The sequence below is a fragment of the Bradyrhizobium acaciae genome (genome assembly GCF_020889785.1).
Lineage (GTDB): Bacteria > Pseudomonadota > Alphaproteobacteria > Rhizobiales > Xanthobacteraceae > Bradyrhizobium > Bradyrhizobium acaciae.
On sequence record NZ_JACMYK010000001.1, the window covers coordinates 113,964 to 229,306 of the forward strand.

At 63.0% G+C, this 115,343-nt stretch carries 101 protein-coding genes (2 of these 101 cut by a window edge); 30 read left to right on the forward strand and 71 right to left on the reverse strand.

The annotated features are described in order from the left end of the window. The 3 genes in view from H8A92_RS00540 to H8A92_RS00550 are tightly spaced (at most 3 nt apart) and all read left to right on the forward strand, a layout consistent with a single transcriptional unit that may run on beyond the window. On the forward strand, window positions 1–183 hold the final stretch of the coding sequence (locus H8A92_RS00540; protein ID WP_229193887.1) for a glucosamine kinase nucleotide-binding domain-containing protein. The gene continues 738 nt to the left of window position 1, outside the view; the window shows 183 of its 921 coding nt (coding positions 739–921); its start codon lies beyond the left edge, outside the window; it ends in the stop codon at window positions 181–183. Continuing rightward, window positions 155–1,138, forward strand: a complete 984-nt coding sequence (locus H8A92_RS00545; RefSeq protein ID WP_229194049.1) for an N-acetylmuramic acid 6-phosphate etherase — start codon at window positions 155–157, stop codon at window positions 1,136–1,138. The genes H8A92_RS00540 and H8A92_RS00545 overlap by 29 nt, the downstream gene beginning before the upstream one ends. 3 nt (window positions 1,139–1,141) lie before the next feature. Continuing rightward, window positions 1,142–2,155 carry an SIS domain-containing protein gene (locus H8A92_RS00550; protein ID WP_229193888.1) on the forward strand — a complete coding sequence of 338 codons (1,014 nt, stop codon included), beginning with the start codon at window positions 1,142–1,144 and terminating at the stop codon, window positions 2,153–2,155. Window positions 2,156–2,477: 322 nt separating this feature from the next. On the opposite strand, the gene H8A92_RS00555 is transcribed toward H8A92_RS00550, so the two are convergent. The 3 genes from H8A92_RS00555 to H8A92_RS00565 form a co-directional block, all read right to left on the reverse strand. After that, window positions 2,478–2,957 (reverse strand): Crp/Fnr family transcriptional regulator, encoded by a 480-nt coding sequence (locus H8A92_RS00555; protein WP_229193889.1) that lies wholly within the window; start codon window positions 2,955–2,957, stop codon window positions 2,478–2,480. 954 nt (window positions 2,958–3,911) lie between these two features. Beyond that, on the reverse strand, window positions 3,912–4,142 hold the full coding sequence (locus H8A92_RS00560) for a hypothetical protein (RefSeq protein ID WP_229193890.1): 231 nt from the start codon (window positions 4,140–4,142) through the stop codon (window positions 3,912–3,914). A gap of 389 nt (window positions 4,143–4,531) precedes the next feature. Continuing rightward, window positions 4,532–5,056, reverse strand: coding sequence for a hypothetical protein (locus H8A92_RS00565; RefSeq protein WP_229193891.1), 525 nt, complete (start codon window positions 5,054–5,056; stop codon window positions 4,532–4,534). On the opposite strand from H8A92_RS00565, the gene H8A92_RS00570 reads away from it, so the two are divergent. From H8A92_RS00570 to H8A92_RS00585, 4 genes are all read left to right on the forward strand, one after another. Continuing rightward, window positions 5,037–6,473: an NHLP bacteriocin system secretion protein gene (locus H8A92_RS00570; RefSeq protein WP_229193892.1), complete on the forward strand. Its 1,437-nt coding sequence runs from the start codon at window positions 5,037–5,039 to the stop codon at window positions 6,471–6,473. The genes H8A92_RS00565 and H8A92_RS00570 overlap by 20 nt on opposite strands. A 61-nt stretch (window positions 6,474–6,534) precedes the next feature. Then, complete coding sequence (locus tag H8A92_RS00575; protein WP_229193893.1) at window positions 6,535–8,667, forward strand: NHLP family bacteriocin export ABC transporter peptidase/permease/ATPase subunit; 2,133 nt, start codon at window positions 6,535–6,537, stop codon at window positions 8,665–8,667. Continuing rightward, the gene (locus tag H8A92_RS00580; RefSeq protein WP_229193894.1) at window positions 8,664–10,727 is read left to right on the forward strand and encodes an ABC transporter transmembrane domain-containing protein; all 2,064 of its coding nucleotides are present in this window, start codon (window positions 8,664–8,666) and stop codon (window positions 10,725–10,727) included. Before H8A92_RS00575 ends, H8A92_RS00580 begins: the two co-directional genes overlap by 4 nt. Further along, window positions 10,724–11,548: an ATP-binding cassette domain-containing protein gene (locus tag H8A92_RS00585; RefSeq protein ID WP_229193895.1), complete on the forward strand. Its 825-nt coding sequence runs from the start codon at window positions 10,724–10,726 to the stop codon at window positions 11,546–11,548. Before H8A92_RS00580 ends, H8A92_RS00585 begins: the two co-directional genes overlap by 4 nt. Before the next feature lie 972 nt (window positions 11,549–12,520). Here the strand turns inward: H8A92_RS00585 and H8A92_RS00590 are convergent. From H8A92_RS00590 to H8A92_RS00640, 11 genes are all read right to left on the reverse strand, one after another. Beyond that, on the reverse strand, window positions 12,521–12,820 hold the full coding sequence (locus tag H8A92_RS00590; protein ID WP_338026485.1) for a PRC-barrel domain-containing protein: 300 nt from the start codon (window positions 12,818–12,820) through the stop codon (window positions 12,521–12,523). Further along, window positions 12,789–12,932, reverse strand: coding sequence for a hypothetical protein (locus tag H8A92_RS00595; RefSeq protein WP_229193897.1), 144 nt, complete (start codon window positions 12,930–12,932; stop codon window positions 12,789–12,791). The genes H8A92_RS00590 and H8A92_RS00595 overlap by 32 nt, the downstream gene beginning before the upstream one ends. Before the next feature lie 218 nt (window positions 12,933–13,150). Beyond that, window positions 13,151–14,353 carry an MFS transporter gene (locus H8A92_RS00600; RefSeq protein WP_229193899.1) on the reverse strand — a complete coding sequence of 401 codons (1,203 nt, stop codon included), beginning with the start codon at window positions 14,351–14,353 and terminating at the stop codon, window positions 13,151–13,153. A gap of 70 nt (window positions 14,354–14,423) precedes the next feature. Continuing rightward, window positions 14,424–15,095, reverse strand: a complete 672-nt coding sequence (locus tag H8A92_RS00605) for an antibiotic biosynthesis monooxygenase family protein (protein ID WP_229193900.1) — start codon at window positions 15,093–15,095, stop codon at window positions 14,424–14,426. A gap of 31 nt (window positions 15,096–15,126) precedes the next feature. Further along, entirely contained in the window at window positions 15,127–18,309 is a 3,183-nt protein-coding gene (locus H8A92_RS00610; protein ID WP_229193901.1) for an efflux RND transporter permease subunit, read from the reverse strand. Window positions 18,310–18,400: 91 nt separating this feature from the next. After that, window positions 18,401–18,652, reverse strand: a complete 252-nt coding sequence (locus H8A92_RS00615; RefSeq protein WP_229193902.1) for a hypothetical protein — start codon at window positions 18,650–18,652, stop codon at window positions 18,401–18,403. Window positions 18,653–18,663: 11 nt separating this feature from the next. Beyond that, complete coding sequence (locus H8A92_RS00620) at window positions 18,664–19,860, reverse strand: efflux RND transporter periplasmic adaptor subunit (protein ID WP_229193903.1); 1,197 nt, start codon at window positions 19,858–19,860, stop codon at window positions 18,664–18,666. Between the two features lie 150 nt (window positions 19,861–20,010). Next, complete coding sequence (locus tag H8A92_RS00625; protein WP_229193904.1) at window positions 20,011–20,613, reverse strand: helix-turn-helix transcriptional regulator; 603 nt, start codon at window positions 20,611–20,613, stop codon at window positions 20,011–20,013. A 123-nt stretch (window positions 20,614–20,736) separates the two neighbouring features. Next, window positions 20,737–21,537, reverse strand: coding sequence for an SDR family oxidoreductase (locus tag H8A92_RS00630; protein ID WP_229193905.1), 801 nt, complete (start codon window positions 21,535–21,537; stop codon window positions 20,737–20,739). A 201-nt stretch (window positions 21,538–21,738) separates the two neighbouring features. Then, a complete protein-coding gene (locus H8A92_RS00635) occupies window positions 21,739–24,489 on the reverse strand; it encodes an ATP-binding protein (protein ID WP_229193906.1) in 2,751 nt (916 codons plus the stop codon). Window positions 24,490–25,014: 525 nt separating this feature from the next. Then, a complete protein-coding gene (locus tag H8A92_RS00640; RefSeq protein ID WP_229193907.1) occupies window positions 25,015–25,536 on the reverse strand; it encodes a TetR/AcrR family transcriptional regulator in 522 nt (173 codons plus the stop codon). 403 nt (window positions 25,537–25,939) lie between these two features. On the opposite strand from H8A92_RS00640, the gene H8A92_RS00645 reads away from it, so the two are divergent. From H8A92_RS00645 to H8A92_RS00660, 4 genes are all read left to right on the forward strand, one after another. After that, a complete protein-coding gene (locus H8A92_RS00645) occupies window positions 25,940–26,635 on the forward strand; it encodes a cysteine hydrolase family protein (protein WP_229193908.1) in 696 nt (231 codons plus the stop codon). Window positions 26,636–26,681: 46 nt separating this feature from the next. After that, window positions 26,682–27,551 carry an SDR family oxidoreductase gene (locus tag H8A92_RS00650; protein ID WP_229193909.1) on the forward strand — a complete coding sequence of 290 codons (870 nt, stop codon included), beginning with the start codon at window positions 26,682–26,684 and terminating at the stop codon, window positions 27,549–27,551. Window positions 27,552–27,619: 68 nt separating this feature from the next. Continuing rightward, window positions 27,620–28,330, forward strand: coding sequence for an SDR family NAD(P)-dependent oxidoreductase (locus H8A92_RS00655; RefSeq protein WP_229193910.1), 711 nt, complete (start codon window positions 27,620–27,622; stop codon window positions 28,328–28,330). A 125-nt stretch (window positions 28,331–28,455) separates the two neighbouring features. Further along, a complete protein-coding gene (locus tag H8A92_RS00660; RefSeq protein ID WP_229193911.1) occupies window positions 28,456–28,956 on the forward strand; it encodes a DUF4437 domain-containing protein in 501 nt (166 codons plus the stop codon). 313 nt (window positions 28,957–29,269) lie between these two features. Here H8A92_RS00660 and H8A92_RS00665 read toward each other — a convergent pair whose 3' ends face one another. Further along, the gene (locus H8A92_RS00665) at window positions 29,270–29,851 is read right to left on the reverse strand and encodes a TetR/AcrR family transcriptional regulator (protein ID WP_229193912.1); all 582 of its coding nucleotides are present in this window, start codon (window positions 29,849–29,851) and stop codon (window positions 29,270–29,272) included. Between the two features lie 207 nt (window positions 29,852–30,058). On the opposite strand from H8A92_RS00665, the gene H8A92_RS00670 reads away from it, so the two are divergent. Beyond that, the gene (locus H8A92_RS00670) at window positions 30,059–31,258 is read left to right on the forward strand and encodes an MFS transporter (protein WP_229193913.1); all 1,200 of its coding nucleotides are present in this window, start codon (window positions 30,059–30,061) and stop codon (window positions 31,256–31,258) included. Window positions 31,259–31,288: 30 nt separating this feature from the next. Beyond that, the gene (locus tag H8A92_RS00675) at window positions 31,289–32,095 is read left to right on the forward strand and encodes an isocitrate lyase/PEP mutase family protein (RefSeq protein ID WP_229193914.1); all 807 of its coding nucleotides are present in this window, start codon (window positions 31,289–31,291) and stop codon (window positions 32,093–32,095) included. 914 nt (window positions 32,096–33,009) lie between these two features. Here H8A92_RS00675 and H8A92_RS00680 read toward each other — a convergent pair. Further along, entirely contained in the window at window positions 33,010–33,150 is a 141-nt protein-coding gene (locus tag H8A92_RS00680) for a hypothetical protein (RefSeq protein ID WP_229193915.1), read from the reverse strand. Between the two features lie 149 nt (window positions 33,151–33,299). On the opposite strand from H8A92_RS00680, the gene H8A92_RS40725 reads away from it, so the two are divergent. Next, window positions 33,300–33,422 (forward strand): hypothetical protein, encoded by a 123-nt coding sequence (locus tag H8A92_RS40725; RefSeq protein WP_274613181.1) that lies wholly within the window; start codon window positions 33,300–33,302, stop codon window positions 33,420–33,422. 35 nt (window positions 33,423–33,457) lie between these two features. Here H8A92_RS40725 and H8A92_RS00685 read toward each other — a convergent pair whose 3' ends face one another. The 10 genes from H8A92_RS00685 to H8A92_RS00730 form a co-directional block, all read right to left on the reverse strand. Beyond that, the gene (locus tag H8A92_RS00685) at window positions 33,458–34,459 is read right to left on the reverse strand and encodes a formate dehydrogenase subunit gamma (RefSeq protein WP_229193916.1); all 1,002 of its coding nucleotides are present in this window, start codon (window positions 34,457–34,459) and stop codon (window positions 33,458–33,460) included. A 40-nt stretch (window positions 34,460–34,499) separates the two neighbouring features. Next, complete coding sequence (gene fdh3B, locus H8A92_RS00690) at window positions 34,500–35,096, reverse strand: formate dehydrogenase FDH3 subunit beta (RefSeq protein ID WP_229193918.1); 597 nt, start codon at window positions 35,094–35,096, stop codon at window positions 34,500–34,502. A 12-nt stretch (window positions 35,097–35,108) separates the two neighbouring features. Next, window positions 35,109–38,057 (reverse strand): formate dehydrogenase subunit alpha, encoded by a 2,949-nt coding sequence (locus tag H8A92_RS00695; RefSeq protein WP_229193920.1) that lies wholly within the window; start codon window positions 38,055–38,057, stop codon window positions 35,109–35,111. Between the two features lie 11 nt (window positions 38,058–38,068). Further along, window positions 38,069–38,278 carry a twin-arginine translocation signal domain-containing protein gene (locus H8A92_RS00700; RefSeq protein WP_229193921.1) on the reverse strand — a complete coding sequence of 70 codons (210 nt, stop codon included), beginning with the start codon at window positions 38,276–38,278 and terminating at the stop codon, window positions 38,069–38,071. Window positions 38,279–38,306: 28 nt separating this feature from the next. Then, entirely contained in the window at window positions 38,307–39,086 is a 780-nt protein-coding gene (locus H8A92_RS00705) for a molecular chaperone TorD family protein (RefSeq protein ID WP_229193923.1), read from the reverse strand. 112 nt (window positions 39,087–39,198) lie between these two features. Then, window positions 39,199–39,855, reverse strand: a complete 657-nt coding sequence (locus H8A92_RS00710) for a DUF3306 domain-containing protein (RefSeq protein ID WP_229193925.1) — start codon at window positions 39,853–39,855, stop codon at window positions 39,199–39,201. Next, entirely contained in the window at window positions 39,852–40,367 is a 516-nt protein-coding gene (locus tag H8A92_RS00715; protein ID WP_229193927.1) for a DUF3305 domain-containing protein, read from the reverse strand. Before H8A92_RS00715 ends, H8A92_RS00710 begins: the two co-directional genes overlap by 4 nt. Continuing rightward, on the reverse strand, window positions 40,364–41,371 hold the full coding sequence (locus H8A92_RS00720; protein ID WP_229193928.1) for a DUF6352 family protein: 1,008 nt from the start codon (window positions 41,369–41,371) through the stop codon (window positions 40,364–40,366). The genes H8A92_RS00715 and H8A92_RS00720 overlap by 4 nt, the downstream gene beginning before the upstream one ends. Next, window positions 41,368–41,907, reverse strand: coding sequence for a DUF6505 family protein (locus H8A92_RS00725; RefSeq protein ID WP_229193930.1), 540 nt, complete (start codon window positions 41,905–41,907; stop codon window positions 41,368–41,370). The genes H8A92_RS00720 and H8A92_RS00725 overlap by 4 nt, the downstream gene beginning before the upstream one ends. Next, window positions 41,904–42,935 carry a biotin/lipoate--protein ligase family protein gene (locus H8A92_RS00730; protein ID WP_338026486.1) on the reverse strand — a complete coding sequence of 344 codons (1,032 nt, stop codon included), beginning with the start codon at window positions 42,933–42,935 and terminating at the stop codon, window positions 41,904–41,906. The genes H8A92_RS00725 and H8A92_RS00730 overlap by 4 nt, the downstream gene beginning before the upstream one ends. On the opposite strand from H8A92_RS00730, the gene H8A92_RS00735 reads away from it, so the two are divergent. Further along, window positions 42,822–44,792, forward strand: coding sequence for a 4Fe-4S binding protein (locus tag H8A92_RS00735; protein ID WP_229194051.1), 1,971 nt, complete (start codon window positions 42,822–42,824; stop codon window positions 44,790–44,792). The two genes, H8A92_RS00730 and H8A92_RS00735, sit on opposite strands and share 114 nt — an antisense overlap. Before the next feature lie 52 nt (window positions 44,793–44,844). Continuing rightward, the gene (locus H8A92_RS00740; RefSeq protein ID WP_229193934.1) at window positions 44,845–45,147 is read left to right on the forward strand and encodes a hypothetical protein; all 303 of its coding nucleotides are present in this window, start codon (window positions 44,845–44,847) and stop codon (window positions 45,145–45,147) included. Window positions 45,148–45,157: 10 nt separating this feature from the next. Here H8A92_RS00740 and H8A92_RS00745 read toward each other — a convergent pair whose 3' ends face one another. Continuing rightward, entirely contained in the window at window positions 45,158–46,447 is a 1,290-nt protein-coding gene (locus H8A92_RS00745; protein WP_229193936.1) for a c-type cytochrome, read from the reverse strand. Between the two features lie 163 nt (window positions 46,448–46,610). Here H8A92_RS00745 and H8A92_RS00750 point away from each other — a divergent pair, with 163 nt between their 5' ends. Beyond that, window positions 46,611–46,850 (forward strand): hypothetical protein, encoded by a 240-nt coding sequence (locus H8A92_RS00750; protein WP_229193937.1) that lies wholly within the window; start codon window positions 46,611–46,613, stop codon window positions 46,848–46,850. Between the two features lie 23 nt (window positions 46,851–46,873). On the opposite strand, the gene H8A92_RS00755 is transcribed toward H8A92_RS00750, so the two are convergent. Beyond that, complete coding sequence (locus tag H8A92_RS00755; protein WP_229193938.1) at window positions 46,874–47,092, reverse strand: hypothetical protein; 219 nt, start codon at window positions 47,090–47,092, stop codon at window positions 46,874–46,876. A gap of 259 nt (window positions 47,093–47,351) precedes the next feature. On the opposite strand from H8A92_RS00755, the gene H8A92_RS00760 reads away from it, so the two are divergent. Next, window positions 47,352–47,768 carry a hypothetical protein gene (locus tag H8A92_RS00760; RefSeq protein ID WP_229193940.1) on the forward strand — a complete coding sequence of 139 codons (417 nt, stop codon included), beginning with the start codon at window positions 47,352–47,354 and terminating at the stop codon, window positions 47,766–47,768. 54 nt (window positions 47,769–47,822) lie between these two features. Here the strand turns inward: H8A92_RS00760 and H8A92_RS00765 are convergent, their stop codons facing one another. The 9 genes from H8A92_RS00765 to H8A92_RS00805 form a co-directional block, all read right to left on the reverse strand. Continuing rightward, a complete protein-coding gene (locus tag H8A92_RS00765) occupies window positions 47,823–48,938 on the reverse strand; it encodes a xanthine dehydrogenase family Fe-S subunit (protein ID WP_229193941.1) in 1,116 nt (371 codons plus the stop codon). Between the two features lie 2 nt (window positions 48,939–48,940). Continuing rightward, window positions 48,941–49,777: an FAD binding domain-containing protein gene (locus H8A92_RS00770; RefSeq protein ID WP_229193942.1), complete on the reverse strand. Its 837-nt coding sequence runs from the start codon at window positions 49,775–49,777 to the stop codon at window positions 48,941–48,943. Continuing rightward, entirely contained in the window at window positions 49,774–52,146 is a 2,373-nt protein-coding gene (locus H8A92_RS00775; protein WP_229193943.1) for a xanthine dehydrogenase family protein molybdopterin-binding subunit, read from the reverse strand. Before H8A92_RS00775 ends, H8A92_RS00770 begins: the two co-directional genes overlap by 4 nt. Before the next feature lie 55 nt (window positions 52,147–52,201). Next, complete coding sequence (locus tag H8A92_RS00780) at window positions 52,202–52,771, reverse strand: aromatic-ring-hydroxylating dioxygenase subunit beta (RefSeq protein WP_229193944.1); 570 nt, start codon at window positions 52,769–52,771, stop codon at window positions 52,202–52,204. A gap of 13 nt (window positions 52,772–52,784) precedes the next feature. Then, window positions 52,785–55,655 (reverse strand): FAD-dependent oxidoreductase, encoded by a 2,871-nt coding sequence (locus H8A92_RS00785; protein WP_229193945.1) that lies wholly within the window; start codon window positions 55,653–55,655, stop codon window positions 52,785–52,787. 40 nt (window positions 55,656–55,695) lie between these two features. Then, entirely contained in the window at window positions 55,696–56,472 is a 777-nt protein-coding gene (locus H8A92_RS00790; protein WP_229193946.1) for an ABC transporter permease, read from the reverse strand. 40 nt (window positions 56,473–56,512) lie between these two features. Continuing rightward, window positions 56,513–57,337: an ABC transporter ATP-binding protein gene (locus H8A92_RS00795; RefSeq protein ID WP_229193947.1), complete on the reverse strand. Its 825-nt coding sequence runs from the start codon at window positions 57,335–57,337 to the stop codon at window positions 56,513–56,515. After that, window positions 57,324–58,343 carry an ABC transporter substrate-binding protein gene (locus tag H8A92_RS00800; RefSeq protein WP_229193949.1) on the reverse strand — a complete coding sequence of 340 codons (1,020 nt, stop codon included), beginning with the start codon at window positions 58,341–58,343 and terminating at the stop codon, window positions 57,324–57,326. Before H8A92_RS00800 ends, H8A92_RS00795 begins: the two co-directional genes overlap by 14 nt. 228 nt (window positions 58,344–58,571) lie before the next feature. After that, complete coding sequence (locus H8A92_RS00805) at window positions 58,572–59,216, reverse strand: MarR family winged helix-turn-helix transcriptional regulator (RefSeq protein ID WP_229193950.1); 645 nt, start codon at window positions 59,214–59,216, stop codon at window positions 58,572–58,574. Window positions 59,217–59,443: 227 nt separating this feature from the next. Between H8A92_RS00805 and H8A92_RS00810 the strand changes: the two genes are divergently transcribed. The 7 genes from H8A92_RS00810 (at window position 59,444) to H8A92_RS00840 (ending at window position 64,830) form a co-directional block, all read left to right on the forward strand. Next, window positions 59,444–60,439 (forward strand): amidohydrolase family protein, encoded by a 996-nt coding sequence (locus tag H8A92_RS00810; protein ID WP_229193951.1) that lies wholly within the window; start codon window positions 59,444–59,446, stop codon window positions 60,437–60,439. Continuing rightward, a complete protein-coding gene (locus H8A92_RS00815; protein WP_476695691.1) occupies window positions 60,436–61,188 on the forward strand; it encodes a maleate cis-trans isomerase family protein in 753 nt (250 codons plus the stop codon). The genes H8A92_RS00810 and H8A92_RS00815 overlap by 4 nt, the downstream gene beginning before the upstream one ends. 10 nt (window positions 61,189–61,198) lie before the next feature. After that, complete coding sequence (locus tag H8A92_RS00820; RefSeq protein ID WP_229193952.1) at window positions 61,199–61,993, forward strand: alpha/beta fold hydrolase; 795 nt, start codon at window positions 61,199–61,201, stop codon at window positions 61,991–61,993. A gap of 23 nt (window positions 61,994–62,016) precedes the next feature. Then, window positions 62,017–63,048 (forward strand): 2,5-dihydroxypyridine 5,6-dioxygenase NicX family protein, encoded by a 1,032-nt coding sequence (locus H8A92_RS00825; RefSeq protein ID WP_229193954.1) that lies wholly within the window; start codon window positions 62,017–62,019, stop codon window positions 63,046–63,048. Window positions 63,049–63,085: 37 nt separating this feature from the next. Beyond that, on the forward strand, window positions 63,086–63,718 hold the full coding sequence (locus tag H8A92_RS00830; RefSeq protein WP_229193956.1) for an isochorismatase family protein: 633 nt from the start codon (window positions 63,086–63,088) through the stop codon (window positions 63,716–63,718). A gap of 254 nt (window positions 63,719–63,972) precedes the next feature. Further along, a complete protein-coding gene (locus H8A92_RS00835; RefSeq protein WP_229193958.1) occupies window positions 63,973–64,110 on the forward strand; it encodes a hypothetical protein in 138 nt (45 codons plus the stop codon). A 498-nt stretch (window positions 64,111–64,608) separates the two neighbouring features. Further along, window positions 64,609–64,830 carry a hypothetical protein gene (locus H8A92_RS00840; RefSeq protein ID WP_229193959.1) on the forward strand — a complete coding sequence of 74 codons (222 nt, stop codon included), beginning with the start codon at window positions 64,609–64,611 and terminating at the stop codon, window positions 64,828–64,830. Between the two features lie 285 nt (window positions 64,831–65,115). On the opposite strand, the gene H8A92_RS00845 is transcribed toward H8A92_RS00840, so the two are convergent. The 13 genes from H8A92_RS00845 to H8A92_RS00905 form a co-directional block, all read right to left on the reverse strand. Further along, complete coding sequence (locus H8A92_RS00845; RefSeq protein WP_229193960.1) at window positions 65,116–65,937, reverse strand: adenylyl-sulfate kinase; 822 nt, start codon at window positions 65,935–65,937, stop codon at window positions 65,116–65,118. 79 nt (window positions 65,938–66,016) lie between these two features. After that, window positions 66,017–67,975 (reverse strand): tetratricopeptide repeat-containing sulfotransferase family protein, encoded by a 1,959-nt coding sequence (locus tag H8A92_RS00850; protein ID WP_229193961.1) that lies wholly within the window; start codon window positions 67,973–67,975, stop codon window positions 66,017–66,019. Next, on the reverse strand, window positions 67,968–69,947 hold the full coding sequence (locus H8A92_RS00855) for a tetratricopeptide repeat-containing sulfotransferase family protein (protein ID WP_229193962.1): 1,980 nt from the start codon (window positions 69,945–69,947) through the stop codon (window positions 67,968–67,970). Before H8A92_RS00855 ends, H8A92_RS00850 begins: the two co-directional genes overlap by 8 nt. Then, window positions 69,944–71,398 (reverse strand): HlyD family type I secretion periplasmic adaptor subunit, encoded by a 1,455-nt coding sequence (locus H8A92_RS00860; RefSeq protein WP_229193963.1) that lies wholly within the window; start codon window positions 71,396–71,398, stop codon window positions 69,944–69,946. The genes H8A92_RS00855 and H8A92_RS00860 overlap by 4 nt, the downstream gene beginning before the upstream one ends. Next, window positions 71,388–73,553, reverse strand: a complete 2,166-nt coding sequence (locus H8A92_RS00865) for a type I secretion system permease/ATPase (RefSeq protein WP_229193964.1) — start codon at window positions 73,551–73,553, stop codon at window positions 71,388–71,390. The genes H8A92_RS00860 and H8A92_RS00865 overlap by 11 nt, the downstream gene beginning before the upstream one ends. Before the next feature lie 28 nt (window positions 73,554–73,581). Further along, complete coding sequence (locus tag H8A92_RS00870; RefSeq protein WP_229193965.1) at window positions 73,582–76,665, reverse strand: Ig-like domain-containing protein; 3,084 nt, start codon at window positions 76,663–76,665, stop codon at window positions 73,582–73,584. A gap of 555 nt (window positions 76,666–77,220) precedes the next feature. Next, complete coding sequence (locus H8A92_RS00875; protein WP_229193967.1) at window positions 77,221–77,691, reverse strand: Zn-ribbon domain-containing OB-fold protein; 471 nt, start codon at window positions 77,689–77,691, stop codon at window positions 77,221–77,223. Then, window positions 77,688–78,524 (reverse strand): thiolase C-terminal domain-containing protein, encoded by an 837-nt coding sequence (locus H8A92_RS00880; protein WP_229193969.1) that lies wholly within the window; start codon window positions 78,522–78,524, stop codon window positions 77,688–77,690. Before H8A92_RS00880 ends, H8A92_RS00875 begins: the two co-directional genes overlap by 4 nt. A 357-nt stretch (window positions 78,525–78,881) precedes the next feature. Continuing rightward, a complete protein-coding gene (locus H8A92_RS00885) occupies window positions 78,882–80,165 on the reverse strand; it encodes a CaiB/BaiF CoA transferase family protein (protein WP_229193971.1) in 1,284 nt (427 codons plus the stop codon). 52 nt (window positions 80,166–80,217) lie between these two features. Next, window positions 80,218–81,438: an ABC transporter substrate-binding protein gene (locus H8A92_RS00890; RefSeq protein WP_229193973.1), complete on the reverse strand. Its 1,221-nt coding sequence runs from the start codon at window positions 81,436–81,438 to the stop codon at window positions 80,218–80,220. A gap of 27 nt (window positions 81,439–81,465) precedes the next feature. Then, window positions 81,466–82,425, reverse strand: coding sequence for a PDR/VanB family oxidoreductase (locus tag H8A92_RS00895; RefSeq protein WP_229193975.1), 960 nt, complete (start codon window positions 82,423–82,425; stop codon window positions 81,466–81,468). Window positions 82,426–82,437: 12 nt separating this feature from the next. After that, complete coding sequence (locus H8A92_RS00900) at window positions 82,438–83,757, reverse strand: Rieske 2Fe-2S domain-containing protein (RefSeq protein ID WP_229193976.1); 1,320 nt, start codon at window positions 83,755–83,757, stop codon at window positions 82,438–82,440. A 13-nt stretch (window positions 83,758–83,770) separates the two neighbouring features. Further along, a complete protein-coding gene (locus tag H8A92_RS00905; RefSeq protein ID WP_229193977.1) occupies window positions 83,771–84,097 on the reverse strand; it encodes a hypothetical protein in 327 nt (108 codons plus the stop codon). A gap of 200 nt (window positions 84,098–84,297) precedes the next feature. Between H8A92_RS00905 and H8A92_RS00910 the strand changes: the two genes are divergently transcribed. Further along, the gene (locus tag H8A92_RS00910) at window positions 84,298–84,792 is read left to right on the forward strand and encodes a MarR family winged helix-turn-helix transcriptional regulator (protein WP_229193978.1); all 495 of its coding nucleotides are present in this window, start codon (window positions 84,298–84,300) and stop codon (window positions 84,790–84,792) included. Between the two features lie 20 nt (window positions 84,793–84,812). Here H8A92_RS00910 and H8A92_RS00915 read toward each other — a convergent pair whose 3' ends face one another. The 5 genes from H8A92_RS00915 to H8A92_RS00935 are packed head-to-tail and all read right to left on the reverse strand — an operon-like array spanning window position 84,813 to window position 90,003. Further along, window positions 84,813–86,006 (reverse strand): CaiB/BaiF CoA transferase family protein, encoded by a 1,194-nt coding sequence (locus H8A92_RS00915; RefSeq protein ID WP_229193979.1) that lies wholly within the window; start codon window positions 86,004–86,006, stop codon window positions 84,813–84,815. 10 nt (window positions 86,007–86,016) lie between these two features. Continuing rightward, on the reverse strand, window positions 86,017–88,254 hold the full coding sequence (locus tag H8A92_RS00920) for an acyl-CoA dehydrogenase family protein (RefSeq protein WP_229193980.1): 2,238 nt from the start codon (window positions 88,252–88,254) through the stop codon (window positions 86,017–86,019). A 25-nt stretch (window positions 88,255–88,279) separates the two neighbouring features. After that, window positions 88,280–88,870, reverse strand: a complete 591-nt coding sequence (locus H8A92_RS00925) for an enoyl-CoA hydratase-related protein (RefSeq protein WP_229193981.1) — start codon at window positions 88,868–88,870, stop codon at window positions 88,280–88,282. Continuing rightward, the gene (locus tag H8A92_RS00930; protein ID WP_229193982.1) at window positions 88,813–89,088 is read right to left on the reverse strand and encodes an enoyl-CoA hydratase/isomerase family protein; all 276 of its coding nucleotides are present in this window, start codon (window positions 89,086–89,088) and stop codon (window positions 88,813–88,815) included. Before H8A92_RS00930 ends, H8A92_RS00925 begins: the two co-directional genes overlap by 58 nt. A gap of 57 nt (window positions 89,089–89,145) precedes the next feature. Then, complete coding sequence (locus H8A92_RS00935) at window positions 89,146–90,003, reverse strand: FadR/GntR family transcriptional regulator (protein ID WP_229193983.1); 858 nt, start codon at window positions 90,001–90,003, stop codon at window positions 89,146–89,148. A gap of 82 nt (window positions 90,004–90,085) precedes the next feature. Between H8A92_RS00935 and H8A92_RS00940 the strand changes: the two genes are divergently transcribed. Beyond that, complete coding sequence (locus tag H8A92_RS00940) at window positions 90,086–91,225, forward strand: acyl-CoA dehydrogenase family protein (protein ID WP_229193984.1); 1,140 nt, start codon at window positions 90,086–90,088, stop codon at window positions 91,223–91,225. A 41-nt stretch (window positions 91,226–91,266) separates the two neighbouring features. Next, on the forward strand, window positions 91,267–92,478 hold the full coding sequence (locus H8A92_RS00945; RefSeq protein ID WP_229193986.1) for an ABC transporter substrate-binding protein: 1,212 nt from the start codon (window positions 91,267–91,269) through the stop codon (window positions 92,476–92,478). A gap of 237 nt (window positions 92,479–92,715) precedes the next feature. Here the strand turns inward: H8A92_RS00945 and H8A92_RS00950 are convergent, their stop codons facing one another. From H8A92_RS00950 to H8A92_RS01020, 15 genes are all read right to left on the reverse strand, one after another. Beyond that, window positions 92,716–93,615, reverse strand: a complete 900-nt coding sequence (locus H8A92_RS00950) for a cysteine hydrolase family protein (protein WP_229193988.1) — start codon at window positions 93,613–93,615, stop codon at window positions 92,716–92,718. A gap of 44 nt (window positions 93,616–93,659) precedes the next feature. Beyond that, window positions 93,660–94,583, reverse strand: coding sequence for an ABC transporter permease (locus tag H8A92_RS00955; RefSeq protein ID WP_229193990.1), 924 nt, complete (start codon window positions 94,581–94,583; stop codon window positions 93,660–93,662). Next, a complete protein-coding gene (locus tag H8A92_RS00960; RefSeq protein WP_229193992.1) occupies window positions 94,580–95,659 on the reverse strand; it encodes an ABC transporter permease in 1,080 nt (359 codons plus the stop codon). The genes H8A92_RS00955 and H8A92_RS00960 overlap by 4 nt, the downstream gene beginning before the upstream one ends. Before the next feature lie 13 nt (window positions 95,660–95,672). Then, entirely contained in the window at window positions 95,673–97,226 is a 1,554-nt protein-coding gene (locus H8A92_RS00965; protein WP_229193993.1) for an ABC transporter ATP-binding protein, read from the reverse strand. Window positions 97,227–97,228: 2 nt separating this feature from the next. After that, entirely contained in the window at window positions 97,229–98,215 is a 987-nt protein-coding gene (locus H8A92_RS00970) for a BMP family protein (protein WP_229193994.1), read from the reverse strand. Window positions 98,216–98,324: 109 nt separating this feature from the next. Continuing rightward, window positions 98,325–99,770 carry a YlbE family protein gene (locus H8A92_RS00975; RefSeq protein WP_229193995.1) on the reverse strand — a complete coding sequence of 482 codons (1,446 nt, stop codon included), beginning with the start codon at window positions 99,768–99,770 and terminating at the stop codon, window positions 98,325–98,327. Further along, window positions 99,770–101,368, reverse strand: coding sequence for an acyl-CoA synthetase FdrA (gene fdrA, locus H8A92_RS00980; RefSeq protein WP_274613182.1), 1,599 nt, complete (start codon window positions 101,366–101,368; stop codon window positions 99,770–99,772). Before fdrA (H8A92_RS00980) ends, H8A92_RS00975 begins: the two co-directional genes overlap by 1 nt. A 230-nt stretch (window positions 101,369–101,598) precedes the next feature. Continuing rightward, a complete protein-coding gene (arcC, locus tag H8A92_RS00985; protein ID WP_229193996.1) occupies window positions 101,599–102,558 on the reverse strand; it encodes a carbamate kinase in 960 nt (319 codons plus the stop codon). Window positions 102,559–102,562: 4 nt separating this feature from the next. Then, window positions 102,563–104,071 (reverse strand): acyl-CoA synthetase FdrA, encoded by a 1,509-nt coding sequence (fdrA, locus tag H8A92_RS00990; protein ID WP_229193997.1) that lies wholly within the window; start codon window positions 104,069–104,071, stop codon window positions 102,563–102,565. Next, window positions 104,068–105,318 (reverse strand): YlbE family protein, encoded by a 1,251-nt coding sequence (locus H8A92_RS00995; RefSeq protein ID WP_229193998.1) that lies wholly within the window; start codon window positions 105,316–105,318, stop codon window positions 104,068–104,070. Before H8A92_RS00995 ends, fdrA (H8A92_RS00990) begins: the two co-directional genes overlap by 4 nt. A gap of 10 nt (window positions 105,319–105,328) precedes the next feature. Then, window positions 105,329–105,517, reverse strand: a complete 189-nt coding sequence (locus H8A92_RS01000; protein WP_163152805.1) for a hypothetical protein — start codon at window positions 105,515–105,517, stop codon at window positions 105,329–105,331. A 194-nt stretch (window positions 105,518–105,711) separates the two neighbouring features. Next, on the reverse strand, window positions 105,712–106,554 hold the full coding sequence (locus H8A92_RS40920; RefSeq protein WP_229193999.1) for an oxamate carbamoyltransferase subunit AllH family protein: 843 nt from the start codon (window positions 106,552–106,554) through the stop codon (window positions 105,712–105,714). Window positions 106,555–106,668: 114 nt separating this feature from the next. Next, the gene (locus H8A92_RS01010; protein WP_229194000.1) at window positions 106,669–109,203 is read right to left on the reverse strand and encodes a branched-chain amino acid ABC transporter ATP-binding protein/permease; all 2,535 of its coding nucleotides are present in this window, start codon (window positions 109,201–109,203) and stop codon (window positions 106,669–106,671) included. Next, a complete protein-coding gene (locus H8A92_RS01015) occupies window positions 109,200–110,075 on the reverse strand; it encodes a branched-chain amino acid ABC transporter permease (RefSeq protein ID WP_229194001.1) in 876 nt (291 codons plus the stop codon). Before H8A92_RS01015 ends, H8A92_RS01010 begins: the two co-directional genes overlap by 4 nt. Window positions 110,076–110,115: 40 nt before the next feature. After that, window positions 110,116–111,312: an ABC transporter substrate-binding protein gene (locus tag H8A92_RS01020; RefSeq protein WP_420831273.1), complete on the reverse strand. Its 1,197-nt coding sequence runs from the start codon at window positions 111,310–111,312 to the stop codon at window positions 110,116–110,118. 311 nt (window positions 111,313–111,623) lie between these two features. Here H8A92_RS01020 and H8A92_RS01025 point away from each other — a divergent pair, with 311 nt between their 5' ends. Both H8A92_RS01025 and H8A92_RS01030 read left to right on the forward strand, forming a co-directional pair. Continuing rightward, window positions 111,624–112,844, forward strand: coding sequence for an amidohydrolase family protein (locus H8A92_RS01025; protein WP_229194003.1), 1,221 nt, complete (start codon window positions 111,624–111,626; stop codon window positions 112,842–112,844). A gap of 142 nt (window positions 112,845–112,986) precedes the next feature. Beyond that, entirely contained in the window at window positions 112,987–113,724 is a 738-nt protein-coding gene (locus H8A92_RS01030) for a TetR/AcrR family transcriptional regulator (protein WP_229194005.1), read from the forward strand. A 52-nt stretch (window positions 113,725–113,776) separates the two neighbouring features. Here the strand turns inward: H8A92_RS01030 and H8A92_RS01035 are convergent, their stop codons facing one another. Then, window positions 113,777–115,343: the 3' portion of a gamma-glutamyltransferase family protein gene (locus H8A92_RS01035; RefSeq protein ID WP_229194007.1), read on the reverse strand. The gene runs 26 nt beyond the window's last position; only the last 1,567 of its 1,593 coding nucleotides appear in the window; its start codon lies off the right edge, out of view — the gene reads right to left on this strand; it ends in the stop codon at window positions 113,777–113,779.

Below are 115,343 nucleotides of genomic sequence, written 5' to 3' on the forward strand. Positions count from 1 at the left end.
GCACTGGTGGGCGGGCTCGCGAATGCCATTATGCCATGGCTAACGCCTGATCTACGCGCCCGCCTGAGACGTCCTGACGGCGACGCAGTGGCCGGTGCGTTACTTATGGCGCGAGGGCGGCTGGACCTCCCCAAGAGAGAAACTGAAACTGACTATGAACAGGCTTCAAAGTTCCGCGTTTGATGGCGCTTGGATCAACAATACGGCCACGGAAGAAGTCGATCTCCGATTTGCCGACCTTGATGCATGGCCGCTGGCGTCAGCGATGGAAGCGATGTGGGAGGGCCAGCTTGCGGCAGTCTCCGCGATCGGCCATGCCCTTCCCGTGATCACGGCGGCGGCTGAAGCGGCCAAGATGGCGTTGGGCGATCGCGGTCGCATTGTATACGTCGGTGCCGGCACCTCAGGCCGGGTGGCGGTCCAAGACGGCGCCGAGCTGACGCCGACCTTCGCCTGGCCCAGCGAGCGCGTCCGCTTCGTCGTCGCCGGCGGTGACAGCGCATTCGTCACCAGCATCGAAGGCGCAGAGGACGACGTCGGTGATGCGGTCGCGCAAATCAATGCCGCGCGGCTGACGCCGCACGACGTGGTGATCGCCGTTGCTGCCAGCGGCACCACACCATTCACGGTGGCCGCGCTGCAGCAGGCAGGCTCTTTCGGCGCAGAGACGATCGGTATCGCCAATAACCCGGGCACCACCCTGCTGGCATCGGCAAAGTTTCCGATCTTGATCGAGACCGGCCGCGAGCTGATCGCCGGCTCCACGCGGATGAAGGCTGGTACCGCTCAGAAGGTTGTGCTCAACCTGATCTCCTCAGGGATCATGCTGCGTCTTGGCCGGGTGTATCGCGGCATGATGGTGAACATGCCGCCGACAAATGCCAAGCTGAAGCGGCGCGCCGAGGCTATGGTGGCGCAAATCGCGCACTGTGATCCGGCGCACGCGGCACACTCGCTTGAGCAGGCCGAGGGAGACATCAAGACGGCAGTCCTTCTGGCGTTGGGTGTCGATAGGGCCGATGCGGAGACCGTTCTGAAGAAGTGCGACGGCAACCTTCGGCGTGTGTTTGTCGAGCTCGCCAAGACTCGTGACCGGTACCAAGCGAGCGGCGGAGCGCAGGCGAGGCGGAGCGATTGAGCCGTGACGACATCCGCGATGGCGAGCGAAATCGGGGAAAGCGCGGATGTTGTCGCCAACCTTGTTCGCAGCCGCCCCACGACGCGCAACATCGCACAGCGGCTTGGGACTGGCTCCATCCCCCTGTGCGTCGTGTGTGGCCGGGGAAGCTCTGGGCATGCCGGGGTTTTCCTAAGATACCTCGTCGAGACGCGACTTCGCCTTCCCGTTTCAGCCAGCGCTCCCTCGGTAATCACGGCATTTCGCACGCCCCTGATGCTGCGTGATGCGCTGTTCATTGTGATCTCACAATCGGGGCGCAGCCCGGATCTTGTCGCAGCGACCAGGTCAGCGCGCGCCTCGGGCGCCCGGACCATCGCCATCGTCAATGCGACGTCGTCACCAGTGGCTGACGAAGCCGAGTTCGTCATTCCGATCGAAGCCGGCCAGGAGCATTCCGTAGCGGCGACGAAGACCGTGATCGGCTCGATGGCCGCCAGCGTGGGACTTGTTGCCGAACTGGCGGAAGATCGTGTGCTGCGGTCGGCCCTCGACAGGCTGCCTGAGCGGCTGCACCGCGCGATGGCGCTCGACTGGTCCGAGATTGCCGATGATCTCGCGAAGGCTTCAGCTGTTTTTGTGGCGGCCCGGGGCTTGGCCCTGGGCTCGGCGAGGGAGACCGCGCTCAAACTTTCGGAAATCCTGCGCCTGCCCTCCATCGGTCTGAGCGCCGCCGAGCTGCAGCATGGGCCACGTGCCGCGTTGTCGTCGGGCACGCCGGTTGTCATGATGCGCCTCATGGATGAAACGGCGGCCATGGTTGACGCATTGGCAGAAGAATTGCGTGAACAAAAGATCGCGCTGCATCTCTGCGGCGGACCGCGTGGCTCGCTGGCCTGGCTTACTGAGGATGACCCCGCCACCGACCCGATCGCCATGCTCGTTCCGGCCTATCGGATGATCGAGCAGACGGCACGTGCCTTTGGATTTGACCCGGATCGCCCCCCTCGCCTGCGCAAGGTTACCGAGACGTTTTGACAGCTCATTGATCGTTGGCCGACAGCCGAAGGCTGAAGCACTGCCGCACCAGACTTGCACCAGAGACGACCTCGCCCATGTGTAGCAACCGCGATCAGAAGCAAACGAAAAACCATTCGAGTCCTGCCGGGCCCACTACCAAATCAATCATTGATTTAGCTGGTTTTCATTTCACAGCCCGTTGGCCGCCGATGATTACGCAGCCGGCGAGCGGCTGCACATCAAAACGTGCGCTTCGCGGACCTTGCAAGCGGCTGCGATTGGAAGCAACGATGTCAGGACTCTTGGGTCCGTTCTTCCGAACGGCTCTCATGACTGTAAGCTATTGCTCTGCCTGATGCACCAGCAGCTCGGCAATCCGATCATCGGCGCGGCGGAGCCTGCGACAAAGCTCGCGGCTGATATTCTGCATCACTAGGACGTACCCGTGGATGTCTGTTTTGCAATACATGTAGAGGTTTCGAGCCGTGAGCTCATACAGGACAGTTGTGCTTTGCGCGGCGACGGAGGCGGATCGATTTTGCATTTCGATGAGCGTCATTTCGCCAAAAAAATCACCGGGCGCAAGACTTGCCATCCGAATCGAGCGTCCCGAATGCCCAAGCCTGCTCACGACGAGCTCGCCGGAGTGAACGACGAACATTGAACGCCCCGGCTCTCCTTCCGCCACGATCGTCGCGCCTACCTCGAAGTGGCGCTCGACGAGCATTGGGATCAACAGATCGAGGCTTGTATCTGACAGCCCTCCGAAGAAAGGCGTGCCGAGCAGGAAAGCTTTCAATTCGGGAGAGCTGACAGCCATCGCGCCACTATACTGCCACTCCCGGGGGCAGCAAGCGCAACGGTCCGAATGAGCATAGCGTTCGCGCGTTCAGATGAACCAAAGCCCTCGTTCAGCCAGCGCCATTGTGCCGAGCCGCCTCGCTGTCCCGGTTCTTACGGACTTCAGAGCCAGCATCGTTGCGAATGCCGGCTCTGACATGCACCTGCTCGTTGATTACGCGGGAAACGGTCCGAACGGACCACCCGTAGGAAAGGTCGGTCCGGTGCCGGTCGGCAGCCTTGGACCACGCCCGATGGTCGGGGAAACGTAAATGACCCCGCCATGACCGTCGGAAACCGGAATTCCGACGCAACCGCCGGACACGGATTCGAATTCCTCATCGGACAGCGGACGGACCGTCTGATGCTCATTCTGGTATGCACTCATCATCATCTCCATCTGTCTAAGGTGAACGGATGATCCTTGTCATCCGCGTGCAGCTTGCCGCATCAACCAGCAGTTCGCTGTGACCTTGGTCACGCAGCTCGTACAAGCGAGGCGGACTGCTCTTTCTGCCGTCGATGTTGTTGCCGATCGAGGTGCGCCGGTGAACGGCGCAATCGAAATGTTGCATCGCAAAAAATAATGCGAGGTTCTCGTTTCCGAGACCTCGCATCCATCGATCCCTTTCCGGTAGCCCAAGGCCCGAACCAGGCCGGAGCTAGCTCCGAATGGGGCCTCCCGGTGAAGTGGGAATGTGAAGTTGGCCCAAAAGCCAATTTATGAAATCGGAAACAGCCGATCCGCCGGTTCCGCCACTGCCGCGGCTTCCGCCGCACGCGGATTCGAGTTCGTCACCTGTCAACTCCCGAATTTTCTGCATGCTACGCTCCTCTCATCTGTTGGGCTTGTGCCAGTTGAGATCATGCTCGCCGGCCAAAGCGGAGCCCGTGATGCGGGTACCTCAGGCCTCGCTCTGGTCGGACGGAATGCTCAAAAGAGCTGGCTGATGCAGTACCCGATTCCGGCGAGAAGGCCGCCGCCAACGGCACCGGGTCCGGCACCGACGCCGCCAGCCGCCGCACCACCCATGCCGCCGGTCACCGCTCCGCCGGCCACGGCCTTGGCGAAATCACCCCAACTCCATTTGCCACCGGCCACCGCGTCGAGTTCGTCGATGGAAAGTTCACGGGTCGTTGCATTGTCGTTCATTTTGCGCATCATCTCAGTCCTCCTTGCTGTGTTGATGGTGCGGGACCACCCCGCAACCGGAGTGCAGCATTTCCCAGCTGCTCGGAGGTTTCCGTGAGAATTGTCACTCTGAGCTGGACCGTACCGTCATCAAGCCTGCTGATCTGATGTGCTGTGCGGGTTCCAGGGCTGAGGCGAACGTCGCGCATTCTCGCGTCAAAACCCGGCCCGTCATTGCGCATAATCGCGTCTCGTGATGCAGGTCACGCTCGATCTGAACAGCTGATCTATTGTGCTGATGGAGTTCAGGACGGGATGGTCCGTTCCGAACACATGGCAGAAAGCACGAAGGAGCGTGCGCAATGTGGGACCAGCGGCCCGCCGGCAAGTCCGGCCTTCGGCGAAAGCAAACGCCCGACCCGTTACAGGCGTTCGCGAATGGAGTTCAGGATGCCGGTCGTCGTGTCGATGACCCTCAACGACTCCTGTGCCTTTCCGAACCCCACCGGATTTTTGATGCATTGCTCGGACAACTGAACCAGCCGCTTCCTCTCGCTGGTAAGAATGACATTGGTTTTATCAACGGCAAACTTGACGACGCCACGCAACGGGTTGTCATCACCGACGTCGGTGAGATCCTTTTCCATCGTGATCAGATATTCGTAGCTGGCGAGTTCGTCGGAAATTTGCAGAAGCTCACGGATCGTGGAGTTGATGCAGACGATATCCCCGTTCGGTACGTCCGAGCGCTTGACGGTCTCAACGAGATCAGTCATCAGATTGGCAAACAACGGCTTCAGGCTTTCCGCCTGCTTGAGATCGCGCTCGGAAAGGACCCCGGCCCGGGCGGAGGACCAAAGCAGGCCCAGCGCTACGCTCATTACGAACATCGCCTGCCGCGCGTGCCGTGCAAACAACCGTTTCGTCTTGCCGCTCAGCCTGCGCATTCAAGCTCCGCCACCGATTTTGCGCCCGGCCTTTGTTGTGACCACGCCTGATCTATGCAAAAATATCGGCATATTCATTCAATCAATTGAGTTTCTGCGTGCTGATATGTCCACCTCGGAAACGCTTGGACAACCGGAGAATAGGAGGGCGGCCGCCGGGCCGCAACGGGCATTCCGGGCGACGGCACTCGACCGAGCGGCCTCGCCTGAGCAGCTTGACGAGCTTGTAGTCGTCACCAAGCCTGCCGACTGGATTATCACGGCCGTTTTCCTCGTTGCGGTGGTGGCTGCGGTCGCGTGGGGCGTTTTTGGGCGCGTGCCTACCCGTGTCTCCGGCGAGGGAATCCTGATCAGCAGTGGCGGCAAGGTGGTCGACGCGGTGTCGGCCGCTGCTGGCCGGCTGCAGTCTGTAGCCGTCACGGTCGGCGACCACGTCGGCCTTGGTCAGCCGATCGCCCAGATCGTTCAGACTGATATCGAGCAAAAGCACAAGGACGCGCTCGAGATACTCCAAGAGCGCCAGCGCGAATATAGCGACCTCAAGTCGAAGGTCGCGGCCGAGCTCGCCGCCAAGAGCCAGAACTTCGAGAAGCTCGAAGCCGCACTCGATCAAGTCATCAAGGCGACGGGCCAGCGCGTCGAATATCTCTCAGTTGACGTCAAGAACCTTGAGGGTTTGCTCGCGAAGGGCTACACGACGCGACGCGCTCTGGAGGACCGGCGGCAGGAATTGGCCGATGCACAGCAACGCCGGCTCGATGCGCAGAACGAGATTCTCAAGCTCAAGGCGCAGAAGACGGACCTGGAGACACAGCGCGAACGCGACGTTCAGCAATCCGAATTCACGCTGAACGAAGCGCGCCGGCAGGTGAATGCAGCCGCGGAGCAGCTGAGCCAAAACACGCAGGTCCTCAGTCCGATGGAGGGCCGTGTCCTCGAAGTGAAGATTTCTCCCGGTTCCGTACTCGCGGTCGGAATGCCCGTGATCCAGATCGAAAGCGAGGGCAGCAAGCTGCAGGCCATCGTCTATATCCCAGCTGAACATGGCAAGCAGATCAAGCCGGGCATGCAGGTTCATCTCGAGCCGAGCACGATCAAGCGCGAAGAGTTCGGCATGATGCTGGGCACGGTCGTGAGCGTCTCCGACTTCCCGATGACGCCTCAAGGCATCAGCGCTGCACTGCACAATGAAAGCCTGGTGTCCCGCTTCTCTCATAATGGCGCGCCATATGCCGCCGAGGTGGCACTCCGAGAGGACGATTCCACCGCGACTGGCTATCGCTGGGCCGTAGGCAAAGGACCCGCCACTCATTTGACGAGCGGGACGCTGGCGCGCGCGGAAATCACAACTCGGCGGCAACGACCGCTCGATCTGGTGATCCCCTTGATCAGGCATCTGACGGGAATTGATGGGTAAGCCCCCTCCTCTATCAACAAGCGCGCGACACGGTCGCCTGTCGGGACTGCTGCGCAAAACGGTGAAGCGGACCCCCGTCGTCCTGCAGATGGAGGCGGTCGAATGCGGCGCCGCGGCGCTCGCGATCATTCTCGCCTATCACGGCGCCTGGATTCCCCTGGAGCAGCTCCGCATCGCTTGCGGCGTATCGCGCGACGGAAGCAAAGCCAGCAATATTGTCAGGGCGGCGCGGCGCTATGGTCTTATTGCAAGAGGATATAGTGTCGAGCCGTCCGCGCTGACGGAGCTTCTGACGCCCTGCATCATCCACTGGAACTTCAATCATTTTGTGGTCCTGGAGGGAATCAAGGGCGGACACGCCTATATCAACGATCCTGCAACCGGCCGCAGACGCATCCGCCTGGCCGAGCTTGATCTTGCCTTCACCGGGGTGGTGCTGGTCTTCGAGCGCGGCGAAGAGTTCAAGATGGTCGGTAGCAAGCCCAACGGGATCAGGCTGTTGCTCCGAGAGTTGCGTCACTCGAGGGCCGCGGTTCTCCTGCTGGTGATCGTGAGTGTCGTGCTTGTCTTTCCCAATATCCTTGCCGCAGGCTTTTCCAAGATTTTTGTCGACGACATCCTGATCCAGCACAGCAACAGCTGGCTCATGCCGCTCCTGATCGGAATGGCATTGACGGCGGCTTGCCGCGCTGTCCTGGTCGCGGTTCGCCAGTCTGTGGTGCTGCGGCTTCAAGCCAAGCTCTCTGTTGTCATGACCAGCCGCTTCCTCTGGCGGGTGATGGAACTGCCGCTGGAATTCTTCACCCAGCGCCATGCCGGCGACGTTGCCAGCCGCGTCGCCTCGAACGAGCAGGTCGCGCGCCTCCTGTCCGGCGGGATCACGATGAACGCGCTCAGCCTGACGTCGGTGCTTCTGTTCGCAGCTGCGATGGCGGTCTATGACGTTGGCCTGACGGTGCTGTGCGTCGCAATCGCATTCCTGAACGTTGTCCTGCTTCGCCTGGTTGGTATGCGACGCCAGGAGCTCAGCTACCGGCTCGCGGTTGAACAGGGCAAACTCCTTGGCGCTACGGTGGGTCTGGTGCGCACCATCGAAACCATCAAGGCGAGCGGCCTGGAAGACGACACGTTCGGCAAATGGGCAGGCTTCCAAGCCAACAATCTGAACGCGGAACAGAGGCTCGGTGCATCGGCCATCATCTTGGACATGGTGCCGACGCTGCTCTCCGGCTTGATGGTCGCCGCGATCCTCGGCCTCGGTGGCTTGAGGGTCATCGAAGGCACGCTGACGCTCGGGAGCCTGGTTGCATTCCAATCCCTCGCGGCGAACTTCTCGGAACCATTCGAGAATCTCGTCAACTATTTCGGCGGGCTGCAGACCATCAAGGGAGCGCTTGAACGGCTCGAGGATATTCGCAAGTACCCGCTCCGGCCCACCTCAGTCGGCAAGGCAACCGATGGCGTTCCACCAAAGCTTGCCGGCAGGGTCGAGCTTCGCAATATCAGCTTCGGCTATTCGGTTCTCGAACCGCCACTGCTGGCGGACTTGTCGCTGACGATCCCTGCAGGATTCCGTGTGGCGCTCGTCGGCGTCTCAGGCAGCGGAAAATCGACGCTCGGCAAATTGATCTGCGGGTTGTATGAGCCCTGGGCGGGAGAAATTCTCTTCGATCGATGGAAGCTGGCGGAACTTCCGCCCCAGGAGTTCGCAAATTCCGTTTCCTATGTGGACCAGGATATATTTCTGTTCGAGGGGACCGCGCGCGATAATCTGACCCTGTGGGATTCGACCGTGGATGAGCGCGACTTGATTGCCGCGGCGCGGGATGCCTCGATCCATCACGATCTGGCCACGCGTCCCGGAAACTACGACTGCCACATCAATGAAGGCGGAGGAAATTTCAGCGGAGGGCAACGCCAACGTATCGAGATCGCGCGGGCGCTGGTCTGCAATCCGTCAATTCTTGTGCTGGATGAAGCAATGGCCGCGCTCGATCCGATCACGGAGAAGGTCATTGATGACAACCTGCGACGCCGAGGCTGCACCTGCATTATTATCGCACACCGCCTAAGCACGGTGCGCGATTGCGACGAAATCATCGTGCTGGAGCATGGCCGGATTGTAGAACGCGGCACTCACGAACAGCTTATCGCGCTCCAGGGCGCCTACACAAGGCTCGTGGCAAGCGAATGAGCAACCCTCTGGCCAAGGATGAGTTTGCGACTGTAGGGCCGATTGCACCTCCGGCCGCTCATCGCATGGCGATCGATCCGCGACATCCCATTCTCCTCAACGAACGCAATGAGGTCCTGGAGGTGAGTGCCGGTCACGTCGATATCTTCGCCGTGGAGAAGGACGGCGTCCGACATCACCTGCTTCGATGTGAAATCGGTGAAATCATACTGGACTTGCACACGGCCTGTGAACGGTCAGCGATTGAGCTGCGGATCGTTGCAATCGGGGGGCCTGACGCCGAGATCATCACAATCTCGCGAAGCGAGATCGCCGTGGATCGTATGTCCGGCTGGATCGCCCGGTTGTCGCTCGCAGTCGGCTCGGCCCGATCGGACAACGCTTTCGAATTGATCGGCGGCGAAACGAAAGAACTGTATTCGGGCGAACGTTGTCGCGGCCCGAAGCGGAGCATCCTGTGGGCCCGCATCGAAGCGGGAAGCGTAAAGCTATTGGATCTCGACCTCGAGTTCGAGGCCGGAGATCTCCCCATTCCGCTCACAGCGGATGTGTGGCTGGAAGCCGGCGAGCATGGCTCCACGATCAAGGCGGATCCGGCCGCGCCCGAATTACCTCTGATCTTTCCGGCGCTGGACCGCTTCCATGTCGCGATTGCTGCCAGTCTAGACCAGTCGCTTGGACGTGAACGGTCGTCCCAACGGCAGCAACTCGCCCAGCGAGCCGAACTGACCCGTGCGCGGACGCTGGACGCCCTTGAGCGTCTGTCCGAAGTCGTCACCGCCCCAACCGTTCGCGCGCAGGTCGAGCTGGATGCGAGCGATCCCCTGCTCGCCAGTTGTCGGCTCGTTGCGGACGCATTGGGAAGCTCCATCACTCACGTGAGCCGAACTCATCCCGCAGGCCAGAGCTTCGCCGACGTTCTGCAGATCGCGCGCGCATCGCGATTGCGAATTCGCCGCGTACGGTTGCGCGATGGCTGGTGGAACTGCGATGCCGGCCCCCTGCTCGGGTGGCATGGCCCCGAAAGCGACCCGGTCGCTCTGATCCGCGACCGGCGCGGCCGCTACACGACGATCGATCCGAAGCAGGGACTGCTGAAACCGGTCAACCGCTCGGTTGCAAACGGTCTCGCACCGGAAGCCGTCAGCTTCTACAAAACCTTCCCCGCACAACCACTTCGCTATCGCGATCTGTTGTCTTTCGCAACCCGAGGCCTTTCCAGCAGCATGGTCCGAATGGTCCTCGCGATTATTGCCATCGGGGTGCTGTCGCTGATTCCGCCACTACTGACCAATCTGCTGGTCAATTCGGTGATCCCCCGCACGGAGATCGACCAGCTCGTCGTTTGCGCGGCAGCGCTCTCCGTCGCGGCGGTCGCGATGGCGGGACTGCAGGGAATGCAGGGACTGGTGACGCTCAGGCTCGAAGGCCTCCTCGACTACAAGCTCCAGGCCTCTCTGATCGACCGTCTGCTCAGGTTGCCGGCGTCGCTGTTTCGCGACTACACGACCGGAGATTTGGTCGACCGTTCGATGGGCATTGAAGCAACGCGCCAGATCGTTACCGGACGGACCTTGCGAGGCTTTACATCGGCCCTGTTCGGCATTTTCAGTATTGGGCTCATGCTCTACTACGACCTCAAGCTCGGCAGCATCGCGCTCCTGCTCATCGCGTTCCGAGCGGCCGCGATCGTCACTGCCAGCGCCGTGCGAATCTACTACGAAAGCAAGCACTTCAATCTGCAAGGCAAGGTCAGCGGATTTGTGCTGCAGCTGATCACCGGCGTCGGCAAACTCCGCGTGGCGAACGCCGCAAATCGCGCACTTGCGCGATGGTCGGGACAATTTGCTGTTCAGAAGAGCTACTTCATCGCCTCGCAACGAGCGGCTAACGTTCTGGTAGTGTTCGAGACGGCCTTTCCCCTTCTCGCCACCTTGATCATTTTTGCGATCGCTCGCGCACCAACAGTCAGCTCCTGGCCAATCTCGGCGCCTTTCTCGGCTTCCTCTCCGCTTTCGGCCAGACCACGGCAGCGATCGGCAACTTTGCCTCGAGCATGAGCGAATCGCTGGTGGTCATCCCCCATCTCACCCGGCTGAAGCCGATTCTTTCCACTGCCGCCGAGATCGCAGAAGATCGGCGGCCGGCAGGCGAGCTCGCAGGCGAGATCGAGTTCTCCGGCGTCACCTTCCGCTATATCGAGGGTGGACCGATCGTCCTTGACGATATCACCCTGCGCGTTTCGAGGGGGGAGTATGTAGCGATTGTCGGTCCTTCGGGGAGCGGAAAATCATCGCTGATGCGGTTGCTGCTGGACTTTGAACGACCGGAAGCCGGGACGATCTTCTATGATGGCAAGGCGCTGAACACGATCGAGACCAATGACGTGCGCCGCCAGCTTGGGGTTGTGCTGCAAGACACGAAACTGGCAACAGGCAGTCTGTACGAAAATATTTGCGGTGGCGTCGATCTGACGCTGGAAAAGGCCTGGGAGGCCGCGCGGCTGGCGGCGCTTGACGCGGATATTCGGCAGATGCCGATGGGTATGCACACGCTCGTTGCCGAGGGCATCAATACGCTCTCGGGTGGACAGCGTCAGAGGCTCCTCATTGCCCGCGCGCTCGCGCGTTCGCCACGCATCCTGCTTTTTGACGAAGCGACGAGCGCTCTCGACAACCAGACGCAGGCGATCGTTGGCGCGTCGCTGGAACGGCTGAACGTCACGCGGATTGTCATTGCGCATCGGCTGAGCACGATCCGCCACGCGGATAGAATTGTGATGCTGGTCGGTGGCAAGATCGTACAATCGGGGAGCTATGACGAGTTGACGAGCGGAACCGGTCCATTCGCAGAGTTCGCGCGGAGACAGCTTGTGGCCTAGCCGGGCGTCGATCGATCTCGCCTCGTTACTATGCTGACCTGCGGGCCTATCTTTCGGCCGAGCCCCTCGCTGTTCTTTCGTTCGCTCCCTGTGAGCCGATCTGCCGGTCGGCTATCTTCCACCGCTTCAACTACGTCATGACCCAGACCGCGGCAGAGTATTGCAGGAACGGCCGGTAGTCGACGCGCCTTGCGAACGGCACGGTTAGCGAAACTCGCACCGCCCTTGCCAAATCGAGCACGGCCATCTCGGCATGCGATGCTATGGAACGGCGTCCTGCGCCTCAGAGACCGCCAAGTTCGCGCGGTCGATTTGTTGACATGCGCAAGGCTTGAGGGAGGCGCGGCGTTCGTTTGGTCCGCCTATCGCATCAACTCCGACGACCAATTTCCAGGTCCGGATGGTGTGTCCAAGAGGTCACGCTACCGCTCTTGCACCCCAGCACTCGGCCACCGAGACTGTGCCCGGACTCGACTCGACCGACCGCGCACGTTTCTCTAAACGAGATTTTTCTTGATCTCCGAGTGCACACGTCGTGCACACACCGCCCTCTAACCAACTGAAAAGCTTGAACTCTCTGTCCAATCCATCATGGGCAAGTTTGAGCTATCTCCAGCAACCGATGTCCCATTAGATCCAATCAAGACAGGTCATCCCACCAATAACAAAACAGAGGACGGCCAACTCCCTCCTGCTCCATGAGTGCGGCGGAGAGAGTGTCAGTCAATCCCCTTTGAAAAACGGGCATTTTCGACTTTCTGGATTCAAACCCTACTGTTTGAGCTACAAGAAAGCCAATTCCACCCTCGCAGGTTTGTTCACGCTTTGACAAACCTGAGGCGGTTTCTCCAGCCGTTCTGCATAAAAGATAGCGAGCCCGGTGACGATAGCGACAGCTTCATTTCCGAATCGATGGTGAGGAAGGCCGCTCCCAGCAAACCAGTCAGCAGCAGGAACAGCAGTGTGAACTGCCTAAACCCCTTTCGCGCGGCCGTACACTGCGGAGACGCTTACCCGCGTTGTCGACCATATCGATCTCCCGAGCATTTTCACGACGGGAGAGGCGCTGACGCCCGCCGTCCAGAGCACGGTCGCGCTCTTGGCGATTTTAATGGCGGAGAATGGCACGATGACGTCCTTCTCGCCCGCGCCAAGAAATCCTCCCACCCCGACGACCAGTCCCGTGATCTTGCCCGATTTGTCGACGAGGACGTCGTCGATGTCGCCGAACTTGCTCTCCTTATGGATCGTACACGGCCTGCTTGTAATAATTCGTCACCGTCCAGCTTTCCGTCGGTGCCGCGGTCAGCACGGTGGTGGCAGCGAGGGCCCCGGTCGCCGTCGTCGCAGCCAGCAAGCATCCGATTGCGAGTTTTCTCTTCATATCCGACTCCTCATTTTCCCGGTGGTCCCACCCAACGGGACATAGTGGCAAACGTTCCGCGATTGGAACGTGCCAGCAGCGAGGATGCCTAAGAAAGTCGAGTCCGTCCGAAGGTTAGTTGACACGTTGTCAGCCGGTTTGTCAGTGCAGGTCGATCTCGACGGCCCTGAGATCCGAGTGGCTTTGGCGCCGAGCTTCGTCTTGAGCGCCCGTTGCGATCACCTGTCCCTGACTGCACCAAAATAGAGTGATGCGCAGCCTAAAGCCGTAACTGCCGACGAAATTAGGAGAACTGGCGGATAACCACCGAGCCGCTCATGGAGATATCCGATGAACGCGGGCCCGCAAGCCGAGGAGAACTGGATGAAGGTGGCGGCCGTTCCGTAGACTTCAGCGAAGGCCTTGGCCCCGAACTCGCGGCGGATGACTATCGGGCTGAGCGTCGTGACGTGTCCGATCGCAAAGCCGTAGATCAAACTCCCGACGATCACCGTCGGGATTGAAGGAAAAAGCCCGATCGCGAGGAGAGCGGCCAATTGGGCGACCATCGCTTGGCAAGCGAGGCGCCGGACTGGCGCGCTGTCGACGATCTTCGCCAGATACAGTCGGCCGAACAGCGTGACCGCACCCGTAGCGCTGACCAGCACGCCCGCACCAAAATTGCCGAGAAACTGCGCGGCCAACGCGACGTGATGAGCGATGAAGCCGATCTGCGCGAGCAGCGTCAGCGCGAAAGCGACAGTTGCGCTCCAGAGCAGGCGGCGACGGTTCTCAGGCGTCGCGATGTGCTTGGTGAATTCGGGCGCGCCGCCTGCTCCGAGGAGCCCACCGTCCCTCGCTATGCCCAAATCCTCGGGACCGCGGTATCGAAGGACGACACCGATGAGTGGAAGGAGAACGAGAACAGCGACGGCGCTTGCCGCGAGCAGACCCTCGCGCAGGCCAAGTCGATCGACGGTATAGAGCAATGCCGGCACGCCAAGAATTGCGCCGAAGCTTGCGCCCATGATCGCAAGAGTTATGGAGCGGCCCTGGTGACGTTCGAACCAAGGCGCTACGGTCGCCGAAATGCCAGTCGTCGAGAGGGTCGCCCACCCGATGCCAAGCAGCGCGAAACACGGATAGAGTTGCCAGGGTCGGCCGACCACGCCGATGCATGCGACGCCGATACACATGCAGACGGTGCCGAGGAGAAGCGCATCGTGTCGAGCGATGCTGCGGCCCAATGCGCTCTGGCCCGCGGCACTGATCAAAAGGAACGTCGTGATGGCAGAGGAGACTTCGGAGATCGACCAACCGCGCGCCGCTGTCACCGCCTGGAGATAGACGCTCGAGCCGAAGAGACCGAGCCCCCAGGAGAAGCAGGCGATGACGAAGCACGCGGCGACGACACGCCAACCGTAGAAGATTTCGAATTTCATGACGGGTTCGGAAGTTCTTTGACCGCGGACTTTGGGGAGTAGCTTGGACTTCCGGCCGGGCGTGCGGCTCTCACTGCCGGTGCGCTTCCGGATAGTATTGGGGCGCCTCGCGACGATCGAACATGCCGTAGTCCCGTATGACGCGGACGTGCCGCAGCCGGGCGCCTGGGGGAAGCTTGGCAGATACCTCGAAAGCGGCTGCGTCGTTCTTGGTCTTCCACACCATCATCAAAATGGCATCGCCCGGCGTGAGTACGGCATCGAAGACCTCCCAAGCCACCAGGCCGGGCGCGCCGGGATCTAGACCGAGGTGGCGAGCGACCGCGGGCCCGTCGGACGGTTCGATGGATCCCTCCAACCACTTGGCATCGACGACCGTGACCGTCGTTCCCTCGCCTATCTCCGTCTCGTCCAGACGCTGCTCGGCGACTGAATGCCCGGCCGGCACCTGCGTGTCGTGCGTGATCTGCCCGACGCGAAGATGGTAGTCGAGCATGATTTCGGAGCGACCGCGCTCCTGGGCCACGTGGTGGCGTTGCGCGGTACGCCACCTAACGACCGACTTCTCGTCTCGCCATCCGGAAAGCGATAGGAGCCAGCCCGGCCGCGAGAGACTCCTGTAGCGGACGTTCTCGACGAAACCGTCGACCCGCTCCAATTCCGGTCGCAGCATCTTGGCGATGCCGAGATAGCCGTCCCACTTTTCCGACTTGGGATGAACTTCGAAGATCACCGAGAACATCGTCGACTCCTTTGACTGCGGGACACTATCGTCAGACCGGCTCGCCGGAATCGTGCGCGGGAGCCTCTGCTTTTCCTTCCGACTTACCACCGGAACCGAAGTTGCGGATGAAGGAATAGAACGCCGGGGTGAACATCAGACCGAAGATGGTGACGCCGATCATTCCGGCGAACACGGCGGTCCCGATGGATTGGCGCATCTCGGATCCGGCCCCTGTGGCGACCGCGAGCGGGAAGACACCGAGGATGAATGCGGCCGAGGTCATCAGGATCGGGCGGAGGCGGATGCGCGCTGCTTCCGTGGCGGCCTGTTCCGCCGTATCTCCGTCGTGATCCTGCCGCTGCCTAGCGAACTCCACGATCAAGATCGCGTTTTTCGCCGCAAGCCCCACCAGGACGACGAAGCCGATCTGAGCGAGGATGTCGATCGGCATGCCTCGGAAGGCGAGACCCGTCGCCGACGCCAGCAGACACATCGGCACGATCAGCACGATGGCCAACGGCATCTTCCAGCTTTCGTACTGAGCGGCCAAGACCAGGAAGACGAAGAGAGCCGACGCGGCGAAGATGACGATCGTCGGGATGCCCTGCTTTTCCTGCTGGTGCGACAGCTCGGTCCACTCCATCGCGAAGCCCGCCGGCAGCACCTCCTTGGCGAGAGCCTCCATCCGGGCCGCGGCGGTGCCAGACGCGACGCCCGGTGCTGCGGTACCGAGAACGTCGGCGGCCGGGTAGAGGTTGTAGCGCGGCTGACGATATGGCGCGGTCTGGTGCTGGAAGTTGGCGACCGAGCCTATCGGCACCATCTCGTTGCTCGCGTTGCGGACCTTCAGGCGACCGATGTCCTCCGGCGTCTTGCGGAACACCTCGTCCGCCTGGGCCAGCACCTGATAAGTGCGGTTGAGATAGTTGAAGTCGTTCACGTATTGAGAGCCGAGATAAAGCTGGAGCGTCGAAAAAACGTCGGTCGGCGTAAGCCCGACCTTTTCGGCCTTCTCGCGGTCGATATCGGCGAACAGCGAGGGCGCGCCGGCGTTGTAGAGCGTGAACACGCCGGCGAAGGCCGGGTCCTTGTTGGCGGCCGCGACCAGGGTGTTGGTCGCTGCGGCGAGTTCCTGCGGGGTATGATCGCCGCGATCCTCGACCATCAGCTTGAAACCGCCGGCGGAGCCGAGACCCTGGACGGGCGGCGGATTCACGACGATGACGACCGCGTCCTTGATCCCGGCCAGCGCCGCGCGGACCTTCGGCAGCATCGTTGCGGCGTTGACGCCCGGAATGTGGTGCCCGTAAAGCGACGGCAGGCCGTAGAAGATGGTGCCGACGTTCGGCGCGATCGTGCCGGTGGTGACATCGAGACCGGCCACGGGCGAGGTATGGGTCGGGCCCGGCACTTCCTTCAGGACGATGTCGTTTACTTCGCGAACGACGGCATCGGTCCGCTGCAGGCTCGATCCCGGCGGCAGGAACACGATGACGGCCTGGTATCCGATGTCCTGGCTCGGGATGAAGCCGGTGGGCATCCTGGACATCTGGAAGCCGGTCAAGCCGATCAGGCCGAGATAGACGACGCCGACGACCGCGCTGGCCCTGATGATGCGTCCCGTGACCCGGCCGTAACTCGACGACGCCCACTCGAAGCCGGCGTTGAAGCGTCCGAATGCGGCCTGCGAGACGCGGAAGATGCCGCGCGGCTTTGCATGGGTGGCGTGCGGCTTCAGCAGCACCGCGCACAGTGCCGGGCTCAACGTCAGCGAGACGATGACCGAAATGATGGTCGAGGCCGCGATGGTCGCTGCGAACTGCGTGAAGAACAGGCCGGAGATGCCGCTGATGAAGGCCGACGGGATGAACACCGCGCACAGCGTCAACGCGATGGCGATCAGCGCGGTCGAGACCTCGTCCATCGTTTTGTGGGCCGCCTCTCGCGGCGACATGCCCGCCGCCATGTTCCGTTCGACGTTCTCGACGACGACGATGGCGTCGTCGACGACGATGCCGACCGCCAGGATCAGGCCGAACATCGAGAGGTTGTTGATCGAGATGCCGAAGATGGCGAGGACCGTGAAACAGCCGACCAGGGAGACGGGAATGGCGATCACGGGAATGATCGTCGCGCGCCATGTCTGCAGGAACAGGAAGACGACCCCGACGACGAGAGCGATCGCGATGAAGATGGTCTTGACGACTTCCTCGATCGATTGGCTCACGAACGTCGTCGGGTCGTAGATGCGGATATAGTCGAGACCAGGCGGGAAGCTCTTCTTGAGCTCGGCCATCTTCGACCAAATGGCGTTCTCGACCTGCACGACGTTCGCACCCGGCGTGGCTTTGGGAAACCACGGCGTCGACGGATACTTGTCGGCGTAGGCGATCGAGCCGTAGTCGGCCGAGCCGAGCTCGACGCGGCCGATGTCGTGGATGCGGGTGACGCGTCCCCGACTGTCGGACTTGACGATGATGTTGCCGAATTGCTCCGGCGTCGTGAGGCGGCCGAGCGCCTGCACGTTGATCTGGTACGCCGCATCGGTTGTCGTGATCGGCGGCGCGTTGAGCACGCCGGCGGAAACCTGAGCGTTCTGCGCACGAAGCGCGGCGAGGATCTCGTTTGCGCTGATGTTGTCGGCGGCGGCCTTGTCCGGATCGATCCAGATCCGCATCGCGTAGTCGCGCTGGCCGAAGATCTGGAAATCGGACACGCCAGGGAGGCGAGCGATCTCGTCCCGGATCTTGAGCATATAATTCGACATGTATTCGGGGCTGCGCGATCCGTCCGGCGAATAGACGTGAACGCCGAGCAGCAGCGCGTCGATCGTCTTCTTCACCTGCACGCCCTGCGCCTGGACCTCCTGCGGCAGGCGCGACAGCGTGTCTTGCACGCGATTCTGCGTGAGAACAAGGTCGGTGTTCGGGTCTGAGCCGATCTTGAAGACCACGGAAATCGCGAGCGCGCCATTGCCTGTCGATTGGCTCGTTATGTAGTCCATGTTCTCGACGCCGTTGATCGCCTGTTCGAGCGGCGTGGCCACCGTGCGGGCCACCACGTCGGCCGATGCGCCGGGGTAGACCGTGGTGATCTGGATCGTCGGGGGAACGATATCGGGATACTGCGCGACGGGCAGCAGGAAAGCTGCGGCGGCACCGAATATCGTGAGGAAGATGCTGATGACCGCGGCGAACCTCGGATGCTCGATGAAGAAATGAGAGAGTTTCATGGCGATTGAGCCTTGTCAGCAGAATGAGGTTACGTCGACTGCCGGAAGCGACGAATGAATGAAGTCGGGAGCTACGGCGCGGCGACCCGACCTATGTCGGGTTCGCCGCGACGGCCCAGGAGCGATGAGAGCGCTCCGCGGCCCACGCTTTCGGGATCCAGGAAGGGTCGCCCCTCCCCTTGATCCGGTCACTCTCAGCGAATGCCGCCTTTCGAGAAGAGGTTACTTCGCGCAGCATGACCCTGAGGGCAGCGACGTCCACCCGGTCCGCCTGCATCAGGCTTTGCGTCAGGCCGTCGCCGAGCAGCTCGTCGATCGTCGGTTCTTCGAAGCAGACGCTCATGTCGGTCCCCTTCAGTCGGAAGCAAGCTGCTTCGAGGCGTTTTCGGCGATCACCTTCGCGCCGGGCTTGGCTATCGGAATGCCGGCGACGACGACGCGGTCGGATGACTTTAGGCCGGAGGTGATCACGCGAAGACCGTCCCGCAGATCGCCGAGCTGGACCTTCTTCGGCGTGACGGTGCCGTCCGCACCGACGGTCAGGACGACGTGTTCTGACTGATCCGGCAGAACCGACGCGTCCGGAACGAGGAGCGTGGGGACCGGCTTCGAGATCGCGATGCGAACTCTTGCGAAGGCGCCGGGGGTCAGCAGGCCATCGGTGTTCTTGATCGTTGCGCGTCCGTGGATCGTGCCGCTCGAGCGGTCGAGCGCATTGTCGATGAAGTCCAGCGTGCCGTTGCGATCGAAACGGCCGCCGTTGATGGAAACCTGGACCTTGTCGGCCAAGGGTCCCTGCTGCTGCAGGTGCGCCTGCTGGAAGGTCGCGTAGTCCGACTCGCTCAGGTCGAAGTTCAGATAGATGTTGTCGACCGAAACCAGCGTCGCGAGCAGGGTGGTCGGGCTGGTGGCGGCCCGGCTGCCGGCAACCAGGTTGCCGATCGAGACGAGGTGTGTGCCGATGCGGCCGGTGAACGGCGCCGTCACGCGGGTATGATCCAGATCGAACTGCGCGTCGCGGACCGCGGCCTGGGCATCGTCGAGAGAGGCCTGCGCCGCGCGCTTTTGGGCCAGGCGCTGGTCGGCATTCTCGACCGTTCCGAAGCCGCTCTGCTTCAATGTATCGGCACGGCCCAGTTGCTGGATCGCCAATTCCAATTGAGCGCGAGCCGTCTCGACCCGTGCCTTGGCCTCGTCCAGCTTGATCTGATAGGGGGTCGGGTCGATCTCGAACAGGACGTCGCCTTCGCGGACGATGTCGCCGTCCTTGAAGCTGATCTGCGTCAGCGTGCCGCCCACCTGAGGGCGGAGCTCGACCTGCTGCACCGCCGAGAACTGGCCCAGTAGCTGCAGCCGCTTCTCGACGTCGCGCTCAGCGGGCGTGCTGACGGTCACGGTCGGTGCGGCCGGCGCGGTCGCCTTGGCCGAGGGAGCCAAAAATTCGGGTCCGAAGACGACGCCGGCGCCGAAGATGCCTAGTGCTGCGGCTGTGGTGAGCCAGACTTTGATGCTGGTCCTGCGGGATGAATGGCTGGCGGCGACTTGCGTCATGACGATCTCCGTTATCTATCTATCAGTAGATGCATAAGAGGTAGCTGAGGCGCCAAGCACTGTCAACGTCTATCTATCGATAGACAGAAAAAATGTGGCGCAACGCCAACCCTATGATTTCATGTTCGTTTTCTTTTTGGGGCGAGGTTCTCAACCCGTTTGAAGGTTCGGGGCAGGATTTCGGATGTCCGGCCACCTGATCCCGTCCGCCGGGTCGGCGCCGGCTCGGTGTGCTCGCCTGCCGGCGTCCGCGACGCTGCGGCATCGCCAGGCCCGTGGCGGCACGCCGACAAACCGGTTGAAGAGGCGCGTGAGGTGGGACTGGTCGGCCAGGCCGCATTCCAGGGCGATCTGAGCGATGGACCCGTGCGTCGTGGCCAGAAGCTGCTTCGCCAAGCCGATTCTCGACATCAGGACGAAATCGGAAAACGGCACTCCTTCGCTCGTCTTGAAGGCTCGCGAGAAGTAGCTCGGACTCAGGTTGACGATGCGGGCCACGGTCCCGATCCGTATGCGCGCGTGCAGGTTCTCATCGATGTACTTCCGGGCGCGCAAAATCTGCCAATGGGCGAGATGACCGTTCTTGCCGCAGCTTTGCCTTGGATGGTCGACGAGCCTGCGGGCGTCCTCGATCCGCTGCCGGGCTCCCGGCAGGTCGCGGTCCAGAAGCTTCAAGGCTTCTTCGAGAAGGACGGCCGCAGCGGCTTGCTTCGTCCGTTCGCTGGATTGAATAGCGGCAAGCGTGGCGGACATCCCCAACCTCTCGAATAACGGTTGCGGGCCCAAGATGCTACTCTGCCGGCACAAGTCGAGTTTTCGAGCGTTAACGCTCGTTATTTGTCGTTATCGCGCCGAGGACGGTGCCGATGGCGAACGTCATATTTCGAGATCGAAGGCCTCGGTCGTGCTGATCTCGACGTGCTTTCGCATCTCTTCGGGATAGACGTTGCGGTAGCGTCCCGTCCGCGCCGGAATGATCTCGACCATTCGCCTGATCATCTCGTCCGGATCGACCGGTAGAGCTTCGGCGTCCGCGATGGCATCCGCTTCAACTCGCAGCGAGGCATGCTTGGTGAAGTTTCTCGAGTCGTCGAACCAACTGAAGGCATTCGCGATCATTCCCTCGTTGAATCTGGTGACGGCCGGTCCCGGGTTGATCGTCTGTATTTGTATCCCGAACGGCTTCAGTTCGTGATGAAGGGCGCGGGAGATCACTTCCAAGGCATGCACGCTGCAAGCATAAGGCGCGACCACCGGGGGAAACTCGAGACTCGCGACCGAGGAAACGAAGACGATCTTGCCGCGCGTACCGGCGGCGACCCACTTCCGCACGACCTTCTGAATCAAGGCGAGCGGCCCGAATACGTTCGTCTCGAAAAGGCTGTGCAGGATCTCCAAGGGAATTTCCGAGATCGGTCCGCCTTCGCCCCGAGCGATGTTATTGACGAGGATACCGAAATCGAGCGGCAGGAGAGCGTCTATGTCGGTAGCGTTGCGGAGGTTCAGTTTGTGGGACCTGAGGGTGATGCGCCGCAATCGGGCTTTCGTCTGCAGCGCGTCCGCGACGTCCTGCGTACGCGCCGTAGCGATCACCTCATGACCGGCTTCGGCCAAGCCGAACGCGACCTCCTCCCCGAAGCCGGATTCTGCTCCGGTGATGAGAATGGTGTCGGACATCGACCGTCTTCCTCGCCCCGTCCTCGGCCGCATGCGAGCGGCGGCGTCGGTTTGGCGCTCAATATCGTCCCCGTTCCGGCGGCGTTCTTGGATTGTCGATCCGAATTTGACTTTCGATGATGCGGTAGCACCAGATGCGGGAGCGGTGGCTTTGGATCAACTTTCGATCGTTGGGCGACAGGCAGGCCTGCGCGCGGCCCGCTACGAAACCTTCGGCACGGGCCCGCTCCGATGCTGCTCGTAGGAGGCCTCGATGTACCGGGCGAAGCTGGATGCTCCGAGCTTCGCTGCCCAAGCGCGCGCTTCGTCGAAGCAGGCCGCGGCGGCAGGGTCATCCCGTTGCGCGAGCGCGACGGCTTTGAGCCGCAGGGCCTCCGGCAGGAACCAACGGCACTGCATAGCTTCGAGTTCGGCGGCGAGCTTGCCGGCGAGATTCGCGACCAGGTCGGCCTTTCCGAGAATGAGGCAGCTTTGGAGGACCGGCACCAGGATCCAGTTGTTCCGATTGGTCAGGGTCTGCCAATCGCCGGCGAGCAGATCGCTCTCGATTCCCGCGAGCGAGGATTCGGTGCGGTGGCGGTGGATCTCGATGACGGCCTCCAGATTCCGGATCCAACCCTTCCATCGCGCACCGACGTTGAAGCGTCCGCTCAGCACCTCGAACTGGCGCATGATGTCAGCCCAGTCAGAGCTGACGTAGAGCGTTCTGCAGAACAGCTGGGACAGCGGAATGAAGAGCGTCGGCAGATGATCTCCGGTCTCCGCGATCGCTTTGCGATTCCATTCTTCGGCTTCGTCCAAACGCCCGACCTGCCAGCAGCATTCGCTGAGATCGCACATCGAGACGGCCCGGTGATTGAGTCCGAAGCGGTTGGCGTCGGCCGCGCTCATCTCGGCCGGATAGGCATCGACCACGCGTCGATGCGCTTCCATGGAAGCACCGAACTCGCCGAGATCGTGAAGCGCCCAGCCTTGCAGCGTCTGGGCGACGAAGCCCGCTGACACGTCGCCCAAAGTCCGCGCTCGATCCTGGAAGGCACGGCCCGCCTCCAGACACTTCTCTGGGCTATACCCGGGGCCCGACAGATAGGAAAGGCCCCATCGCGCCTTCAACTCGCTATCAGTGTCACCGAGAGTCTCGGCGATCTCGACCGCCTCGCGATACAGCGCGATCTGTACTGCGAGATCGGGGCGCGATAGGCCCAAGGCGCGGGCGTACGGCATGAGAAGAGGGAGGCGCTCCGCCGCGCCGGTCAAGGAATCGAGGGTCCGCCGGCTCCAGTCGGTGAACTCGAACATGTATCCCAAGTGGAGCATCAACGGAGCGAACTTCACCAGCAACGACGACTGGAACGCAGTGTCTCCCATCTCGAACGCCTTGCCGATCGCATACCGCAGATCGTCCAAGCGACGCCTCGCGAACGCCGTCGCTTCGACCACGTGGCCCGAACGGATCAGATTGCCGAACCGGTCGCAGTCCGCGATGAGGCGCTCCCCCAATTTCCTGACGAGCACATTGTCCGGATCGATCAGGGGAAGTCGCTCTCGCGCGAACGCGCGGATGGTTTCCAGGAATACGTAATGCGGTCGGGTCGGGTCGGATACGAAGACGACGAGCGACTTCTCGACGAGATCGGCGAGGATGATCGATACCTCCCGAGGAGAGAGGGGCGTCCATCCCGCCACGTCGATCGCCGAATCGAGGTCGAACTCTCCGCTGAAGGTCGAGAGGCGCGCGCAGACGATTCGTTCGTTCGCGTCCAGCAGTTCGAAACTCCAGCTGATCGCACCTTCGAGCGTCTGATGCCTCGGAAGCGCCGTCCGCAAGCCGCGGCTGAGAAACGCGAAACGATCGTCGAGCCGCGAGGCCACCTCCGCCAGACCGAAGGTGCCGACCCTGCCGGCGGCAAGCTGCACTGCCAGCGCGATGCCGTCGAGGCGACGGCAGATTTCGGCCGCCGGCGCCGCAAGTTCGTCCGTCAACACGAAGTCCGGATCGGACGATCGTATCCTCTCGACGAGAAGCTCCACGGCGGCGTAGCGCAAGGCCCCCTCTGCGCTTCCGACGAAACTCACTTCCGGATAAGGCAGACCTTCGAGCCGATGGACCACTTCGCCTTCCACGTACAACGGTTCTCGGGTGGTCGCGAGGATCCTTGCCCCGGGCACGTTCTGCAGAATGGCGGTCGCCGCCTCGGCGATCGATCCCAGCATGTGCTCGCAATTGTCCAGAACGATAAGCACCTTTTTTGCCGCGGTCTTTTCAAGAATGGTCCGGAGGGGATCTCCTCCGGTCTGGTCCAAGGTGAGACCCGATGCGATGCGGGTCAGGACGAGGTTCGAGTCGCGGATCGGGGCGAAGTCGACGAAGCAGACCTGTTCCGCGATTTCGGAGACGTCGGAGGAGACGACGATCGCGACGGTGGTCTTTCCGATCCCCGCAGCGCCGACGATGCTAACCAAGCGGCTTCGGCCCAGGAGGTCCACGATCTTCGCAGCGGCCCCTTCCCGCCCGATGACGGGCTTCAGCAGAAGCGGTAGTTGGCCGTGAAGTGCGGGCGGCGATCCGGCCGGAACGGGAGCAGACGCGCCGTGGCGAGGTGGCCAGTATTCGAGATGGACGTCGCGCGAGAAGGCGTAGCCATGTCCGGCCGTGCTCAGGACATACGCTTCGTTCGTTCCGCCTTCCGCCAGGCACTTGCGCAAGGCGGCCACCGTCACGCGCAGGTTCACTTCGGCGACTGTGCGATCGCGCCAGATGCGCTCCAGCAATTCGTCCTTGGTACAGATGGAGCCGGGCCGCTCAAGCAGGGCCTGTAGGAGTTCGACCGCGCGCGTGTTGAGCGGCAGCGGCTTTCCGTTTCGGGTGAGCACGCGCTGCTTGAGATGCAATACGAACGGGCCGAAACCGATCCATTCGGTATCCCGGTGTTGTTCCTGCTCCCTACCCATCGCGTGTCATCCAACCTAATCGGCCAAATTCGCGCCTGACGGGTAAGAGCTGCCGGCTCTGCCGCGACGATCTAAAGATACCTGATCTAGCGACGAATTCCGAGCCTTTCGACCTCTCGCCGGTTTTTGCAAAATGGAGACGGCAATGAAGGATGTGGCAGCGAAAACAATGAGTTGGATGAATTTCTAGCGGACCGTCGCCAAGACCGCGGTCCGGCACGTCCGGAGCATCGCTATCGCGACGTGTGCAGCCAAGATCTCGAACCTACGACGACATGGAGGTAAATTTGTGCTGCCCGGCCGCGCCTAGTGGGCTTCAAGGGAGTCTTCGCGGATGAAGATACCGGTCGTCGGCAGGAACGGGCGCAGAGCGCCCTTCGCTGCGGGGCGATGTGGCTTATCGAACTCCTGCCGATCCGCGTGCGGCGGCCCGCTCCCGCCGACGACACGGATCGCGCACGATGCGATCGCGATCCGCGCGCTCGGTAGCCCCGCAGCAGGAATGGTGGCGAGGAGCGTCAGGCTTCAGATGGCCCGCTGCGACCGCCACAACTTCACGGTGGCTCGATCGTACGTCGCTGAATCGTCCAAAGCCGCCGACACGACCATCCCGCCGGTGATGATCGCAAGGAGTTCGGTCGCCTCGTCCTGCAGGAGTCCTGCGCCGACAAGCTTGCCCAGGCACATCCTGAAGAAGCGCCTTACCTCCGCTGCGACCTCTTCCGGCAGACCCAGCGATCCGGCTCCAAGAACCGTTACCGGACACATCCTATTGGCCGAGAGAACGGTGCCCCGGAAGGCGTTCGTCAGCACGTCGTAGGGATCGATCCCGCCCGCCAGATCTCTGTCCACCCGCTCGCCAAGTCGGTCGGCATATCTGTGCACGACCGCTGCGGCGAGCTTCTCCTTCGTTGGGAAATGATAGTGCACGCTCGAACTCTTGATGCCGACGTCGTCCGCGACCTCCCGGAAGCTAAAGCCGTTGAAGCCGCCGCCGCGCATCCGACGCTCGGCTGCGTCCATGATGGACTCTGCGACGCTGCTCATGGCACGCTCCAGTCTATCTTTCGATAGATAGTTACATCATCGTTGGTCCGGTCACAAGCCTTTTGTCTATTAGGCGATAGGGACCCAACGTTGCGACGATCTGAACATGCGCGGTGGCGCCGTCATTGCAGGGTTCATGGAAAGCCCTGCCCGTTCAAATCGGGCGCCGGGAGACAAGAACCTAGGAGACTTTTCCGGTTTCAATCGGCTCCCATGATGCGGCGAATGAAGACAATGGAAAGGCTCCTTAGGCGACGCAATTAAACCTCGCCTCCGCGCCGACGCGTAAGCCCGCCCGAGGGAGACAAGTTTTATCATTCTATCGATAGATAGACGTTGACAGCGCGATTCGCACCACCTACCTAATGATAGATAGATGGGTTTCCCTACATCGGAGATGAAGATGCTCGAGTTCACCCATCGCAACCCGGAAATGAAGCTCGGCGAGAAGAGGCGCGTCGCTCTCGTTCTCGCCGACATCCAGAACGAATTCCTCGAAGAGAAGGAGTCGGGGACCTACTACGCGCTGATCGAGGACGCACTGAAGAAGCGCGACGTCGTCGGCAACCTGGAGAAACTCCTCAAAACGGCGCAGGAGCTCGGCTACTTCATCGTGCACTCGCCGCACTGGTACTACCCGACGGACCGGCAGTGGACGGTGCCGCCCGGAGCGATCGGTCACTATCTCGGCGGCATCGGCTTTTGCGGCCGCAAGGATCCGGTCAATCTCGAGGGCTTCGAGGGATCGAGGGCGGACTACTACGAACCGTTCAAGAAGTACCTGCTGGACGGGCACACCTGCAACACATCGCCTCACAAGGTCTTCGGGTGCGAATCGAACGACCTGATCAAGCAGCTTCGCATGCGCCGTGTCGAACAAGTGATCATGGCGGGCCCCGTCGCGAACATCTGTCTCGAGTCGCACATGCGCGACGTGATCGAAGCAGGCTTCGAGGTCGCGATGGTCCGCGATGCGGTGGCCGCCGGTGTGAACGAGGAAGGCGACGGCTATGCGGCGGCGATGGTGAACTACCGCTTCATGGCGAATGCGGTCTGGACGACCGACGAAGCCCTACAGCGCATGAAGGCCGCGGCCTGATCCCGAAAGCGTACGAAATCCAAAAGCTGAAAGAGAAAGAACGACCATGTCTGACACGATACTCATCACCGGAACGTCGAACGGTTTCGGCAAAGACCTTGCAAACACGCTCGCCGCCCGCGGTCATCGCGTATTCGCGACCATGCGGGATATGGACGGGCGCAATCGCGAAGTGGCGAAAGAACTGCAGGCGAAGGGCATCGAGACTCTTGAGCTCGACGTCACGAACAGCGCGAGCGTCGATGCGGCGTTGAAGACGCTGTTAGGCAAGACCGGCGGCAAGCTGGATGTGCTCGTAAACAACGCGGGCATCGCCTCTGGAGGTCTCGCGGAGACCTTCACTCCGGAGCAGGTGCGCGAGATGTTCGAGGTGAACGTGTTCGGCGTCCAGCGCATGATCCGGGCCGTCGTTCCGCAGATGCAGGCGAACAGATCCGGCATGATCGTCAACGTCGGTTCGATCCTGGGCCGGCTGACGCTGCCCTTCTACGGTCTCTACGGCGCCTCCAAGCACGCCGTGGAAGCCCTGACCGAGGGCTACCGATACGAACTTTCGCAACTCGGCATCGAAGTCGTGCTGGTGCAGCCCGGTCCCTTCCCGACGAACTTGTGGGCGGCGGTTCAGAAGCCCTCCGACCCCGGTCGTGCGGACAAGTACGGCGAGGTAGCCGCTCTTCCCGGCAAGTTCGTTGAATTCCTCGGCGGCGTGTTCGCCGGCCCCGACGCTCCGAACCCGCACGACACGGCAGAAGCGATCGCCCAGCTGGTCGGGACGCCCCGCGGCAAGCGTCCCGAACGCGTGGTCGTCGGTCTGACGTTCGGCGCCGATGCGGCCAACTCCGCAATCCAACCGATCCAGGAGCAGGTGATCGCCGGCATCGGCCTGGATCATCTCAAGAAGCTGAAGGTCGCTTGACGACGTTCGAGGTGGATCCGAGCAAGCTCCGCTCGCGGCGGGCTACGCTTCAACAAGGCGAGTGACATATGGCAACTGAACGCAAAGTCGTCGTGGTGACCGGCGCGTCACAGGGACTCGGCGAGGCCTTCGTGAAGGCCTATCGGGAACGAGGTTGGCAAGCGGTCGGAAATTCCCGTTCGATCGCGCCTTCGAGCGACCCCGACTACGTCACCGTCGCCGGCGACGTCGGCGAGCCGGAGATCGCCAGGAAAGTCGTCCGGACCGCGCTCGAACGCTTCGGCCGCGTCGACACGCTGATCAACAACGCCGGCATCTGGCGCCCCGGCCCGATCGAGGGCCTCTCCGAGGATCTCTACCGACGCGTGATGTCGACCAATCTCGACAGCATGTTCTTCGCGACTCAGGCGGCGGTGCCTGCGATGAAGAGACAGGGCCGAGGTCACATCGTCCAGATCTCGACGAGCCTCGTTGAGCACGCGCTCCAGACAGTGCCGGCCGTCCTCGCCTCGCTGACAAAAGGTGCCGGCGTCGCCGCCACCCGAGGACTCGCGATGGAGCTCGCTTCCAGCAACATCCGCGTCAACACCATCTCGCTCGGTATCGTCATCACGCCGCTTCACGACGGATCGAACCCCGAGGACCTGAAGTCTTTCTCGCCCCTCAACCGCAACGGCAAGATCGAGGATGTCGTACGGGCCATCAACTATCTCGAGGACGCGGACTACGTGACCGGCGAGATCCACTACGTCGACGGAGGTCGGACAGCAGGCCATTGATCCTCGGCGGACGCACCGCTTCTCGTTGCGCAAACCGATCTTCGAACCTTCTCTCGTCAGCTTCCGCCTCTCTGCCACCGGAGCCGACTGCAATTTGGCAGCCCCTACCCAAAGGAGATATCGTCATGACAAACACGTTCATCAGAAACGCGCTGGTTGTCGCCGCCACTGCCACCTCGCTCTTCGGCGCACCTGCCTTGGCTTCTGAGCAGACCGCGAAACTGCCGCAGGCGACAAACTCGCTCGAAATCCCATTCGAAGATATGACCTTCGCGGATTCCGGATTTGCCGCCTACGGACCCCGCCGTCCCGACGATCATTCGAACAGGGACATCCTGGTTTCGGACGCCTACGGAAAGGTCACCTCGGGAGCTCACGCCACGATCACGAAGTTTCCGAAGGGCTTCAAGAGCGCGCTGCACACGCACACCGGCGATTACTATGCGGTGGTGATTTCCGGCGTCATGGCGAACTACCGCCCCGATAGTGAGATCAAGCATCTGAGTGCCGGTTCCTATTGGTTTCAGAAGGGCGGTGAACCGCATATCACCGAGTGCTTCTCGGAGAATTGCACCGTCGTTCTCGTCCAGGACGTTGCGTTCGATGCACAGATCTTGAGCAAGTAAGCGGCGCCGAGGCTTGGCGGTGTTCTTATCGCCAGGTCTGTTGATCCCGATACGGGAGGCAACGTGGCTACGGCGCGCCCGACGATCGCGTGAGGTCCATCCTCCACCAATACGGAGCGACCTTCTTGTCGAACATCATGGGGCCGACCGGATCGTGATTTCAGAAGGCGCGGCAATCGATCGCCGCCGAACGACCACGCGAGCGCCGGCTATGGCCGGCATCCGCGACCTCGAACCATCACGCTGGAGGCTTCGTATGCGTTGTCGCCGTCGAGACCCGACGACCGCAAGACGATCATCGGACCGATGGGCGTCAGGCCGCAGACTTTTCCGCGACCCGAAACGTCGTGGTCGCCCGATCGTACTCAGCGCTATCGCGCAGCGCGTTCGCGACGACCAGCGCGCCGATGATAGTGGACAGGAATTCGCTGGCGTCGTCCGCGGACATGCCTTGAGCGACCATCTTGTCCTGGCACATCTTGAAGAACCGCTTCACCTCGGCAGCCACGGCTTTCGGCAGGTCCTGCGAGGACGCGCCGAGGATCGTGCACGGACACATGTGGGCTTTGGAGAACGCCGTTCCGCGCAGCGCCTTGGCCCAGACGCGTTTCGCGTTGGGGTCCTTCGCGAATTCCCGGTCGATATTTCCGGATGTCCGGTCGGTCCAACGGCGGACGACCTCGGCAGCGAGGTCTTCCTTTGTGGGAAAGTGGTAGTGGACGCTCGAGCTCTTGATGCCGACGTCCTCGGCGATCTCCCGAAAGCTGAAACCGCCGAATCCGCCGGCCTGAATCCGCCTTTCGGCCGCGTCCAAGATCGCCGTCTTCATATCGCTCATGTGGTTCGCTCCTGCGTCTACCTTTCGATAGATAGTCCAATGGAGGCCGGATTGCAAGCTCTGTTCCGAGAACTCGCGGCTGCGCCAGGGCGGAACGAAGCCATCAAGATTCGTGCGTCTATCGGTAGATAGATATTGACATGGTCGCAACAGGCGATTTACATGCAATCTATCTATCAACAGATAGATTAGTCGGACGGCCTGATGGCCTTCTCGATCTGGATCCCGCCGCATCTCGGCGCTCGAACCCGCAGGAGTTTCGCCATGGACCGCCGCCTTGTAATTCTAGCGCTGGGCATGTTCGCCCTCGGGACCGACAGTTTCGTCGTCGCGGGCGTGCTGCCCGAGATCTCGCAGTCCTTCCAGGTGAGCGTGGGCGCCGCCGGACAGCTTACCACCATCTACGCCATCGCCTACGCGCTGCTATCGCCGACCGCGGCAGCCGTCTTCGCTCATGTCGAGCGCAAGAAGCTAATGCTTTCCGGGCTCGGTATCTTCATCCTTGCCAACCTCGCGACCGCCTGGGCGCCTAACTTCGCTTTCGCACTCGGCGCCCGCGCCCTCGCGGGGCTGGGAGCCGCCATCTACGCGCCGACCGCCACCGGGTCCGGCGCCAGCCTGATGCCGCCGGAAAAGCGGGGCTTCGCGCTCTCCATCGTCATCGCCGGGCTCACCTTCTCGACCGCGCTCGGCTCGCCGATCGGCACGCTCATCGGCGGACTTGCCGACTGGCGCTGGACGATGGTGTTCGTGTCGGCGATCAGCGTTGTCGCGGCTCTCGGCATCACGGTGTCGCTGAAGGACATCCCGATGCCGCCATCGATCTCGCTGAAGCAGCGCTTGGCGCCGTTCGCGGATCGCCGCATCGGACTGACGCTCCTGACAACGTTCTTCTTCCAGGCCGGCAATTTCTCCCTCTACACCTATTTTGCGGTCATCTTCGGGCGCGTCACGCACGGTGATACCCTCATCCTCGGCTTGCTGCTGGTTCTCTGGGGTGTATCGGGCACCGTGATGAACCTCGTCGGAGGCCGGCTGGTCGACACGATCGGCACGCGAAAAGTCCTGGTCGTCATGTCGATTGCGCTGATCGGCGTCACGGCGACGCTATCTTGGACCAGCGCCGCTCTCGCCACGGCTATCGTCGCCGTCGTAATCCACGGCGCGACGAGCTGGGGCCAACTCGCGGCGCAGCAGCACCGGCTTGTGTCCATCATGCCGACGGCTGTCCCGATCGTTCTCGGCCTCAATACGTCGGCCACCTACGTCGGCGTTGCTTCCGCCGGCGTCATCGGCGGCGCCAGCCTGACGTTGATCGGTGCGCAGAGCATCGGATGGATCAGCATGGTTCTCTACGTCGGCGCGTTGATCGTTGCCGAGGTCGTCCATCGCCTGATCGCGGCGGGAGCGTCTTCCGACAAGAAAGCCGAGCGCGCCGAAGCGCCGGCCCTTGCCACCCGATAACCCGCGACCACTGCAGACAGGATACGAACCATGAGCCAGATCGAGAAAGCGAAAGTGTTCGCCGAGCTTCACGTCAAGGGACGACCGATCATTTTGTACAACGCCTGGGATGCTGGCAGCGCGAAGGCCATCGCGGACGCCGGCGCTAAGGCGATAGCGACCAGCAGTTGGGCGGTCGCGGCCGCCCAGGGCTTCAAGGACGGCGAGGACCTTCCCATCGCCGTGGCGGAGCAGATCGTCTCCCGGATCGCCGCGACCGTCGAGAAGCCGGTCACGATGGACTTCGAGGGCGGCTACAGCGACGACGACGGCGCGTTGGCCTCGAACATAGAGAGAATTCTTGATCTCGGAATCGTCGGGATCAACTTCGAGGACCGCGTGGTCAAAGGAAAGGGGCTTTACGGCGTCGACCGCCAGGCGAGCCGCATCTCGGCTATCCGCGTTGCGGCAGATCGTAAGGGCATTCCGCTCTTCATCAACGCGCGTACCGACGTTTATCTCGGAAACGGAGACGATCTCGAAGAGGCCTTGAAGCGTGGGAAAGCCTACGCGAACGCCGGAGCGTCGGGTTTCTTCGTACCGGGCGTCAGGGTGCCCGATCATATTCGCCGGCTCGCCTCTGAGACGCCGATTCCAGTCAACGTCATGGTGATGGATGGCGTGCCGGCGAACGATGAGCTCGCGAAACTTGGCGTCGCGCGTGTGAGCTACGGCGCGCTTCCTTACGCCGAAGCCATGAGCACCCTTCGGCAGAAGGCAGGAAAGTTATTTTGTGAACCGGCGAGCAAATCAGCAACATCGATGGCGGCGGACAGTCCCGCTGCCGCGCGCCAATAACGTCCGGCATCCGACCCCACGGTCAATCTTACTTTTTGCGCGATGACTACGGGTAATCGCGGATGTAGCCGCAACCGCTTTGTCGCGCTCCTCGTTGTTTTGCTGTCGCTTCGGACAACGGGCTACTGAGAGGAGCGGTATGTGGCGGAAGACCCCTCCTCCGAAGCACGGCGAAAACACAACCACTGCGTGAGGAATTAGCGCAAAATCGCGAAATTCTTCGATGGCGTTGCGATAGATTTGAACAATCGAATACTGGGGAGAGCAGTGCCGTAGAAATGACTGAGAGAGTGGTAGTCTAACCCACGATTTCGATCATTCCGCGTCGAACAGCTGAGACTGCACGTAAGCACTCGCCCGCCTCCTGCCCTCGGAAATTCAGATCTTGCACATAGCGCCACAAGCCTGCTCACGTTGGCTGTGGTGAGATTTTTTTTGATCTCCCGGTGCACACGTCGTGCATACACCGCCTTATAACCAATTGGAAACCTTAAGGTATCCATCCAGTCCATCATCGGGGCCACGGAAAATTGATAATCCTGCGATTTCAATCGGTTACCACATCCTCATCTCGTTCGCCTCCGTTATACTATTTCCGCGGAAATAGTATAGTCGCCGGACGCGCGTGATCGCCGACCGTCGACACGGCAATGAGCGATCCAGGGCATAGCGTTTCCTCCTCCAATCCACCCACGAAGCACGACATATCTGCGAGGCATCGTCACTATGCCCCGTCGAGACTAGGGAGGAACGGCGATCAGAGCAGCAGTGTCGATTTGGACTGACTCGGATTTCGACCCCCCTATCAGATTGGACTTCTTCTGCCCCAATTGCGCGCAAGCAACTGCGCAGTGCACAAGGACTCCGGCACTATGGTCCTATAGTCACGCGATACCGCCAATTCCGAGCGCAAGTCACTCCGCCGCGAGCGCATGCCGTCGCAATGGCAACCCGAGCCGCCGCCCCCACACATCGACCAGTGCTTCAGCCAGCGCGTCGATCTGGCCGACGACTCTCGCCTTAACGACATCCAGCGCGGAAAGGTTCACCGTCATCTGGAGATGCCCGTGCGACGAGAACGGCGTCCACGCACATTCTTCTGCAGCCCGCTCGAACCGCAGCTAACGATGGCACATGACAGCGCTATGCGCGATGAGCTGTTTTATGTAAGCTCACGACATCCCGGCATGTTTGGGAGACAGCGATGAAGTCCTTCTTGCTCGCCTGCGCGGCCGCCATTGTTCTGGCAGCAATTGGGGCCGCAGTTCTGGACCGCGTGCAGGAGCCCGTGCAACAAGCCTTTGCAACGACGGGCGTGCGCCTCTAGTGGGATGCGCCAACGTCTAGGGCTGCGTGCGCCACCTATTCCGCGGCAGTGGGCTGTGTTCGCACATCGTTTGCACCGGTACGCGCATTCTCCTCTTCGAGCCAGAGACTATGGTGCTCCTTCGCCCAGTTGACGTCGACGGTGCCGCTACCCATCGCCTCGAACGCCCCTTCCATGCCTATCGTGCCGATATAGATGTGGGCCAGCATCACCGCCACGAACAGCATCGCCACGGTGGCGTGCACGACCTGCGCGAGCTGCATCCCTTCGATACCGGATAAATAGAACGGGAACATCAGCTCATATCCTGTGGCTGCCACCAGGCCTCCGCCGATGACAACGATCCAATAGATTGCCTTCTGGCCGGCGTTGAAACGATAGGCCGGCGGATGGTCGTGACCCACGATGCCGCCGCCGCGCTTGAGCCAAGCGACATCCACCTTATTCGGGATATTGCCAGCGAGCCACATCAGGAAGATCAGAACGACGCCGATCGTGAACGGGAAGCTCAGGTAATTGTGCGCATACTTCGCCCATTGCGACCATTCGGAAAACGCTTCGGGACCCACCAAGGGCAGAAGCAGCGTACGGCCGAAGGTGACGTTCAATCCCGAAAGCGCGAGAATGATGAAGCAGGTCGCCGTCATCCAGTGCACGAAGCGCTCGACTGAGCTAAAGCGCACGAGGGTCCGGCCCGAACGACCGCTCTGAAGCCGCACCGTGCCCCGGATCAGATAGAAAATGATCAACGCCGCAAGCATGCCAAGAATGGCGATGCCGCCTATCCAGTGTAGCGTCACGTTCCGGAACTCACGCCATTCACGGCCTGCCGGCTGCTCGAGCACGCCGGAACGCTGGTCGGGAATGCTGACGCGTCCCTGGATCCGGTTCAGTTCCTGGAGAAGCTGCTGCTCCTTGACTGAACTCGCCGTCGGGTTGACCTGCTGGGCGATGGACGGTGAAGCCGCGGAGACGAGCAGCAGCAGCAGCACGCCCGTTCCAATCACGAGACGGGCAAATCGCGCAAGGCACACCATCAATTCCTCCCGATTGGGTGATCGCTGGCGATGCGGTTTTTCAAGACTCGATCGTCTCGCGATACGCGGTCTTCCAGCCCCAGGCACCCGAGCCGTAACCGCGCTTCGTCACACGCTCCTTGTAGATCTGGGCAATGATTTCGCCGTCGCCGGCAAGTAACGACTTGGTCGAGCACATCTCCGCGCAGAGCGGTAACTTGCCCTCGGCGAGACGGTTTGCGCCGTATTTCTCGTATTCCGCCTTGCTGCCGTCGGCTTCCGGACCTCCGGCGCAGAAGGTGCACTTGTCCATCTTGCCGCGCGAACCGAAGTTGCCGACCTTCGGATACTGCGGCGCTCCGAACGGACAGGCGTAGAAGCAATAGCCGCAGCCGATGCAAAGGTCCTTGGAATGAAGCACGACACCGTCGGCCGTCGTGTAGATGCAATTCACCGGGCAAACCGCCGCGCATGGGGCGTCGGTGCAGTGCATGCAGGCCATCGAGACGGAACGCTCGCCCGGTTTGCCGTCATTGATGGTGACGACGCGGCGCCGGTTGATGCCCCAGGGCACCTCGTGCTCGTTCTTGCAGGCGGTGACGCAAGCATTGCATTCGATGCAACGGTCGGCGTCGCAGAGGAATTTCATACGTGCCATGGTCGTTGCTCCTTATGCCGCCGCGATCTGGCAGAGGGTGACTTTCGGCTCCTGCATGCCGGTCGCCGGATCGTATCCGTAGGTCGTGATGGTGTTCGCGCTTTCGCCGAGCACGATCGGATCGGTGCCCTTCGGATAATTGCCGCGCAGATCCTTGCCTGCGAACCATCCGCCGAAGTGGAAGGGCATCCAGGCGACCCCCTTGCCGACGCGTTCGGTCACCAGCGCCTTCATCCTCGCGCGCGAATTGTTTTCGGCGCCAGTCACCCAGACCCAGCCGCCATCCTTGATGCCGCGATCGGCGGCATCAGCCGGGCTGATCTCGATGAACATGTCTTGCTGCAATTCGGCAAGCCACGGGTTGGTGCGTGTTTCTTCGCCACCCCCCTCGTATTCGACGAGACGCCCCGACGACAGGATGAGCGGGAATTGCTTCGCGATCCCCTTCTCCACCGCGGCCTTCTGCACGGAGAAACCGATGTTCGGCAGGCGGAATTGCTTGGCATCGGGCAGCGTCGGATATTTCGCGACCAGATCGACGCGCGGCGTGTAGATCGGTTCGCGATGAACCGGAATGGGATCGGGCAGGCCGAACGCGTTCATGCGCGCCTTACCGTTGCCATAGGGCACACAGCCGTGTTTGAGCGCTACACGCTGGATGCCGCCGGACAGATCGAGCGACCATGAGACCGCATCCGGATTGGCGGAGTTGATCCTGATGATGGTGGCCATCTCCGCCTCGCTGAGGTCCTTGTCCCAGCCAAGCTTCTTCAGGCTCGCCAGCGTGAATTCTGGATAACCGTCCTTGATTTCCGAGTCCTTGGAGTAGGAGCCATCCGCAAGCAGGCTCACCTTGCGCGTGGTGCCATCAGGCAGCTTCTCCTCGCGCTCGATGCCGAAGCGCGGACGGAACGTGCCGCCGCCATCCATCACGCTCAGGTTGGTATTGTAGAGCAGCGGAGTGCCGGGATGGCGCACCTCGGGCGAGCCCCAGCACGGCCACGGCAGGCCGTAATAGTCGCCGCCGACTTCCGGATCGTCCTTGGGCGCCCGCATGGTCAGGAAGTCGAACTTGGCCTGGTTCTTCATGTGCGCCTTGAGGCGCTCGGGCGACTGTCCGCAATAGCCGGTGGACCAGCTGCCGCGATTCATTTCTCGCAGGACATCCTCGGCCTCCGGCAGATTGTTCTCGACCTTGATGTTCTTGAACATCTTGTCGGCGAAGCCGCACTTCTTCGCCATCAGATAGATGATCTCGAGATCATCCTTCGATTCGAACACCGGTTTGACGATCTGCTCACCCCACTGCATTGAGCGGTTGGAGGCGACACGCGAACCCTTGCACTCGAATTGCGTGGCAACCGGAAAAACGTAGACGCCATCCTTGCGTCCCGCCTCCACGGAAAGCGATGCCCAAGTGGTCGGATGCGGGTCGGCGATGACAAGCAGTTCAAGCGCCTTGAGGCCGTTGAGGGATTCAGGGATACGGGTGATGCTGTTGGAGGCGTGTCCCTGCACGAATATCGCCCGCACATTGTCCTTCTGTGCGACCTGATCCTTCGGCAGCGTCACCGCATCGAACCAGCGGGTGAGCGGAATGCCGGGGGTTTCCATGATCTGCTTGCTATCGAAGCGGGACTTCAGGAAGTCGTAGTCAACCTCCCAAACCCGTGACCAGTGCTTCCAGGCGCCCTCGGCCAGTCCATAGTAGAACGGCAGCGTGACGATATCGAGCCCGACGTCAGTCGCTCCCTGCACGTTGTCATGGCCGCGGAAGATGTTGGCGCCCATACCCGGTCCGCCGACGTTGCCGGTCATGAGGAGCAGGATGCAACTCGCCCGCACGTTCGCCGTGCCGACTGTCTTCTGGGTTTGGCCCATGGCCCAGATCAGCGTCGACGGCTTTTCGGTCGCAAACATCTTGGCGACACGCTTGAGCTGTTCGCCGGGAATACCGCTGACGCGCTCAACCTCCTCCGGATTCCATTTTTCGACCTCCTTGCGAAGATCGTCGAAACCGTAGACACGCTGCCTGATGAATTCCTTGTCCTCCCAGCCGTTCTGGAGGATGTGCCACATGATGCCGTAGAGCACCGGGATGTCGGTGCCCGGCCGCATGCGGACATATTCAGTCGCGTGCGCCGCGGTTCGCGTCAGACGGGGATCGATCACAATGAAGTTGGCCTTTTGGAGTTCCTTGCCCTCGAGCAAATGCTGCAACGAGACCGGATGCGCCTCAGCCGGATTTCCGCCCATGATCATTTGGGTCTTGGCATTGCGGATATCGTTGTAGCTGTTGGTCATCGCACCGTAGCCCCAGGTATTGGCCACGCCGGTGACGGTCGTCGAATGGCAAATGCGCGCCTGATGGTCGGTGTTGTTGGTGCCCCAGAATGCTCCGAGTTTGCGGAACAGATAGGCGCCCTCATTCGTCATTTTGGCCGAGCCGAGCCAATAAACCGAATCCGGGCCGGATTTCTCGCGAATCTCGAGCAGCTTGTCGCCGATCTCGTTGATCGCCGTCTCCCAAGAGACGCGCGTCCACTGTCCATCCACCAGCTTCATCGGATAACGGAGCCGGCGTTCGCTGTGCACGAGCTCGCGCACGGAAGCGCCCTTCGCACAATGCGATCCGCGATTAATCGGAGAATCCCAACTCGGCTCCTGACCGATCCAGACCCCGTTCAACACCTCCGCGGTCACGGTGCATCCCACCGAGCAATGCGTGCAAATGCTCTTGCGAACCGTCGCCCCGGATGAGAGGGGACCTGCCATTGCCGCTTTAGCCGTCCGCACGCTGCCAGGCGGCAGGGTGCTCAACGCGGCGAGCGCACCGCCCGCAAGACCCGAGCGGCGCAGGAAGGCGCGGCGGTCGAGACCATTCCTTTGCCCGGACAAGCCTGCCGCGATGGATCCGCTTGAGGCGATTTCGGAACGTTGTTGTGTTCTCTTGATCAGCACGGCCGCCTCCCTCACCCGGGATAACGATTGACGCGGTAGTAGGCCTTCACGTGGTCGGTTTCCTTGTAGCGTGCCTTGCGCTTCTCATCGTCGGTCTCGCTGTCGGCTTTTGCGGGCGCGATCAAGGGCGTCGCCAGTGTCGCTCCGGCGCCGATGGCGCCGATTCCGGCCTTACGAAGAAAGTCGCGGCGGCCGGCTGTCGTTTTCCTCTCGTCTCTCATCGCGTTACTCCCGGACCGGCGGCGCCGGTCAGTTGGCGAACGTGAAAGCCTCGGCTTCTATTTCCAGAAAAACCCGTCCGAGCATCCCTACCGATCGGTAGAATCCAGCGCTTTCCGCCTTCTCCATGTCGGCGAACAAACGTCCCATCCAGAGAGAAACGTGCTTTTCGAAGAAGGCGCGTTGTGCATCCGGCGATGCCGAAGGGCCCGCCACCGCAAGCTCCGCCATGATCTCGCACAACGTCCCCGCGTGATCCTCCGGCTCAAAATTGTTCGCCACCCGCTCGATCCCGAGCAGAGCCAGATCGTCGCGCAGGCGCGACAAAGGACGTTCGTTAAGAAAGCCGGTCAGATAATAGGACGCGTAAGGCAGCAACTCGCCGCGGCCGAGACCGACGAACAGATCGAAATATTCGCGCTCGACCTCGGATGCCACGGCAGCCGATGCAGCGTCGGCAAGAGCTGCGTGGGCGCGCCCCAGCGGCGTCGCATCGCCCTTCAACTGCGCGATCTGCTCAAGCAATGCGGCCGACGGCGCGGACCAAAGCAGGTTTGCAAGCAACGCGTATTCCTGGGCACGCGCCGCATCGATCGGATCAACAGCGTCGCCTCCCACGACAGGCCCGTTGTAGAGATCGGGGCGAAGCAACTTGCGCGGGACGCCCGTTACGGTCTCGACCGCGATCACGCGTTGCGCAGGCACCCTGTTCCAGTTCGACACCGAAGGCTGGGCAATACCGATCTTACGGGCGAGCTCGGCGACGCCGCCCGCCGCATCAATTGCACGCTCAAGTCCCGCATCGCGCACGCCGACCTCCCGCTCCAGGGGCCAATTGCGTTTGCAGACGAAAGACTACGGCGCGCCGCGGGATTTGGTCAATCAACTGCCATAGCTTTAGGCTATCGCATTTCGTCGCAGTCTACCGGGGCAGCGCACCGCCATGTGCGCGGCGCGGAACGGAAGTCTCGTCACGCGCAGCTGCCGGTTGCGGTGCAGCAGAACCGGCCGGTAATTCCTCGACCGCGCGCTCCCCGAACCGTTGAGGATTGGTGATTGCCTTCACCGGGCCTGATGACGGCCCAAAATCGGATTGCAGATCAGCCGGTCGCGCCGCCTCTTCGGCCCCTTCCGTGGACGGGTTGGCGAGGCTTTCGGCGGCCTCTGCCACACCCCCGACGATGCGATGGGCGAGCGCGCCGACCCGCTCGGCTGAATAGTCCAATGGGCCGAAACCGGACATGGCGTTCGGGTCGTTGAAGTCCCAGGCGTTCTCCGCCAAACCCACGAAATCGCGGATGGCGGGATCGGCACTCCAGGCACGACGAAGCGCCGCCCGGCTCAACTCCAGCGGAATGCCTTTGCGCAGGAAAGCCGTGATGTCGGTGGCGGCATCAATCGATTCAATGGGCGGCAAGTTCGAAAGATCCGGCTGGGCGAGAGCCGGCACCGCCGGCACAGGATCTGCCGGCGCCGGCGCGCCCGCCTCGACAGCTTGTTCCGGCGCCGGCTCGACGTAATCGGGCTTCGCCTCCTGCTTGCGACGCGACCAGCGCGCCAGAAAATGCTCGTCACTCATTCGTGCTCACCTTCGTGGTGACGCCGCGCAAGCGCCTCCGGGTCGGCGCGTCGCCGCTCGCGCTTGACGAACTCCGTCTCGACGTGGTGCTGCGCAACAAAATTTTCAATCGCCCGACGTAGCACCTCCGGCATAGGCACCGCCTCGACCAGATTGGTACCGGCTTCGGTGCATGCCTCTCCTTCCGCGGGGTCGGCGGTGACTGCCGAAACAACATAAGGCCAGGCGCCGTCGGAAGGCGCCAGTATGATCCAGACACTGGGATCACCGCTGGCGAGATTGTCGCGGTAGCGCGCTGCTTCCGAACGATAGAGATCGACCATCGCGCTCCCGGCATAAAACAGCGTCGTTCCCTCCTGCTCCCGTAAGACGGTCCACGGCGTCATGTCGGGCTCATCCGGCAACACGCCGGTGCCGCGCCAGACAAAATCGATCCACGGGGATTCCGCGCTTACCCGCTCGACCACGACGCCGAGCGGAATGCGCAACAACGGCAGGACGGCGGAACTCACGTCATAGCCTCCAGGTGTTTGATCGGCAGTCCCGTCAACAGATTCTGCGGTTTCATCCGCACAAGCTGATCGGGGCTCATTGCCAGTATCAGATAGACGTCCTCGCGCCCGACGGCGTCGACGACCAGATGTGCATCAGCGAAAGTCACCCGGAATAACGCCAGCACGCGTGCCATCGTTCGGTCATCGAGCGTCTCGCCATGCCACAGCCGGTCGCCGATCCGAGTGGCTTCGGCATCGAGCCCGACATACCAGGCGAGCTTCGCATCGCGCAGGGCGCTGAGCGGCTCGATTGCGACGTCAACCCCGAGCAAATGAGAAATCCAGAGTTTCATGACATCCGCCAGGGCAGCCGGCCCCCGTGTCCCGGTGCTGAAATCGAGCGCAAGATCGAACTGATCACTGCGATGCCAGTAGCTATCGGCATTCGCATCGCCCAAGACGTCGACCCCGGCTCCAGTCGCGCCCCCCAACATGGAGATCAGCGACAACACCGGCGTCGGGCTTCGTCCGCCAATGACTTCCTCGTCACCGAGCAGCAACGACTGCTCGTGCGGCACGACCCGCTGAGGCCGGAAGAACAACTCGGCCGCACGTAACACGAACGAATCCTCGCAGCCATGGAGTGCGTTGCGCAGAATGACGTGCACGAGCTGGTTCAGGAACAGGGGTGGCAGGTTGATAGTTCCTGACCGAACGAGCGCAAGATAGGCCGCTTCCAATGTGGGTTCGCGTAGCAAGAGGTCGCGGAACGCCAGCACGAACTGCCAATTCTCCCGCGCATCCGCATCGGCGATTGCGGCAACCTCTTCCTTGGTAACCGCCCGGCGCGGATCGGCGCGTAGCTCCCGATGCAGCCTGCGTTCGATGTCGCAGGCATCGTCCGGTGGCATCAACTCGGGACGGACGAAATAGGCCTTCAGAAATTGTCCTGTCACAACGAGTCCGCCGCTCGCATTTCGATCGAGCAGGTGGTGGCCGCAAGCGATCCAGAAGTCCCTCATCGCCGTGACGGCTCCGCGCCGATATTCGCAATGTTTAGATCGCTGTCGGGCTCGAGGTCATCCTCGACCTCCATGAACGAGAACGCTTTGCCGTGACGCTGCCCCTCCCGCAGTCGCAACCTGCGAAATGACTCGCGGACCTCGCCATCGTTCGCCGAGCGATGAACGGCGATCAGCGTGCTGACAGGATGGGCGCAGAGTGACTGCGCAAAAGCAACCTCTTCCTCCGCAGCAAGGTGCGCGGTCGCAGGATCCGGCGCGCCAAACTGTTCCACCAGCTGTTGTGCAAGGAGCTCCACCAACGCGCGGCAATCGTTCTCTGACGCAGGGACGATTTGCGCCAGCGTCGACCAGCCCCAGGACTGCACTCCAAGAAAGCCGCTGCGAAACGCCGAACGGGCCTTGCCGCCCAGCTTCGCCGGATCCTGATCGCAAAAGCGGAACGCGCCCGAAACCGCCCATTCTCCGGGCTCCGCGGCCACGTCGAATACGAACCTGTCGGACGGATCGAGCGCGATGGTGCGCAAGAGTCTCACAGGCGCGGCCCTCCGAGGTTTGGATCGAGCCATGAGGGCGACATTAAGCCTCTTCTCAGGTCCTGCCGGACGGTCACTTCCGTCCCGATCCGGCGCGTGATGAGGTCGCCATTGTCAGCTATCAGATGCGTGATCTGCGGCTCACGCGACAGTCGACCCAGGAATTCGCGTGCGATGCCGTCGAATCCATCGGTTTGCCAGCCGTCCAGCGCACGCATCAGATGCCGCGCAAAGCTTTCCGCGACCTGAACCGCGCCGGCCTCGCCGAACCCCTCCTGATCCAGTGCGGCAGCGAGCGGATACAGGCCAGCTTCCGTGTCGGTCATCGCAACGGTCCGGATCATGGCACCGAACACCAGCCAGCGCGGAGGCTTGTCCTCCTTCGCTGATGGCGGCCAGCCAAGCCGTCCGCCGCCAACAAGACCACCGTCGACACGAATCGTATCGGGCCAGTCGATCACGATCGCGCTGTTCGGCGGTGCATAGGCACGCAATGCATCGGTCAGCGCCACCATCCCCGCGTAGAAAGCGCGGCGCGCAGTGCGCAAGGGCTCGCTCGGTTCGAGCACGATTGCGAATTCGGCAAGATCGAACCGCCCCACATAGGTCAGTGTACCTGCCCCACTCGCCTTTGCGATATCGGTTGCGTGGGCAAAGGCGTCACGGCTTTCGCGCAGCCTCACCAGCGTGAATGGCGGAGGCAGATTGATGGGCTCCGAAACCGCAGAGCGCCTGGGGGCTGTCGGTGTCAGTCGGACCTCCAGCTTCCTTTTCCTTTCTCGTGAGAATAACCTAATCGAGCAGAAGGATTGACGCGAGTCTGCTCGCGATCGTTCCCTGCCTCTCGGTGAGATAAGCGGCTGCGCATGTCCGAACCGAAAAAAGCGATCCTGATCTGCTCGTGCGAGGACACCATGCGTCTCGACACGGGCGCGATCAGGCGCGGATGCCGCAAAAGCGAAATCGCCGGATTCCGTCAGCTCTGCCGTGCGGAGCTCGATTATTTTCGCAACGCGGCGAAGGCGGATGGACCACTCATCGTCGGCTGCACCCAGGAGGCGGCGCTGTTTGGCGAGGAAGCGAAGGAGCGTGCCGGGGCGATGGAATTCGTCAACCTTCGGGAGACGGCCGGCTGGTCGGCGGAGGGTGCGAAGGCGGGCCCAAAAATGGCAGCTCTGCTTGCAGCGGCGTCGGAGGCTACGCCCGATTTTCCGTTTGTCACCCTGTCGAGCGAAGGGGTGGTCCTGATCTACGGCTGCGACGAAGTGGCAATCGAAGCCGGCCGACTGCTTGCCGAGCATCTCGACGTGACTGTCATGATCACAAGGCCGGCGCAGATCATGCCGCCGGCAACGACGTCGTTCCCAATCGTCAAGGGAACGATCCGCAACGCCAGCGGCTATCTGGGAGCGTTCGAGCTGACGGTCGATGACTATGCGGCCCCGCGCCCCTCCTCGCGCAACGCACTCGTCTTCGAAGCTCCGCGCAACGACCTGACATCGCGCTGCGACATCGTCCTCGATCTCTCCGGGGGAACGCCACTTTTCTCCGCCCATGAGCTGCGCGACGGCTATCTCCGCGCCGACCCGCGAGATCCGGCTGCGATGCTGCGTGCCGTGCTGAGGGCGCGGGACCTCGTCGGTACCTTCGACAAACCCAAATACGTCAATTTTACCCCCGAGATATGCGTCCATTCTCGGTCGAAATTGACGGGTTGCCATCGATGCCTCGATCTTTGCCCGACCGGAGCGATCACCCCGGATGGCGACCACGTCAGGATCAATGCGGAGGTCTGCGCCGGTTGCGGGCAGTGCGCCGCTGCCTGTCCGACGGGAGCAGCGACCTACGCCTTGCCGCCGGCCGACGTCCTGCTTCACAAATTGCGCGCGACGCTGCTGACCTATCGTGAAGCCGGTGGCTCGAATGCGGTGATCCTGTTTCACGACGGCCAACATGGCACTGCGCTGATTGATGCTCTCGCCCGCCACGGCGACGGGCTTCCTGCCAACGTGCTGCCGTTCACCGTCAACGAGGTGACGCAGGTCGGCCTCGAAGCGATTGCAACCTCCTTTGCCTATGGCGCGGCGGCAATCCGTTTCCTGCTGCGAGCCAAACCGCGGCACGACATCGCCGGTCTTCGCCAAACCATAGCGATGGCCGATGCGATCGTTTCCGGACTTGGATTTTCCGGCAACCGCGTCTCGACGATCGAAACGGACGATCCGGATGCACTGGGGGACGTGCTGCGGGCCATCGAGCCCGCGCCGGTCGTGGAAGCTCCTGCAACCTTCAAGACGGTAGGCAAGCGGCGCGACTTGCTTCGTTTCGCTCTTCGCGAGTTGCATCGCGTTGCGCCTGCCCCGACTGACGTGATTGCCCTGCCGGAAGGCGCGCCGCTCGGGGCGATCAGTGTCAACGTGGATGGCTGCACCCTGTGCCTGGCCTGCGTTTCGGCCTGCCCCACCGGCGCCCTCCGCGACGATCCCGAGCGTCCCGTGCTCAAATTCGTCGAAGATGCCTGCGTGCAATGTGGATTGTGCCAGAGAACCTGCCCGGAAAAGGTCATCACCTTGAAGCCGCAGATCGACTTCCGCGCCACCACCGCTCCAGCCCGGATCATCAAGGAAGAAGAGCCGGCGCTTTGCATTCGCTGCGGCACGCCCTTCGGCGTGAAGAGCACGATCGAGAAGATCGCGGCGAAGCTCGAGGGCCGGCACTGGATGTATCCCACGGGCGACAAGCGGCTGGACGTGGTGAGGATGTGCGCCGACTGTCGCGTCGTCGTCATGAGCGAGCAGCAGTTCGATCCGTTCAACGACATTCCGGAACGCGCTCCGCCCCGGACGACGGATGATTATTTACGCCAGCGAGAAAACAAGGATTAGCCGGAATCACGAACAAGCAATCAATCGATAAGCAACAAATGGGGAGTGCGTTATGTTTCATTGCACAAACGCAAGCATCTTCGCGACCGCGCTGTTTGTTGGTGCCATTGCAATGCAGACCGTGCCGGCAGCGGCTGCCGTATCGAGGGCCGACAAGGTCGCCCTCAAGCGGGCGATCGTTGCCTGCAAGGCGGAAGCGAACGGCAGGAAGATCAAGTGGCTGTCGCGCAGGAAATACGTCAACAATTGCGTCACGGAGGCAATGAAGGAACATCCCAACATGGACGTCTCCACCGTGCTCAGGAACCGTCCGGATTTAACGGATCTTCCGGTCGAGCGATGGCCCGGGTACTAGACCTTCGGCGTCATTTCGATGTCGCGCGCCCGAGAAAATCGGTCAGGGCCTTGCGATCCTCCGCAGATCCAATCCGTTGCTCCGGCATTTTTGTGCCGGGCGTATAGGTGTTCGGACCGAGTTCGAACAATTTCGACACCGTCTCGGGCGTCCATATGATGTTCATGCCCTTGAGGGCGTCCGAGAAGCGATAGCCGGGCAGTGACGCAATCCTGCGCCCATAGAGGCCCGCAAGCGTGGGGCCGGCGCGTTGCGCGTCCTTCCCTGACAGGGTGTGACAGGCGACGCACGCCCTGAACACCTCGGCGCCGTGATCTCCGGCATAGCCGGCAAGCGGATCGCTCGGCTGGGCTTGCGATGCGCCGATGACAGCGCCGGTCCGCGCGTTCCAACGCCGAATCTTACCGTCGGCGCCGCCGGTCAGCAATGTTGCGCTGTCCGGCAAGAACGCGACCGCCCACACGGGCGAACCGGAATCGGCCAGCGTTTGCGCGATGGTCCGCGCTTTGCGATCGATCAAGGCAACGCTGCCGCCAATTCCCGCAGCCGCCACCGACGTGCCGTCCGGAGAGACTGCCAGCGCGACAATAGGCCTCTGCCCGGCTTGCACCTCGCCGCTCTCGTGGCCCTCCGTCGTCAGAAAGTGCAGCTTCCCATCGGCACCGCCCGCGACGATCTCGCCGTCAGGCGCGGCTGCCGCGGCGTTGAGGGGTGATTCCAGCGCAATGACGTTTGGAGTGCCGCCCGCCAATGGCCATATCCTCAGTTCGCGATCGTATCCGACGCTTGCCAGATATCGTCCATCGGGTGTGAATGCGACGCCATTAACCTGCTGCGTATGCCCTTCCAGCACCTGTTGGGCGCCGTCGTCCAGAGACCAGACGCGAACCGTGTGGTCCCAGGAGGCAGAAGCCAGCCTTGCGCCGTCCGGCGAGATGGCGAGTGAAACGACCGGTGCGGTATGGCCCTCGAAAACCTGGTCCGGCTGCTGCCTGCCGAGCGTCCAGATCGCGACCTTCGCATCCGCTCCGGCGGTCACCATTCGCCCATCCTTCAGGAAAGCAACCGCGTTCACCGCACCGGAATGGAAGCGCAGGACCTGCTCGGCGGATTCTGTCTTGAGCGACCATCGAATCGCGGCGGTGTCGAAGCTGCCCGACAGCAGGCTGTTGCCATCGCCGGAGATCGCAATTGCCCGCACCGGCCCGCCGTGACCTGCCAATTGCGCCTGCGCCGACGCCACAAGAAGCGCCAGCAGAGCGGCGGTCGTGCTCAGACTCGTGGCGGTTCCATGGGCCATTCGCGCGCGCTACTCTCGTCAAAGTTGGCAGCAGTTGCCTGCTTCAATGCTGCATCGCAGGAGACAAGATGCACCTGCTACGCAATGCCGCAACGGGCGTTGTCAGCTTGAACCGGATATAGCCTGATCCTATGCTCGATCGTGACACGTCAAGGATGACGTTATGCAAATACGACCAAAAACGTATCTGCATCTCATCTCTCTATGGCGATTGCTTCGCAATGCGATTCCGCCACGCCCTGAGCGTGTGCCCGCCAAAGCATCGCCGGCGCTCATCTTTGCCGCGATCGTGCTGGCGCTCCTCCTCGCCATTCTTGAAATAGACGCTCATCGAGGTGAACTGCAATCGCTTGGTTTGATGGCGGGCGATCAGTTCGTCCCGGCTGCTTTTTGGGGCCCATAAAGCTTGCCGTGCGTCGTTTCCAATCAGCGCCTGGTTTCCCTGGGATACACCAGTGACCGATCCTCGAAGTCCTCGGCCGGCAAACTGTCCATGCTGCGGGCGCTTTGCATGTCATGCAATATCGACGTGCTTGCTGTACCGGCATGCCCGGTCGTCAAGTCGGAGTGTGATCGCGAGATGCCGGTCAGAGCAGCAAGCAGACCGACGGCGGCGGTGAAAGAAGCAACGATCAGAAGCTTCATGCGAAATCTCCCGCTTTGAAATCGAGCAATATCGTGCAGCGATATCCTGCAGCGCTCTGACTAGCGCCAAGCAGGACACCGCGGTGTGAACCGCCTCACAGCTCTCGCGATGTTGAGTTGCGCGCACGCGCCGGTTCCCGATCTGGAACCGGAGGCCGATCGCGGGTAAAATGCTCGCCCAGCGAAGGCTCGTCAGGAACGGAGGAAAAATCTCTCCATTACTTTCCAGGGGCAGAGCATCCGCAGAAGGACGAAGCCCATGAGGAGTCCCACCATCGTCGCCGCACTGGCGATCATGCTCGGCGGCACTGCGCTTTCGTCGGCGCAACAGAATGCACAAGGCGCGGTTGAACTGAGCAACGGCACCAAGGTGTCGCAGACTCCATCGTTACCGAAACTCAAGCTCTCAACCTCTCAGCGTGAGCAGATTCGCAAGGCCGCGCTGACCGAACACAACGAGGTGGAATTCCGGCTGGCAGCCACCAAATCCGCCGAGGACTTCACTCCTGCCGTTGGCGCCAAGATTCCAAAGGGAGTTAAGGCTCAATCGTTGCCGACACCAGTTCTCTCGCAAATGCCTGAGCTGCGTGGCTGCATGTACGTGAAGATGAAGAATCAGGTGCCGATCGTGAACGGCATGAAAAACACAATCGTCGATATCATCTCGGAGACTTAGCCGCTTAATGGCCGTCGCTGCACTCGGCGAGCCGCTGGGCGTGCCGACCGCCGCCTACGACCTGCCGAACAGGCGCTGCCTGATCATCGACCAGATCAGTTGCAGAACGTTCAGGCTCTCAGGTTCGCTTGGCGGCGGTGCGTCGCCCTTCAACATGGCCTCGAGATTAGCCGCGAAAGCGGTTGCAAGGCCGCGCACGACGTCACGAACGATGCTGGAGCGGTTGAACTGCGACAGCATGCCGGTCAGTCGCCAGTTCATGGAGACGACGACGACAGAACCGTTCGCCGGCCCTTCGATCACGCGCCAGCTCGCCTCGCCTTCAGCCGACGACCCAGTGCCCTTGTCGCGCCCGAGGCCGGTCATCTTGCCTTCGCGCGCGGCCGGGTTCAGCGACACGCGCGCTTCGCCGCGGAAGGACGGCTTGATTGGCCCGAGCGCCATCTTGACGCGGCCCTTGATGAGTTCGCCATCGATTTCAGTGATCTCGGCGCCTGGAACGCAAGGCGCCACACGCCGCAGATCGGAGAGCGCGCCCCACACCTCTTCGGGCGGGGCGTTGATGACGATCCGCTCTTCGAGCGAACCGCCCTCGCCCTTGCTCCGGCCTAGCTGGCTTGTCGGCGCCGTTTCGGTAGAACGAATGACCACGTCGGCGCCCAATCGCTCCAGGCGTGTCGCGGCGGCGGCCACGGCGAAAGATTCTGGTGCTTTGCCCAGCGAAACGCTGCGGATCGCCTCGACGATGCCGACATAGCCGGTGCAGCGGCAGATGTTGCCGGACAGCTCCAGACGGATGCGCTTTTCGGAGACTTCGCCCAGACGGCTGACGATGTCGCGCGCGCTGGCAAGCATTCCGGGCGTGCAGAAGCCGCACTGCAGCGCGTGAAACTTACTAAATGCCGCACGCAGTTCGTTCATCAAAAGATCGTTCTCGAAGCCCTCGATGCTGCGCACGTCAGCGCCATCGCAATCGATCGCGAAAGTCAAACAGGCGCGCTGCGGCTTGCCGTCGATCAGCACCGTGCAGGCACCGCACACGCCCTGCTCGCAGCCGAGATGGGTGCCTGTGAGATGCTGATCGCTGCGCAGGAAATCGGCCAGATGAGTCCGTGGCTCGACCTCGGCGGTGACGCTGCGGCCGTTGATCGAAAGCGAAAGCGTCGCCATTTTCAGTGATCCATTCTGGTGGACATCGCCGCGATGGCGCGGCGGACGGCTGTCGCGTGTAGGCGCCGGGCTGCCGGTTCGTGCTCGGGCAGAGCGGCGATGATCTCCTGATCGAGACCGTCAAGAGCTTCGGACATGGGATCGGCGGCCAGCGCCGCTGCGGTCCCGGGCAGCAACTTCGGCGGGCCATCGGTTGCGCCGACGACGATGCGGCATATATTCCGGGCCGGATCGTGGATCACAGCGCCGAGCGCATGGGCGAACTCGCCCGCCTTGCGGCAGATTTTGTAGTAGCCCCAGCGCGCCTGCGCCGAGAGCCGGGGCACCTCGACCGCAACCAGCACTTCATCCGAAGCAAGCTGCGTCAGAAACGCGCCCTGCAGGAAACTATCCGCGGCGACATGCCGCCGCTTGCCGCCCGCGCCTTCGCAGACCAGCGTCGCACCGAGCACCGCCATGGTGGATACCCAATCGGCCGCGGGATCGGCGTGGGCCAGGCTGCCGCCGATGGTACCGCGATTGCGCACCGCCCGATAGGCGATGCCACGCGCGACGTGCCGCATCAAGCCGCGAGTCGGATCTTCGAATACGCCGTCTTCGATCTCCGCGTGAGTCCAGCCGACGCCGATCGCCACTACCGAGTCATCGGCCGCAAGCGACCGCAGCCCTTCGGCGCGTTTGATGTCGATCAGCAACTGTGAGCGAGCCAACCGCAGGTTCAGCATCGGCGTCAGCGACTGGCCGCCTGCGAGGATCTTGGCATCATCCTTGGCCGCGAGAAGGTCCACCGCTTCGCGCACCGAGCGGACACGGACATAATCGAAAGCAGCCGGCTTCATGCGTCGGCCCCGGCCAGCGCGCCGACATGGCCTTTGGCGGCTTCGATCGCCGCCAGCACGCGCTTCGGCGATGCCGGCGCGTCGCGCACCTGGGCATGCAACGGCGCCAGCGCATCGTTGATGGCGTTGATGATCGCGGCCGGCGGCGCAATCGCCCCGCCCTCGCCGACCCCCTTGATGCCGAACTTGGTGTAGGGCGACAGCGTCTCGCGATGCGCGATGCGGAACTTCGGTAGCTCGACCGGCCCCGGCAGCAGATAATCGATCAGCGTCGACGCCAGCGGCTGGCCGTTGGCATCGTACGGGCTCTCCTCGAACAACGCGGTGCCGACACCCTGCGCGGCACCGCCGTAGGTCTGACCCTCCACGATCATCGGATTGACCATGCGGCCGCAATCTTCGACGATGACATAGTCGAGGATTTCGACCAGGCCGGTCTCTGCATCGACGGCGACTTGCACGGCATGGCTGGCGTAAGAGAACAGTCCGCCATCGACATCCGGTTTATAGCCTTCGGTCGCCTCCAGCCCGCCGCGGTCCACATCTTCCGGAAGCTGCTCTGGCCGGAAGTACCAGGCCCGGCCGACATCCGCGTAGGACAGGCTGGCGTTACCTGCATAGATTCGGCCGTCACGGAACGTGACCGCGTCCGGCGCGACCTGCAGCAGATGCGCGGCGATCGCCTTGATGCGCGATGCCACCACCTCGCCGGCGCGCCCCACCGCGCCGCCCGCCATGACGATGCCGCGCGATGCATAGGCGCCAGTCGAGAACGGCGTCGTCGCGGTGTCGCCGAGCGTGACCCGAATGTCGCGCAGCGGCACGCCCGTAACTTCACAAGCGACCTGCGCCAGCGTCGTTTCTAGGCCCTGGCCAATCGTGTGAATGCCGGAACGGACCTCCAGCGCGCCATCCGGCGTCAGCTTGACGAACGCCTGATCATAACCCGGCACAAACGGCAGGCCCCAGGCGGCAAAAACCTTGGTGCCGTGCGCGGACTGCTCGGTGTAGCTGGCGAAGCCGATGCCGAGATAGCGGCCGCGTGCGTCTCGCCGCGCGCCGGCCCGGAAGGCATCAAGCCCGATCATCTCCTTGGCGCTCAGCAACGCCGCCGGGTAGTCGCCGGAATCGTAATGCTTGTTGGTGATGTTGGTGTATGGCATCGCCGAACCGGGGACCAGATTCTCGGCGCGAACTTCCCACGCCTCGCGGCCGACTGCCTTGGCGATGGCGTCGATCACCTGCTCCATCGCGAAGCACACGCCTGGACGGGCGACGCCGCGATACGGCGCGAAGGGCGGCTTATTGGTTGCGACCGAGTAGGTCTGCACCCGATACGCCGTGAGATGATAAGGCCCCGGCAGATTTCCGCCGGCCTGCGCGGCCTCGAGGCAGGCGGTGAAAGGCCACACCGAATATGCGCCGACATCCACCGAGACTTCAGCGTCCATGCCGAGCAGCCGGCCCTGCTGATCCGCATAAGCCTTGATGTGATACTGATGCTGGCGCGCATTGGCGCCGGCGACCAGATGTTCGCGGCGGTCCTCGATCCAGCGAAACGGCGTCTTGTAAGACAGCGCCAGCCAGGCGACCGCGACCTCTTCGGGCTGTAGCAGGCATTTGTAGCCGAAGCCGCCACCGACGTCCGGCGCGATAATACGAACCATCGCCTGCGGCAGACCCAGGCATTCCGCGAGACCGGCCCGGATCAGATGTGGCACTTGCGTCGACGTGTGCACCACGAGCTGGGCGGCCCGATGATCCCAGTGCGCCACCACGCCCTTGCCTTCGAGCGGATGCATCGTCTGGCGCGCCGTCGAGATGTCGAGCTCGACTTTGATGGGCGCATCGGCGACGGCCGGATCGAGCCCGCTGTCGAACGAGGTTTCGAGGAAGAGATTATCGCCCCACTGCGGATGCAGCAGCGCCGCGCCGGCCGCGCGGCCGGAATCGCACGACATGATTGCCGGAAGCTCGTCGTATTGAACGTCGATGGTTTCCGTGAGGTCTTCGGCCAGTGCGCGGCTCGCGGCGACGCACATCGCCACTGGCTCGCCGACGAACCGGACGCGCTCACGCGCCAGCACCGGATAGTCCGATACTTTATATCCGGGGATCGACGAGCGGGTGACGATCGGCAACGCGCCCGTCAGGTCGTCATGGAAAAAGATGGCGCCATCGGAGCGGGACGGCTTGCTGCGCGACAGGATAACGGCGTGCGCCACCGGGCTGCGCAGGAAAGCGACGTCCTGCAGGCCGGCCATCGCCAGGTCCCCGACGAACTGGCCGCGGCCATGAAGATGCCGCGCGTCTTCCTTGCGAAGCGCGCGCGCACCGATCCCCTCGCCGTTGACCGAGCTGCCGCTCATTTCGACTCCCTATTCTTCGACCCTGGTAGCGCCCGCGAACGAGCAGCGCAGCGATTCAAACCGGCAGGCACAGCGCGTTCGGCACCAAGAGATTATCGTACACGCAGTGGCGCTTGGCGAGACGCAAGCCGTCCGGTTCCCGCCTGAACACGTCGTGATAGACGCCGACCTGATGCAGCGTCGCATCCGGTCGATCGAACAGCACCTGCAGCACCACGTAGTTCGCCCGCGCCCGGATGGCGCCGTCGGGCTCGACGCCGAGAACCTGCGTGTTGCTGACGATGTGCCGCAAATAGCGCGGCGCGAACATCGCGGTCTTTTCCAGCGCGAACGCCCGATCGAAGATCATTGGCCGGCCTTCGCAATAGATCAGCCCGACCGGCAGACCGCTGTCGTGATTCTCACGCGACAGGACGACATAGCTGGCGTCTTCGGTGAACATCTCGCTCCAATCGACCAGACGCTGGGCATCGAGGGCGGCCGCGTAGGCGGCGTTGAAATCGTCGACTTCGGCGCGCAGCAACAGCCGCTCGATCTGAGCGTCTCGGTCATCGGTGGGGTGGGGTCTGATTTCTAAGGCAAGAGACATGTTCGTCATCCTCAGGCGGGTTACTTGAGCGGCCACATCAGCAGCGCGCTCAGAGCTCCATCACTTCGCGCCAGTAGCGATACATTCCGCGGATCGCGGCTTCGGAGATCAGCGTATCCGAGGTGCCGTCGTTGCCGGGATCGAGCTCGATGACGTGCTCGCCGTCCGGCACCGAGATCATGCCGTCCTGCACGAACTTGATCGCCTCGTTGTCTTCAAGCCCGAGGAAGCCGGCCGGCCCCATCAGATTGCCTTGGCGCAGGCGATGACGGGTCATCTCTTCATCGTCGTCTTCGAAGCCGAACATCGTCCACTTCATGATGAACTCGTTGGGGCCGGTCGGCACGATCTGGCGGATACCCAGGGTGTTCATCTCGCGCTGGACGATGAGGTTCGGCCACACGGTGATCATCGTCACCGACCACGGGCTGTTGAACTCGTCGACGAATTTCATGAAGCGCGGATCGGACAGCGACATGCCTTCCTTGTAGGCCCGCATCTCCCTCTTGGTGTCCGCCGCCAAATTGGTGGTGTCGGACTTGGCCGACGCCATGACGCCGTGCCGACCCGACGCGTCGGCCAGCATCAGCGACTTGTTACCAGCCACCAGCAGCCCGAACGTCACCAGGAAGGTGTGCAGCAGCGTGGCGTGGTACGGGTCCTTGAGGTTCTCGTGGTAGAGCTTCCAATTGCCCGGCAGGCTGTGGCGATAGTGACCGAGCACGCGCGGCTTGCGGCCGTCGAAGGTCGCTTCGAATTCGGCCAGCACTTCGGGGCCGAGATAATCGGTGAGCTGCTCCATGTCGTCGCAATAGGACGCGAACACCACGCCGCGATGGGTTGTGACGTTGAGACGCTTCAGCCCGTGCTCGGAGGTCTTGAAGTCCTTCGGCATGCCGCCGGCGCCGTTGACTCCGCGGCGGAACGGCACGCCGGCAAGATTGCCCTTCAGGTCGTACGACCACTGGTGATACGGGCAGACGAATTCCTTGGCAGAACCGCGCAGATCGCGGCAGAACTCGGCGGCGCGGTGCGAGCAGCGGTTCTCGAACACGTTGATCGAGCCGTCCTCGGCGCGCGCCACCACCACCGGGGTCGGACCGACATTGGAGCGGATGAAGTCGCCGGGGTTGCGGACTTCGTCTTCCAGCGCGACATAGTTCCAAGAATGACCGTGGAAGATCTTCTCCACCTCGCGTTTGTAGATCGACTCATCGGTGTAGACCCAGTCGGGCACGCGCGTCAGGCCCGCGGCCGGCCAGTGATAGGTCTTCTCGGCGGCGGCTTGCCCGGACGCAGCCGGCATCTTGATCAGAGAGTTCATCATCTCCTCCTGCGAATTCTCATCCTGAGACAAAATCACTGCGTCCACGAGCGCCGGGTCGAACGGCACACCGCTCGCGAGCTCGGCGCGACCAACCCGGATCGCTGGCGGCAACGAGAACGCCACCAGGCCGGTCAGCCGCCGTGTTGCCGGTTCGAACGTCCGGTAGATCGTGCCCTTGGCGGCATCCTCCCCGGTCCGAGCCACGGCATCCCCGCTTGTCGGAATGCCCAGCACCTGAATGTTGAGGCCGAACTGATCCGTCCAGAACCACGGCAGAGCGGCCTGCTCGCCTGCCTCCGCGGCGCCCGCAATTGCGCGGCCGGCAGCAGCGCCTTGTTGCTCGGCGTTGTGCCAGCTCTCCAGGCGGATTCGGCGACCGCGGACCTCGGCGTGGTGCAGGGCGCAATCACCGGCGGCCCAGATATTAGCAACGCTGGTGCGTCCAGCCGCATCGACCACGACGCCGTTCTGGACATCGCAGCCGGCCTGCACGGCAAGCGCCGTCTCCGGCTCAAGGCCGACGGCCATGACAACGAGATCGGCGGAGATCGTTCCGTGGTTGGTCCGCACGGAGAGCCGGCCGTCCGACTGCGAGATGGCTTCGACCGAGGTCGAGACTCGCACTTCTACGCCATGCGTCTCGGCGAGGCTCCGGAACGCGCGGCCGAGCGGCGCCGGCATCACGCGCGACATCAATTCCGGCTCGCGCTCGAGCACGACGATCGAACAGCCGAGTTCGACGGCTGCGGAAGCCAACTCCAGACCGATGAAGCCGCCGCCGACGATGGCGACTTTTTTCGCAAGGCGGAGCGCTTCGCCGAGCGCCAGCGACTCTTCATAAGTGCGTAGCGACATCACGCCGGGCAGATCGGCGCCTGGAATGTCGAGAGCCCTGGCGCGACCGCCGGTGGCGATAAGCAGTTCGTCATAGGCAAGCGTCTCCCCATTGCTCAGCGCAACGAGGCGATTGGCGACATCGATCGAGACGACTGTGGTCTGCAGATGAGCGGTCACGCCGAGCGCCGTCAAATCGGCCGGACGCAGGCGAGCGCAGGCCTCATGCTGCGTGGTGCCGAGCAGCACGCCCTTCGACAACGGCGGCCGTTCGTAGGGCAGATGTGTCTCGGCCCCCACCAGATCGATCGAGCCGATGAACCCCGCCTCGCGCAGCGCGCGGATCGCTGCGGCGGACGCCTGACCCGCACCGGCGATCACCGCGCGCTTGACCGACGGTGCCGGCACCACGCTGTTAAGCGCGGCCTCGCTGGCGACATCCGCCGCCGCGCCGTCAAGGTCGACATAGACCGAGTCGCCCTCGATCTTCACCGCATAGGTTCTCACGGGCTCGGTCAGCGGCGCGCAAAGCGCGGCGCCGGTGCGGATGTCGAACAGGCCCTGGTGCAGCGGGCATTCGATCTTGCCGTCCTCGACATAGCCATCGGCGAGGAACGCCAGCGCATGGGTACAAATGCCGTGGGTCGCAAACACCTCGTCGCCAAGCCGATACAAGGCCACTGGGACGCCGCCAATATCGACGCCGGTGACGCCTTCGGCGCGGAGTTCGCTCCGCGCGATCGCAAACTGCCAACTCATCGTCTCATCCTCGCAGCAGACTCTCCAGTCCTGACCGGCCCTAGTGGCCGGTCGCCTTTCGCTGGCTGGCGTGCCAGGGCAGCGCCATCCGTTCGATGACATCCAGCGCGCCGATCAGGGCCACGCCGAGCAGCGACAGGATGAAGATCGCGGCGAACACCCGCGGGGTGTCGAACGAACCCTGCGCGGTGAGGATCGCGAAGCCCAGGCCCTTCTGCGACGACACGAATTCGCCGACGATTGCACCGACCAGCGACAGCGACAACGCGACTTTGAAGCCAGCGAACATGTGCGGCAGCGCGCAGTACATCTTGATGCGCAACAGCACCTTTAGCCGCGAGCCACGCAGCACCTTGGCGAGGTCGAGTTGATCCGGCGGCACCGAATGCAGACCGAGCGCGGTATCGATAACGATCGCGAACACGGCGATCAGCGCCGCGATCGCGATCTTCGGCTCTGCGCCGGTGCCGAACCAGATGATGAACAACGGCGCGATCGCCACCTTCGGCACGCTGTTGAGCGCGATGAACAGCGGAAACAGCAAGCGATCGAGCAGCGGCCACTCGACGATCGCGATCGCGAATACGACCCCAACGATCACTGCCAGTCCGAAACCCAGCAAGGCGACGCCGACGGTGAACACCGCCTGCTCGGCGAACCACGCCGGCTCTGAAGCGAGTTCACGGAATATAGACGAGGGTGACGGCAGAATGATCGGACGCACCGCGCCAATATCTGTGGCGAGTTCCCACAGCAGCAGGAACGCCAGCGCGCCGAGCAGCGGAATTCCGAAACGCTTCAGTGTGTTCGTCTGCATCTGAACTCCCGATGGATGGTGGCGTCGAGCGAGGTGACGCCTAGTCGTGGATCAGGCCCATCTTCTCGAACAGGCCGCGAATGTGGTGCGCGTAGCGGATGAAGTCTGGCGTATCGCGGAGTGCGAGCTTGCGATCATCGGGCAGATCGACTCGGATGTCCTCGGCGACCTTGCCGGGACGCGCGCTGAACACCACGATCCGCGTCGACAGGAACACCGCCTCCGAGATCGAGTGAGTGACGAAGCCCACCGTCATACGCTGGCGCTGCCAGAGATGATGCAGATCGACGTTCAGCTGATCGCGCGTCAGCGCGTCGAGGGCTCCGAACGGCTCATCCATCAGCAGCAGCCGCGGTTCGAGCAGCAGGGATCTACAGATCGCCGCTCGCTGCCGCATGCCACCCGACAGCGCACTGGGATAGACGTCGGCAAAATCCTTCAAGCCGACCATCGCCAGCAGTTCACGTGCCCGGGGCTCGTAGGCCTTACGGCCGTAACCGCCGAAATCCGCCGGCAGCAGTACATTTTCGAGCACGGAGAACCAGTCGAGCAGCGCATCGCGCTGAAACGCGATGCCGAGCTTTTCCGGGGGGCCGTTGATCGGCTTGTCGTCGAGCAGCAGCTCGCCGGCGGTCGGCTTTTCGAGGCCGGCCAGACAGCGCAAAAATGTACTCTTGCCGCAGCCGCTAGGCCCGAGCAGGCTGACGAATTCACCCTCGGCGATGTCCAGCGAGACGCTCTCGAGCGCGAGCAGACCCGTGGGTCCGCCGAACCGCTTCTGCACGCCACTGGCTGAGATCATCGCCCGCTCCGGCACCACGCCCGGCGCGAAGGATTGCACGCTGAGACGATCAAGCGCCGCCATTGGCGATCTCTTTCACGAGCTTTTCGTCGATGAAGTCGTTGGTGTAGTAGGCGGTCGGCGTCTCCACCTTGTCCATCAGCTTGCCTTCCTTCAGGGTCTCGATGCCCTCTGCCCAATCCTTCTCGGAGGCGACGCCCATCGGCTTGCCTTCGGTGGCGGGGGTCGAAACCAGCCCCTTGAGAATGTCGATCTGCTCCCGCAGCACCTCGGCGCTGAGCTTCGCCTGCGGCCGCGCGTCGATAATCGCCTTGATGGCCTCATCTTCATGGCCATTGAGGATGTACTGCCAGGCGCCGGCTGTGACGCTTGCAAATTTGCGCAGTTGATCGGCCTTGGCGGCGATCGTGGATTCGGTGGCGACCAGACCGAAGCTCGGGAACTTCAGACCGTAGTCCGAGAAGTTAATGGTCTTAGTCGGGCGCTGTTTATCGAAGATCGGCTGCATGAACGGCGCCGACGAAAACGCACCGTCGACATTGCGAGACATATAGAGGGTACCCTTGTTCGCGGCGTCGACGTTCGTCAACTCGAGATCGTTGCGGGTCAGGCCGCCCGCCGCCAAGAAGCGATCGAGAAACGGCGTTTCCAGCGAACCGGCCGTGAAGGTGAGCTTCGTGCCCTTCAGATCCTTAGGCGAGCTGATGCCGGAGTCCTTGCCGATCATCAGGCCGATATCGTTCTGGCGAATGAACACCGCAATCGACTTCACCTTCAGGCCCTTCGAGCGTGCAATCGCCATAGGGGCCAGCGCCGCGTGGCCGACATCGTAGGCGCCGTTGCCGACGATCTGCACGGTGGAGACCGAACCGGTGCCCTCTTCGAGTTGCACGTCGAGCCCCTGCTTGGCGTACCAGCCCTTCTTGATGGCAAGGTGGAACGGCACCTGGTCGCCCCATGGGGTCCAGTCGAGACGAACACGGATGGTCTCGATCGCGTTCGCCGGCGCGGCGATCGCCGTCATCGTCATCACCAGCGCACTGAGAATGACTTTTGGACTTATTCGCATCAGCCAACTCCTTTGATCGAACATCTGGCCTGAAGCGTAACACAAGGGTTCGGCTTGAACAGCCCAAAAAGCGAGCTGTACTGATTATTTTTCCCTCAAAGGCATGAACTTCAGTGCGCGCCCTCCTACCCGATTAAGAGAAATTCCTCCTATTCTGCCTCATCCGCTTGCTGCGGCGCAACGCGCGAAGGCCACCGCGGACACCTCGCCGAACTCCGCCAACAAGCACTAATCATCACGCGACACCGCGGCTTTGCGGCGCCTGCGGCGCGCAGGCGGCTCTTCTTCAGCCGCACCCGACTCCGGATCGGATTTCGCTGCTACTGCATCACGCTGCGGCGAGAGCATCTTCTCGCGGCGGCGACGCTCGACCTCGAAGCCAGATTCAGAAGGCACGAACTGGCTATTACCTTCGACTAACTGAGTCAGGACCGCCAGGAACGCCGGATGAAACGGCGGCGCCAATGGCGCCAGCAACCGCTCCTGCGCCTTCATCATGCAGACCCGCGCCTGTTCATGAACCTCCTCTCCCGCAGGCGTTAAGAAGGCTATCATCGATCGCCGATCACGCTGGCTGCGCTCGCGCCGGACCAGGCCGCGCTCCGACAGCCGCTCCAGCACGTCGGCCACATTAGTCCGATCGACACCGACCTCTCGGCCGAGATTCACCTGATCGCTGCCGGGATAGTAATGCAGAGCCGTCAGCAGCCCGTACTGAACCGGAGTGATCCCGAACTGCTTACACTCCTCGACGAAGATGGCGTTATGGATCTGGTGGAGACGTCGAACCAGATACCCCACCCGCGACCACAGCGGCAGCCGACCAGGCGCCGGGCCGCCCGCTTGCTGATCCATTTTGTCAAATTCGGTCATTCCATCCTCTCAGCTCGTCCAGAGCGGCGCGCTTTGCGGCGCCGAAAAAATCAGCATAGCTCACATTGACATACTATCGCAGCACAAATAGAATGATCAGTATACATCGTATTTCCCGACGGCCTTTGAGGCTCCTCAAAGGCCGCCGCGGAGCGAGATCGCTGCCAGTCACGCGCAACCCGCAGGTGCACGCCGGGCTGGCCTCAGAGACAAGGACCGCTCACCCGATGACGCGCAGGACGCGGAAGATCGCGCTTGAAGAGCACTTCATGCCGCGAGGATTCCAGAATTATTCCAAGACCTTCACGAAGCTCATGGGCGACTCGGCGCAGACCGAGTTGGCTTCGCGGCTGGAGGATTTCGACCGCCTGCGCATCGCCGACATGGACAATGCCGGCATCGATGTCTGTGTGCTGTCGCCGACCGCGCCGGGCGTCCAGGCCGAGCCGGATGCCAAACTTGCCGCCGAGCGGGCCAGGGAAGCGAACAATTTCCTGGCTGACCAGATCTCGCGCAATCCCGCACGCTTCGCAGGCTTCGCATCGCTGGCGATGCACGAGCCCCAAATCGCAGCGCGCGAGCTGCAGCGGTCTGTGAGCCGGCTGGGCCTCAAGGGTGCACTGGTAAATGGCCACACCCTGGGCGCTTATTATGATCAGCCGGTCTACGACGTGTTTTGGGAAACGCTGCAGGGCCTCGACGTTCCGCTCTATTTGCATCCGATCGATCACTGGCAGGTACCGGTGGCCTACGCAGATCGGCCTGAACTCGCCGGCGCCGTGTGGGGCTGGGGTGTGGAAACTGCCTCACACGCGTTGCGGCTGCTGTTCAGCGGTGTGTTTGACCGCTTCCCCAAGCTCAAGATCATCCTCGGCCACATGGGCGAGGGTCTGCCGATGCTGCTGTGGCGGTTCGACAGCCGCTTTGCCGTGTACTCGCAGGGCGTCAAGCTTGAACGCCGTCCGTCCGAGTATTTCGGCCGCAACATCGTCATCACCACCTCGGGCGTGTGCTCGCACGCCGCGCTGTCCTGCTCGCTCGCCGAGCTCGGCGATGACGCTGTGATGTTCTCGGTCGACTATCCGTACGAATCCAGTGCGGTCGCCGCCGACTTCATCGAGAGCGCCCCGATCGGCGACGACGTCCGGCAGCGCGTCTGCTTCGACAACGCAGCGCGTCTGCTCAAGATCGATACCACGCAAAAGCAGGCAAAGATCGCATGAAGACCTCGTTCCGCATCGGCCAGATCGTGCCGAGCTCCAACATCACCATGGAGACGGAGATCCCGGCGCTGCTGCGCGCCCGTGAAGCCGCGTCTCCCGAACGCTTCACCTTCCATTCGTCGCGGATGCGGATGAAGCACGTCACCAAGGAAGAACTAGCCGCGATGGACCGCGACAGCGGGCGCTGCGCGCTCGAACTCTCTGATGCGCGGGTTGACGTGATGGGCTACGCCTGCCTCGTCGCCATCATGTCGATGGGACTCGGCTATCATCGCGAATCGTCCCAGCGCCTCGCCGACGTCGCCGCCGACAACGGACACCCTACCCCGGTCGTCAGCTCGGCCGGTGCGCTGGTCGATGGCATCAAGACGATCGGCGCCAAGAAGATCGCGCTCGTCGCCCCCTATATGAAACCGCTGACCCAGATCGTAGTGGATTACATCCGCAATGAGGGCATCGACGTCGTCGACTGGCGGGCGCTCGAGATCTCCGATAACCTCGCCGTCGCAGCGCACGACCCGGCCAACCTGCCGGAGATCGCCAAGGCAATGCGCACTGCCGATGTCGATGCCGTGGTGCTATCGGCCTGCGTGCAAATGCCCTCACTGGCTGCCGTGCCGATGGCCGAGGCCATCACTGGCAAGCCGGTGCTGAGCGCGGCGATTGCCACCACTTGGTCGATGCTGAAGGCGCTGGGCCTCAACACCCGCGTTCCCGGGGGCGGCACGCTGCTGTCCGGCGCATATTGAGGTGCCGCTCATGAGCAGTGCAACGAGCCGCGGATACAATCTTCACACCAACGGCATTCGGCTGCACCTGCTGCATTTTCCGGGCAACGGGCCGCAGATGATCATCGTCCCCGGCATCACCTCCCCGGCGGTCACCTGGGGCTTTGTTGCCGAGCGGCTGACCGAAAAGTTCGACGTCACCATCATGGACGTGCGTGGCCGGGGCCTGAGCCAGGCCGGCGCGCTCGACTACAGCCTCGACGCAATGGCCGACGATCTGATCGGAGTGGTGGCCGCCGGGAAATTCGGTCGCCCCATCGTTCTCGGCCATTCGATGGGCGCCCGCGTCGCCATCTGCGCCGCGCGCAAGCAAGCGGACACTTTCTCCGGCCTCGTGCTGGTCGATCCGCCGGTCAGTGGGCCGGGCCGACGGCCATATCCCTCTGCATGGGTATGGTACGAAGATTCGATCGTGATGTCGCAGAAGGGTTGCTCCGGCGAGGATATGCGCGGGTTTTGCCCGAGTTGGAGCGATGAGCAGAACGCGCTGCGTGCCGAGTGGCTGCACACCTGCCAGCTCGACGCCATCCGCACCGCTTATGACGGCTTCCACACCGACGACATCCACGCCTATCTGCCGCAGATCAAGCTGCCGATGCGCCTCGTCGTCGCCGGCGGAGCCACCGTAATCCAGGCCGACGACGTCACTGAGTTTCAGAAGCTGGCGCCGCATATCGAGACCCGCACCGTCGCGCGCGCCGGCCACATGATCCCGTGGGACGATCTCGAAGGATTTCTGCAAGCCGTCTCCGATTTCTCCGCCTGATAATCAACCGAGGTAACCAAAGCATGGACCAGTCGATTTTCGCCGAGATTTGCCTGCACCAGCTCAAGATGTCGGGCGTGAAGGAAGGTGAGAAGCTGATCGTTCTCACCCAGGGTCAGGAACGCCTCGACTACGCCGACGCCTTCATGAGCGCCGGCCAGCGCCTCGGCGCCAGCATGTATCACATGCGCCTGCCGACGCCGCTGCCGACCAGCGGCTGGAATGTCGGCGTCACCGGCCTCGCCGCGATGCCGGATGCGGTCGAGGCGCTGAAGGCTTGCGACATGCTGATCGACTGCATCTTCCTGTTGTTCTCGCCGGAGCAGATGGCGATCCAGGCGGCAGGAACGCGCATCCTCACCGCGGTCGAGCCGCCGGAGTTGCTGGCGCGCATGCTGCCCACCAAAGAAATTCGCGAGAAGGTTGAGATCGCCGCCGGCCTGCTCGACCGCGCCAAGGTGATGCGGATTACGTCACCGCACGGCACCGACGTCACCTACAGGCTCAACACCTACCCGACCATCGCCGAATATGCCTGCACCGACGAACCCGGGCGCTGGGATCACTGGCCGTCCGGCTTCGTCTTCACAGGCGGCGATGACGACGGCGTCGACGGCCGCATTGTGGTGGCGCCCGGCGACATCCTGCTGCCACAGAACATCTATGTGCGCGAGCCAATCAGCTATACTATCGAAAAGGGCTGGATCACCGACATCCGCGGCGGCCTCGACGCCGAGCTGGTGAAGTCCTACATGGCAGCGTTTGACGATCACCGCGGCAACGGCATGAGCCATGTCGGCTGGGGCATGAACCCCAATGCCAAGTGGCACAACCTTGTCGCCGGCGCCTTCCCGGGCGGCATGGGGATGGAGCCGCGCAGCTTCTACGGCAACGTGATGTTCTCGACCGGGCCGAACAACGAACTCGGCGGCCCCAACGACACCGCCTGCCATCTCGATATCCCGATGCGCGGCTGCTCGCTGTTCCTCGATGACGAGCCAATCGTCGTAGACGGCGACATCGTGGTGCAAGAGATCCAGATGCATCGCAACTGACGAGTTCGTTGTCGTCAGGCGCATCGAGGGACAGGACATGGCCGCACATCAGGAAACCATCTATCGCCAAGCGGGCTTCGGCAATGCCGTGCCGCGCGGCTCGCGGCCCGGCGTGCTGGTCGTCGACTTCAGCTACGGCTTCACTGACACGAGCTACCCGACCGCCGCCGAGATGTCGGAGCCGATCGCCCGGACCCGGCAGATCACCGAGCTGGCGCGGGACCGCGGCCACCCCGTCGTCTACACCACGATCGCGTACCAGCCTGCCGAGCTGACGACCTTGCCCTGGCTGAAGAAGGCGGCCGGCATGGCGGCGCTGCTAGAAGGATCACGGCTCGTACAGATCGATGCCGCCACCGGCATCCGGCCCACCGATGCGCTAATCACCAAGAAGGGAGCGTCGGCGTTCTTCGGCACGTCGCTGGCGGCGCTGCTGACCAGCGCCGGCGTCGATACGCTGATCATCACCGGCGCGACCACCTCCGGATGCGTCCGCGCCAGCGCGGTCGACGCGGTTCAGTCCGGCTTCACCGTGCTGGTGCCTGCCGACTGCTGCGCCGATCGGGCCGACGCGCCGCACCGCGCCAATCTCTACGACATCGATCAGAAGTACGGCGACGTCACCACCGCCGCCGACATCATCGATTGGATCGAGCGGCTCCCTCGCTGAGCTTTCCAGATCGCCCGCTTGAGAGGCGTTCTCTGATAAGCCTCGAAACGCCAATTGAAGTGTGCTCCCTTCTCGCCATCTGAACTCCTGCCCGTCGGATGTTCGAGGCGAGACGCCTCTTTCGACGTGGATCGGAGGCGGAAGCAAGCCGATCGAGCGCGGCCCTTCGTGTCTGCTTCTGCGCTACAGTAAACAGATGGGCCGCCGGAAGCGGCAAACTATCCCGTACATGTTTAAACTATCTCGCGGCGCTGATGGATGAAGCAGTGCGGATGCCCGAGACCTACGACCAGAGCGGGCGTGACAGCAAGCTGGTAGAACTCCTCCTCTCCGAGATCGCGCACATGCCCCTGCATGCTGCTGGAGACCTCGCCGGTGCTGATGTCGGCTAGAACGGGCGATCTCCGGCAGCGATAACGGGCGGCAGGCCAAGTCAACTGGCGCCTTTGGGGGGGCCCACACGAGCGCGTGAAGGCCGAGCCGGCCTTGCTCCGGCCGGAGCCGCTGCTTGGGCCGTCTCGAGCTCCCGCGCCGCTTTAGCTCGATCGAGCCGATGCCTTCCTTCGAGTCCATCAGCGTTCCGATCTCATCGGCGCCCGTGAGGCGGGAGTAGCCGACCACGTCGGCCGCCAAGTTGGCCGCGAGCGTTGGCCACGTCTTGTCATGCTATCGGGTACTTCACGAACCCGGACGTCAGCCGTCCAACGACAAACTCGCGAGGCTGGGCGTCGCTCGTGTGAGCTACGGGCCGATTCCGTATATCGAGGCAATGGAAGCGCTGCAGAAGAAGGCGGCCAAAGCCTTTCATCGCGATACGCGGTAAGGAAGACCCACGCGACGCGGCTCGCACCACGGTCGTGGAGGCCCACAATTCAGGAGAGGATCAGACGATGTATTATGAAGCGATATCGCAATGCACGCAGTCCCTGAAGCTTGTCGAGGGCTGGCTCAATAAAACCGTAGCGTTCGCCGAAGCGGAAAACGTGGATGTCGACCCTCTTACCCCTATCATCTCAGGGGACTGGAGCGGGAACAAGTGCACACCTGTGCACGCCAAACCAGCCAAAATTGCACACGCTTGTACCGCATTTGATCTGGCGGTGCACACCTAGCGCACACGAAATCGGGGTGGAGTGCAGATGCGACCCGCTATGTCTCTACCTCATTGGACGCTCCGGGATCGTGGATCAACTCGATGCCAATCTCCGAGAAATTCTGAGCGCGATCGTGGCGGCCGTATCGGTTGAAGGGCGGCCTACCCAGCAAGCAGATGCAGCCGCCAAGAAAGCTTGTTGCAGCGGCACGAACCGCACGAGCAAATTCGGTATCGGCCTAACCGCGCTCACCCACGCGTAACGTCCCACACGCATGCCTCCGGCGATCGCACCTCTTGCTACCTATTCCGCCGTCGCTGCTGGGCCGATCGCAAACGTCCGAACCTCCGCGGCACGTATGCTGGTCGCAGAAATTTGGTGCACTGACTGATCGAGATCGAGACGCTCGATCGTGTACCCCACATCTCTTCCATACATTACGCTGGTGATGTTCGGCACCCGAACGATAACGTACAGACCTTCGTAAGCACGTAGTCCGTGCTCTATTCGGGATCGCACATACTCGAAGTCGAAAGGATTGCTCGCATCCACCCCTGTCGTGTCACGCACGGCGATACAGGCTTGGCCCACCCGACGAATACCCTCCACGATCAGGGCCTTGTGACCGTCATGAAACGGCTGATAGCGACCAACGAAGAGCGCTGTGGGCTTCTGCGAATTGAACACCGGCCTGACCAGGCGGCAAATCTGCTCCGCCCAGTATTGGGGCAAGCCTTCCGCATCGACGCGAACGTCAAACTGTTCGGGCATCACGAACAGCCGGTTGGTGTCAGAAAATCGACTTATCTGAATCCGGTCCAGCCAGACCACGAAGGCGGCACCTCCCTTAAGAAAAGCTGCACGCGCTGCCGGTGTCGGACAGATAAAGTCCGCTATTGCGAAGCCGCCCGTCCGCACGACCTGGTCACATAACCAGCCCATCCGAGCGGCGTGTTCAATGCGATCGGCCTCGTCAAAACCAAGATCCTTGTTGACGTTGCTTCTCACCTCGTCGGCGTTGAAGACCACGGCGTTAAGTCGCGGTGCAAGTGCGTTGGCCAAGGTCGTCTTGCCGGCGCCTGGAAGTCCCATGATGAGAATTTTTCGCGGAGCGGTGACTCTCATTGTATCCCTCCAAGCTCCCTGTCATGCCGCCCGAGCTCCGACGTGGCGGGCAGCGCATAACGGGTCAATGCCGCGTCTCTCAGTTGCGTTGCCATTCGCTGCCTTGCTTCGAAAGGACGCGGCGGGTCTGAGGATGCCCCCCGGCCAGCAAGCGATCGAAGACATCGAGCCACGGTTCGTAACGCCGCCATCGGGATACAGAGGTGCCGTAGATCGGCTGCCGCGCCTGCCACAAGCTCGCTGTCTTGATCACTCGTTGATTCCGCTCCGGCTGAAGGCACGCCTCGTTCCATTCCAGGCCGCAGAAGTCGAGCATCCTTCGTATGACCGGCTCAGGCGCCCCGACCAGTTCCTCATACCCGATCTCGAGCAGAAAGCTCGGGGGCAGCACGCTCCGCCAATGGTCGGTCAGTCTCTCGTATTGCAGATAGTAATCGACGATCCAGGCTCGATCGAAGGAGAAGTCCATACCGTTTGCAAAGTTGTTGAAATAGATCGAAAGGCACGTATCGATCGGGTCACGCCGACAATGGATGATCCTAGCGCCGGGAAAGGCTGCATGCAGCAGCCCGGCATTGTGGAAATTCTGCGGCAGCTTGTCGGTGACCCTGCGCGCGTCAGGAGAGATCTGCCTCAACATGACCTGATATACGCTCTGTGTCTCCCGCATCCATGCGGGATCGATCCCGCCATCGCGATCCACTCCGAAATCAGCAGCGCGATCGGTCCAGAAGGTCAGCTCACCACCTGCGGCGACCTCAGGATGGCTTGAGAGAATTTGTTCCGCCAATGTGGTGCCCGAGCGCGGCATGCCTACGATGAGCACCGGCACATCCCACTGGCTCGCCATGTCCCGGTTGCGCGCGATGAATTGCGGCGTGAAGCGCTGGATCAATCGGTCGACCAGGCCCGCATGTGCCTCGTGGTTATATCGCTTGTTCCTCACGCGCTTCTTCAGGGCATTGGCGCTGTCGAAATGCTCAATGGCGTGACGATACTCACCAAGATCGTCATAAGCCTTGCCCAACGCGAAATGGACAAGAACCGCCTCGTGCCCGGTGATGGCCGGGTTTTCCAGCTTGAGCTCCAATTGCCCGATCAGGGGTCTGTCAGCCTCTGAGAGCTGCTTCACCTCGACCAGTCCGACTGGTCCCAATATGTCCTGGGCATTGAGCGCGTTGGCCAGATCGAATGACGCAGCGGCCTCCTCGAAGCGTCCTCCCTGCATCAGAATGGTACCCAGCATGGCATGCGCATCACTTCTGCGCGGCTCAAGCGAGATCGCACGCCTGACCAGCTCTTCTGCCGCAGCGTCGTCGCTCGCAAAGCCCTGTACCCTGGCCTCACACAACAGCGCGAAAGCCGTGCCAGGTCGCAGGGCAGCAGCAGCCCGGAAGCATTCGCCGGCACGCTCGCGATGGCCCTGCTCTTCCAGCAGCAGGCCGAGCTTGAAGTGTGCTTCCACCAGGCTCGGCCGCAGCCGCGTGGCTTCCTGATAGCAGTCGATAGCCGCGGGGAGCGAACCGAGCGCCTCCGACGCGAGCGCCATGTTGTAATGGATGAGCCCGGACTTCGGATCGAGACGGAGCGCCTCGGCGAAGCAATCAGCAGCTCGCCGGAAATCGCTCGCGGCCAGGTGCACAAGCCCGAGATCATTCTGGGCTTCGGCACTGTCCGGCTGAAGACGCAGCGCTACTTCGAGCTCTTTAATGGCGTCCGCAAGATTGCCGGCCTGTCGGAGCAAGTTGGCCAGTTGGATATGAGTGGACGCAAGATCAGGATGAAGCGATACCGCTCGTTGCGCGACCTTCAACGCAAGCGGCAGCCTGTCGGTCTGCCCGGCTATCGCGGCCAATATCTGCAGGCCAGCCAGGTGATCAGGCTGCTGTGCCAGGATGCGGCGCGTAAGCCGCTCTGCGTCCTGCCCCTGCCCGTTTCCGTACGCGTCGATCGCATCCCTCAGCAGCGTCGGGATGTCGGAGGAAGATGCCGGCGACAGCGGCGCGCCGTCGGGCACCATGGCGATTGTGTCACTCATGCCGGCTCAACGCTTCGAACAGAGGACCGAGATGCTTCTCGTAGTTCCGCCATCTCCCGACCGAGCTCTGATACAGGGGTTGCCGGACTTGCCAGTAGCTGACGGTCGAGACCGGCCGTTCGGTGAGGTGAAAGTCCAGGCAAGCAGGCTCCCATTCCAGACCGAGAAATTCGATCAGACGTCGGCTTTGACCTTCCAGATCGGCGGTCAGCGTCTCGTAATTCATCTCGATCATCCGGTTGGGCAGTAACGTCATCCAGTGTCGGGCCAAACGATCGATCAGCCGCGCCCTGTGGCCGCAATCGGCGAGGTCATAGGAAAAATGCTGGGCTCCCGGGGAGAACATCTGGAAGTAGCACGACAGCGCGGTATCGCGATCGTCGCGACTGCACCAGATGATCCGCGCCCGGGGAAACAATCGCATGACAAGACCAACGTGAAGAACGTTGTCCGGCATCTTGTCGACGACGCGACATGCGCCTTTTGCATCGCCATACAGCTTGACGATGTGATCCTTCGCGAGCTGACGCGCCGTCTGATGAAACTTGTCCACCGAGCCGGCAACGTCCGGCCTGTTCAGGACATTGTCGAGCCGGATGATGTCGCCGAGCTCACCCGCTCCGAATACGCGTGAATGGCTGGCACAGATCTGCTCGACCAGCGTGGTGCCGGATCTCGGCATTCCCACCACGAATACCGGCAATTCCGACATGTTGCTGAAATCTGCCGGTGCCACGCTCGAACGATCCGGAAAACCTTCGATCAGTTGCTCAATCCGGACGCTGAAACCGTCCTTGTCGAATTGATCGGCCATCCTCGGCCAGATTTCGCGCACCAGCGCATTTGCCGCCGCATATCGGGCAAACGCTTCGTCATATCGCCCGGCCTTGTCGAACAGGCGTCCAAGGCCGAAACCCGCGGTGATGCGACCGTCAGTGCCTGTATCAGAGCGCTCCAGCAGTTCAATGAGGTGCAGTTCCTCTTCGACCTCCAGCGCCTTCCCCTCACTGAAAACGTGCTTGTAAGATCGCAGATCCCCGGGGCTGAGAGCGCGGACCTTGTGGGAATAACCGTCGGCTTCTTCGAACCGCCCCAGCGATCGCAACGCCCAACCGATGCCAGCGAGCGCATCGGGCATATCAGGTGAAAGCGCTTCTGCCCGTTCGAAGCACCCCAACGCATCGTCGGCCCGGTTGAGGTAGATGAGCGTGGCGCCCTTCGCACACAGGAATTCGGGAATGTCCGGCTTCAGGGCCAGTGCATTGTTGTGGCACCGCAGTGCTTCCGGCAACTGTCCCAGATCCCTGAACTGCGTTCCGAGCACGTAGTAGGTTTCCGCTCTGTTGGGCGCCAGGGCGATGATCTCCGACCAGTGGCGTTTGGCGTCCTGCACTCGCCCGGCCCACCGAAAGGCAATGGCGAGCTGGATGCGCGCCGGCATGGAACCGGGATCGATCGCGACCGCCGCCTCGCAATAGGACACTGCCGCTTCATAGCGGCCGATCTCCATCAGCAGCCTTGAAAGTTCGGTGTAGGCCAGGATCATGTCAGGCTTGAGCTTGATGGCGCGCTGATACGCGCTCATGGCCTCCTTGTTGTCATTGATCGCGCGTAGCGCCGCTCCGAGGTTGACCCATGCCTCGGGATGGCCGGGATGAACCTGGATCGCTCGCCGGATCGTATCGATGGCCGCCTGGACGTTGCCACGCTGCAATTCGATGGCGCCGAGCATATGCAGCGCCTGCGGATGGTTGGGCAGCCTTGCAAGGATGCCGCGGTATCCGGCTTCCGCCTGCTCCAGATTGCCGGATTTGTGCGCCGTGACCGCAGCGGAAAGCGCGTCGGCAATCTCCGTCACCTGTTCGCGGAACCCCTCGTTCTCCTCAAACAGCTGAACCAGCTGCGCGCGGAATTCTTCGGCCGGACCACGCCCGGTGTTCGTCCTCGCCGTTGCCTGGGATGCCTTGCTCATCGCTCGCGCAGACTCTCGTGTCGGTATCTCATGATCGGCGACAGGACATACTCGATTACACGCCGCTGTCCGGTTTTGATCTCCGCTGTCGCTCCCATGCCGGGCCCCAGCTGCATTTTCCCCTGCTCGGTGTCGATCGCAGTCTCGTTGAGGGCAATGCGCACCATGTAAGAGGACTCGCGCTCCGAAGAACTTTGCGGAGGTTGCTCCTTCGCCGCGAGCGGATCCTTGCCGGCTGCGTCACCGGAAGGGTGCGCGTATCGCAAGGTGTCGTGACCGACAAGCCGGACGATGCCGTGCAGGAGGCCGTAGCGCGTATAGTTATATGCCTCGATCTTCACTTCCGCGGGCTGGCCAATCTCGACGAAGCCGACTTCACGGTTCGGCAGCACCGCCTCGATTTCGAGCTTCGACTCGCGAGGGACCACAGCCATCAACGTTTGCGCCGGTGTCACTATGCCGCCAATTGTGTGGACCGACAGCTGTTCAACGGTCCCGTCGACCGGTGAGCGCAGCGTCTGCAAGACGGTACGCTGTCGGGCCTTGATCCCGTCCTGCGACAACTGCGCGGCATTCTGGTTCGCCTTGACCAGTTCCTTGATGTCCTGATCCCGCAACTCCTCTTCGGTCTGCTTCCACTGCTGCGTCAACGCCGCGACCTGCGCGGCCGTCGCGTCGACGTGATGTTGTGTTGCGGTGCGGGTATGTATTGCCTCGACCAGCTGCCGTTCGGACTCAAGCAGGTTGACCTTCGAGGTGAGACTCTTCTCCAGCAATTCCCGGTACATCCGCACCTTCTCTTCGAGCAGAGGAAGGGTCGCATCAATCTTCGCGATGGTTGCCTTTGATTCGTCCCGCTCGGCCGCCTTGGCCTGAATCTGTTGATCGACGCCGTCAAGCTTGGCCCGGTGCTGCGCCAGCTCGGTCGACAATTGTCGCCTTGCCGTCTCGACCAGCGCGGGGTCTGCGTCCGACGGGACAATGAAAGCGCCCGAGTCTCCGGTCAGCTGCGCCGACAGGCGCGATGCATCGAGTTTCGCCTGCATCAGATCGCGCGCTATCCGCTCGACGTCTGCTCCGGTCGTGGTCGGATCGAGCTCAATCAGGACATCACCGCGTCGAACCTGATCGCCTTCGGCAACCGCGATCCGCTTCACGACGCCGATTTCCAGCGGCTGGATCAGCTTCACCTCCCCGGCCGGAATCAGCCGTCCGTTCGCGACCGCGATGATGTCCACCTTGCCAAGACAGGCCCAGGTCACCGCCACCGCCACCAGGAGCACGATGACCGCAATCATCAGACGCCCGGTGGGCGAAGCCGGCGTATCGATGATCTCAAGCGCCCCGGGCAGGAACTCCCGCTCCGCAGCTCGCCGCTCGGTCGCCGAACCCCGCGGGAAGAGGATCAGTTTGCCGGCCGTACGACCGGCAGGAGCCCCGTTAGACGGCATTGGAGATCCCCGACTGTAGCCGGTAGAGCTGGGCATAGCGTCCTGACCGCCGGAGCAATTCCTCGTGCGTGCCTTCCTCCACCTTTCGTCCGCGGTCGAGCGTGATGAGACAATCGGCGCCGCGGACCGTCGAGAGCCGGTGTGCAATCACGAGCACGGTCCGGCCCGCCGCGATACGACGCATGTTTTCCTGGATGATGCGCTCGCTCTCATAGTCGAGTGCGCTCGTGGCCTCATCGAAAATCAGGATTCGGGGATTTGCCATCAGCGCGCGGGCGATCGCGATACGTTGGCGCTGACCACCGGACAATGATGCACCGCGTTCGCCGATCATCGTGTCGTAGCCGTGAGGCAGCTCCAGGATGAAGTCGTGTGCGCCCGACAGCGTCGCGACGCGGATGATCTGCTCGATCGGCGCGCCGGGATCGGCCAGCGCGATGTTCTCTCGCACCGAGCGGTTGAACAGGACATTGTCCTGCAACACGACGCCGATCTGCTGGCGTAACCAGGACGTATCGATCATCGCAAGATCGGCCCCATCGATCAGCACCCGGCCGGATTCCGGCGTGTAGAGGCGCTGGACCAGCTTGGCCAGGGTGGACTTGCCCGATCCCGATGGTCCGACGATGCCGATCACCTGGCCCGGCGCCACATTCAGCGACACATCAGTCAGGACCGGTGGTCCACCTGCCAGATAGCGGAACGTGACATGTTCGAGCCGGATCTCGCCCTTGATCGACGGCAGCGAGGCCGCCCCCAATTGCGCCGGCTCGCGTTGCGTATTCAGGATATCGCCCAAGCGAGCGATCGAGAGCCTGGCCTGCTGGAAATCCTGCCACAGCTGTGCGATGCGCAGCACCGGCTGGGCCACGCGTCCAGCCAACATATTGAAGGCGACCAATTCGCCGACAGTGAGCTCGCCCGCCATCACGCCCTTGGCTCCCAGATAGAGCGTGACGACGATGGTGAATTTGTTGATGAACTGGACGATCTGCCCGCCGATGTTACCCAGCGTCTGCGTACGGAAGCTTGCCCGGACATAGCCGGACAATTGTTCCTCCCATCGTCGCTGCATTTGCGGTTCGACCGCCATTGCCTTGATGGTTTCGGCGCCGCTGATCGACTCGACGAGGAAGGCCTGATTGTCGGCACCGCGAGCGAACTTCTCATCCAGGCGGCGGCGCAGCACCGGGGTCAAGACCAGGCTGATGATCACGTAGAGCGGCAACGACGCAACAACGATCCACGTCAACATGGGGCTGTAGAGGTACATGACCCCGAGGAAGATGAAGGTAAAAAACAGATCGATCGTGAGCGTCAACGCCGAGCCGGTGATGAAGTTGCGGATATTCTCCAGTTCGCGCACGCGCGCCACGGAATCACCGACACGGCGGTGGGCAAAATATGCCAGCGGCAAACCCAGGAGGTGATCGAACAGCCGCGCGCCCAGTTCGACATCGATGCGGTTGGTGGTGTGGCTGAACACATAGGTCCGCAGCGCACCCAGTGCCACCTCGAACACCGACACCGTTGCGAGGCCGATCATCAGCACATCGAGCGTGGACAAGCCCCGATGCACCAGCACCTTGTCGACGACGACCTGGAAGAACACCGGCGACACGAGGCCGAGCAGTTGGAGGAAGAAGGATGCGACCAGGACTTCGGAAAGCACATAGCGATAGCGATGCACGGCCGAAAGGAACCAGCGCACGTCAAAGCTATTGACCAGCGTCGTGGGCGAAAAACGTTTGCCGAGCAGAATCAGTTCGCCCGTCCATTCCTGCTCCAGCTCCGAGCGCTCCACGAGATGCGGGAGTGCAGCGCCCGCGACGTGCACGGCGGCCCGACCATCGACTAGACGGCTGACGATGCTGAATCGACCGTCCTTGTTGACGAGAATCGCCGGCAGTGGCGTTTTCTCGAGCCGATCCCAGCCTGTCTTTACCAACCGCGCCCGCAATCCAAGACGTCGCGCGATGCGAAGCAGGTCTTCATCGCTCGCGCTTTGCCCAGCCGCCAGGTGATGGCGGCCTATGGCGACGGGGTTCGCCGGGACGCCCAAATGTCGCGCAATCTGGCAGAGCGCGATCAAACCCGTATCAGCCCCGGCGATGACTGATACGGGCCCCGATTGCTCTTGATCGACGTTTGCCACAGCCCGACTCGACCGACTACATCGACACCTACACCGTCTGCGTTACGGTCTGCTGCCCGAAACCATTCAACGCGAACGTCTTGTTGTAGATCGGCGGGAATGTACCGAGTTGGACGGTCGTCCCGGCCTTGAATGCCGTGAAGGAGCCGATGTGGCTGACCGACAGCGCCAGCGCGGTGATCGAGGCATTCATTGTGGCGCCGAGCGACGTGTTGTTGGTCAACGTCGCGGCCGGCACCAAGCCGAGATTGAGGTCGATCTTGCCGTCGTGGTTCAAGTCGTGGGTCGACGCGTTCGGAATCGTCAGCGGCGTGCCGAACGACAGGGATTCGACCGTTCCGTCCTCCAGGACCAGCGCAGGTACCAGGCCGGACGAATTGAGATCGAATTTCTGGACGACGTTCAGGCCGATGCCCAGGATCAGATCCAGCACATCGATCGACAACGGACCAACGTTGATGTCGGTCACGTCGGAGCCAAGCAGGATGTTGCTTGCGATCGCGACGAGATCGCCCGAGAGGTTCACGATATCGTTGCTCGTTCCCGTACCCGAGATCGTACCTGGGTTCGGGTTGCTGCCGTTGGTGTTCACGTTGGGGAATGCGAGGGTCAGCGATCCCCCCTTCAGGTCGATGGTCGTGCTCAGCTGGCTGCTCTTCAGGCTGAAGCCCAGCACCGGCTTGGTGAACGACCCGACGGTTACATTCACGCTGGGACCGGTACCAAAAACGGTGGCGTGTGCACCGGCAGAGAGACCGAGATCCAGCCCGAAGGTGAAGGATCCGCTTGGCCCATGGGCCGTGAAGTGCCCATTGCCCAGTTCCATGTCGGTCGCCATGATCTGCAGGGTGTCGGTCGTCTTGTTATAGGTCGAGTCCAATCCGACCTGGAACGGCAGCGTTGCGCTGATGTCGCCGGCCGTAATCTTCAGGTCCGCCTGCACCCCGGCCCTGAAGTGCAGATTGGCGCCCGCGCTTGCGATCGTGGTCGAGATGCCCAGTGTGCCGATCACAGCCTTCTTCGAGGTGCTGTAACTCTTGTCGATGCCAAGGAACCCGGTGTTGAAGTCCTTGCTGAAGGCTGCTCCCGTATCCCAGATGCTCTGACCGGAAGTCTGGAAGTTCAGATCGTTCGATGTCTTGACGTTGTCGATCGCGATCGACTGGCTCGTGCTGTTCGAGGCGGTGACCGCGGTATTCTCCGTCTCGGCCGCCGTCGCCGTGATACCCAGCGAATCGACAACCGAGGTGTCCGTCGGCATCAGGACGTCGATCTCATCCTGAAAACTGCCCTGATTGGAGGAGTTGAGCGTGATCGTGTTGCCCGACAGCAATCCGAGCGTGTCGGTGATCGAACTGGCGCTCGTGGTTCCGGTCAGGTTCAGCGCGATGCTCTGGATGAAGTCGGACCCCTGGTTCACGGTACCAAAGTCGCCGGATCGAGAAGTGACTTGCAGGCGAACCTCGTTGATCGGGTCGCCGGGCTGCATCGGCAGAACTTTCACATCGACCGACGGCGTGTCCGCCACCGGCGTTTCCTTGACGGTGAGCAGCGTGACGGCGTTGTTGCCGGCACCGTCGGAGGAATAGACCTGGAAGACATCCTGATCTCCGGTCGGCATCCCGTTCACAATGTCGTCCAGGGTTGTCGGCGTATAGATGAGGCTCTGTCCATCGGGTGCGATGCTGATCGTGCCGTATTTGGGCCCAAGCGGTCCTGGCGCTACCTGCGTAATCTTCATGTTCGCGCCGCTGACCAGATTGCCGATCGGGATCGTGATCGGCGTATCCTCGAGCGTCGTCTCGGTATCCGCTGTGATGGTCTGGCTGATCGTGGTGGACGCGGTGGGCGGAACGCCGGTGTTCTCGGTCTCGGCATTCGTTCCGGTCATCGACAGGGTGTCACTGAACGTCGATCCCGAAGGTAGTGAGACAACGAGTTCGTCCGTGAACTGTCCCGGATTGGCTGGGGCGTTGATCAGGTTGCCGGACAACAAGCCGGCGGTATCCGTGACGGTAATTCCGCTGGTATTGGTACCGGTCAATGAAAGAGCCAGACTCTTGATATAGTCCGACATCTGATCGATCGTGGCGAAGTCCCCCGATGTCACGGTCACGTCGAACCTGACCGTTGTCGCGGCGTCTCCCGCATGCGGTGCGGCGATCTGATCGGTCACCTTCGGCGGATCGGCAACGGGCGTGGCGTTCACCGTAACGAAGCTCGTGACTTCGCCGCCAAAGCTGTCGGTCACACAGACCTGGAACGCGTCCTGGTTGCCGGTGAGAATCCCGTCGACCATGTAATCGAGTGTCGTCGGCGTGTAGATGATGCTCTGACCGTCCGGTGCGATGGTGACTGTGCCGTACTGCGGTCCTTCCGCCCCCGAACCGATCTCGCTGATCCTCAGGATCGCGCCGCCGTTCCTGTCGGTCGCCAGAGCGCTCACCGGAATCGTGATCGATGTATCTTCCAGAGTTGTGACCGTATCGGGCGTCGCCGTCGGCGCATATGGCGCCACAGCTTCAAGTTTCTGCCCAACGCTCAGCGTTCTAATCCCGACGATGCCGGTCTCACCTGCCGGATGCAGGTCATCAATTGACAGGTCATGAGCGCTATCGCTCAAGACGAAGCTCGCGGACTGGATATTCAGATGATCGCTGCCTATGCCGGCCAACCCGAACTCCATGCCGACGTCAAACGCCGGCACCTTGGCGCCGTTCAGATTCACCCCATTCTTCAGGTTGATCACGCTGCCCGCGCCAGTCACGAACTGCGTGATCTGCGGATCGCCGCTGACCGTAAGGCCGGATAGCTTGTTGTTGGTAAGATCGAAGAAGAGCCCCGACAGGTCGGCCTTCGGCCCAAGCATGTTCACTGTGAAGTCGAGGTTGCCACCGTCCTCGACAACCGTGACAGTCGCGCCCGGCGAGCCCGGCACAGTGAACGTGATACTTCGGGGACATACCACCTCCGCTGCCGGCGGTGAGGTTGGATCAGTGGGAAGAAAAACTCCGTCTATTTTTCCGTGGAGGGCGGCCGGGAAACTGACGTCTAAGAGGTTTCCATCTGACCAATACCAGATGCCATCCTTGCTCTTGAGGACCAACGTCATCGTCGCCTCCCTCTATCACTGATGAAAAATGAACGACTACAACTGACTTCTCCTCGCGGAAGCTCCTGGAAAAGGAGCTCGCGACACTGCGCATTTCGGTCGATGGACCACAAATATTTCGGGTAAGCGTCGTCAGCATTGCACAGTTGCCACGACCCCACAACACCTATCGTTTCAAGTTGTAATAAAACACCCTTGGATCGAAATCGTTTCGAGCGAGATCTGCGCGAATGACAATCAAGATGACGCGCGCGCAGGCCTTACCTCATCAAGCGCACGCGTGATTGCTCAACGCTTCAACTTGAGTCGTCCGCGACCAACAATTGCCGGGAGTTCATGCGCAGCGCTTCGTGTGTTCCGGAATGCAATGGGAGTTCTGCTGCACTCTTGCTCTCGCACATTGCGTTTAGCATTGCTGATTTGACGCTGCCGCTAGTGGAGTTTACCGAAGAGCGCGCGAGCGCTCATCACAACCGCAATCAGTGCGGAAACCCATTCTACCCGTCACGACGCTTCCGTCATTCGGGGTGATACGTCCGTCTTGGATTCGACGATCTAGGCGCCGGCCTCGTCAGGGCCTCGCTTCAGTCGCCATTGCAGCAACGAAAAGATTGGGTCGGCCTCCAGGTGATGCTCGAAGACCCCTTCAACCTCAGCTCTGATGGCCACAGTCTGGCGGGGATCGCCCAGCAGATTACCCACCATGCGTACGCCACCGGCGTGTGGTAACTCGACGAGCAGCGCGACGTATGGCCCGTGCTGCTTCAGTGCCGCATGCGATGGATGCCACACGCGCTCCCAACTATAGATGCGGCCGGTCGGCTCGACGTCGGTCCACGTGAGATCAAAGGAATGACAGTTGTGGCAAATCCATTCGGGGCCGAACTGCCAGGAACGGCAGCGATCGCAGCGTTGCACCAGCAGACGGCTTTCGCGCAACCCCAACCAATAAGGTGTCGAGAGGCCGTCCGGCTCGCCGACCGGAATCGGCAATCCGGCAGGGAGATAGTGCGCGGGTCCGCTCATAACGTCGCCTCCGAACCCAGAATGAGGTTGCTGGCCGGCGTCACCATCGGACCGCCGATCACCAACGCCACGTCGTTTCGTCGAACCTGGCTCGTCGACGTTCCACGTACCTGACGGACCGCTTCCAGCACCAGCTCAAGGCCGTGCATGTAGCATTCGGCAAGGTTGCCACCGCTGGTGTTGAGCGGGAGCCTCCCGGTCGGTGCGATCAGATTGTCGAAGGTGAGAAAGTCGTTGGCCTCGTCGGGCCTGAAGAAGCCGTGTTCCGCCAGTGCCATCACGACGCCGCCAGTGAAATTCTCATACGCCTGGACCACGCCCACATCCAAGGGCCCTGCTCCGGCCATGCGATAGAGATCAGACGCCACGGTATCGAAGCTCGAAGTCGCATAGAGCGGCGCGTTGTGTGCCGTCGCCGCCGCGCGATGTCCCGATCCGAAGGCGGCACCGAGCACATAGGCCGGCTTGCGCCTGAAGTCATGGGCGCGCTCGGCCGATACGAGCAGCAGCGCGGCCGCTCCATCGTTCTCCATGCAGCAGTCGTAGAGATGGAACGGCTCCACGATCCAGCGCGAGGCATCGTACTTCCCGGCGTCCAGCGGCTTGCCGTGCATCACGGCACGCGGGTTGGCCTGGGCATGATGATAGGAAGCGAGTGCAATCGCGCGTAGCGCCTCCTGCCGTACGCCGTGCTCGTGCATGTAGCGCTGCACGCGCATGGCAAAGCGCTGCGGCGGCGCCAGCACGCCGTAAGGCATCAGATATGACCGCTCGCCCGAAACGGTGTGGATACCGGCCGCCTGTCCAAAGCGGCCATATTGGCCCTGCGCCAATGAGCGGGAACACCACGACGCAATCGGCGAGGCCGGCGACGATCGAGGCCGCCGCGTTGGCAACCGCCGCGCAGCAACCGCCGCCACCGCCGCCCCATTGCATGGTGGCGGAGCGCAATCGATGCGTACCCAGCGCCGCAGCCAACCTTGACGCCTCGCTGCGATCGTCGCTGTAGGAGGAGAAGCCATCGATCTCGCGCGGATCGAGCCCGGCATCCTCGCATGCCGCCAGAATGGCCTTCAGCGCGAGCTTGAATTCCGGATCGGGCGAAGCGCCGTGCCGATAATATTCCGTTTCACCGATCCCGATGACGGCCACGCGGCCTCTCAACGTCCGTGCGCCTCGACCGCGTGCCGTCACGGCTTGGCATTCTGTCGCGAGGGTTCGCTGCCGAAGGCCCCGCCTTCGGCAAGGTGCGCGATCTCCGCTTCGTCGTAGCCGAGCAGCTCGCGCAGCACGCTTTCGGTGTGCTGCCCAACCGCCGGTGCCGCAACGGGATCGACGATCGGCGTCAGCGAATAGCGGATCGGCAGATTCACATTCGGCACCCACCCGACCGTCTCATGTGGAATCCGGGTGACGATCCCGCGCTCCCTTGCCTCCGGAGAACGGATCGCCTCGCCAACGGTGCGCACCTGGCCACAGGGCACCCCGGCGGCCCGCATCCGCGACTGCCAGTACGACCAAGGCTGGCGGCCGAAGGCATCGCCGAGAATTGCGAACAATTCGTCGCGCCTGCGGATTCGATCGGGGCCGGTTGCATAGATCTCGGCCGCCGCGAGATCCTCGCGATCGAGAACCTGTGCCATCAAGCGTTGGAAGATCTTGTCGTTGCCGCAGTTGATATAGAAAGTGCAATCACTCGCCGGGAACACGCCCGACGGACAGGTGTCCGGGCTGGTGTTGCCGCTTCGCTTCGGATCCGCATCATTGAAGAGCGACTGCATGGTCGCGTAGCCGGTCATCAGCACGGCATTCTCGAACAACGACACCTCGATGGCCTGGCCCTGCCCGCTGCGCTCGCGCGCGAACAATGCACCAAGGATCGCATTGCTGGCCATCATCGCGGTGCTGATATCCATCACCGGCGACAAGGCACGTACGCCCTCCCGGTCGGCATAGCCGTTCATCGACACGAAGCCGCTTTCGACCTGCGCGATCGGATCGAATCCCAATCGATCCGAAAACGCCCCGTCGCGGCCATAGGCCGACACCGAGCAATAGATGATCTCGGGTTTGATCTTGCGGCAGCTCTCGTAGTCGAGCCCCAGCCGTGCCATCACACTCGCCGAAAAGTTCTCGACAACGACGTCCGCCGTCGCGATCAGCTCACGCGCGAGCTTCAGCCCCTCAGTGGACTTGAGATCGAGGGCAACGCTGCATTTATTCCGGTTGGTCCAGAGGAACGGCGCGCCGTGCTTGAGATCGGGATGTACCGGGGGATAACGGCGCAAATCGTCCCCGCGGCCCGGGGCTTCGATCTTGATCACTTCGGCGCCCAAATCGGCGAGTATCATGGTCGCAAACGGTCCCGCGATGAAATGCGAGAAATCGATCACGCGGATTCCCTCGAGAGCTTTCCGGGCTCCAGCGGGACGAGGCGTGTGCTCGGGGAAGTCGGCTTCAAGCTGTTCCAGCATCGGGATATCCGCCCGTTTGAGTGTGTTGATCCGAGGGTTGCGGCCGTCGTCGTCAATTGCTCTTCGGCTCGACGAGCGAGCACCCGCCCTGCTCGAGCGGCCGAAACGCCTCCGGTCCGGACAACACGCCGACCTGCTCCAGCAGGTCCCACTTGGCCTTCGAGGCACCCGGGCTCTTCACTTTGAAGATGTGCATGTTGTGAATGGCGCGGCCGTCGGCGCGCACCACGACCGGCCCGAACAAAGCGTCGTCGATCGGATCCTCCTTCAATTTCCGGATCACGGCCGGCGCGTCGTTGGTGCCTGCCGCCAGCGCCGCGTTCAGATAGGCAAGCACCGAGGAATAGACACCGGCGTGGAACGCGGTCGGCGACTGCCCGTGCTGCCGCTCGCTGAACCTGGCCGACCAGGCGCGGCTGGCCTCGTTGAGGTCCCAGTAGAACGGCTGGGTGATGATCAGCCCCTCCCCGACCGCAAGCCCACTTGACTCGACATCGTTGGTGGTGGTCAGCAGCGCCGCGAAGGTGCGCCCGCTCTGCTTCAGCCCGAACTCGGCGGATTGCTTGATCAGGCTGACGGTGTCACCGCCTGCGGTCGCGAACGCGATCACGTCGGCGCCCGAGCTGTCGGCCTGCAGGATGAACGAGGCGTAATCAGCATTGTTGATCGGCACATTGACCGATCCGAGAACGGTCCCGCCGCCGGTGCCGATCACGGCCGTCCCGTCGCGCACCATCGATTTGCCGAGCGCATTGTCGGTCGCAATGAAGTACCATTTCTTGCCGCCGTGACGCACGAGATAGGCACCGATGGTGTGCGAGGCGGCCCAGGTGTCGAAGGTCCATTGGATCGTGTTCGGCGAGCAGTATTTCCCGGTCAGGTCCGAGGACGCCGCGCTCGATGCGATCAGCGCTGCCTTGGTGCCGCGGACGACCTCGTTGACGGCGAGCCCGACGGCCGAGTTCGGCACATCGGCGACCGCATCGACCTTCTCCTGATCGATCCAGCGGCGCGCGATGGCGGCGCCGACGTCGGCCTTGTTCTGGTGGTCGGCCGACACGATCTCAACCTTGAAGTCCGGATGCAGCCGCATGAAGTCCTCGGCGGCCATTCTGGCCGCCGTCACTGATCCTTCGCCGGCATTGTCAGAATAAGGGCCGGACGCGTCATTGAGCACGCCGATCTTCAGGGACCGCGCAGCGTCCGCCGAAGCAGGCGAACTGGCCCAAATAGCCAGAAGGGTTATTCCGGCAATACGCGAAAGATACTTCATCGTTTTCACCCTGGTTATGCCGCTGTTCTAGAGATCGAGCACGAGCGTGCGGGACTTTGCGCCCGAGCAGCAGATCATGATGCTCTTGTTCGCCGCCTGCTCTTCCTCGCTCAGAAACTGATCGCGATGATCGGGTATGCCTTCGACCACGCGCGTCTCGCAGGTGCCGCAGACCCCTTCGGTGCAGGCATAGTTCGCGGCGATCCCGGCATCCAGCAGCGCATCGAGGATGGTCTTGCCGGGCTCGACTGCAATCGTGCGGTTGCTTCGCGCGAGCCTGACATCGAAACCGCCCCCGGTAGCAGCCGCTTCCCGCGCCTGGAAGTATTCGACATGCACGCGATCGGCCGGCCGGTCGGCCGTCGCCGCCTCGAATGCCACGAGCATGGGCACCGGACCGCAGCAATACAGATGCGCGTGGGCCGGCGCGTTTCCGACAATTGCCGGAAGGTCGAAGAGCCGCCCCGATCGCTCGTCGTCGAAATCGACATGTATCCGCGAATGATCGGACCGGACTGTTCCGAGCTCGTCGAGGAATGCGGCGGCGGCGCGGGTCCTCGCGGCGTAGAACAGGTCCCAGCGGCGCCCCAGCGCCTCCAGACGTCGGATCATGGACAACAGCGGCGTAATGCCGATGCCCCCGGCGATCAGGACCGAATGCTCAGCCTGTTCCTGAAGCGCGAAATTGTTGCGTGGCCCGGAGATCGTGATGATGTCTCCGACCCTGATGGTGTCGTGGACGAAGCTGGAGCCGCCCCGGCTTTCGGCATCCCTGTTAACCGCGATCACATAGCGGTGCCGCTCGCGCGGATCGTTGACCAGCGAGTAGCAGCGGAGCATGCCGTTCGGCAGATGCAGGTCGATATGGCTGCCGGCCGTGAATGGCGTCAGCTCGCCGCCTCTCTGCGCGATCAGCTCGTAGGAATTGATCCGCTCGGCCTCGTAGCCGATGCGTTTGACCAGCACGTCCTGCGTCATCTCAGTCATGGCGGGATGCGTTCACAGCTCGTAGCCGAAATCGGCACCAAGTTTCGCCCGCATGAACGGCGCGCCGACATCGACCCAGGAATCCTCCGGCGGCAGCCGCAGCGATACCGCTCGCACCATGAACACGTCGGGATCCAGAACACCCTTGGGCTTGATCGCGTGATCGCGATAGGCGCCGAGCGCCTCAAGAATGAAGCGCCGCGTCATCGCGATGCCGGTGTCGCTCGAGCAGAGCGTCTCCCGGGTGCGATCGAAGATCGGCGAGACACCGCTCTGGCAGGCGCCGTCCTGCACCCAGAGCCCCGGCAAGCCCGAGAACCAGGTCGTCCGCTGCGCCTCATAGTCGAACTGAAAGCCATTCTGCGGATTGTATTTGGTCCAGTAGCCTGCATACGGGACCGTCGGCGGGTGCTGCACGAGCGCGTGGCGGCTGGCATGTCCGCTCTCGCGGCCCTTATGTCCTTCGGCGAACACCTGCCGCGTTTTCTCCAGCAGCGGCTCTGACGGATGATAGGAGAACATGATGCAGAGCGTGTTCTCGTCGTCGATCGGCACCCAGGCGTGCCCGCTCAGATCCGGGAACGGCGACAGCGGAGGCACCAGCGTATAGAACGGCAGCAGGAACTGGTTGACGCGCCAGTACAGCGTGTTGGCATCATAATTGCGTCGCGCGGCGATGCTCATGCCGAAGTCCTGCTTGATGCATTCGAAAGTCGGCCGGAGGTCGCGCTTCTGGATCCAGGCGCTGGTCGTGCCCTGCGCGTCCAGCCGCCCGTGAAGCAGCGGCGCGTGCGCCGAGTCGATTTCGCCCTCGACCGCCTGCAACCAGTTGCACTCCTGGACCCGGACCGAGATGTGCACCTGCTCCGCCGGCACCAGATTCCATTCCAGGTTCGGCAGTGGCGGAAGCTCGGCCTGGTCGGGCCCCATATAGGTCCAGATCATCCCGTTGCGTTCCTTGCAGGGATAGGCCTTGATCCGCACCCGCTCCTTGAGGCGGCTGCGCGCGGGTTCTGCCGGCATATCCGTCACCGCGCCGGTGACGTCGAATTTCCAGCCGTGATAGACGCAGCGCAGCCCGCAATCCTCGTTTCTCGCGAAGATCAACGGCGCTCCGCGATGCGGGCACGCCTGATCGACCAATCCGATCCGGCCCTCGCTGTCGCGAAAGGCGACCAGATCCTCGCCGAGCAGCCGGATGCGCTTCGGCTGTCCGTCCTTGGCGAGGTCCGCCGACGGCAGGAAGGGAATCCAGTAAAGCCGAAACATGTCGCCGAGCGGCGTGCCCTTGCCGACCCTCACCAGGCGTTCATTGTCTTCGCGTGACAGCATGGGTTTGCCTCCTTCAATTGCGGTTGGTCGGACCCGCCGCATCGCCGAGAAGCGCGGCGACACGGTCGGACAGTCCGAGGTCTTGTGCGGCCCAAAGCGGATCGGATGCGGCGAGCGGCTGGCGCGGAATGGGCGGTTGCTTGCCCTCCTCCACGAGGCCGACGATCAATTCGATGCGGCGTCGCTCGAGCTCCCGCAGAGCCTCCTCAACGACAGCGGCTTCCGCCGTGCACGCCGGAAGCTCCGGATAGGCAAGACGAACCCGCCACTGCCCCGGCTCGGTTTCGACCGCCTCGGCCTCAAGCAGATAGGGAATCGACAGCAGCTCACGCAGGTTCAAGTTCAACCTCCCTGCACGACGTCTTTCGCATCGCACTTGATACGTATACGTACTATATTGATCGATGGCTGACAAGAGCCGGAGGCCCATTGCATCATCGTGGGAACAGACCCCGGGGGGCGGCTCACCCCAGGGTTGAGGACGTCAGGCCAAGCTGATAACGGCTAACGCGAATTCGCAAATCGGAGTCCAACGACGGCATGGCAGCCGACAAGGGTATGAAGACGAGCTCGGCCACAGATATTGCGCGCGACTGGCAACTCGAAGGCGGCGTCGGATTTTTGCTGCGGCTGCTCGAGGCGCGCTACGACGGGCTCTATCAGAGCATGACGCGCCAGAGCGACATCACGCCACGGCAGTTCGGCGTGCTGATGGCGCTGTACCAGCTGGGTCCTCTCACCCCCTCCGTATTAGCGGACCGGATCAGTTGTGATCGCAATACGCTCAGCGAAATGCTGAAGCGGATGGTCGCGCGCCGGCTGGTCTCCAAGAAGGACAATCCGGACGACCGCCGCTCGCTCCAGGTGCAGATCACGGCCAAAGGCGAGGAAGCGCTTCTTGCCGTCATCCCGGCGGCCGCAGAGTTGCAGAACATCATGCTGGCTCCCCTGCGCAAGGAAGACCGCGCGCATTTCCTGAAATGCCTGCTCGCGATCGCGAAGGCTCCGCCGCCCGACGCTCCGTCCGATATTTGAGATCGTCGGCGCGCGGCCGCCTAAGCCTGCGGCTTCCCAAACGTACCCGCCGCGGCAAGCGCCGCGATTGCGTCTCGCGACAATCCCAGGATCCCGGACAGTACATCGTCCCGCTGCGCGCCGATCTCGGGGACCTGACTTCCCATCGGCGTATCTGCCCCGGACATCTGCCATGGCGCATTGACACCGACGAATTCGCCGGCACCATCCGAGACCGTCTCAAACACACCACGCTGACGCAGATGGGCATCGGTCAGCGCCGCGCCCGGCGTCCGGTACTCGGCGCAGGGAACGCCGGCGCGGTCCAGCGTGGCGATACATTCGGCGACGGTGTGGCGCTCCGTCCATTGCTCGATCACCTGCATCATGGCGGTCCAATTGGCGCCGCGCGCCGGAATGGTCGCAAAGCGCGGATCGTTCGCCAGCTCGGCCTGCCCCGTGACCTCACACAGCGCCGCAAAATTGCGCGGCGTGACCGGAGCGATCAGGATATCGCCGTCGCGTGTGCGGACCGGCCCATAGGTTGGACGCGACGAGCGAATCGGGAATTGCGCTTCCTGAAGCTCGTAGACCAAAAGGTTCAGCATGCAATCCATCAAGGCGACATCGACGCGCTGTCCCTTTCCGGTGCGCGTACGCTGCACCATCGCGGTCTGGATCGCCGAATAGCCGAAGATGCCGCCGAGGATATCGGCGACAAAAATGGCACCCGGCGCGGGACGCTCCCGGTCACCGGCATAACGCATCAGGGAGTGATCGAAGCCACTCTCGGCATGCACGATCATGGCATAGGCCGCGCGCTCGGCGGCCGGCCCTGACTGGCCATAACCCGAGATCGAGCAATAGATCAGGCGCGGGTTGATCTCGCGGAGCGTCTCGTAGCCAAGGCCGAGCCGATCCATCACGCCGGGGCGGAAATTCTCGACGAGAATGTCCGCCTCCGCGACCATGCGATGCACCAGCTTGATGGCGTCTGCATTCTTCAGGTCCAGCGCGAGGCTGCGTTTGCCGGCATTGAGCTGGCCGAAATAGGTGCTGTGGCCTTCGCGCAGCGGCGTCCGCAGCCGCATGTCATCACCTTCCGGCGGCTCGATCTTTATGACCTCGGCACCGACGTCGGCGAGCAGCCGCGCGCAATATGGCCCCGCGACCATGATGGAGAAATCGAGCACGCGCACACCGGCGAGCGGCACCCTGTCGCCATCCTTCTGCATCCGATCTCTCCTATTTCGGCAACCCAAGCGCGCGTTGCGCGATCAGGCTACGCTGGATCTCGTTGGTCCCGATGCTGATGACCCACATCAGCGAATGCCGCAGATTTTGCTCGAAGCGGCCGTTGTCGATCGCACCCGACATCTGCTCGGACAGCGTTGCGCGCATCCCGAGAATGTCGAGCGCAGCCTCGCCGAACCGTTCCATCAGCTCCCCGGAGAACACCTTGCTGATCGCGCCATATTCCGGCGGCGTCACGCCATCGGCAGCAAGCTCGGCACAATGCATCATCAAGAGACGGCCGATCTCGATCTCGGATGCCAGGGTCGCGATCTTGTCGCGGACGATCGGATTTTCGGCGAGGCACCGACCACCCTGCTTTGCCATCACATGCGAACGCAGCTGCTCGAAAGCGTGCGCGACCTTCAGGACGATCCCGCCACCGACCAGCCCCCGCTCGAAGGCGAGCGCGCCGGTCAGCACTTTCCAGCCGCCATTGACCTCGCCGACCAGGTTCTCGGCCGGAATGCGGACGTTGTCGTAGAAGATATTGGCAAACGTGCCGTCATACATCGTGCTGGATGGACGGGTCGTGATGCCCGGCGCATCCATCGGCACGATGAACATGCTGATGCCGGCGTGCGGCGGCTTCGCGTCCTTGTCGGTCCGCGCGGCGAGGAACATGTATTTGCCCCACCAGGTGGTGGTCCAGATCTTCTGGCCGTTGATTACCCAGTGGTCGCCGTCCCTGACGGCGCTTGTGCGCAACGCAACGAGGTCGGAGCCCGCCTGCGGCTCGCTGTAGCCCATGCCGTGCATGGCTTCGCCGCGCAGGATTTCCGGAAGATACCTTTGTTGTTGCTCGGAGGTGCCGAACATCATCAGCGCATTGGCCTGGATCGCCGCGCCGATCCGCGGCGCTTCGCCCCGCTCCATCGTCTCCATGAAGGCGATCTGCTCCAGCGGAGAGCGCGCCTGGCCGCCGAACTGCTCCGGCCATCCAAGGCCGATCCATCCGGTGTCGCCGATGTTACGGGCAAAGGAGGCATCGAACTCGCGCTTGGCGAACGGTCGTTCGTCGAACGCCTGCTTCGCACCTCCGGTCCAGTTTTGCTCAAGCCAGAGCCGGACCTGGTCACGAAACGTATTTCCCGCAGGCCCGAGATCATATTGCGGCAGCCCGGCGCCGCCCGCATCCAGTAGCCGTGCGGCCAGCCTCCGCCTGGCATCCGAGGCGCCGCCGAGCGCGATTGTGTCGAGATGCACGCGCTTGAAATGGATCGGCGCCTCGTGCTCCTCGGCATAACCGATCGCACCGAACGTATGCTGGGTTTCCAGCGACACCTGCCGCAGTGCATGACCAGAGAAGACCGAAGCGCAATCGGCAAAGTAGCGCCAGTCCTCATCTCCGCGATCGTGGAGTCCGGCGACATGATCCAGGATCAGCCTGACGCCCTCGAGCGTGATCAGGCAATTGGCCAGCTTGTGCTGGAGCGCCTGGAACTTGCCGATCGGCTGTCCGAACTGCTGCCTTTCCCTGGCGTAGTCGACGACGAGCTCAAATGAACGCCGCGCCGCGCCATAGGCGCGCGCTGTCAACGCGACCTTGCCCTTGAGACGGAGATCGTCCAGACTGACAGCGCCGACGGGAATGAGCGTGGCCGGCGCCGCGCTCAACCTGACCTCGCACAATCCCCAGGCCCCCATCGCGCGGGTCGCGACGCATTCAACGCCGACCCCGCCGAGATCGATCAGCGCAAGGTGAGACTGATCGCGAGCGACCAGAAGATGCGTGGCACTTGCCGCTGCCTCGACGAAGCGAAGCACGCCCGTTGCTTTGAGGTCGGTGATCCCGATCGAGCCCGTCGCGCGATCGGGATCCAGCGCACCGAATGAGAAGGCGAGGATCGCCTTCCCGGAATGCAGCCGCTCCAGAAGATCGACTACGACGTCAATCTGCGATCCCGCGACCACGAGATTGGCCAACGCCGCAGGCCACATCGGCGCCGGACATCCGGCGCGGCCAAGCTCCGCCATGACGACGAAAATCTCGGCGAGCCCGCCCTCGCCGCCCTCCGTCCCGAGAGCGGCCACGCCCTGCCCGACCAATTTGCGCCAGATCGCCGAGATCTCGTCCGGCGAGGACGACGCTGTCGCGCCATGCGGACGCCAATGCTCATCGAGGAAGCCGCGCAAGGAATCGCGCAACATCGCCGTGACATCGTCAGCTGCCGCTTCGATTGCCGCCATGGCCCGGCCTCGACCTATGCTCCAACTATGCCTGGCCGAACCTGGGCTTGCGCTTCTCCTTGAACGACATGGTCGCTTCCTTGTGGTCGGCGGTCTCGAACGTCACCTGCTCGAGCGCCATCGAGGCCTCCAGCAGCATGTTCACGCGCTCCTTGACGATCTGGTTGATCGACAGCTTGGTCCAGCGAATGGCCCAGGTCGGACCGTTGGCGAGCTCGACCGCGATCGCGCGGGCCTTCGCCAACACCTCTGCACGCGGCGCGACATGATTGACCAGCCCGATGCGCTCTGCCTCATTCCCCTTCAGGAGCGTGCCGCGGATCAGGAACTCCTTGGCCTTGTTGATCCCGATCAGCAGCGGCCAGATCACGGTGCCGCCGTCGCCCGCGACCAGGCCGACGCGCGAGACGTGGGTGTCGCCGATCCGCGCGTCCTCGGCCATCACCGTGATGTCGCAAAGCAGCGCATGGGTTGCGGCAAGGCCGATGGCGTCGCCGTTGATCGCCGCGATGATCGGCTTGTCGAGCTCGAGCTGGCGGGTGACGCCGCGGCGGCTGATCATGGGATCGTGCACCTCGCCCTCTTCGAGCACGTCGCCGCCGGGTCGCTCGGACATCGCCTTGACGTCGCCGCCGACGCTGAAGAAATCCCCGGCGCCGGTGAGCACACGGCGTTGACGGCGTGATCGTCGGCAAGATCGTCCCAGATGGTGCGCAGTTCACGGATCAGCTTCTGATTGATGGCATTGCGCGCCTGCGGGCGGTTCAGGGTCACGGTTGCGACCTTGTCGGCGACTTCGACTGTCAGGCATTCATACTTGGCGTAACTGGACACGTTTACCTCCGTTATTGTTGCTGTTTCTTTGTTGACTAGCTCGCCGGCCCGGCGCGCCTACCGGCGCATTCCGGGCTGCACGTCCGCCAGTGCGACATGCAGCGACATCGCTCCCGGATCCTGCTCCAGCATGCGCTGCACGGACTCCAGGTGCGACCGCAGCAACCGGCTCGCCGCCGCCACGTCTCTTTCGCTCAACGCCACCAGGAACTGCCGCCGCTTCTCGACCAGCCGCGCCATCGCGACCCCGCTGGAGGCGACCTTCGCGTAGACGAAGCGCATGTGGATCTCGGTGACGGAATCCACGATCATCGCTATCACCTTGTTGCCCGTTGAGGCCGCCAGCAGCTTGTAGAACTCGCGCGAGCACTCGACCCGATCGAGCAGCCGGCCCTCCTTGGTGGCGAGTTCGGTGCGCGCGACGTTCGCTTCCAGCGCATCGAGATCGGACCTTCGCGCATGCGCGCACGCCAGCTGCACCACGAGATCAAGCACGTGGACCCGCGCCTCCGACAGCTCCCGCACGGAAATCGTGCCGAGGCTCAGCATGTCGCGCATGACCTCGTTCATGCGGCGGGTGTCGCCCTGCTGGATGAAGGCGCCGCCCTTGACACCTTTCTGCAGCCGCAGCACGCCGGCCATTTCGAGGCTGCGCAGCGCTTCGCGCAATACGTTGCGGCTGACGCCGAGCTGCTGTGCCAATTCGCGCTCGGCTGGCAGCTTGTCGCCGGGCTTCAGCACGCCGAGCGCCAATTGCTCGCGAATCCGCTCGCAGATCTCCTCGAACGTCCGCCTTGTGTGGATCGGCTTGAATGTCGGCGCAGCCGCGGCACGGTGATCAACGGCTCGCTCCCGCCGGTTTGGCGAGGCGGTACGGGAGCGCTGCGGCGCGCGAGGGCTTGACTTGGTGTTCATGCGGTGAATTATTAAATGGATCACCCATTCAATGGAAGCCCCTTTTTTGGCTTCCGGCAAAGAAAACGAAACGGGAGTCCGCATGAGTTTTTCCGAGGAGCAGGTCGCGTTCCGCGACAATGTGCGCAGGATGGTCGCCAGGCACGTGACGCCGATCGCCGCCGAGATCGACGAAACCGACCGCTTCCCGCTCGAGCTGGTCAAGCTGTTCGGCGAGATGGGACTGATGCAGCTCTGGGTGCCGGAGCGTTATGGCGGCCCGAACGGCAATCTGACCATGGCCTGCATCGCGCGCGAGGAGATCTCGAAGGTCTCGCCGGCCTGCGCATCGATCGCGGCGCTCAACACCATGTTCATCATGCCGCTGCTGCACTTCGGCTCGGAGGAGCAGCGCAAGAAATACCTGCCGATCATCGCCCAGGGCGGCGTGGTCACCGCGATCGCGATCTCGGAACCGCAGGCCGGATCCGATGTCGCCGCGCTGAATACCCGCGCCCGGAAGGATGGCGACAGCTATGTTCTCAACGGCCGCAAGCAATGGTGCAGCTACGGTGTCGCCGCCGACTACATCGTGGTGATGGCGCGGACAAGTGACGGCGCCGGCGCTGACGGCATCAGCGCCTTCATTGTCGAGCCGAAGACGATGCCGGGCATCACGTTCGGCCGCCACGAGCGCAAGATGGGATTTCGCGGCGCCCCCAACACGCCGATCTTCTTCGACAACGTCCGGGTCCCGGCGGAAAATCTGGTCGGCGAGGAAGGCAAGGGTTTTCGCGCATCGATGCGCGCGCTCGACCTCAACCGTCCGACCATCGGCGCGCAGTCCGTCGGCCTTGCGCAGGGCGCGCTCGATGCCTGCGTCGCCTATGCCAAGGAGCGCAAGCAGTTCAAGCAACCGATCGCCGAGTTCCAGGGCGTCCAGTTCATGCTCGCCGACATGGCGATGCAGATCGAGGCGGCCCGCGCGCTGGTCTACGAATGCGCTCGCGCGGGCGACGCAGGCGACTGGAAGCGCCTCAACGTGCTCGCCAGCATGGCGAAATGCGTCGGCAGCGACATGGCCATGAAGGTGACGACCGACGCCGTACAGATCTTCGGCGGCTATGGCTACACCATGGACTACCCGGTCGAACGCATGATGCGTGACGCCAAGCTGACCCAGATTTTTGAGGGCACGAACCAGATCCAACGCGTGGTGATCGCCCGCGAGCTGCTGCGCTAGTGCCGACCGATTTCAAGAAACGATTACGGGGAGAAACGACCTTGAACAACATCATCAACCGGGCATTGATAGCCGGCGCGCTGTCGGCCCTGCTGGCGGCACCTTCCTACGCTCAGAAAGCCTATGATCCCGGCGCCAGCGACACCGAGATCAAGCTCGGCCAATCGACGCCGCTGAGCGGCCCAGCATCCGCGTTCGGCGCGGGCGCTGGACGGGCGGTGGTCGGCTACTTCGAGATGCTGAACGCCAAAGGCGGCATCAACGGCCGCAAGATCAACTTCACGCAGCTCGACAATGCCTACAGCGCGCCGAAAGCGGTCGAACAGTCACGCAAGCTGATCGAGGATGTCGGCGTATTGGCAGAAGTCGGCACGATCGGCACCGCGCCCAACGTCGCCATCCAGAAGTACCTGAACGCCAAGCAGGTACCGCAGCTGTTCATCACCGCCGGCGGACGCCGCTTCAACGATCCCAAGGCATTTCCCTGGACCATCCCGCTCTATCCCGACTTCGAAACCGAAGGCCGCGTCGTCGCCAAGTACATCCTGAGCACAAAGCCCGACGCCAGGATCGGCGTGCTCTACCAGAACGACGACTATGGCAAGGACTACCTCAAGGGCCTCCGCGCCGGGCTCGGCCCGAAAGCCGAGCTGATCGTCGCCCAGGCCTCCTACGAGCTCGCCGATCCAACGATCGACTCGCAGATCGTTCAGCTGAAGGCCGCCGGTGTCGACACCCTGATCGAGCAGTCGTCGTCGAAGGCAGCAGCGCAATCGATCCGCAAGGTTCACGAGCTCGGCTGGAAGCCGCTGCACGTGATCGGCGGCTCGACCGCATCGGTCGAAACCATCCTTAAGCCCGCAGGCCTCGAAGCATCCAAGGGACTTGTCACGACGCAATTCCTCAAGCAACCGGGCGACCCGGCCTGGGCCAATGATGAAGAGGTCAAGGACTACAAGGAGTTCTTGAAAGCGTACGCGCCTTCAGCCAATCCTGACGACTATTCCGTGCTCGTCGCATATATGAACGTGCACGCCGTGGAGCTGGCCCTGCGCAAATGCGGCGACGACCTGACCCGCCAGAACCTCATGAAGCAGGCGACCTCGCTGAATGGCGAACGATTGCCGATGATGCTCCCGGGCGTCGCGATCAGCACCCGGCCAGTAGACTACACACCCTTCAGGACTCTGCGGATTGCGACATTCGACGGAGAAAGCTGGTCCTTGACCGGCGCGCCTCTATCGGCCGACTAGAACGGATGAGACCGCGGGCGAGAGCCAGCGCGGCTCTCGCTGCTTCAGGACAATAGGCGGCCCGCCCGACTCAACTCAAAAATCGAAAACAACCCCACGCAAAGTAGCGCCCGGGAGCACCCCGGTTCGGACCGTCGCCTGCCCGCGAAAGCAAAGTCATAGCCTCGCTTCCGTCGAACTCATGAAGCCTCAGACTCAGACCCCGAGTCACTCCAAGCCGGACGCCTGCGCGATCTCCTATGCGGGATGTCGCCCCTGAAGCAATTCATTCCGAGCCCGATGCTCGCTCTCCGGATCGAAAGCCTGTCCAACCCGCTGTTGGACATGTCCCTGAATTGCATCGATGACGTTTGATGAATGCGTCACGAAGCCGAAGCATTTCTTGACGTTGAACAGCGTTGCTTCAACACAGAAGCCCGGCGAGGTCGTTGCGCAGCAGTCTTCGACCAGGAGGCAACCGTAACCCAGGAAATTCGCGTCGGTGAGCGAATGCAGCACGCATTGATCGGTGTTGACGCCGGCGAACAGGATCGTCTTGGTTCCGAGATTGCGCAGGATGCTGTCCAGCGGCGTGTCCCAGAAGCCGCTGATCCGGTATTTGTCGACGTGAATGTCCTCGGGTTCCTGCTGCAATTCATCGACGACCGCCGCGGCCCAGCTGTCCTTCTGCAATACGCGCGCGCCGCTGCCCGGCAAAGCCTCGCCAAGACCGATGCCGACCCCCTTCGGCTTGTACAAATGGAGCTGGTTGGGCGCCATGTTCTTGAGATCGGGCCGATTGCCCCAGTTCAGCCAGATCACGTGCACGCCGGCATTCCGCAACACAGGGAGAAGCTTCTGCAGCGGCTCGATCGGCGCCCGATCCGGCGTGTGATCGAGGCCGAGATGGTCGACCCATCCCCCCTTCGCGCAAAAGTCGTTCTGCATGTCGACGACGATCAGAGCGGTGCGGTGCAGGTCGACCGTCACCGTTTGAGGTTGCGCGTCGATCGTGACGGCCTTGGGTGGCGGTGCCGCCATCGCCATGTTGACGTTGTTGTCGTCGACCAGCCATTTGTAGCCGGGAGCAGACCCGAGGGGATTGGCGGTGCCGGGCGCTGCGGATTCGGCGGCCTTTGCTAAAGTGGAACTCGTCATCGGACTTTCCTCCCTTGCATATGTTTTCTTGAAGTCGGTTGCGATCAGCCGCCGCGTTCGAACGGAATGGTCAGCGCCGAGGGCTGCCGGCTTTTTCCGACGAAGCCCGCGATGGCGACCAGCGCCAGCAGGTATGGCAGCAGCAACAGAAGCGCGACCGGCACATCGAGCTGCAACGCCGGCACCAGGAATTGCAGCGCGGTCGCGAAGCCGAACAGCAGGCACGCCGCCAGCGTGTACCAGGGATTCCAGCCGCCGAAGATCACGGCCGTGATTGCGAGATAGCCTGCGCCCTTGGTCATGTTCTCGGTGAACGTATTGCTGTCCGCAACCGACATGAAGGCGCCGCCGAGCCCGGCCAGGATGCCGGCGTAGAGCACGCCGAGATAGCGCGTCCTGGCGACGCTGATGCCCGCCTTGTCCGCAGCGCGGGGATCCTCGCCGACCGCCCGCACCGCCAGCCCGAAGGACGTATATTTCAGGATCAGCCAGGTCACGACGACCATCAGGATGCTGACATAGGCAAGGCCGGTCTGGTTCGCCAACGCCGGCCCGATTACCGGGATATGAGCGAGCCACGGCAGATTGAGCTGCGCGAAGCCGGGAATCGGATCGCGCGACAGCGGCCCGAAGATCTCACGGTAGAGAAACGTTGTTGATCCCAGCGCCAGGATGTTGAACCCGATCCCCACCACCAATTGATTGGCACGCAATGTCACGCTCAACACGGCCTGCGCCGCAGCAACCGCCGTCGCGACCAATACGCCGGCCGCGACGCCAATGAGCGGCGAGCCGGTCGCCCACGATGCCAGCGCCGCCGTGAAGGCCGACATCAACATCATGCCGTCGAGGCTGAGATTGAGCACGCCGGCGCGCTCGCTCAGCATCTCGCCCGTTGCGGCGAAAATGATCGGGACCGCGAGGCGAAGTCCGGAACCGATGAACACAGCCATTTGTTCGTCAATCATCGGGTCACCTTTCGGTTGGTGAGGATCGCGGAGCCAGCAATGACGATGACGATCAGGCCCTGGCAGATCAGGACGACGGCGGACGGGACGTGCGCCGAGATCTCCATGTTGATCGATCCCGAGCGCAGGAATCCGAACAGCAACGCCCCGATCACGACGCCGACGGCCGAGCCGCGCGACAGCAGGCCGACGACCAGGCCGTCAAATCCGTAACCGGACGAGAAATCGCTCGTCAGATAGAGTTGCTGGCCGAGGATCATGATCGCGCCGCCGAGACCGCCCAGGCCGCCGGACACCGTCATGGCCAGGATCACGTAGAAGCTCGTCCGCATGCCGGCGCGGCGGGATGCCGTCGCATTCAGGCCGACGGCGCGCAGCCGCAGGCCGAGCGTAGAGTGCTTGAGCACCAGCCACACCACGACGACCGCGATCGCCGCGATCAGCAATCCGATATGGAGCGGAGATCCATTGTCCGGGAACAGCAGCGGCAGTTTGGTCGAATCCGGAATCTCTGCCGATTCCGGCAGCGACGACACGTCGCTGATCGGCTTGCGCAGCAGGTGAAAGGACTCGACCGACCAGTACACCAGCGGCAGCGCAATGAAGCTCAACAGCAAGGTGCTGATGACCTCGTTGGTGCCGCGTGCCGCCTTGAGGAAGCCCGCCAGGCCGCCCCAGACGGCACCGGCGACGGTTCCCACGGCAAGCGGCACGATGAACGCCAGCCCCAACGGCAGGCCCCCGGCGCCGTGCAGAGCCGCCGCGGTCGCGAACATGCCGCCCATCGCGATCTGCCCCTCGCCTCCCACATTGGTCAGGTTGGCACGGCTGGCGAAGATGAAGCCGAGACCGACGAGCGCGAGGCTGATGGCGCGATTGATCGAAGCACCGATGTTGAAATCGCTTCCCGCCATGCCGTCCCAGAAGGCTTCGATCGCCTCGACGACGGACGCACCGGTGGCAGCGATAATGAGCAGGCCGATCCCGAGCGCGATGACGGTCGACACTATCGGAACCAGAACCTGCAGCGGCACGAGCTTGCGCCGCGTGCCCTGCGCAAGCTTCGGATTTTTCATGACCATGGCCAACCTAGACATGCGCGTGCCCCGACATCATCGCCCCGATCGCCTCGCGGCTGAACGACCCTGCCGCGAGCTCGCCAACCAGCTTTCCGCGGTAGATCACCGCGATCCGATCCGACACCGCCATCAGCTCCTCGAGCTCGCTGGAGATCAAAAGCACCCCGAGGCCATCATCGCGGGCCGCACGGATGCGATTGTAGACGGCCTCGATCGCACCGACGTCGAGCCCGCGCGTCGGCTGCGCCGCGAGCAGGAACACCAGCGGATCGAGCGAGAGCTCGCGTGCGAGCACGGCCTTCTGCTGATTGCCGCCGGAGAGGCTCGCCATCGAAACATCAGGGCTGCTCGCCCGCACGTCGAAGTCGCGCATCATCGTCTCCGCCGCCTTGCGGCGCGCCGATTTGTCGAGCAGACCGAAGCGGCTGAATTTTCCGATCGCGCCGAGATAGAGGTTCTCGGCAACCGACAATTCCTTGATGCAGGCCACCGCATGGCGATCCTCGGGAACGATGCCGACACCGGCATCCGTGATCTCTTGCGGCGTACAGCCGGTGACCTGGGTCCCGCCGACGACGATCGCACCTGCGCTTGGCGCGGCGAGACCGGCCAGGATCAACCCGAGCTCAGTCTGACCGTTGCCCTCGACGCCCGCGATCCCGACGATCTCGCCGGTGCCGACCGTGAGGCTCAACCCATCGAGCCTCGGCACGCCATGCGGGTCGCGATACACGAGGTCCGAGATCTGCAGCACCGCCTCGCCCGGCGACGTCGGACCAACATCCGAGCTGGATTTCGCCGGCGTCTTGCCCTCGATATCGACCGCTGCCGCGAGCACCGAACCTGCCGACTGGACATCGCGGCCGACCATGGAGCGCACCAGCGACCGGATGTCGGCGCCCTCCATCGCAACGGTCGCGATGATCCGGCCCTGCCGCAGAACGGTCGTGCGATCGGCCACGCGGCTGATTTCGCCGAGCTTGTGCGTCACCAGGATCACGGATTTTCCGCGCAGCGCCACCTGACGGCAGATCGCCAGCAGCGCGTCGATCTCGTCCGGCTGCAGCACGGCCGTCGGTTCGTCGAGCACGAGCAGTTGCGGATCGCCGAGCAGGCATTTGATGATCTCGACCCGCTGCCGCTCACCGACCGAAAGCTCGTCGATCCGCGCCTCGGGGTCGATCTCAAGCCCGTACTCCGCGGCGAGCTGCTCCATCCGCACGATGATATCTTGCGGCTTTAGCACCGCGCTGGCGCGGCCGAGCATCAGGTTCTCGGCCACGGTCATGTTGGGCACCAGGCTGAAATGCTGATGCACCATCACGACGCCGCGTTGCAGCGCTTCCGCCGGGCCACGCGGATCAAACGGCTCTCCGCCCAGCGTCATCGTGCCGGCATCCGGCCGGTGCACCCCGAACACCAGATTGCACAATGTCGATTTACCGGCGCCGTTCTCGCCAAGCAGGCAGTGCACCTCGCCGCGCTCGATCAGCAGCGTTATGTCGTCGAGCGCGGTAAAAGCCCCGAAGCGCTTGGTCAGACCAGACAGTTCGAGCAGCGCCACGGTCAGCCCACCTTGACTTTGATCTTGTTCGACAGCAGGTCGTCCTTGAGCTCCTTGATCTTCGCCTGGATCTCGGGCGTTGCCCCAGCGCAGATCTCGATGTCGGCCGAGCGTGGCCCCATGGCGAGGCCGAACTGCTTGTATTCCGGGTGCCACGTTCCGGCGACGGCCTGGTCGATGGCGTATTCGACCATGAACCCGATGCCGCTGACCGTGTAGGCGATGTAGAGCGGGTTGTTGTCGGAGCAGTAATTGGTATAGCTCCCGATCATCCTGGTGCCCTTCTCGCGCGCCGCCTGCTCCATTCCGCGGACACCGAGATTGAGGATGTTGTAGTGGACGTCAGCCCCTTGCGCGATCGAGGCAAGCGTTGCTTCCTTCGCCTTGGCGACGTCGTCAAAGTCGCCGGTGTAAGTCACGAAGCATTTGGTATCCGGCTTGACGTGCTTGGCGCCGTTCGCGAATTCCGTTCCGGTGTTGACGATGGCTGGAATTTCAAGCCCACCGACGTAGCTCACCGCGCCGTTCTTCGACATCATCGCGGCGACCGCGCCGGCAATGAAGCCGATCTGGGCCTGCAGCACGTCGTATTGCGCGACGTTGTCGGTCGGCTGTCCGGTCGGGCCGACGATCGAGAACTTCACCTTCGGGAACCGCTTGGCGACCTTGAGCACCGAGGCCTGGGTCTGCCCCGCGGCGCCGATCACCATGTCGTTCTTGGTCGCGAGCGTGACGAGCGCCTGCTCCATGTCGGCAAACTTCACGTTCTCGATCGACGTGATCACGACTTTCTTGCCGTGGCGTTGCTCGGCCGCCTTCATGCCGTTATAGGCCGACTCCATCCAGCCATGGTCGGCCCGCGACCCCGGAATCAGAATGCCGATGCGGAGCGGCTTCGCGTCGTCAGCGAATGCGAGCCGGCCTGATGAACCGATAAAGGCCGCCGAGAGCAGGCCTGTTTGCAGAAATGCACGACGGGTACCGTTCATGTGTTTCCTCCTGTTCGTTCCCGCTGTTGCCGCATTCTTTTGTCACGGCATTTTTGTTATCTACGGCGCGGCCATCGGCCGTGCTGCCGCCTTCAGAATCGAAGCAACCTCATCTCGCGGCAATCGTCGCCAACGCTCCCACGGCGTCGACGAAGCACTTCATCGGGGCCTGCACGACGCCGGCGCCGATGATCCCCTTGCCCGGCTCCTTGTGCGCCGTTGCGGTGTTGATGACCGGCCGCATGCTCTCGTCGACGACCTTGCGGATGTCGATGCCGACCGGAGCTCCGATGAAGTCGAGCATCGGCAGAGTGAAGCCGGGATTGCGGCCGACGGTGACGTGCGCCATCTCGCGCGAATAGCGCAGCGCGTCCTGCGGCGTGCCGCCGACGAACTGGACCATCGCGGGAGCCGCCGCCATCGCAAACGCGCCGAGCCCAGCGGTCTCGGTGATCGCGCTGTCGCCGATATCGGGATTGGCATCCGCCTCGCTGAAGCCGGGCAGGAACAGGCCGATGGGGATGTCGGCCGGGCCGACGAACCATTGCCCGTCCAGTCCGCTGACCCTGATGCCGACATTCACGCCGTTGCGCGCCATCGCCGTAACGATGCTGCTGAACGGCACGCCGTGCGCGGCATCCATGGTCGCCTTGCACGCCGCCATCGACAGGCTCAGGAAGAACATGTCGTCCGCCCCGATCGTCCGCAGCGTCTCGTGAACGACATCGCGCGAGATCGAGGACTTGAGCAGCGCTTCCGTGACGGCGCGATACAGCAGCAGGGTCGCGGCCGTGTTGCGATTGTGGACGTCGTCGCCCATATGCAACGACTGCGACATCAGCGGCTTCAACGGCAACCCGCCATCGATGCCGGCGACGGCGGCCTTCAGGCACGGCGCCAGCACATTCTCGATCAGCTTGAGGCCTTCGATCACTTCAGCGGCGAAAGCGCCGAAGCGCAGCGTCTTGGCGCCACCGGATTCCATCATCGGCGCATAGGCGCGATTGCCCGTGGTCTTGTTCTCCACCACGAACAGCGGCATCGAGGGCGACACGATCCCGGTCATCGGCCCGACCGCGCCGAATTCATGGCACGGCGCGAAGCGGATGCCGCCTGACGCGGCGAGTTGCTCGGCCTCGTCGGGGGTCGCCGCCCAATTCTCGTAGAGGATTGCGCCGACCACCGCCCCCTTCATCGGACCGCACATATCGTTCCAGGCGATCGGCGGGCCGGCATGGAGCAGCGTCCGGCCCATGTCCGGCCAGATCTCGGATGCGTGCGCCGCGACGTCGACCCATACCGGCTGTGCGGTCAGGATGCGCTCGAGCACTTCCGCATTGGCGCGGTCGATCCGCGATCCCAGGCAATCGGCATTACCGGCATCGCCAACCAGTTGCGCGAGGCTCCAGGCGACCTCGGGACTTCCATCGCCGACCGGCCGCCACTGCAGCCGCACCAGCGGCGCACCGCTGCTTTCGACACCGCGATCGAGGTCGGCGGCGCCGAGGCTGATGACCGATGTCTTGGCCTGGAGAGCGAAGGGCGCTCCGTTCATCATCGTTCTCCTCCTTGCATCGCACGACGCCCTGTGCCGCTGTCATCGGCCGCCATGCGGCTCGCGATGGCTTGGGCGGCAAGGGCCGCGCCGGTGCTGCTGCCGACAATCTCCGCGCCGGCTTCCACCAGCATGGCTTTCTGGGTTCCGACCGGCTGCGGATCTGAATCCGTGCCGCAGACGAAGCAGATCACGGGAACCTCCCGCCCTTGCGCCCGCGCGGCGGCCTTCGCCCGGCGGACGGCCGGAGCCAGAATTTCTGCCGGATTCGGGTGACTGCCGTGGCCCAGCACGACGTCCAGAACGATGCAGGCAACGGTCGGATCGTCCGCCTCCTTCAGCAGCCGCTCGATCCGCACGCCATAGTCGATCATCGGATGCGGACGCCCCACCGTGAATTCGTCACTGCCCAGATCGATCGCCGTGTGTCCGTGGCTCTCCTCCACGTCGGCGAGACGGTCTGCGGCGGCAAGCGGCGCGTTCGACCGGGCACGAATGCCCGCGGCCTGCCAAATGGTTTGGGCTTCCGAGCAGAACGTGCCGCCGGAATAGAGACCGCGCAGGTAGCGCTGCGACGGCGCCAGCGCCGCACAAATCCGCGTCGCCAATTGTTCAATGGCCTGATCGTCGCTGCCGGGCTGGCGCGCGCCCGCAAGCGCAACGGCCTGCCGCGCCGTCTCTTCGAGCGACGAGGTACGGTGGATATTGCCGGCGGATGCCGCAGGCTCGCCGCCGAGAAAGCAGATCACGACCGGCTTGCCGATCGCGATCGCGCGCTCGATCACGTGCTTCTGCACGTCGCGTGCAGGAGGCTTGGAGACGATAGCGACAACCTTTGTCTGCGGGTCGGCCGCCAGCAACTCGAGGCCCTGCAGCATGGTGATGCCGCCGACCTCGCTGGAAACGTCGTGGCTGCCGGTGCCGATGGCCTGCGATATGCCCTGGCCATGACGGTGGACCTGGCACATGACCTCCTGCAGGCCTGTGCCCGACGCGCCGACGAGCCCGATGACGCCCCGCCGAACGACGTTGGCAAATCCGAGCGGCACGCCGTTGATGATCGCCGTGCCGCAGTCCGGTCCCATCACCAGCAAGCCCTTCTGGGCCGCAACGCGCTTGATGGCCTGCTCCTGCTCGATCGGCACGTTGTCGCTGAACAGCAGCACGTTCAGGCCCTGGCGCAGCGCCTTCAAGGCTTCCGCCGCGGCATAGGGGCCCGGCACCGAGATCAATGCGAGGTCGGCATGATCGGCAATCGCGACGCCGCCGGAGATCGATCGCGGCGGCGCTTCCGCCGCAGGTTCGCCCGCCCCACCCTTCGGTTCTTCGCCGACGATCAGGGAGTGAATCTCCCGCTCTGCGGCGGCGAGCTTTTCAGGTGCGTCGTCCGCCACGACGATCATGATATCGCCCGGTTTGGCGCCTTCGAGCGCGGGGTTCATCAGCCCGGCCTGCTGCAGGAATTCCTTGTTGCTGCGCGTTCCCATCAGCAGCGTGACCCGCTGCACGCCGGTCCGCGCGACCGTGACCTGCGAGATCCGCATCAACGACACGGAATCCTTGTACAGGTTCGCCCTTATGCTGGATTGGATGGCCATTGCCTTGTCGTTCCCTTGAATCCCGCAGGCTGTTTGCTTGTCTTGTGCTTGAGCTTCAACCAGCGGCCAGCTCGATCGCCTGATCAGATGAGGCGCCGAGGCGTCTCATCTGCTTCAACTCGGAGAGCGCCTGCGCCATTGCGGCCATGAGGTGCGGACCGCCATCTTGCTCGACACTCGAATCAACATTGGCGCGGGCTACTCGTCCGCCGATGCGCCAATCCCGGTAGCTATTGAATGACGTGCGTGCCGGTCTCGCCGCGCAGCGCCGCCATCGCGCAATCGAGGTGACTGATGATCGCGCGCTTTCCACCGCCCTCGAGAAACCGGATGGCCGCATCGACCTTGGGGCCCATGCTTCCCGGAGGAAAATGGCCTTCGCGATGGTAGGCCTTGATCTCCTCGAGGCTGACCTGATCGAGTTCCCTCTTGTTCGGCTTGCCGAAGTTCACGGCGACGCGCGGCACTGCCGTCAGGATCAGCAACTCTTCGATACCCAGCACATTCGCGATATGAGCTGATGTCAGGTCCTTGTCGATCACTGCCGGCACACCGGTGCGAACGCCCTTTGCGTCACGAACCACGGGAACGCCGCCACCCCCTCCCGCGATGACGATCGTCCCCCGCTTGACCAATGCATCGACCAGCGAGATGTCGCAGACATGCTTGGGCTTCGGCGACGGCACGACATGACGCCAGCCGCGCCCCGAGTCCTCGCGCATTGCCCAATTGAGCTCGTCGCCGATCTTCCTGGCCTCGTCCTCGGAAAAGAACGGCCCGACGAACTTCGTCGGATTTTTGAACGCGGGATCGTCCTTGTCGACCTCGACCTGGGTCAGCAGGCTTGCCACATGCCGCTGATTGCCCTGTTCGCGCAGGGCGTTCTCGATCGCCTGCATCAGGAGATAGCCGATGCCGCCCTGGCTGTGCGCGACGCAGATGTCCATGTCCATCGGCGGAATTCGGTTCATCGTCAGCATCTGGCGCATCATGATCTTGCCGACGACCGGGCCGTTGCCGTGCGTGATGACCAGCTCATTGTCGAGCTGCGCAAGCGGCAGCAGCGCCTCCGCGGTGATCTGCGCAACGGACTTCTGCTCCTGGGAAGTGCCCCTGATGTCTTCGGGGTGAACCGCATTGCCGCCGATCGCAACCACCAGGCGACGCGGCACGTCATTGAGCGTACGCATTTCCTTACCTCCCGGCATTCTGGACGATGGCGACCGCAAGCTCGCAGGCCTGCGCGTTCGACGGCGCAACGAGGATTCCGGCTTGCTCCAGTTTCCTGACCTGCGCGGAGCGTCCTTGCGGATCCTGCTCCGTGCCAACGACGGACGCGATCAATACCGGTGCATCTCGCCCACGATCCGCGACGATCCTGGTCAGGTGCTCGGCGGGATCGGCGTGCGCGCCGTAGCCGAGCACAAGATCAAGCAGGATCACCGAAAGGTCGCCGTTCCTGAGTGCAGCACGCAACGCTTCGTCGCGCACTGACGGGTCGATCATCGGGTGCGGCCGGCCACGGGTATATTCGTCGTCGCCGAGGTCGATCAGCCGATCGCGTCCGTCGTTCGGCTCGACCCCAAGCTTGAGCACGCCGGGGATGGCCGCATTCGACGCCACCTTCCGGCCTGCGGCAGCGAGGATCACCTGCGCTTCGGCGCACAGCGTGCCGCCGGCGAACAAGCCCTCGATCCCGCCACGACCGTTCCGCGGAATCCTTGACGCAACCGCGTTGGTGTCGAAGTCTGCTCCGATCTTCTGGTGTCCCAATGCGAGCTCCGCGGCGCCTTTCAGCGTCGGCGAGAAGCGGGCGTTCGGCGGCAGCTCGACCTCCGAAGCGCCGATGAAGCAGACGGTGAAGAACTTCTTGCTTTTGCCGATCCGCTGAAGGACGGATTTGGCGACATCAGGATGCGGCGGCTTCGAGATCAGCACCACGTGGTCGGTTTCCGGATCGGAATCGAACGCATCGATCGCCATCAGCGTGGTGATGCCGCCGATGTCCTTCTTCAGATCGCGCCCGCCGACGCCGATGGCATGGGAGATTCCCGCGCCGGCCTCCGAGATCAGGCAGGAGACCTCCTGCGTTCCGGTACCCGACGCGCCGACGATGCCGATCCTGCCGCGCGTCAGCTTGTTGGCGAACGCCAGCGGCGCGCCGCCGAGCACGGCGGTTCCGCAATCCGGTCCCATCATCAGGAGGCCGGCCGCCCGCGCCTGCTGCTTGAGCGACAATTCGTCCTCGAGCGACACGTTGTCGCTGAACATCAGGACATGCAGGCCGCGATTGAGCGCCTTGCGGGCTTCGGCGGCTGCGAACTCGCCGGGCACGGAGATCAGCGCGAGATTGATCTCCGGCCTGTTCTTCACGGCCGCGGCGATCGAGTGCGGTCGCCAGGCCGACTGTGCCTCGCCCTGGCTCTTCGGCTTGTCGAGCGACTTGATCGCATTGTCGAGGGCTTCGCGGGCAGCGGTCTCGGACTCGGCCTTGACGGCGATCACGAGGTCATTGCCCTTCACGGCAGTGCCCTCCTCGAGCAGCCCCGCATTGCGCATGATCGCAGCGTTCGACGGAGTGCCCATCATCAACGCCGCCTCGATCACGCCGGGCGCCCCGGCGACCTCGCGCGACAGCCGCATCAGCGCGACCGAATCGAGGTAGAATCCCTTGCGGACCTCATTCAGGACAACGACGTTCATGACACCCCCAAATCCTTGGCGATGGCCACGATCGCCTGCTGGAAGCACGCCAACGGCGCCTTGACCACGCCGGCACCGACCTGGCCGATGCCGGGCTCGCGATGCGCGATGCCGGTGTTAATGACGGGCACCACGCCGGAATCGACGACCAGGCGGATATCAATGCCGGTCGGCACGCCCGCGAAATCCATGGCGGCGATGGTCCATTCTGGATTCTGCGCAACCGTGATCTCGCCCATCGCGCGGGTGAAATTGCCGGCCTCGGACGGCGCGCCGGCCCCCACGAAGCCCGCGACTGCGGGCGCGGCCGCCATCGCAAATCCGCCCAGACCGATCGTCTCGACGATAGCGGAATCGCCCATGTCCGGATTGGCGTCCTTCTCGGAATAGCCCGCAAAATACAGCCCCTCTGGCATTTCGACCGGCGCGGTGAACCATTGCTCGCCGAGCCCGCTGACCCGGATCCCGAAATCGGTGCCGTTGCGGCACATGGCGGTGACGATGGTCGAACCGCGAATGCCGTTCGCGGGATCGGTGATCGCCTTGCCCATCGCCATCGCGATATTGAGGAAGAACTGATCGTTTTGCCCGATGAATGCGAGGCATTCGGCGAGAACGGCGTTGTCGGTCGAGGTCCGCGCCATCCAGGGCGCGATCTCACGAAGGAAAACGCTCGAGCAGGCGAGATTGCGCTGATGCAGCTCGTCGCCCATCGACAGGCCGCGCGCGACGATCGATTTCAGGTCGATGCCGCCGGCGGCACGGATCGCCTTGCCCAGAGTCGGCCCGAACACGTCGCGCAACCAGGCGAGCCGCTTCAGCACGCTCGCGTCGTTGCCGCCGAAGCGCATCACCTTGCCGAGCCCCTCGTTGATCGCGCAATAGGCGCGATTTCCGAAGCGCGCGTTCTCGACCACGAACAACGGCATCGATATCGTCGTCATGCCGGTCATCGGGCCAACCGCCCCGAAGTGATGGTTCGGGTGAAATTCGATCTCGCCGCTGGCCGCGAGCTTGGTCGCAGTCGGCAGATCCTGCGCCCATCCCTCGAACACGATGGCGCCCGCGACCGCACCGCGCATCGGCCCGCACATCCTGTCCCAGGAGATCGGCGGTCCGGCGTGCAGGATCATCCGTTCGCGCAGGCCCGGGATCAATTCGCGGGCGGGAACGATGTCGATCAGCCTGGGCTCTCCTTCGAGGATCCGCTCGAGTGCCTGCTGGTTTGCGTCTTCGATCAGTTTCATCGGCGTGCCCTCACACGCCGAGCTTCGCGAGCAGGGCCGCCATCTGCGGATCGCCGCCCGCCGATGGCTTCCAGTCGACGTGAACGACGTCGATGCCGCAATCGCGGAGGTCCTTCACGAACCCCTCAAGCCCGACATTCACGACTTCGACCTTGCGCGCCAGCAACTGCTGATACTGCGGCCCATCCTGATCCGTCATCGTCTCCGCCCTAACAAGTTCGTTTTCGTTACGATGAATTAATAAGAAAATACTTACTTCGTCAAGACCGGATTCTCGTGAAATGCAAAACTCTGTGCCCGGTCGCGGAGCGGATCGGTCGAAAGCGATCCCGCCTTAAAAAAAGTGCTCCGAACTTGGTTCGGAGCAGTTTGGGAGAACTTGAAATTCGATCGTCATCGCTCGCGAAGGGCGTGGCGCAGGACGATCAGACTGCCTGCAAATGCGTCCCGGCCGGATGTGTGGCCGATCGCGGCGAGCGCCGCGAAGGCGCGGCGAACTCCGGCGACCTCCCCGCTCATCGTCGCATGGATGGCGGCGTGCAGTGCTGCCGCGCCGTAGCCCAGCGCCGCCGCGCGCAGATGAATTCGGCTGATGTCGTTGGTACCGTCGAGCAGCGTGCGGCAACGGTCCCACAACGCATCGCGCCGTTCGGTGCGCCCCAGCGCAGCCAGCGCGATCAGCGCACCGCCGATCAGATCGTCGCCGGACGGTGTAAGCCCCGGCCCGAGACCGATCAAGCTGCCAAGGCCGGAGTCTTGAACCGCATGGTCATCCCCTCCTGCCAGGACACGTTCCAGCGCAGCGAGACCGGGCATGGCGGCCCGAACCAGCGCAGAGGCATCGCTCGGAACAGGTCCGGCCCCGACAGCGGCCAGGCCTTCGGAAGTCAGATCATCGCCCCACATCTCGTCGACGGCATCAAGGCCGCGTCGGAGGCTGCCGATCGACCAATGCGGCGCAGCGCGCGGCGCCCAGACGGACCGCGCGGCGAGATTTGCGAGCGGCGTCCCTGCGATCCACAGAACGCAGTCCGCGACCCGCACGGGATCGCCGACCACAAGACCCGGCCAACGGAAGTCGCCGAGCACCTGCAACGGCCCCGATCCGATACCGGTCTGTCCAATGCAGATCCAGATCCCGTCGATGACGGCGTAGAACGAACGCTCGAACACGGCGACGACCTGGCCCGCGGCGCGGTCGCGAAGCGCCCTGTCGGCAAGGAGGCCTACTTCCACACAGTCACAGATCGTCGTTGCGGGCATACGACGCCGCTCGCCGGGCGCGCCCGCGCAAACCTGCGTCCTCCCCTCAGCTTCGCGGTCTCCGACAAGCATCCGCCCTCGCCTCCTTCAGCGCGCCTGGGCCGCGAACCGCTGCGGCGCACCGGCCTGGGCCTCGCCGCCCAGATAAGCCGCCTCCAGCAGCGGGTCCTCGGCGATGATATCGGCGGCGCCGCTCTTCAGGATCGCACCGGTCTCCAGGAGATAGGCCCGGTCCGCGAGAGCGAGCGCATGGCCCGCCATCTGATCGACCACGATGATGGTCATGCCCTCGATCCGCAGCCGCTCGAAGGACGCAAACAGTTCGTCGACGACGAGCGGCGCCAACCCGAGCGACGGCTCGTCCAGCATGAAGATCTTCGGTCCGGTCAGAAGCCCGCGCGCCACCGCGAGCATCTGCTGCTCGCCTCCAGACAGGAGGCCGGCGCGCTGATCGATGCGCTCCTTCAGCCGCGGGAAGCGCACGAACATCGCCTCGATCTCGGTATCGAGGTCGATACCCTTGCGCGCATAGGCGCCGAGCTGGAGGTTCTGCTTCACCGTCAGTTCCGGAAACACCTGCCGACCTTCCGGCACCAGCACGACACCCGAACGGGCGCGAATATGTGCGGGCATCCTGTCGATGCGCGTCTCGGCGAGCCGGACTTCGCCCGTGGATCGCGGCGGTTCGAGACCGGCGATCGACCGCATCAGGGTGGTCTTGCCGGCGCCGTTGGCACCGAGCACGGCAACCGCCTCGCCGGGAGCGACCACGAGATCAATACCGTTCAGGGCGCACGACAGGCCATAGAACGAATCGAGCGCCTTGACCTCGAGTGCGGTGCCCTGCCGCGCCGGCCGCGGCGCGCGGCTCTTCTCACCCGGCGCGGCGTCGCCAAGATAGGCCTTGCGAACCAGCGGATCGTTGCGGATCGCCGCTGCATCGCCGATCGCGATGCGCTTGCCGCCGTCGAGCACGACGATGAGATCGCTGAGCGACATGATCATCGGCATGTCGTGCTCGACGATGATGACGGCAATCCCGAGATCGGCGATCCGGCGCAACAGCGCGGTCAGGCGCTGCTTGTCGCCCTTCGAGAGGCCCGCCGCCGGCTCGTCGAGCAACAGGATGCGGGGCCGCAGCGCGAGCGCGCGCGCGATCTCGACCAACCGCTTCTCGCCATGGGACAACGAATCCGCAAGCCGATCGACATCGCCGTCGACGCCGGCAAAGCGCAGCAGGACCCGGGCAAAACCCTCGGTCTCCGCATTGCGCAGCGCGGAGACAAGGCCGCCGAGACGGCCGGCCCGCTCGGCCAGCAGGATGTTTTCGAGGATCGTGAGCGAGCCGAACAATTGCGTGGTCTGGAACGTGCGCGCCACGCCGACCCGCGCCAGCAGGTGCGACGTCATGCCCGTGACGTCGCGATCGCCAAGCTTCACCGACCCCGCCTGCGGCCGGTAGAAGCCGCAGAGCAGATTGAGCGCGCTGGTCTTGCCGGCGCCGTTGGGACCAATGATGCTGGTGACGGCGCCGGGCGCCGCCTGGAACGATACGCCCTGGACGGCGCGCACGCCGCCGAACGAAATCGAGAGATCCGTCACGTCGAGCCCGGCCGCATTGTGCGTCTCGAGCAGCGCCGCGTCGACATTCGCCGCCGCGACCGCGGGCTCGGCCACCGGCTTGCGCGCCGGCAGGAATTTTGCGGCGAGCTGCTCCGCGAGGCCGACGATGCCGGAGGGCGCGGCGCGCAGCACGACGAACAGCAACGCGCCGAAGGCCAGCAGGCGATACTCGGCGAGATCCGACAGCACTTCCGGCAGCAGCACCACCAGCGCGGCGCCGATCACCGGGCCGAGCGCCGAACCGGCGCCGCCGACCATCACGGCGAACAGGAGCAGTACCGATTGCAGGAACGGAAACGAGCTCGGGCTGATATAGCCCTGCAGCGGCGCGAACAGCGCGCCGGCGAGTGCCATCGCGGCCGCCGAGATCACGAAGGCGACGGCGCGGACATGCACCAGATCGATGCCGAGCGAGCGCGTCGCGACCTCGGTATCGCGCGCCGCACGCATGGCATACCCCCACCCGCTGCGCTTCAGCCGCTCGAACAGGATGAGGCCGGCAAACACCAGCACGATGCCCGCGATCGCCAGCGAACGCTCGGACAGCGCATAGCCGAACACGCTCGGCGGCGCGCTCAGCATCAGGCCGTTGCCGCCGCCGGTGAGATCACGCCACTCGATGGTGACATGCTCGACGATGAAGCCGAAGGCAATCGTCACCATGGCCAGATACGGCCCGCGCACGCGCAGCGCCGGCATCGCGAGCAGGCCGCCGACGATGCTGACCAGCACAATGGCCCCTGCCGTCGCGGCGAGGTAGGGCCAGCCGGCCTTCTCCATCAGCAGCACGGTGGTGTACGCGCCGATCGCCATGAAGCCGATATGCCCGAGCGAGATCTGGCCCGCGAGGCCGAGCAGGACGTTGAGGCCGATGCAGCCGATCGCCGTCAGCGCGATCGTCGCGATCAGGAACACCGAATAGCTGTCCGCGACCGCGGCGTAGCCGACGGCAATCGCGAACGCCGCGACCGCGGCGAGAAGGGAAGCGCGAGAGGTCATACCTTCTTAACTCCGGCTCGGCCGAGCAGCCCGTGCGGCATGACGACGAGGATGACAATGACGGATGCAAACGTGATGATCTGGGTGTAGACCGATCCGAGATAGTTGGTCGCGAACACCTCGATCAGGCCGAGACACAGCCCGGCCAGCATGACGCCCCAGGCGCTGCCAAGACCGCCGATGATGGCGGCGGCGAACGCCTTGATGCCGAACAGCGTGCCCATCTCGGACGAGACGTTGAACAGCGGCGCAATCAGCAGCGCCGCGACGCCCGCCAGCATGGCCGACACCGCGTAGCTCGCGGCAATGGCGCCGCTGACATTGATCCCCATCAGCCGTGCGGCATTGGGATTCTGCACCACCGCAAGCATCGCGACGCCATGCCGCGTGCGGCGGGTGATCAGATGCAGCGCCAGCGCAAGCAGGAGGCCGACCACGGGAATCAGGAGCTGCAGGGGATAAACCCCTGCCCCCTCGACGATCTGGATCGGCTTGGCCGCGAGCATCGACGGGAAGCTGCGCGGCTCCTTGCCGAACACGAACAGCATCAGGTTGTCGACCATGATGCCGACCGCCACGGTCGCCATCAGCCAGCTGTCCGACCCGCGCAGCACGAACGGACGAACCGCGAAGCGTTCGATCAGAACGCCGTAAACAGCGCAGACCAGCAACACCGCGGGGATGCCGATCGCGGCCGGCCAGCCCCACACCACGAGGAAGAAGTATCCGGCAACGGCTCCCAGGGTCATCGAGCTGCCCTGCGAGAAGTTGACCGTGCCGGACACGGCATAAGTGACGTGAAAGCCCAGCGCGAGCAGACCGTACATGCTCCCCAGCGCCATTCCGGTTATTATCGCCGAAAGAAACGACATCGATGATCACCCCGATCTGCTTGCTGGACCACCGTTGCCGTCAGTTCTTGAACGGCAGGATGTGGTTGTCTTCGAAGTGGGCCCAGATGTAGTCCTGGGCCGTCAGCGCATCGTGCTTGTTCTGGGCGAACGGCTTTTCATAGGTCTTGATCAGGCCTTCCAGCCGGTCGATTCCGTAGAAGCCGTCGCGAATGGCGGTTGGATCGGTGCTGCCGGCCTTCTGGATCGCGCCGGCAATCACCATGACGCTGTCATAGGCGTTGGCGAAGCCGACCGCAGGGGTCACGTCCGCAGGCCCCTTGATATCCGGATACTTCGCCTGCAGCTCGGCGAGCACGCGCCTGCCGACCGGCGAGAGGTTGCCGAAGAAGCTGTAGGTCTGGACGAAGACGACGCTCTCGGCGCTCGGCCCGGCGAGCTCGGTGAAGCGGCCACCGGCCGGCCCCCAATGCGACACGATCGGCGGCGACCAGCCCATCCGGTCGAGCGATTTCACGACCTGCGAAGACGGACCGACATTGCCGACCAGGAACAGCGAATCGGCGCCGGCCTGCTTGAGCCGCGACAATTGCGCGACGACGTCGACATCGTTCGCCTCGAACTTCTCGACACCCGCCGGCTCGATACCGGCCGCCTTCAGCGCGGCGCGCAGGCCGTGCTCGTTCGATTCGCCCCAGGGATTGTTGACGAGGATGAGACCCGGCTTCTTGGCTGCAAAGGTCTTGCCGGCGAACGCAACGATCGCCTTGTCGACCTCGTCGTCCATCGCCGATACTCGGAACACATAGTTGGACGCGGCGCCGTTCTGCGTGATGTTGGTTCCGGCGGCCCACGGCACCACGAACGGCATCTTGACGTTGTTGACGAACGGCACGATCGCAAGCTGGACCGGCGTATCGAGACCACCGAGCAGCACTGCGACCTTCTCGCGCTGGATCAGCTCGCGCGCGGCGGTCAGCCCCTTCGCGGGATTGCTTTCATCGTCACGGCGCACCAGCTCGAGCGGACGGCCGAGCACGCCCCCTTTCGCGTTGATGTCCTCGATCGCGATCGTGGCGCCGCGGGTCAGCGCTTCGCCGCGCGCGCCGCTCGACAGCGCCGTGACCAAGCCGATCTTGATCGGTTCGGCGGCCAGCGCGCGCTCCGCAAACGGCAGAGAGCCGATGAGAATGGCGAGCGCGCCCTGCAAGACAACGCGGCGGCGCAACCCGGTAATGGGGGTACAAGCGTAGATCATTTCTGCAATTCCTCCCGCTCCGACGGCTCCCCAGCCGTCTCTGGTCCGCTTGCCGCTGTCTCCGCGGCCTTGACGGAAGTAAAAACTTTCTTCACAAATTGACGAATGTCAAGCGGCCGATCGCGCGCCGCACGGAGATTGCGATGCAGCGGGAGATTGGAGCGGAACCGGAACGAGCCGATCCGCGTGGCGTTCTCGGCGATGCAACATGCGCACAAGTGCCTATTTCAGCGCGTGGCCTCCGCTGCCATGACCGCTATCGCTACAGCGCGATCACGCGCCGTCCCGACGTAAGAACCTGGAGATCTTGATTGACCGCCATCGACACCCTCTTTCAAAACGCGCGGCTGGCCGACGGCCAGCTTGTCGACATCGCCGTCGGCGGCGGCAAGATCGTGGAGATCGCGTCGTCCCCGCAAAGTTACGGCGCAGTCGGCACGACCCGCGACCTTGGCCGACGCCTGGTGCTCCCGGGCATGGTCGAAGGTCATATCCATCTAGACAAATGCTTCATCGGCGATGACTGGAAGCCGCACCGGCCCTGCACCGCCGGCTTCAGCGTGCGCGAGCGCGTCAAGTTCGAGAAGGAAGCCCTCGCCGGCGCCAGGCCGATCGCAATTCGCGCGGCGGCCCTGATCGACCTTTGCGTCTCGCAAGGCACGTCTCACATGCGCAGCCATGTCGATGTCGACGCCGAGGTCGGCCTGCGGCATTTCGAACCGATCGCCGCCGCGCGGGAGGCGCACCGGGAGAAGGTTTCAATCCAGATCGTGGCGTTTCCGCAGAGCGGCATCCTGACATCGCCCGGAACCGCCGGCTTGCTTGAGGAAGCCGTTCGCGCCGGCGCCGATCTGGTCGGCGGACTCGACCCCGCAGGCCATGACGGTGACGTCGCCGGCCATCTTGACGTCATCTTTGGCATCGCCGAGCGGCATGGTGTCGGCATCGACATTCACCTGCACGACGCTGGCCTGCAGGGCATCGCAGAGATCGAGGAGATCGCGCGACGGACCAAAGCGTCGGGCCTTGGCGGCAAGGTCACGATCAGTCATGCCTACGCGCTCGGCGAAGTGGCTGTTGACGTGGTTCGACGTACCGCGCAGCAGCTTGCCGAGGCCGGCGTCGCCATTCTCACCAATGCCCCGGGCGCGCGCCTGTTTCCGCCGGTGTTGCTGCTGCGCGATGCCGGTGTCACCGTGTTCTCCGGCAATGACAACATCCGCGATTCCTGGTGGCCCTACGGCGACGGCGACCTGCTCGAACGTGCAATGATGGTCGGATACCGCTCCGGGTTCAACACGGACGATCAACTGGCCGCGGCCTTTGACATGGTGACGACCAACGCGGCGCGCGCGCTCGGCCTCAGGGATTACGGCCTCACCGTCGGAAGTGCGGCGGATTTCGTCGTGCTGGATGCCCGGCACGTCCAGGAAGCTGTGGTTGCCCGTCCCAAGCCCCGCGATGTCTACAAGGCCGGCCGACTCGTCGCACAGGGCGGCGTGATGGTGGGGGCCAGCGCCCGGAAGCAGTGAACATGGAGGAATCGCCCTTGACGAGCAGTCGCAATGCCGATCTCAATCCCAGCTGCTTGCGCCGGGAACCGGTCCGCTGCGCCATGTGGCCTGATGCGGATATGCCTTGCGTGAATGCCCGAGCCCACGCAAGGTTGACGCCGTGACAGAGACGACAGCACAGACCAATTCTACCCGCAGCGCCGCACGCAGAAAGCGGCCTCGCGACTCCGCGCTCACCAAGGAGGCGATCCTGCGCGCGGCGACCTTCGAGTTCTGCCATAATGGCCTCGGCGGCGCGCGCGTGGAGGCCATCGCGCAGCGCGCCAAGGCCAACATGCGCCTGCTATACGCCTATTTCGGCGACAAAAACGGGCTCTACATCGCGGTCCTCGAGGACGTCTACACCGAGATTCGCGCGGCCGAACAGCAGCTGAAGCTGGACGATCTCGAGCCGATCGCCGCGATGAGCGAGCTGATCGATTTCACCTTCACGTTCTTCGGCCAGCACCAGAACTACATCGCCCTGATCAACACCGAGAACCTTCAACGCGGGCGCAACATGCGCAAGTCGCGCAAGATCGCCGATCTCACCTTGCCGCTGGTTGCAAGCATCGAAAGCATTCTGCGGCGCGGCGTGGCAGCGGGCCTGTTTCGCACTGATGTCGATCCGATCCAGCTCTATGTCTCGATCACTGCGATGAGCTATTTTCACGTCTCCAATCGCTACACGCTGTCGGCGATGTTCGACAAGGACCTCGGCGCTTCGGACTGGCTTTCGCTACGCCGCGAGCATGCGCAGGACATGATCCTGACCTGGCTGACGGCGACCGTCGGGGAAGGCAAGCACAAGCCTGCGGGATCGAAGACGACCGCGCGCCTCGGCAAGCCATCCCGCTAGCGGGCGTGCCGCACGAAACGGTTTCGTGCGGCTCATGCGCCGGCAGTGCCCCTCAGCGGGTCGCAACGACGCCGTCGCTGCGAGGATCGCTGGCCCCTTCCATCAGGCCGTCCGGATGCCAGACGATCGCGCCGGCGTGTCCCATGAACTCCTCAAACGGGCCGGCCACCTGAATGTCGTGGCCGAGTGCGCGTAGCCGATCGATGATCGCGGGATCGAAACGGGATTCGATCTTCAGGTTGTTGTTTTCCTCGCCCCAGGTGCGACCGAGCAGCCAGCGGGGCGCCGTAATCGCGGACTGCAGCTCCTGGCCGTGCATTGCGTAACGGCTGAAGATGGCGGCCTGGGTCTGCGGCTGCCCCTCTCCGCCCATTGTGCCATAGGAGATCAGCCGCCCGTCGGCGAGCTCGGCCATCGCCGGCTGGATCGTGTGGAACGGCAGGCGTCCCGGATCCAACCTGTTGGTATCGGTCTCGCCGAGGCTGAAGCTGGTCCCGCGATTTTGCCAGGTGACGCCGCTCTCGGGGAGGATGACGCCCGAGCCGAACTCCCAATAGACGCTTTGAATGAAGCTGACGCTGAGCCCGCTGCGATCGGTCGCAGCGAGCCATACCGTGTCGCCCTGCTTGGACGGATCGGGCCACGGCGCGGCTCGGCTGTTTGATACTCTCTCGTGAAGCGCGGCCAGCGACTCCTCGGACAGGAACTCGGCGGCCGGACGCTTCATGTAGTCCGGATCGGTGACGTAGCCGTTACGAATGCGGAACGCAGCTTTCGTGCACTCGACGAGCCTGTGCAGATGATCGACACCATCGGCCGCATCAGCCATGCGCCGGGCATAGAGTGCGAGGATCAAGAGCGAGGCCAGCCCCTGTGTCGGCGGCGGCATGTTGAAGATCTTGTGTCCGGACACCTCGACCGAGAGCGGCGTCACCAGCGATGCCTGATGCCGCTCCAGATCAGCCAGCCGCAGCGGGCTCCCGACCCGCTCGAGGTCGGCCGCCATCGAGCGCGCCAGTTCGCCGCGATAGAAGTCAGCCAGGCCGGCCCTGGCCAGTCGCAGCAACGTCTCGGCGACACGCGGCTGCCGGAACCGCGCACCGACCGCGAGCGGGCTGCCTTGCGGCAGATAGACCTCGGCATAGCCCGGCACATTCTCGAGCTCATGCCGCTTCTTGCCGATGTTCTCATGCAACGTGCCGGTGACGGCGACGCCTTCCTCGGCGTGCCCGATTGCAGGCTCCAGCAGCCGCGCCAGCGGCAACCGACCGCCGTGACGATCGCGGCTGAGTTCATACGCCTTCTGCCAACCGTCGACGGTGCCGGCGACGGTGAGCGCCGCCAGCGGGCCGCGGCCTGGAATGCTGCTGCAGCCACGTTCGCGATACCAGGCGCGGTCGGCGGCCATCGCTGAGCGCCCGCAAGCCTGAATCCCGACCGGCATCGAACCGGCGCGGCCGACGAGCCAGAAGCTGTCGCCACCGAGGCCGTTCATATGGGGATAGACCACGGCGATCGTCGCGGCCGCGGCGATCATGGCCTCAATGGCATTGCCACCTTCCGACAACACGCCGAGTCCAGCCTGCGCCGCGAGGTGGTGCGGCGCGGTCACCATGCCG

Coding starts and splice junctions, on each gene's coding strand:
- H8A92_RS00545 (WP_229194049.1), top strand. CDS start 155: ATGAACAGGCTTCAAAGTTCCGCGTTTGATGGCGCTTGGATCAACAAT.
- H8A92_RS00555 (WP_229193889.1), bottom strand. CDS start 2,957: ATGGCTGTCAGCTCTCCCGAATTGAAAGCTTTCCTGCTCGGCACGCCT.
- H8A92_RS00560 (WP_229193890.1), bottom strand. CDS start 4,142: ATGATGCGCAAAATGAACGACAATGCAACGACCCGTGAACTTTCCATC.
- H8A92_RS00565 (WP_229193891.1), bottom strand. CDS start 5,056: ATGCGCAGGCTGAGCGGCAAGACGAAACGGTTGTTTGCACGGCACGCG.
- H8A92_RS00580 (WP_229193894.1), top strand. CDS start 8,664: ATGAGCAACCCTCTGGCCAAGGATGAGTTTGCGACTGTAGGGCCGATT.
- H8A92_RS00585 (WP_229193895.1), top strand. CDS start 10,724: ATGAGCGAATCGCTGGTGGTCATCCCCCATCTCACCCGGCTGAAGCCG.
- H8A92_RS00595 (WP_229193897.1), bottom strand. CDS start 12,932: ATGAAGAGAAAACTCGCAATCGGATGCTTGCTGGCTGCGACGACGGCG.
- H8A92_RS00600 (WP_229193899.1), bottom strand. CDS start 14,353: ATGAAATTCGAAATCTTCTACGGTTGGCGTGTCGTCGCCGCGTGCTTC.
- H8A92_RS00605 (WP_229193900.1), bottom strand. CDS start 15,095: ATGTTCTCGGTGATCTTCGAAGTTCATCCCAAGTCGGAAAAGTGGGAC.
- H8A92_RS00610 (WP_229193901.1), bottom strand. CDS start 18,309: ATGAAACTCTCTCATTTCTTCATCGAGCATCCGAGGTTCGCCGCGGTC.
- H8A92_RS00615 (WP_229193902.1), bottom strand. CDS start 18,652: ATGAGCGTCTGCTTCGAAGAACCGACGATCGACGAGCTGCTCGGCGAC.
- H8A92_RS00620 (WP_229193903.1), bottom strand. CDS start 19,860: ATGACGCAAGTCGCCGCCAGCCATTCATCCCGCAGGACCAGCATCAAA.
- H8A92_RS00625 (WP_229193904.1), bottom strand. CDS start 20,613: ATGTCCGCCACGCTTGCCGCTATTCAATCCAGCGAACGGACGAAGCAA.
- H8A92_RS00630 (WP_229193905.1), bottom strand. CDS start 21,537: ATGTCCGACACCATTCTCATCACCGGAGCAGAATCCGGCTTCGGGGAG.
- H8A92_RS00635 (WP_229193906.1), bottom strand. CDS start 24,489: ATGGGTAGGGAGCAGGAACAACACCGGGATACCGAATGGATCGGTTTC.
- H8A92_RS00640 (WP_229193907.1), bottom strand. CDS start 25,536: ATGAGCAGCGTCGCAGAGTCCATCATGGACGCAGCCGAGCGTCGGATG.
- H8A92_RS00645 (WP_229193908.1), top strand. CDS start 25,940: ATGCTCGAGTTCACCCATCGCAACCCGGAAATGAAGCTCGGCGAGAAG.
- H8A92_RS00650 (WP_229193909.1), top strand. CDS start 26,682: ATGTCTGACACGATACTCATCACCGGAACGTCGAACGGTTTCGGCAAA.
- H8A92_RS00655 (WP_229193910.1), top strand. CDS start 27,620: ATGGCAACTGAACGCAAAGTCGTCGTGGTGACCGGCGCGTCACAGGGA.
- H8A92_RS00660 (WP_229193911.1), top strand. CDS start 28,456: ATGACAAACACGTTCATCAGAAACGCGCTGGTTGTCGCCGCCACTGCC.
- H8A92_RS00670 (WP_229193913.1), top strand. CDS start 30,059: ATGGACCGCCGCCTTGTAATTCTAGCGCTGGGCATGTTCGCCCTCGGG.
- H8A92_RS00675 (WP_229193914.1), top strand. CDS start 31,289: ATGAGCCAGATCGAGAAAGCGAAAGTGTTCGCCGAGCTTCACGTCAAG.
- H8A92_RS00680 (WP_229193915.1), bottom strand. CDS start 33,150: ATGACGGTGAACCTTTCCGCGCTGGATGTCGTTAAGGCGAGAGTCGTC.
- H8A92_RS40725 (WP_274613181.1), top strand. CDS start 33,300: ATGAAGTCCTTCTTGCTCGCCTGCGCGGCCGCCATTGTTCTGGCAGCA.
- H8A92_RS00685 (WP_229193916.1), bottom strand. CDS start 34,459: ATGGTGTGCCTTGCGCGATTTGCCCGTCTCGTGATTGGAACGGGCGTG.
- fdh3B (WP_229193918.1), bottom strand. CDS start 35,096: ATGGCACGTATGAAATTCCTCTGCGACGCCGACCGTTGCATCGAATGC.
- H8A92_RS00700 (WP_229193921.1), bottom strand. CDS start 38,278: ATGAGAGACGAGAGGAAAACGACAGCCGGCCGCCGCGACTTTCTTCGT.
- H8A92_RS00710 (WP_229193925.1), bottom strand. CDS start 39,855: ATGAGTGACGAGCATTTTCTGGCGCGCTGGTCGCGTCGCAAGCAGGAG.
- H8A92_RS00720 (WP_229193928.1), bottom strand. CDS start 41,371: ATGAGGGACTTCTGGATCGCTTGCGGCCACCACCTGCTCGATCGAAAT.
- H8A92_RS00735 (WP_229194051.1), top strand. CDS start 42,822: ATGCGTCTCGACACGGGCGCGATCAGGCGCGGATGCCGCAAAAGCGAA.
- H8A92_RS00740 (WP_229193934.1), top strand. CDS start 44,845: ATGTTTCATTGCACAAACGCAAGCATCTTCGCGACCGCGCTGTTTGTT.
- H8A92_RS00745 (WP_229193936.1), bottom strand. CDS start 46,447: ATGGCCCATGGAACCGCCACGAGTCTGAGCACGACCGCCGCTCTGCTG.
- H8A92_RS00750 (WP_229193937.1), top strand. CDS start 46,611: ATGCAAATACGACCAAAAACGTATCTGCATCTCATCTCTCTATGGCGA.
- H8A92_RS00755 (WP_229193938.1), bottom strand. CDS start 47,092: ATGAAGCTTCTGATCGTTGCTTCTTTCACCGCCGCCGTCGGTCTGCTT.
- H8A92_RS00760 (WP_229193940.1), top strand. CDS start 47,352: ATGAGGAGTCCCACCATCGTCGCCGCACTGGCGATCATGCTCGGCGGC.
- H8A92_RS00765 (WP_229193941.1), bottom strand. CDS start 48,938: ATGGCGACGCTTTCGCTTTCGATCAACGGCCGCAGCGTCACCGCCGAG.
- H8A92_RS00770 (WP_229193942.1), bottom strand. CDS start 49,777: ATGAAGCCGGCTGCTTTCGATTATGTCCGTGTCCGCTCGGTGCGCGAA.
- H8A92_RS00775 (WP_229193943.1), bottom strand. CDS start 52,146: ATGAGCGGCAGCTCGGTCAACGGCGAGGGGATCGGTGCGCGCGCGCTT.
- H8A92_RS00785 (WP_229193945.1), bottom strand. CDS start 55,655: ATGAGTTGGCAGTTTGCGATCGCGCGGAGCGAACTCCGCGCCGAAGGC.
- H8A92_RS00790 (WP_229193946.1), bottom strand. CDS start 56,472: ATGCAGACGAACACACTGAAGCGTTTCGGAATTCCGCTGCTCGGCGCG.
- H8A92_RS00795 (WP_229193947.1), bottom strand. CDS start 57,337: ATGGCGGCGCTTGATCGTCTCAGCGTGCAATCCTTCGCGCCGGGCGTG.
- H8A92_RS00800 (WP_229193949.1), bottom strand. CDS start 58,343: ATGCGAATAAGTCCAAAAGTCATTCTCAGTGCGCTGGTGATGACGATG.
- H8A92_RS00805 (WP_229193950.1), bottom strand. CDS start 59,216: ATGACCGAATTTGACAAAATGGATCAGCAAGCGGGCGGCCCGGCGCCT.
- H8A92_RS00810 (WP_229193951.1), top strand. CDS start 59,444: ATGACGCGCAGGACGCGGAAGATCGCGCTTGAAGAGCACTTCATGCCG.
- H8A92_RS00815 (WP_476695691.1), top strand. CDS start 60,436: ATGAAGACCTCGTTCCGCATCGGCCAGATCGTGCCGAGCTCCAACATC.
- H8A92_RS00820 (WP_229193952.1), top strand. CDS start 61,199: ATGAGCAGTGCAACGAGCCGCGGATACAATCTTCACACCAACGGCATT.
- H8A92_RS00825 (WP_229193954.1), top strand. CDS start 62,017: ATGGACCAGTCGATTTTCGCCGAGATTTGCCTGCACCAGCTCAAGATG.
- H8A92_RS00830 (WP_229193956.1), top strand. CDS start 63,086: ATGGCCGCACATCAGGAAACCATCTATCGCCAAGCGGGCTTCGGCAAT.
- H8A92_RS00835 (WP_229193958.1), top strand. CDS start 63,973: ATGGATGAAGCAGTGCGGATGCCCGAGACCTACGACCAGAGCGGGCGT.
- H8A92_RS00840 (WP_229193959.1), top strand. CDS start 64,609: ATGTATTATGAAGCGATATCGCAATGCACGCAGTCCCTGAAGCTTGTC.
- H8A92_RS00845 (WP_229193960.1), bottom strand. CDS start 65,937: ATGAGAGTCACCGCTCCGCGAAAAATTCTCATCATGGGACTTCCAGGC.
- H8A92_RS00850 (WP_229193961.1), bottom strand. CDS start 67,975: ATGAGTGACACAATCGCCATGGTGCCCGACGGCGCGCCGCTGTCGCCG.
- H8A92_RS00855 (WP_229193962.1), bottom strand. CDS start 69,947: ATGAGCAAGGCATCCCAGGCAACGGCGAGGACGAACACCGGGCGTGGT.
- H8A92_RS00860 (WP_229193963.1), bottom strand. CDS start 71,398: ATGCCGTCTAACGGGGCTCCTGCCGGTCGTACGGCCGGCAAACTGATC.
- H8A92_RS00870 (WP_229193965.1), bottom strand. CDS start 76,665: ATGACGTTGGTCCTCAAGAGCAAGGATGGCATCTGGTATTGGTCAGAT.
- H8A92_RS00875 (WP_229193967.1), bottom strand. CDS start 77,691: ATGAGCGGACCCGCGCACTATCTCCCTGCCGGATTGCCGATTCCGGTC.
- H8A92_RS00885 (WP_229193971.1), bottom strand. CDS start 80,165: ATGCTGGAACAGCTTGAAGCCGACTTCCCCGAGCACACGCCTCGTCCC.
- H8A92_RS00890 (WP_229193973.1), bottom strand. CDS start 81,438: ATGAAGTATCTTTCGCGTATTGCCGGAATAACCCTTCTGGCTATTTGG.
- H8A92_RS00895 (WP_229193975.1), bottom strand. CDS start 82,425: ATGACTGAGATGACGCAGGACGTGCTGGTCAAACGCATCGGCTACGAG.
- H8A92_RS00900 (WP_229193976.1), bottom strand. CDS start 83,757: ATGCTGTCACGCGAAGACAATGAACGCCTGGTGAGGGTCGGCAAGGGC.
- H8A92_RS00910 (WP_229193978.1), top strand. CDS start 84,298: ATGGCAGCCGACAAGGGTATGAAGACGAGCTCGGCCACAGATATTGCG.
- H8A92_RS00915 (WP_229193979.1), bottom strand. CDS start 86,006: ATGCAGAAGGATGGCGACAGGGTGCCGCTCGCCGGTGTGCGCGTGCTC.
- H8A92_RS00920 (WP_229193980.1), bottom strand. CDS start 88,254: ATGGCGGCAATCGAAGCGGCAGCTGACGATGTCACGGCGATGTTGCGC.
- H8A92_RS00925 (WP_229193981.1), bottom strand. CDS start 88,870: ATGTCCGAGCGACCCGGCGGCGACGTGCTCGAAGAGGGCGAGGTGCAC.
- H8A92_RS00935 (WP_229193983.1), bottom strand. CDS start 90,003: ATGAACACCAAGTCAAGCCCTCGCGCGCCGCAGCGCTCCCGTACCGCC.
- H8A92_RS00940 (WP_229193984.1), top strand. CDS start 90,086: ATGAGTTTTTCCGAGGAGCAGGTCGCGTTCCGCGACAATGTGCGCAGG.
- H8A92_RS00950 (WP_229193988.1), bottom strand. CDS start 93,615: ATGACGAGTTCCACTTTAGCAAAGGCCGCCGAATCCGCAGCGCCCGGC.
- H8A92_RS00955 (WP_229193990.1), bottom strand. CDS start 94,583: ATGATTGACGAACAAATGGCTGTGTTCATCGGTTCCGGACTTCGCCTC.
- H8A92_RS00960 (WP_229193992.1), bottom strand. CDS start 95,659: ATGAAAAATCCGAAGCTTGCGCAGGGCACGCGGCGCAAGCTCGTGCCG.
- H8A92_RS00970 (WP_229193994.1), bottom strand. CDS start 98,215: ATGAACGGTACCCGTCGTGCATTTCTGCAAACAGGCCTGCTCTCGGCG.
- H8A92_RS00975 (WP_229193995.1), bottom strand. CDS start 99,770: ATGAACGGAGCGCCCTTCGCTCTCCAGGCCAAGACATCGGTCATCAGC.
- fdrA (WP_274613182.1), bottom strand. CDS start 101,368: ATGGCCATCCAATCCAGCATAAGGGCGAACCTGTACAAGGATTCCGTG.
- arcC (WP_229193996.1), bottom strand. CDS start 102,558: ATGCGTACGCTCAATGACGTGCCGCGTCGCCTGGTGGTTGCGATCGGC.
- fdrA (WP_229193997.1), bottom strand. CDS start 104,071: ATGAACGTCGTTGTCCTGAATGAGGTCCGCAAGGGATTCTACCTCGAT.
- H8A92_RS00995 (WP_229193998.1), bottom strand. CDS start 105,318: ATGAAACTGATCGAAGACGCAAACCAGCAGGCACTCGAGCGGATCCTC.
- H8A92_RS01000 (WP_163152805.1), bottom strand. CDS start 105,517: ATGACGGATCAGGATGGGCCGCAGTATCAGCAGTTGCTGGCGCGCAAG.
- H8A92_RS01010 (WP_229194000.1), bottom strand. CDS start 109,203: ATGACCTCTCGCGCTTCCCTTCTCGCCGCGGTCGCGGCGTTCGCGATT.
- H8A92_RS01015 (WP_229194001.1), bottom strand. CDS start 110,075: ATGTCGTTTCTTTCGGCGATAATAACCGGAATGGCGCTGGGGAGCATG.
- H8A92_RS01020 (WP_420831273.1), bottom strand. CDS start 111,312: ATGATCTACGCTTGTACCCCCATTACCGGGTTGCGCCGCCGCGTTGTC.